The sequence below is a fragment of the Polaromonas jejuensis NBRC 106434 genome, assembly GCF_001598235.1.
Lineage (GTDB): Bacteria > Pseudomonadota > Gammaproteobacteria > Burkholderiales > Burkholderiaceae_C > Polaromonas > Polaromonas jejuensis.
In genome coordinates this window covers 1-112,389 of the sequence record NZ_BCYO01000010.1, presented here as the reverse complement: position 1 = coordinate 112,389, position 112,389 = coordinate 1, and the positions used below count along the sequence as shown (strand labels likewise).

Annotated in this window: 109 protein-coding genes, 1 tRNA gene, 4 pseudogenes and 1 riboswitch (1 of these 115 only partly in view); of the genes and pseudogenes, 43 read left to right on the top strand and 71 right to left on the bottom strand. The window is 62.9% G+C overall.

Annotation, left to right across the window (positions count from 1 at the left end; translation table 11 throughout):
* On the top strand, nt 1–1,858 hold the 3' portion of the coding sequence (locus PJE01S_RS13570; RefSeq protein WP_068834158.1) for an efflux RND transporter permease subunit. It extends 1,313 nt beyond the left edge of the window; the window shows 1,858 of its 3,171 coding nt (coding positions 1,314–3,171); its start codon lies beyond the left edge, outside the window; its stop codon occupies nt 1,856–1,858.
* Nucleotides 1,859–1,906: 48 nt separating this feature from the next.
* Nucleotides 1,907–2,257, top strand: coding sequence for a copper-binding protein (locus PJE01S_RS13565; RefSeq protein ID WP_068834157.1), 351 nt, complete (start codon nt 1,907–1,909; stop codon nt 2,255–2,257).
* Nucleotides 2,258–2,957: 700 nt separating this feature from the next.
* On the opposite strand, the pseudogene tnpC reads toward PJE01S_RS13565, so the two are convergent.
* Nucleotides 2,958–3,517, bottom strand: a pseudogene (gene tnpC / locus PJE01S_RS13560) (IS66 family transposase); the annotation flags it as partial.
* Nucleotides 3,518–3,652: 135 nt separating this feature from the next.
* On the opposite strand from tnpC, the gene PJE01S_RS13555 reads away from it, so the two are divergent.
* Together PJE01S_RS13555 and PJE01S_RS24520 are read left to right on the top strand one after the other, a co-directional pair.
* Nucleotides 3,653–4,444, top strand: coding sequence for an alpha/beta fold hydrolase (locus PJE01S_RS13555; protein WP_084389538.1), 792 nt, complete (start codon nt 3,653–3,655; stop codon nt 4,442–4,444).
* A 264-nt stretch (nt 4,445–4,708) separates the two neighbouring features.
* A pseudogene (locus tag PJE01S_RS24520) lies at nt 4,709–4,855 on the top strand (helix-turn-helix domain-containing protein); the annotation flags it as partial.
* A gap of 233 nt (nt 4,856–5,088) precedes the next feature.
* On the opposite strand, the gene PJE01S_RS13550 reads toward PJE01S_RS24520, so the two are convergent.
* Nucleotides 5,089–6,300, bottom strand: coding sequence for a polyhydroxyalkanoate depolymerase (locus PJE01S_RS13550; protein ID WP_068834196.1), 1,212 nt, complete (start codon nt 6,298–6,300; stop codon nt 5,089–5,091).
* Nucleotides 6,301–6,422: 122 nt separating this feature from the next.
* Between PJE01S_RS13550 and PJE01S_RS13545 the strand changes: the two genes are divergently transcribed.
* Nucleotides 6,423–7,079 carry a glutathione S-transferase family protein gene (locus tag PJE01S_RS13545; protein WP_068834156.1) on the top strand — a complete coding sequence of 219 codons (657 nt, stop codon included), beginning with the start codon at nt 6,423–6,425 and terminating at the stop codon, nt 7,077–7,079.
* Between the two features lie 34 nt (nt 7,080–7,113).
* Here the strand turns inward: PJE01S_RS13545 and PJE01S_RS25955 are convergent.
* Nucleotides 7,114–7,291: pseudogene (locus PJE01S_RS25955) on the bottom strand (cupin domain-containing protein); the annotation flags it as partial.
* 633 nt (nt 7,292–7,924) lie between these two features.
* Between PJE01S_RS25955 and PJE01S_RS13540 the strand changes: the two are divergent.
* Nucleotides 7,925–8,641, top strand: a complete 717-nt coding sequence (locus PJE01S_RS13540; RefSeq protein ID WP_068834155.1) for a DUF2726 domain-containing protein — start codon at nt 7,925–7,927, stop codon at nt 8,639–8,641.
* Nucleotides 8,642–8,923: 282 nt separating this feature from the next.
* Here PJE01S_RS13540 and PJE01S_RS13535 read toward each other — a convergent pair.
* The 18 genes from PJE01S_RS13535 to PJE01S_RS13450 form a co-directional block, all read right to left on the bottom strand.
* Nucleotides 8,924–8,999: transfer RNA gene (locus PJE01S_RS13535), tRNA-Arg, on the bottom strand.
* 125 nt (nt 9,000–9,124) lie between these two features.
* Nucleotides 9,125–9,295, bottom strand: a riboswitch (yybP-ykoY riboswitch).
* Nucleotides 9,296–9,361: 66 nt separating this feature from the next.
* Nucleotides 9,362–9,733, bottom strand: a complete 372-nt coding sequence (locus PJE01S_RS13530; RefSeq protein WP_068834154.1) for a hypothetical protein — start codon at nt 9,731–9,733, stop codon at nt 9,362–9,364.
* A gap of 76 nt (nt 9,734–9,809) precedes the next feature.
* The gene (locus PJE01S_RS13525) at nt 9,810–11,141 is read right to left on the bottom strand and encodes an ATP-binding protein (protein WP_068834153.1); all 1,332 of its coding nucleotides are present in this window, start codon (nt 11,139–11,141) and stop codon (nt 9,810–9,812) included.
* A complete protein-coding gene (locus PJE01S_RS13520; RefSeq protein WP_068834152.1) occupies nt 11,138–11,809 on the bottom strand; it encodes a response regulator transcription factor in 672 nt (223 codons plus the stop codon). Before PJE01S_RS13520 ends, PJE01S_RS13525 begins: the two co-directional genes overlap by 4 nt.
* A 23-nt stretch (nt 11,810–11,832) precedes the next feature.
* Entirely contained in the window at nt 11,833–12,069 is a 237-nt protein-coding gene (locus PJE01S_RS13515; RefSeq protein ID WP_068834151.1) for a PepSY domain-containing protein, read from the bottom strand.
* A gap of 40 nt (nt 12,070–12,109) precedes the next feature.
* On the bottom strand, nt 12,110–12,616 hold the full coding sequence (locus PJE01S_RS13510; protein ID WP_068834150.1) for a glycine zipper 2TM domain-containing protein: 507 nt from the start codon (nt 12,614–12,616) through the stop codon (nt 12,110–12,112).
* 367 nt (nt 12,617–12,983) lie between these two features.
* Complete coding sequence (locus PJE01S_RS13505) at nt 12,984–13,814, bottom strand: SDR family NAD(P)-dependent oxidoreductase (RefSeq protein ID WP_068834149.1); 831 nt, start codon at nt 13,812–13,814, stop codon at nt 12,984–12,986.
* Between the two features lie 31 nt (nt 13,815–13,845).
* Nucleotides 13,846–14,910: a Gfo/Idh/MocA family protein gene (locus PJE01S_RS13500; RefSeq protein WP_068834148.1), complete on the bottom strand. Its 1,065-nt coding sequence runs from the start codon at nt 14,908–14,910 to the stop codon at nt 13,846–13,848.
* Nucleotides 14,911–14,928: 18 nt separating this feature from the next.
* Nucleotides 14,929–15,840, bottom strand: a complete 912-nt coding sequence (locus tag PJE01S_RS13495; protein ID WP_068834147.1) for an NAD-dependent epimerase/dehydratase family protein — start codon at nt 15,838–15,840, stop codon at nt 14,929–14,931.
* A complete protein-coding gene (locus tag PJE01S_RS13490) occupies nt 15,837–16,262 on the bottom strand; it encodes a 5-carboxymethyl-2-hydroxymuconate Delta-isomerase (protein ID WP_068834146.1) in 426 nt (141 codons plus the stop codon). The genes PJE01S_RS13495 and PJE01S_RS13490 overlap by 4 nt, the downstream gene beginning before the upstream one ends.
* 9 nt (nt 16,263–16,271) lie before the next feature.
* On the bottom strand, nt 16,272–17,462 hold the full coding sequence (locus PJE01S_RS13485; protein ID WP_068834145.1) for an ABC transporter substrate-binding protein: 1,191 nt from the start codon (nt 17,460–17,462) through the stop codon (nt 16,272–16,274).
* A gap of 61 nt (nt 17,463–17,523) precedes the next feature.
* Nucleotides 17,524–18,228 (bottom strand): ABC transporter ATP-binding protein, encoded by a 705-nt coding sequence (locus PJE01S_RS13480; protein ID WP_068834144.1) that lies wholly within the window; start codon nt 18,226–18,228, stop codon nt 17,524–17,526.
* A 70-nt stretch (nt 18,229–18,298) separates the two neighbouring features.
* A complete protein-coding gene (locus tag PJE01S_RS13475) occupies nt 18,299–19,018 on the bottom strand; it encodes an ABC transporter ATP-binding protein (RefSeq protein WP_068834143.1) in 720 nt (239 codons plus the stop codon).
* Between the two features lie 12 nt (nt 19,019–19,030).
* The gene (locus PJE01S_RS13470; RefSeq protein WP_068834142.1) at nt 19,031–20,011 is read right to left on the bottom strand and encodes a branched-chain amino acid ABC transporter permease; all 981 of its coding nucleotides are present in this window, start codon (nt 20,009–20,011) and stop codon (nt 19,031–19,033) included.
* Nucleotides 20,012–20,025: 14 nt separating this feature from the next.
* Nucleotides 20,026–20,877, bottom strand: a complete 852-nt coding sequence (locus tag PJE01S_RS13465; RefSeq protein ID WP_068834141.1) for a branched-chain amino acid ABC transporter permease — start codon at nt 20,875–20,877, stop codon at nt 20,026–20,028.
* Between the two features lie 31 nt (nt 20,878–20,908).
* Nucleotides 20,909–21,742, bottom strand: a complete 834-nt coding sequence (locus PJE01S_RS13460; RefSeq protein ID WP_068834140.1) for an SDR family oxidoreductase — start codon at nt 21,740–21,742, stop codon at nt 20,909–20,911.
* 266 nt (nt 21,743–22,008) lie between these two features.
* A complete protein-coding gene (locus tag PJE01S_RS13455) occupies nt 22,009–23,751 on the bottom strand; it encodes an FAD-dependent oxidoreductase (protein WP_068834139.1) in 1,743 nt (580 codons plus the stop codon).
* A gap of 162 nt (nt 23,752–23,913) precedes the next feature.
* Nucleotides 23,914–24,723, bottom strand: a complete 810-nt coding sequence (locus PJE01S_RS13450) for a shikimate dehydrogenase family protein (RefSeq protein WP_068834138.1) — start codon at nt 24,721–24,723, stop codon at nt 23,914–23,916.
* 245 nt (nt 24,724–24,968) lie between these two features.
* On the opposite strand from PJE01S_RS13450, the gene PJE01S_RS13445 reads away from it, so the two are divergent.
* The 6 genes from PJE01S_RS13445 to PJE01S_RS13420 all read left to right on the top strand — a co-directional run bounded on the left by PJE01S_RS13445 (nt 24,969) and on the right by PJE01S_RS13420 (nt 32,057).
* On the top strand, nt 24,969–25,790 hold the full coding sequence (locus PJE01S_RS13445; RefSeq protein ID WP_068834137.1) for an IclR family transcriptional regulator: 822 nt from the start codon (nt 24,969–24,971) through the stop codon (nt 25,788–25,790).
* 18 nt (nt 25,791–25,808) lie between these two features.
* On the top strand, nt 25,809–27,563 hold the full coding sequence (locus PJE01S_RS13440; protein WP_068834136.1) for an FAD-dependent oxidoreductase: 1,755 nt from the start codon (nt 25,809–25,811) through the stop codon (nt 27,561–27,563).
* Between the two features lie 55 nt (nt 27,564–27,618).
* Nucleotides 27,619–28,245, top strand: coding sequence for an NIPSNAP family protein (locus PJE01S_RS13435; protein ID WP_068834135.1), 627 nt, complete (start codon nt 27,619–27,621; stop codon nt 28,243–28,245).
* A gap of 20 nt (nt 28,246–28,265) precedes the next feature.
* The gene (locus PJE01S_RS13430; protein WP_068834134.1) at nt 28,266–29,093 is read left to right on the top strand and encodes a sugar phosphate isomerase/epimerase family protein; all 828 of its coding nucleotides are present in this window, start codon (nt 28,266–28,268) and stop codon (nt 29,091–29,093) included.
* Between the two features lie 194 nt (nt 29,094–29,287).
* The gene (locus PJE01S_RS13425) at nt 29,288–30,460 is read left to right on the top strand and encodes an acyl-CoA dehydrogenase family protein (RefSeq protein WP_068834195.1); all 1,173 of its coding nucleotides are present in this window, start codon (nt 29,288–29,290) and stop codon (nt 30,458–30,460) included.
* Between the two features lie 10 nt (nt 30,461–30,470).
* Nucleotides 30,471–32,057, top strand: a complete 1,587-nt coding sequence (locus PJE01S_RS13420) for an acyl CoA:acetate/3-ketoacid CoA transferase (RefSeq protein WP_068834133.1) — start codon at nt 30,471–30,473, stop codon at nt 32,055–32,057.
* Nucleotides 32,058–32,084: 27 nt separating this feature from the next.
* Here PJE01S_RS13420 and PJE01S_RS13415 read toward each other — a convergent pair whose 3' ends face one another.
* Nucleotides 32,085–33,014: a helix-turn-helix domain-containing protein gene (locus tag PJE01S_RS13415; RefSeq protein ID WP_068834132.1), complete on the bottom strand. Its 930-nt coding sequence runs from the start codon at nt 33,012–33,014 to the stop codon at nt 32,085–32,087.
* A gap of 173 nt (nt 33,015–33,187) precedes the next feature.
* Between PJE01S_RS13415 and PJE01S_RS13410 the strand changes: the two are divergent.
* The 4 genes and pseudogenes from PJE01S_RS13410 to PJE01S_RS13395 all read left to right on the top strand — a co-directional run.
* Nucleotides 33,188–33,994 (top strand): annotated as a pseudogene (locus PJE01S_RS13410) (SDR family NAD(P)-dependent oxidoreductase); the annotation flags it as partial.
* A gap of 223 nt (nt 33,995–34,217) precedes the next feature.
* Entirely contained in the window at nt 34,218–35,924 is a 1,707-nt protein-coding gene (locus tag PJE01S_RS13405; RefSeq protein ID WP_068834131.1) for an FAD-dependent oxidoreductase, read from the top strand.
* The gene (locus PJE01S_RS13400) at nt 35,921–36,283 is read left to right on the top strand and encodes an NIPSNAP family protein (protein ID WP_068834130.1); all 363 of its coding nucleotides are present in this window, start codon (nt 35,921–35,923) and stop codon (nt 36,281–36,283) included. The genes PJE01S_RS13405 and PJE01S_RS13400 overlap by 4 nt, the downstream gene beginning before the upstream one ends.
* A 259-nt stretch (nt 36,284–36,542) precedes the next feature.
* Nucleotides 36,543–37,403, top strand: coding sequence for a c-type cytochrome (locus tag PJE01S_RS13395; RefSeq protein WP_068834129.1), 861 nt, complete (start codon nt 36,543–36,545; stop codon nt 37,401–37,403).
* Nucleotides 37,404–37,681: 278 nt separating this feature from the next.
* Here PJE01S_RS13395 and PJE01S_RS13390 read toward each other — a convergent pair whose 3' ends face one another.
* From PJE01S_RS13390 to PJE01S_RS13370, 5 genes are all read right to left on the bottom strand, one after another.
* Nucleotides 37,682–38,962 (bottom strand): type II toxin-antitoxin system HipA family toxin, encoded by a 1,281-nt coding sequence (locus PJE01S_RS13390; RefSeq protein ID WP_068834128.1) that lies wholly within the window; start codon nt 38,960–38,962, stop codon nt 37,682–37,684.
* Nucleotides 38,963–38,978: 16 nt separating this feature from the next.
* Complete coding sequence (locus PJE01S_RS26190; RefSeq protein WP_068834127.1) at nt 38,979–39,293, bottom strand: helix-turn-helix transcriptional regulator; 315 nt, start codon at nt 39,291–39,293, stop codon at nt 38,979–38,981.
* A 225-nt stretch (nt 39,294–39,518) separates the two neighbouring features.
* Nucleotides 39,519–40,076, bottom strand: coding sequence for a DUF2946 family protein (locus tag PJE01S_RS13380; RefSeq protein ID WP_068834126.1), 558 nt, complete (start codon nt 40,074–40,076; stop codon nt 39,519–39,521).
* A 49-nt stretch (nt 40,077–40,125) separates the two neighbouring features.
* A complete protein-coding gene (locus PJE01S_RS13375; RefSeq protein WP_068834125.1) occupies nt 40,126–41,133 on the bottom strand; it encodes a YheT family hydrolase in 1,008 nt (335 codons plus the stop codon).
* A 15-nt stretch (nt 41,134–41,148) separates the two neighbouring features.
* A complete protein-coding gene (locus PJE01S_RS13370; RefSeq protein WP_068834124.1) occupies nt 41,149–41,595 on the bottom strand; it encodes a YybH family protein in 447 nt (148 codons plus the stop codon).
* 130 nt (nt 41,596–41,725) lie between these two features.
* On the opposite strand from PJE01S_RS13370, the gene PJE01S_RS13365 reads away from it, so the two are divergent.
* Genes PJE01S_RS13365 through PJE01S_RS13355 form a run of 3 tightly spaced genes read left to right on the top strand, consistent with a single transcriptional unit; the run spans nt 41,726 to nt 43,800 of the window.
* Nucleotides 41,726–42,325 carry a LemA family protein gene (locus PJE01S_RS13365; protein ID WP_068834123.1) on the top strand — a complete coding sequence of 200 codons (600 nt, stop codon included), beginning with the start codon at nt 41,726–41,728 and terminating at the stop codon, nt 42,323–42,325.
* A 9-nt stretch (nt 42,326–42,334) separates the two neighbouring features.
* Nucleotides 42,335–43,267, top strand: coding sequence for a TPM domain-containing protein (locus PJE01S_RS13360; RefSeq protein WP_084389537.1), 933 nt, complete (start codon nt 42,335–42,337; stop codon nt 43,265–43,267).
* 2 nt (nt 43,268–43,269) lie between these two features.
* Entirely contained in the window at nt 43,270–43,800 is a 531-nt protein-coding gene (locus tag PJE01S_RS13355; RefSeq protein WP_068834122.1) for a TPM domain-containing protein, read from the top strand.
* A gap of 115 nt (nt 43,801–43,915) precedes the next feature.
* Here the strand turns inward: PJE01S_RS13355 and PJE01S_RS13350 are convergent, their stop codons facing one another.
* From PJE01S_RS13350 to PJE01S_RS13305, 10 genes are all read right to left on the bottom strand, one after another.
* Nucleotides 43,916–44,521: a hypothetical protein gene (locus PJE01S_RS13350; RefSeq protein WP_084389536.1), complete on the bottom strand. Its 606-nt coding sequence runs from the start codon at nt 44,519–44,521 to the stop codon at nt 43,916–43,918.
* Nucleotides 44,522–45,128: 607 nt separating this feature from the next.
* The gene (locus tag PJE01S_RS13345) at nt 45,129–45,545 is read right to left on the bottom strand and encodes a F0F1 ATP synthase subunit epsilon (RefSeq protein ID WP_068834120.1); all 417 of its coding nucleotides are present in this window, start codon (nt 45,543–45,545) and stop codon (nt 45,129–45,131) included.
* A gap of 12 nt (nt 45,546–45,557) precedes the next feature.
* Complete coding sequence (atpD, locus tag PJE01S_RS13340) at nt 45,558–46,961, bottom strand: F0F1 ATP synthase subunit beta (RefSeq protein ID WP_068834119.1); 1,404 nt, start codon at nt 46,959–46,961, stop codon at nt 45,558–45,560.
* 48 nt (nt 46,962–47,009) lie between these two features.
* Nucleotides 47,010–47,876, bottom strand: a complete 867-nt coding sequence (gene atpG, locus PJE01S_RS13335) for a F0F1 ATP synthase subunit gamma (protein ID WP_068834118.1) — start codon at nt 47,874–47,876, stop codon at nt 47,010–47,012.
* Between the two features lie 42 nt (nt 47,877–47,918).
* On the bottom strand, nt 47,919–49,472 hold the full coding sequence (gene atpA, locus PJE01S_RS13330; protein ID WP_068834117.1) for a F0F1 ATP synthase subunit alpha: 1,554 nt from the start codon (nt 49,470–49,472) through the stop codon (nt 47,919–47,921).
* A 64-nt stretch (nt 49,473–49,536) separates the two neighbouring features.
* Complete coding sequence (locus PJE01S_RS13325) at nt 49,537–50,067, bottom strand: F0F1 ATP synthase subunit delta (protein WP_068834116.1); 531 nt, start codon at nt 50,065–50,067, stop codon at nt 49,537–49,539.
* 22 nt (nt 50,068–50,089) lie between these two features.
* On the bottom strand, nt 50,090–50,560 hold the full coding sequence (locus PJE01S_RS13320; RefSeq protein ID WP_068834115.1) for a F0F1 ATP synthase subunit B: 471 nt from the start codon (nt 50,558–50,560) through the stop codon (nt 50,090–50,092).
* A 39-nt stretch (nt 50,561–50,599) separates the two neighbouring features.
* The gene (gene atpE, locus PJE01S_RS13315; protein ID WP_068834114.1) at nt 50,600–50,845 is read right to left on the bottom strand and encodes a F0F1 ATP synthase subunit C; all 246 of its coding nucleotides are present in this window, start codon (nt 50,843–50,845) and stop codon (nt 50,600–50,602) included.
* 43 nt (nt 50,846–50,888) lie between these two features.
* Nucleotides 50,889–51,782: a F0F1 ATP synthase subunit A gene (gene atpB / locus PJE01S_RS13310; protein WP_068834113.1), complete on the bottom strand. Its 894-nt coding sequence runs from the start codon at nt 51,780–51,782 to the stop codon at nt 50,889–50,891.
* Nucleotides 51,783–51,804: 22 nt separating this feature from the next.
* Complete coding sequence (locus PJE01S_RS13305) at nt 51,805–52,293, bottom strand: ATP synthase subunit I (RefSeq protein WP_157090329.1); 489 nt, start codon at nt 52,291–52,293, stop codon at nt 51,805–51,807.
* Between the two features lie 262 nt (nt 52,294–52,555).
* Between PJE01S_RS13305 and PJE01S_RS13300 the strand changes: the two genes are divergently transcribed.
* From PJE01S_RS13300 to PJE01S_RS13275, 6 genes are all read left to right on the top strand, one after another.
* The gene (locus PJE01S_RS13300) at nt 52,556–52,999 is read left to right on the top strand and encodes a CopD family protein (protein ID WP_068834192.1); all 444 of its coding nucleotides are present in this window, start codon (nt 52,556–52,558) and stop codon (nt 52,997–52,999) included.
* Between the two features lie 133 nt (nt 53,000–53,132).
* Nucleotides 53,133–54,038: a D-amino acid aminotransferase gene (locus PJE01S_RS13295; protein WP_068834112.1), complete on the top strand. Its 906-nt coding sequence runs from the start codon at nt 53,133–53,135 to the stop codon at nt 54,036–54,038.
* Nucleotides 54,035–54,349: a YbeD family protein gene (locus tag PJE01S_RS13290; protein ID WP_068834111.1), complete on the top strand. Its 315-nt coding sequence runs from the start codon at nt 54,035–54,037 to the stop codon at nt 54,347–54,349. Before PJE01S_RS13295 ends, PJE01S_RS13290 begins: the two co-directional genes overlap by 4 nt.
* A gap of 22 nt (nt 54,350–54,371) precedes the next feature.
* On the top strand, nt 54,372–55,046 hold the full coding sequence (lipB, locus tag PJE01S_RS13285; RefSeq protein WP_068834110.1) for a lipoyl(octanoyl) transferase LipB: 675 nt from the start codon (nt 54,372–54,374) through the stop codon (nt 55,044–55,046).
* 24 nt (nt 55,047–55,070) lie between these two features.
* Entirely contained in the window at nt 55,071–56,087 is a 1,017-nt protein-coding gene (gene lipA / locus PJE01S_RS13280; protein WP_068834109.1) for a lipoyl synthase, read from the top strand.
* 123 nt (nt 56,088–56,210) lie between these two features.
* Nucleotides 56,211–56,471, top strand: a complete 261-nt coding sequence (locus PJE01S_RS13275) for a hypothetical protein (RefSeq protein WP_068834108.1) — start codon at nt 56,211–56,213, stop codon at nt 56,469–56,471.
* 56 nt (nt 56,472–56,527) lie between these two features.
* On the opposite strand, the gene PJE01S_RS13270 is transcribed toward PJE01S_RS13275, so the two are convergent.
* The 12 genes from PJE01S_RS13270 to PJE01S_RS13215 all read right to left on the bottom strand — a co-directional run bounded on the left by PJE01S_RS13270 (nt 56,528) and on the right by PJE01S_RS13215 (nt 70,459).
* Nucleotides 56,528–57,286, bottom strand: a complete 759-nt coding sequence (locus PJE01S_RS13270) for an inositol monophosphatase family protein (RefSeq protein ID WP_068834107.1) — start codon at nt 57,284–57,286, stop codon at nt 56,528–56,530.
* A gap of 33 nt (nt 57,287–57,319) precedes the next feature.
* On the bottom strand, nt 57,320–58,327 hold the full coding sequence (locus PJE01S_RS13265) for a LacI family DNA-binding transcriptional regulator (protein WP_068834106.1): 1,008 nt from the start codon (nt 58,325–58,327) through the stop codon (nt 57,320–57,322).
* Nucleotides 58,320–59,918 carry a glycerophosphodiester phosphodiesterase gene (locus PJE01S_RS13260; RefSeq protein WP_084389533.1) on the bottom strand — a complete coding sequence of 533 codons (1,599 nt, stop codon included), beginning with the start codon at nt 59,916–59,918 and terminating at the stop codon, nt 58,320–58,322. The genes PJE01S_RS13265 and PJE01S_RS13260 overlap by 8 nt, the downstream gene beginning before the upstream one ends.
* A complete protein-coding gene (locus PJE01S_RS13255) occupies nt 59,857–60,918 on the bottom strand; it encodes an ABC transporter ATP-binding protein (RefSeq protein ID WP_068834104.1) in 1,062 nt (353 codons plus the stop codon). The genes PJE01S_RS13260 and PJE01S_RS13255 overlap by 62 nt, the downstream gene beginning before the upstream one ends.
* Entirely contained in the window at nt 60,918–61,718 is an 801-nt protein-coding gene (locus PJE01S_RS13250) for a carbohydrate ABC transporter permease (RefSeq protein WP_218017520.1), read from the bottom strand. Before PJE01S_RS13250 ends, PJE01S_RS13255 begins: the two co-directional genes overlap by 1 nt.
* A 33-nt stretch (nt 61,719–61,751) precedes the next feature.
* On the bottom strand, nt 61,752–63,044 hold the full coding sequence (locus PJE01S_RS13245) for a carbohydrate ABC transporter permease (RefSeq protein WP_218017519.1): 1,293 nt from the start codon (nt 63,042–63,044) through the stop codon (nt 61,752–61,754).
* A 97-nt stretch (nt 63,045–63,141) separates the two neighbouring features.
* Nucleotides 63,142–64,506 carry an extracellular solute-binding protein gene (locus tag PJE01S_RS13240; RefSeq protein ID WP_068834102.1) on the bottom strand — a complete coding sequence of 455 codons (1,365 nt, stop codon included), beginning with the start codon at nt 64,504–64,506 and terminating at the stop codon, nt 63,142–63,144.
* A 313-nt stretch (nt 64,507–64,819) separates the two neighbouring features.
* Entirely contained in the window at nt 64,820–65,872 is a 1,053-nt protein-coding gene (locus tag PJE01S_RS13235; protein WP_068834101.1) for an ABC transporter ATP-binding protein, read from the bottom strand.
* A gap of 5 nt (nt 65,873–65,877) precedes the next feature.
* A complete protein-coding gene (locus tag PJE01S_RS13230) occupies nt 65,878–66,720 on the bottom strand; it encodes a carbohydrate ABC transporter permease (RefSeq protein ID WP_068834100.1) in 843 nt (280 codons plus the stop codon).
* Between the two features lie 8 nt (nt 66,721–66,728).
* On the bottom strand, nt 66,729–67,664 hold the full coding sequence (locus PJE01S_RS13225; RefSeq protein ID WP_084389531.1) for a carbohydrate ABC transporter permease: 936 nt from the start codon (nt 67,662–67,664) through the stop codon (nt 66,729–66,731).
* Nucleotides 67,665–67,696: 32 nt separating this feature from the next.
* Nucleotides 67,697–69,007: an ABC transporter substrate-binding protein gene (locus PJE01S_RS13220; protein WP_068834099.1), complete on the bottom strand. Its 1,311-nt coding sequence runs from the start codon at nt 69,005–69,007 to the stop codon at nt 67,697–67,699.
* 48 nt (nt 69,008–69,055) lie between these two features.
* Entirely contained in the window at nt 69,056–70,459 is a 1,404-nt protein-coding gene (locus PJE01S_RS13215; RefSeq protein ID WP_068834098.1) for an FAD-binding oxidoreductase, read from the bottom strand.
* A gap of 176 nt (nt 70,460–70,635) precedes the next feature.
* Between PJE01S_RS13215 and PJE01S_RS13210 the strand changes: the two genes are divergently transcribed.
* From PJE01S_RS13210 to uppP, 3 genes are all read left to right on the top strand, one after another.
* Nucleotides 70,636–71,322 carry a GntR family transcriptional regulator gene (locus tag PJE01S_RS13210; RefSeq protein ID WP_068834097.1) on the top strand — a complete coding sequence of 229 codons (687 nt, stop codon included), beginning with the start codon at nt 70,636–70,638 and terminating at the stop codon, nt 71,320–71,322.
* A gap of 246 nt (nt 71,323–71,568) precedes the next feature.
* The gene (locus tag PJE01S_RS13205) at nt 71,569–75,057 is read left to right on the top strand and encodes a DEAD/DEAH box helicase (protein WP_084389530.1); all 3,489 of its coding nucleotides are present in this window, start codon (nt 71,569–71,571) and stop codon (nt 75,055–75,057) included.
* 59 nt (nt 75,058–75,116) lie between these two features.
* Nucleotides 75,117–75,989: an undecaprenyl-diphosphatase UppP gene (gene uppP / locus PJE01S_RS13200; RefSeq protein ID WP_068834096.1), complete on the top strand. Its 873-nt coding sequence runs from the start codon at nt 75,117–75,119 to the stop codon at nt 75,987–75,989.
* Nucleotides 75,990–76,074: 85 nt separating this feature from the next.
* On the opposite strand, the gene PJE01S_RS13195 is transcribed toward uppP, so the two are convergent.
* From PJE01S_RS13195 to PJE01S_RS13185, 3 genes are all read right to left on the bottom strand, one after another.
* A complete protein-coding gene (locus PJE01S_RS13195; RefSeq protein WP_068834095.1) occupies nt 76,075–76,953 on the bottom strand; it encodes an ABC transporter permease in 879 nt (292 codons plus the stop codon).
* 15 nt (nt 76,954–76,968) lie between these two features.
* Nucleotides 76,969–77,793: an ABC transporter ATP-binding protein gene (locus tag PJE01S_RS13190; RefSeq protein ID WP_068834094.1), complete on the bottom strand. Its 825-nt coding sequence runs from the start codon at nt 77,791–77,793 to the stop codon at nt 76,969–76,971.
* Between the two features lie 105 nt (nt 77,794–77,898).
* Nucleotides 77,899–78,900 (bottom strand): ABC transporter substrate-binding protein, encoded by a 1,002-nt coding sequence (locus PJE01S_RS13185; protein ID WP_068834093.1) that lies wholly within the window; start codon nt 78,898–78,900, stop codon nt 77,899–77,901.
* 239 nt (nt 78,901–79,139) lie between these two features.
* Here PJE01S_RS13185 and PJE01S_RS13180 point away from each other — a divergent pair, with 239 nt between their 5' ends.
* Both PJE01S_RS13180 and PJE01S_RS13175 read left to right on the top strand, forming a co-directional pair.
* On the top strand, nt 79,140–79,805 hold the full coding sequence (locus PJE01S_RS13180; RefSeq protein ID WP_068834092.1) for a response regulator: 666 nt from the start codon (nt 79,140–79,142) through the stop codon (nt 79,803–79,805).
* Complete coding sequence (locus PJE01S_RS13175; RefSeq protein WP_169804380.1) at nt 79,792–81,186, top strand: sensor histidine kinase; 1,395 nt, start codon at nt 79,792–79,794, stop codon at nt 81,184–81,186. The genes PJE01S_RS13180 and PJE01S_RS13175 overlap by 14 nt, the downstream gene beginning before the upstream one ends.
* On the opposite strand, the gene PJE01S_RS13170 is transcribed toward PJE01S_RS13175, so the two are convergent.
* Nucleotides 81,179–82,222 carry an ABC transporter substrate-binding protein gene (locus PJE01S_RS13170; protein WP_157090328.1) on the bottom strand — a complete coding sequence of 348 codons (1,044 nt, stop codon included), beginning with the start codon at nt 82,220–82,222 and terminating at the stop codon, nt 81,179–81,181. The genes PJE01S_RS13175 and PJE01S_RS13170 overlap by 8 nt on opposite strands.
* Before the next feature lie 233 nt (nt 82,223–82,455).
* Between PJE01S_RS13170 and PJE01S_RS13165 the strand changes: the two genes are divergently transcribed.
* Entirely contained in the window at nt 82,456–83,172 is a 717-nt protein-coding gene (locus tag PJE01S_RS13165; RefSeq protein ID WP_068834090.1) for a helix-turn-helix domain-containing protein, read from the top strand.
* 35 nt (nt 83,173–83,207) lie between these two features.
* On the opposite strand, the gene PJE01S_RS13160 is transcribed toward PJE01S_RS13165, so the two are convergent.
* Nucleotides 83,208–83,399, bottom strand: a complete 192-nt coding sequence (locus tag PJE01S_RS13160) for a hypothetical protein (RefSeq protein ID WP_068834089.1) — start codon at nt 83,397–83,399, stop codon at nt 83,208–83,210.
* 216 nt (nt 83,400–83,615) lie between these two features.
* On the opposite strand from PJE01S_RS13160, the gene PJE01S_RS13155 reads away from it, so the two are divergent.
* Nucleotides 83,616–84,503, top strand: a complete 888-nt coding sequence (locus PJE01S_RS13155; protein WP_068834187.1) for a DMT family transporter — start codon at nt 83,616–83,618, stop codon at nt 84,501–84,503.
* A 497-nt stretch (nt 84,504–85,000) separates the two neighbouring features.
* On the top strand, nt 85,001–87,997 hold the full coding sequence (locus PJE01S_RS13145) for a transglycosylase domain-containing protein (protein ID WP_084389526.1): 2,997 nt from the start codon (nt 85,001–85,003) through the stop codon (nt 87,995–87,997).
* A gap of 120 nt (nt 87,998–88,117) precedes the next feature.
* Here the strand turns inward: PJE01S_RS13145 and ptsP are convergent, their stop codons facing one another.
* From ptsP to PJE01S_RS13120, 5 genes are read right to left on the bottom strand one after another with little or no spacing between them, the layout of a single operon-like run.
* Entirely contained in the window at nt 88,118–89,890 is a 1,773-nt protein-coding gene (gene ptsP, locus PJE01S_RS13140) for a phosphoenolpyruvate--protein phosphotransferase (RefSeq protein WP_068834086.1), read from the bottom strand.
* The gene (locus tag PJE01S_RS13135; protein WP_068834085.1) at nt 89,887–90,156 is read right to left on the bottom strand and encodes an HPr family phosphocarrier protein; all 270 of its coding nucleotides are present in this window, start codon (nt 90,154–90,156) and stop codon (nt 89,887–89,889) included. The genes ptsP and PJE01S_RS13135 overlap by 4 nt, the downstream gene beginning before the upstream one ends.
* A complete protein-coding gene (locus PJE01S_RS13130) occupies nt 90,125–90,568 on the bottom strand; it encodes a PTS sugar transporter subunit IIA (protein ID WP_068834084.1) in 444 nt (147 codons plus the stop codon). The genes PJE01S_RS13135 and PJE01S_RS13130 overlap by 32 nt, the downstream gene beginning before the upstream one ends.
* On the bottom strand, nt 90,565–91,878 hold the full coding sequence (locus PJE01S_RS13125) for an MFS transporter (RefSeq protein ID WP_068834186.1): 1,314 nt from the start codon (nt 91,876–91,878) through the stop codon (nt 90,565–90,567). The genes PJE01S_RS13130 and PJE01S_RS13125 overlap by 4 nt, the downstream gene beginning before the upstream one ends.
* A gap of 19 nt (nt 91,879–91,897) precedes the next feature.
* Complete coding sequence (locus PJE01S_RS13120; RefSeq protein ID WP_068834083.1) at nt 91,898–92,470, bottom strand: hypothetical protein; 573 nt, start codon at nt 92,468–92,470, stop codon at nt 91,898–91,900.
* Between the two features lie 336 nt (nt 92,471–92,806).
* Between PJE01S_RS13120 and cynS the strand changes: the two genes are divergently transcribed.
* Nucleotides 92,807–93,250 (top strand): cyanase, encoded by a 444-nt coding sequence (gene cynS, locus PJE01S_RS13115; RefSeq protein WP_068834082.1) that lies wholly within the window; start codon nt 92,807–92,809, stop codon nt 93,248–93,250.
* A 155-nt stretch (nt 93,251–93,405) separates the two neighbouring features.
* Here the strand turns inward: cynS and PJE01S_RS13110 are convergent, their stop codons facing one another.
* Nucleotides 93,406–94,083, bottom strand: coding sequence for a TetR/AcrR family transcriptional regulator (locus PJE01S_RS13110; protein WP_068834081.1), 678 nt, complete (start codon nt 94,081–94,083; stop codon nt 93,406–93,408).
* A gap of 88 nt (nt 94,084–94,171) precedes the next feature.
* Between PJE01S_RS13110 and PJE01S_RS13105 the strand changes: the two genes are divergently transcribed.
* The 5 genes from PJE01S_RS13105 (at nt 94,172) to PJE01S_RS13085 (ending at nt 98,602) form a co-directional block, all read left to right on the top strand.
* On the top strand, nt 94,172–94,606 hold the full coding sequence (locus tag PJE01S_RS13105) for an ester cyclase (RefSeq protein ID WP_068834080.1): 435 nt from the start codon (nt 94,172–94,174) through the stop codon (nt 94,604–94,606).
* A 157-nt stretch (nt 94,607–94,763) separates the two neighbouring features.
* Complete coding sequence (locus PJE01S_RS13100) at nt 94,764–95,303, top strand: c-type cytochrome (RefSeq protein WP_157090323.1); 540 nt, start codon at nt 94,764–94,766, stop codon at nt 95,301–95,303.
* A 160-nt stretch (nt 95,304–95,463) separates the two neighbouring features.
* A complete protein-coding gene (locus PJE01S_RS13095) occupies nt 95,464–96,699 on the top strand; it encodes a CaiB/BaiF CoA transferase family protein (protein ID WP_068834078.1) in 1,236 nt (411 codons plus the stop codon).
* 63 nt (nt 96,700–96,762) lie between these two features.
* The gene (locus tag PJE01S_RS13090; RefSeq protein ID WP_068834077.1) at nt 96,763–97,815 is read left to right on the top strand and encodes an amidohydrolase family protein; all 1,053 of its coding nucleotides are present in this window, start codon (nt 96,763–96,765) and stop codon (nt 97,813–97,815) included.
* A 49-nt stretch (nt 97,816–97,864) separates the two neighbouring features.
* Nucleotides 97,865–98,602: an alpha/beta fold hydrolase gene (locus PJE01S_RS13085; RefSeq protein ID WP_068834076.1), complete on the top strand. Its 738-nt coding sequence runs from the start codon at nt 97,865–97,867 to the stop codon at nt 98,600–98,602.
* Nucleotides 98,603–98,797: 195 nt separating this feature from the next.
* On the opposite strand, the gene PJE01S_RS13080 is transcribed toward PJE01S_RS13085, so the two are convergent.
* From PJE01S_RS13080 to PJE01S_RS13060, 5 genes are all read right to left on the bottom strand, one after another.
* Nucleotides 98,798–99,385, bottom strand: coding sequence for a TIGR00725 family protein (locus tag PJE01S_RS13080; protein WP_068834075.1), 588 nt, complete (start codon nt 99,383–99,385; stop codon nt 98,798–98,800).
* Complete coding sequence (locus tag PJE01S_RS13075; RefSeq protein WP_068834185.1) at nt 99,342–100,157, bottom strand: ABC transporter permease; 816 nt, start codon at nt 100,155–100,157, stop codon at nt 99,342–99,344. Before PJE01S_RS13075 ends, PJE01S_RS13080 begins: the two co-directional genes overlap by 44 nt.
* 50 nt (nt 100,158–100,207) lie before the next feature.
* Nucleotides 100,208–101,287 (bottom strand): extracellular solute-binding protein, encoded by a 1,080-nt coding sequence (locus PJE01S_RS13070; RefSeq protein WP_068834074.1) that lies wholly within the window; start codon nt 101,285–101,287, stop codon nt 100,208–100,210.
* An 82-nt stretch (nt 101,288–101,369) separates the two neighbouring features.
* Nucleotides 101,370–102,398 carry an ABC transporter ATP-binding protein gene (locus tag PJE01S_RS13065; protein ID WP_068834073.1) on the bottom strand — a complete coding sequence of 343 codons (1,029 nt, stop codon included), beginning with the start codon at nt 102,396–102,398 and terminating at the stop codon, nt 101,370–101,372.
* On the bottom strand, nt 102,395–103,141 hold the full coding sequence (locus PJE01S_RS13060) for an ABC transporter permease (RefSeq protein ID WP_068834184.1): 747 nt from the start codon (nt 103,139–103,141) through the stop codon (nt 102,395–102,397). Before PJE01S_RS13060 ends, PJE01S_RS13065 begins: the two co-directional genes overlap by 4 nt.
* Nucleotides 103,142–103,336: 195 nt before the next feature.
* Between PJE01S_RS13060 and PJE01S_RS13055 the strand changes: the two genes are divergently transcribed.
* Complete coding sequence (locus PJE01S_RS13055) at nt 103,337–104,224, top strand: LysR substrate-binding domain-containing protein (RefSeq protein WP_068834072.1); 888 nt, start codon at nt 103,337–103,339, stop codon at nt 104,222–104,224.
* A gap of 217 nt (nt 104,225–104,441) precedes the next feature.
* Here PJE01S_RS13055 and PJE01S_RS13050 read toward each other — a convergent pair whose 3' ends face one another.
* The 4 genes from PJE01S_RS13050 to PJE01S_RS13035 all read right to left on the bottom strand — a co-directional run bounded on the left by PJE01S_RS13050 (nt 104,442) and on the right by PJE01S_RS13035 (nt 108,925).
* Nucleotides 104,442–105,680: a dihydrolipoamide acetyltransferase family protein gene (locus PJE01S_RS13050; protein ID WP_068834071.1), complete on the bottom strand. Its 1,239-nt coding sequence runs from the start codon at nt 105,678–105,680 to the stop codon at nt 104,442–104,444.
* Nucleotides 105,681–106,691 (bottom strand): alpha-ketoacid dehydrogenase subunit beta, encoded by a 1,011-nt coding sequence (locus tag PJE01S_RS13045; protein ID WP_068834070.1) that lies wholly within the window; start codon nt 106,689–106,691, stop codon nt 105,681–105,683.
* 83 nt (nt 106,692–106,774) lie between these two features.
* Entirely contained in the window at nt 106,775–108,019 is a 1,245-nt protein-coding gene (locus PJE01S_RS13040) for a 3-methyl-2-oxobutanoate dehydrogenase (2-methylpropanoyl-transferring) subunit alpha (protein ID WP_068834069.1), read from the bottom strand.
* A 201-nt stretch (nt 108,020–108,220) separates the two neighbouring features.
* Nucleotides 108,221–108,925 (bottom strand): DUF4197 domain-containing protein, encoded by a 705-nt coding sequence (locus PJE01S_RS13035; RefSeq protein ID WP_068834068.1) that lies wholly within the window; start codon nt 108,923–108,925, stop codon nt 108,221–108,223.
* 16 nt (nt 108,926–108,941) lie between these two features.
* On the opposite strand from PJE01S_RS13035, the gene PJE01S_RS13030 reads away from it, so the two are divergent.
* Nucleotides 108,942–109,457 (top strand): TlpA disulfide reductase family protein, encoded by a 516-nt coding sequence (locus PJE01S_RS13030; RefSeq protein WP_068834067.1) that lies wholly within the window; start codon nt 108,942–108,944, stop codon nt 109,455–109,457.
* A 136-nt stretch (nt 109,458–109,593) separates the two neighbouring features.
* Here PJE01S_RS13030 and PJE01S_RS13025 read toward each other — a convergent pair whose 3' ends face one another.
* On the bottom strand, nt 109,594–110,049 hold the full coding sequence (locus PJE01S_RS13025; protein WP_068834066.1) for a c-type cytochrome: 456 nt from the start codon (nt 110,047–110,049) through the stop codon (nt 109,594–109,596).
* 202 nt (nt 110,050–110,251) lie between these two features.
* On the opposite strand from PJE01S_RS13025, the gene PJE01S_RS13020 reads away from it, so the two are divergent.
* On the top strand, nt 110,252–110,938 hold the full coding sequence (locus PJE01S_RS13020; RefSeq protein WP_068834065.1) for a cytochrome b/b6 domain-containing protein: 687 nt from the start codon (nt 110,252–110,254) through the stop codon (nt 110,936–110,938).
* A gap of 115 nt (nt 110,939–111,053) precedes the next feature.
* Entirely contained in the window at nt 111,054–111,542 is a 489-nt protein-coding gene (locus PJE01S_RS13015) for a GNAT family N-acetyltransferase (RefSeq protein WP_068834064.1), read from the top strand.
* A 170-nt stretch (nt 111,543–111,712) separates the two neighbouring features.
* Here the strand turns inward: PJE01S_RS13015 and PJE01S_RS13010 are convergent, their stop codons facing one another.
* Nucleotides 111,713–112,219, bottom strand: coding sequence for a peroxiredoxin (locus PJE01S_RS13010; RefSeq protein ID WP_068834063.1), 507 nt, complete (start codon nt 112,217–112,219; stop codon nt 111,713–111,715).
* Nucleotides 112,220–112,389 lie beyond the last annotated feature (170 nt).

Genomic DNA, 112,389 nt, shown 5'->3' with positions numbered 1-112,389 from the left:
GGTGACGGAAGCGGCCGTCGAGGTCGGTCCCGCCCTGTTCTTCTCGCTGCTCATCATCACGCTGTCGTTCATTCCGGTGTTCACGCTGGAAGCCCAGGAGGGGCGGCTGTTCGCGCCACTGGCATTTACCAAGACCTATGCGATGGCGGCCTCGGCGGGCCTGGCCGTCACGCTGGTGCCGGTGCTGATGGGCTATCTCATTCGGGGCCGCATTCCCCGTGAACAGTCGAACCCGATCAATCGGATACTGATTGCGCTGTATCGGCCTTTACTGGCCCTGGTGCTGCGCTTCCCAAAGGCCACGATTGCCGTCTCGCTGGTCGCCCTGGCGAGCACCATCATCCCCTTGTCGCAGCTCGGAGGCGAGTTCCTGCCACCTATGGACGAGGGGGACCTGCTGTACATGCCGACGGCCTTGCCAGGCTTGTCTGCGGCGAAGGCTTCGGAACTGCTGCAGCAGACGGACCGGATGATTCGGACGGTCCCCGAGGTGGCCCGGGTATTCGGCAAGGCCGGACGCGCAGAGACCGCCACAGACCCTGCGCCCCTGGAAATGTTCGAAACCACCGTCCAGTTCAAGCCCAGAGCCGAGTGGCGCGCCGGCATGACACCGGACAAGCTGGTCGAGGAACTGGACAAGGCGGTGAAGGTGCCGGGCCTGTCCAACATCTGGGTGCCACCGATTCGCAACCGCATCGACATGCTGGCCACCGGCATCAAGAGTCCGGTCGGCATCAAGGTGAGCGGTCCCGACTTGGCGGTCATTGACAGACTGGCTGGCGAAGTCGAAGCGGCGGTGAAGAACGTCCCGGGAGTGACCTCGGCGCTCGCCGAACGTCTCGTCGGCGGCCGCTACATCGACGTGTCGATTGACCGAGTGGCCGCGGCCCGCTACGGCCTCAACGTCGCCGATGTGCAAATGCTGGTGTCCTCGGCCGTCGGCGGTGACAACGTCGGCGAGGTGGTCGAGGGGCGCCTAAGATTTCCCATCAATGTGCGTTACCCCCGGGAGGTTCGGGATTCCCTGGAAAAGCTCCGCGACCTGCCGTTCGTCACCGAAAAGGGCGCTCAACTGCGACTGTCGGACGTGGCAGCGATAAAGATCGAGGAAGGTCCGCCTATGCTGCGCAGCGAAAACGCGCGGCTCTCGGGCTGGGTCTACGTGGACTTGCATGGGCGCGACCTACGCTCCGCGGTGACTGAAATGCAGCTGCGCGTTATCCAGGAAGTCAAACTCCCGGCGGGCTACTCTATCTCGTGGTCGGGACAGTTCGAATACCTGGAACGTGCATCCGAGCGACTCAAAGTGGTGGTTCCCTTCACGCTCGCTATCATCTTTGTGCTGTTGTACCTGACGTTTCGCCGCGCCGAGGAGGCTCTGCTCATCCTGCTGGCTGTTCCGTTTGCGCTGACCGGTGGTTTTTGGCTTATCTGGGTCCTGGGGCATGCCATCTCCGTCGCAACGGCCGTGGGTTTCATTGCGCTGGCGGGCGTGGCGGCCGAGTTCGGCGTGGTGATGCTGGTCTACCTCAAAGGCTCATGGGAGCGCCGCCTGACAGCTGGACGCGAAACCTCGGAAGCGCTGCTCCTGGAGGCCATCACCGAAGGCGCTGTCCTGCGCGTGCGCCCGAAAGCCATGACCGTCGCGGTTATTCTGGCGGGCCTGCTGCCGATTCTCTGGGATGGTGGCACCGGCTCCGAAGTCATGCAGCGCATCGCAGCCCCCATGGTTGGCGGCATGGTAACCGCACCGCTGCTATCGATGCTGGTGATTCCAGCGGTATGGTTGCTCCTGATGCGCAGACGGCTGAGGCGCTCTGAAAGCCTGGGTTTCCAAGAGCCGGCCGCTGCAAGCTGAACTTTCACCACAGCATCACGTCAAAATTCTCAACCGGAAAGGCCCCCTATGAAACTCGTTCGAATCATTGCCTCCCTCACGCTGGCTGCCACTGCAATCGCCACCGGCTATGCTCAGGCGCAACCCTCAGGTCAGGCTGGGGTGAAACCTGTCACCGCTGCTCCAGCAATGGCAGCATCACTGACCAATGCGGAGGTCCTGAAGGTGTACCCGAAAGAAAAAAGAGTTTTGCTGAAGCATGGCCCGATTCCGAATATCGGTATGGGCGCCATGACCATGGAGTTCGCTCTCCTGGACCCCAAGATGCTCAGTTCAGTCAAGCCGGGTGACAAGGTGCGCTTTGCTGCGGACCAGGTCAAAGGCGAGTACGTTGTCACGCATATTGAATTGGCGAAATGAGTTGCTTCGCGGCGACAGCAATGCAATCGAGTCGACGATGCGGCCACTGCGACCTAACGTGACATTATTTGCACTCAAGCAGGCCCCAGTTCTCGAATCAATTCCGACCTGTCCGCAATGCGGGAACCCATGCCAACCGATGCTTTTGGCACGCTGTTGACCGCCGCGAATGGCGGCTGGCTGGCAAGCCAAACTTCGCAATTGAACCTCCAGAAAGCTGTCGTTGGTGACCGGCAGCAAACGCTTGCATAGCGGCTGTTGGTGGACTCAGAGGTTATCACCAGCAGTATGGTCAGCCCATTCCGAGACAGTGGTCAGTCTTTTCCAGCACACGCACCTCACAGCCGTATCGCAACGCAACCGTTTCTGCTCTCATGTGAGCCATTTCGGATCGATTCAGCCCCACCAATCCAATCGGCGCCAGATTTCTGCCTTCGTTAGGCTGCCCCCTCTTCCCGCAGATTGGAGACCACTCGCCGCACGTCCTCTTCCGTCACCCAACGATTCTGCTTCGCCAGCGAGGTGTTGATAACGGCATCTACCCACGGAGGGTGCAGATGAGTTGCCCCGCAAAAAAAGCGAGCGGGAAATGCCGCTTTCGGTTGCTACTGCTAGAAAGTTTGCTGGCCATTCAGAGAGCAGATATGTGGCAGCTTGGATTTAGTGCGTATCGGTTCGAGACGCAAAAATATTCGATCGCAATCTCGTAGATCCTGGCGATCTGCTGCAGCGCGCTCTCGGCGACCTGGCTCTGTTGGCCGCGTGCAGGTCGAAGAACTTACGCCTCGAATGCGCCAGGCATCCAGCCTCAGTCACGCCGTTGGCCAGGCTCTGTTTGTGTCCGGCGTAGTCGTCACAAATCAAACTGCCCTTCCACTCGCCCAAGAACGCTTGGGCATGTTCACTCGCGCGGGTTTCGCAGAAGTCATAAACCACGGCCCGCGTAGCTTCAAACACCCCGGGCGCATAGGCCCAGAGGTAGGCCCGGTGCGTCTTGCCGTTGCCCGGCTTGAGCATCTGCACCGGCGTTTCATCCGCGTGCAGTACAGCGTGTTTAAGGATTTCATTCTTGAGCGCATCGACCAACGGCTGTAATTGCACGCCACAGGAGCCCACCCACTGCGCCAGCGTCGAGCGCGGGATGGCGAACCCGGCTCGCCCGAAGATCGCTTCCTGGCGGTACAGGGGTAAATGATCTGCAAACTTGGCCACCAGCACCTGGGCCAGCAGCCCGGTGGTGGGGCAAAACCATTTCCCACGAAATTAAGCTTTACATCTAAACTATTTATGTCTAAACTAATTTCCATTCGAAGGTTTCTTGGGTGCAGCTTTCGATGCTTTTGAACCACAGCACCTCTTTACATCGCGCCACGTGCGCTAACTGGAGATTTCAAAATGCATGTATCCAAGTTTTCTAAAGTCCTGGCCACCAGCCTGACCGGTTCCGTGCTGGCCGTGAGCGCGCTGTCCAGCGCCTTTGCTGCCAACCCGAACGCTCCCAGCGTTGTGCTCGTGCACGGCGGCTTTGTAGATGGTTCCGGCTGGGAAGATGTCTACAAGATTCTGAAGAAGGACGGCTATTCCGCCAGCATCGTTCAGAATCCGACCACTTCTCTGGCTGACGATGTCGCCGTGACCAGGCGCACCGTTGCCGCACAAAAGGGCGGCGTGGTCCTGGTCGGCCACTCCTACGGCGGTGTCGTGATCACCGAAGCCGGCACGGACCCCAAGGTCGAAGGTCTGGTCTACATTGCCGCCTTTGCACCCGACAAGGGCGAATCAGTGGACTCGCTGATCAAGGATCCGGTTCCCGGCGCTCCCGTGCCGCCGATCCTGCCGCCACAAGACGGCTTCCTGTTCCTGGACCAAGCCAAGTTCGCCGCCGCTTTCGCTGCAGACGTGAACCCGCAAAAGGCCAATTTCATGGGCGCGTCGCAAGTGCCGTGGGGTGTTGCTGCCTTGACCGGCGCAGTGACCGAGCCTGCCTGGAAGGGCAAGCCCAGCTGGTACCTGGTTGCCAAGGACGACAAAATGATTCCGCCGCCCGCACAACGCGCCATGTCGAAACGTGCCGGCGCCACTGTGGTCGAGGTTCCGGGGAGCCACGCCGTCTACGTGTCCCAGCCCAAGGCAGTGGCCGCGCTGATCGAAAAAGCGGTCGACGCCATCGCAGCCAAGAAGCAGTAAACCGGCTGACAAACACTCCCGCACCCGCGTCCTGAGTCGCGCTTGCGGGAGTGGATCACCAATGCAGATAAACCCCTCAGGGGTGCCGTTGGAGGAAAAAGAATCTGGGAGTTAAGACTGCCTACAGCGCTTGAAAGCACTTTCGTAGCGCAGGGGGCCCTTTGCCCATGCCAACGGAGATGTCGGGATTGATTCCTATATTTTGGAAGGGCGGGCTCAAAACTGAAGTGCAACACCCGACGACAAAGCAAGTAAGGTGTGAGCATGAAATCAGAGCCAAAGTACCAGCAGCTGGGATACGAAGATCGTAGAACTATAGCCATCGGACGTGAGCAGGGACTGAGTCTTCGAGCCATTGCCCGAATACTCAAGCGCTCACCCTCCACGGTAAGCCGGGAGATCGCACGCAATGCACCTGGCCCGCGACGCTGCATACGTCAGGCACAGTGCCGTTCGTACGCCTGAACTGCTGCCGTACAGCTTTGTTGCCCCTATCCGGGTGGCCCTTTACCCAGTTCGCCTTTCGTTACCAAAACTCAGACCAGCTCACGGTGTGGCAGCCACTTGGCGGCGGCGCGTCAAATGGGAAAAGCTGTGAACCTTCAAGAAAAGTGCGATTAGCGGTTCTTGAGCCGGCTTGAGATTCACCCCATGCTGGCGTGAATCACCTCCCGCACCCGCGGGTAAATTTGCTGGGTCCACTTGCGGCCACTGAACACGCCGTAGTGGCCCACGCCGGTTTGCACATGGTGGGTTTTCAGGTAGGGGCGGATGCTGCTGCACAAATCCTGCGCGGCCTCGGTCTGGCCGACGGAGCAGATGTCGTCGCGCTCGCCTTCCACGGTCATCAGCGCCGTGCGGCGGATGGCCGCCGGGTTCACCCGCCGGCCGCGCCAGGTGAGTTGGCCGCGCGCCAGGTCGTAGGTCTGGAACACTTTTTCCACCGTTTCCAGGTAGAACTCGGCGGGTAGGTCGTTCACGGCCAGGTACTCGTCGTAAAAGCGGCGGATGGTATCGGCCTTGTCCAGCTCGCCTGCCACCAGGTACTCGTACAGGTCGTCAAACGCCTTCTGGTGCCGCTCCAGGTTCATGCTCATGAAGGCGGCGAGCTGCAAAAATCCGGGATAGACGCGGCGCATGACGCCGGCATGCGGCGGCGGCACAGGGTAGATGAGGTTTTTCTCGAACCAGTCGATCGGGTGGCTGGTGGCCAGCCGGTTGACCTCAGTCGGGTTGACGCGGCAGTCCACCGGTCCGGCCATCAGCGTGAGACTCGCGGGCTGGGCCGGGTGGTCGTCTTCGGCCATCAGGGCGGCGGCGGCCAGCGCGGGCACGCAGGGCTGGCAGACGGCGATCACATGGGTGTGGGGTCCGATGGTTTCCACGAAGCGGATCATGTAATCGATGTAATCGTCCAGGCCGAAAGCGCCGTGCTTCAAGGGCACGTCGCGGGCGTTGTGCCAGTCGGTGATATACACCTCATGGTCGGCCAGCAGGGTGCGCACGGTTTCGCGCAGCAGGGTGGCAAAGTGCCCGGACAGGGGGGCGACCAGCAACACTTTGGGCTGCCCGGCGCTGCCGTCCTTGCGAAAGTGCAGCAGCGTGCCAAACGGCGTCGCGAGCGCAACTTCTTCTGTGACCGCCAAGTCTTGGCCGGCCACCATGACCCTCTTGATGCCATAGTCCGGTCGGGTGTGCGTCAGCCGCAGGCGCGAGAATACTTCGTTGGCGGCGGCCAGCTTGCGGACCATCGTCCCTTCTGTCCGCCCCAACCCCAGCGCCGCGCTGGTGCGCTGGGCCAGCAGGCGCAGCGGAAACAGTATGTCGGATTGCAGTTGGTATGCTTGGTAAAGCATGACATTGACAAGCAAGTTACAGGCCACTATATATACGCGTTGATACATTTCTTGCGGCGTTGGTTCAATGGGACCGTGGATGCCCGTTGCAGCCCTTGCCAAGGTTTCAGGAGGTCAGCATCGTGGCAAATGCCGTTCTCACCATCAGCAGCAAAAACTACGGTTCCTGGTCACTGCGCGGTTGGCTGCTGGCCAAGCTGGCCCGACTTGAATTCACCGAGGAATTCGTGTCGCCCGACGACCCCGCCATGCGGGCCGAGATCCTGCTGCTGTCGCCATCGATTCTGGTGCCCGCGCTGAGGCACAACGACATCAAGGTCTGGGACACGCTGGCCATCGGCGAGTATCTGAACGAGATCAAACCCAAAGCCGGCCTGTTGCCGGCTGATCCCAAGGCGCGCGCCCATTGCCGCGCGATTTGCGGCGAGATGCACTCGGGTTTTGCGTCCCTGCGTTCGGCCCTGCCGATGAACATCAAGGCGCATTTTCCCGGCTTCAAAGTCTGGTCGCGGGCGCAAGGCGACATCGACCGCATTGTGGCCATCTGGAGCGAGTGCCTGGCGACCTATGGCGGTCCCTACCTGTTTGGCAAGCAGCCGTGCATGGCCGACGCGATGTACGCACCGGTGGTGACACGTTTCCTGACCTATGACGTGGCGCTGGACCCGGTGTGTGCCGCCTATTGCCAGTGCATCATGGCCCTGCCCGCCATGCAGGAATGGGTGGCCCAAGCCCAGCAGGAGCCGGACGAGATTGATGAGCTGGATGCCGAGTTCTGAGCGCGTGGGCAGCTTGCTGCCCATCCTACGGCGGTCACCTCCAGGACGTCGGGTCGGGGACCTCGCACACCGGCGCCACATCGACCATCTTGAAATCCCCCGGGCGAAACGATTTCCGGGTATTCCATGTCGGGCGAATAGTCGAACAGGACGTGGCGTGTGCCGGGACGCTGGTGCATGCAGGCGCCAGCCTCCACCAGCGTTTCCTGGTCTCGATCACACCCCTCTGCACGTGCACGTTTTTTGCGAAGACGAGGATGGTCTCCAGCGAATGTCCGATGTTGGCCTATTCTGTTGAAAAGCTCAACATGCTTGCGGCAAGTCGAGCGAGGCGAAAAGCCGACCTCTCAAACCCGCTCAGAATCGACGATCGCGACGCGGCCAAGGGGTCGAGCGCCCCTCAAAATTTAGCAACAGGCTTGCTGGCCGAGTTTTTCAACTCCACTGAGACCGGCCTTTCGCCAAAATTGGCAGGCACCCAAGGCAAGACCCAAAGCAGCCCTTCGCTTGGGCAAGAAGCTGACAATCGCGGCCAATGCTTGGAACTCGGGAGCTGTCATACAACGTATCCCCCATTTGGGGGATGGGCTTGCTGGCAAGTGGCACCTAGAATCGATCGATCAAGGCTGCCGGGTTTCACGGAATTTTTATACCTGTATAAAAATCTGGTAAATCGACACCGCCGTCGTCGCAATCACAGCAATGATCTTTTTGTGAGCTAAATCACGCAATCTTCAAAACAGAACAATTTGTTAACACTTTTTAAAAAAGTGTACTTATTTCCATTCCAGAGTAACTAGATTCGGCGTATCTGGTAATTGTTGGTAACAAATCAGGGTTGCAACATGAACACAGACTTGGGATGGTTGCTGGCAGCACTGCCTCTGATGGCGATGTTCTGCGTGTTGTACTGGTTGCGGCAGCGGTGGGTAGCCCGGCAAAAACGACGCATCCCAAGGCGCTGGCCCTTGCATGCGAGGGAACTGGTGAACAGCGAAGAATTGCGGGTTTGGCGCTGGCTGTCGGAAACTTTTGACGACCACCATGTGATGATCAAGATATCGGTGACCCGCTTCATCAGACCCCACGCCAGCGAAACCGGCCTGTACTGGTATGGCTTGCTCAAGAACGTCACCTGTACATTTTCAGTGTGTGACGAGGATGGCCATGTTGTCGGCTGTGTCGATGTGCCCAAGTCTTTTGGACTCTCCCAAAAGGCCAGAACCCTGAAAGAAGATTTGCTGGCGGAATGCGGCATTGCCTACATCGTGCTCAACCCGTCCAGGCTGCCAAACCCGGTAGAAATTCGGAATGAATTCTTGGGCGAAGTGGCTGAAAGAAGCCGGCATTCAAAGCGCGAGGAAGCCGCTGCCGTGGCAGCCGCCCGCGTCAGCCTGAAACAAACGCTGGTCCAGCAACGCCGCATGCGTAAACCCAGCGACTTCCCCGAATACGGGGAGAGCGCCACCAGCAGCATGCCCAGTCACTGGCACGACTCATTCTTCATACAGTCCAACAGCCGACCGGCTGAGTTGCGATGCCTTTCGGAAAGAAGCGCTTAGAAGAGAAATCGGTTTACTTGTTGCAGAGATGACACGTCGGGCTAAAAAGCTAACTCGCAGGGCAGTCCACAAGGCGTTAAGACTATCCGGCTTATCTGTCCGTAGGAACGAAGCGCGTTTGGTCAGCAAACTGGCGAAAGATACGGCTCGCCTGTTAGCAAATGAAGTAGAAATCAGCGCTTCCGGCAGTTAGTGCGCAACTAAGATTTCCGGCACTTCTTGCGCAAACGCTCACTAATTGCCGGACTCCACAAGCGTCTCTTTTAGGACGAAATCGTTATCTGGTGCGGCTGGCGGGGATCGAACCCACGACCCTTGGCTTCGGAGGCCAATACTCTATCCACTGAGCTACAGCCGCAACGCTGAATTTCCCAACAATTGGTATTTTCGCACACACCAAACCTCCTGCCGGTTCTTCAGGTGGATAGTCGAAGGTTTGATCACCAACAACCCCGCAAAACGCGGGATCCCAACCTAGTTAGCAGTTACTCCTTTGTCGCCATAAACATTCATGGCAGAACAAACTGAACGGTAGCTGGCGGCGTAGTCAGCGGTCTTGCCAAGCTTGGAACCGCTTGCACCATGGCTGTGAAGCCAAGTATGTTGATGCTCCTCCTCCGGATCGAAGGACACCTACTCCCCAGTGACCTCGCTATTTAGCGGATCAGGCGAGCCGACGCGGCGCGCGCTGCCTGGTCAATCCCCATTGCGGCCGCGAGATTAGTCCCGGTCCCAATCATGGTGATGGTGCCTCCAGAACCGACGACGCCATTCGGCACGCCGCCAGGCCCGCTCATCTTCGTAGGCGCCGTCATATGCGGGCGGGCCACGGCGCACATACACCTCGGCGGGGGCGGCGTACACCGGCGGCTGCACGTACACCGGACGCGGCTGGACATACACAGGCTGGGGCTGGACATAGACGGGTGCCGGCTGCACATAGACGGGCGCCGGCTCCACGTAGACGGGCGCACCCTGCACGCCGATAGAAAAATACACATCGCTTCGCGCGTACGCAGCCGAGGTTGCGCCGAAAGCCGCAGCTGCCAGTGCCGCTGCCGCGACGAATTTGGTAGAGATGGAAGGTTTCATGATGGCTCCTTGGGTTGGCATGAATCGCATCTTGCGCCCCCATGGATGAACGCCAGCTGAACAGAATCGAAGTCGCTCAAGCCGCCGGCAAAACAATGTCAAGTCGTGCGCCGCCCAAGTCCGAGCGGGACAGGTTCAACTCCCCTTCGTGGCTGGCCACCAGATCATTGACGACCGCCAAGCCGACGCCATGGCCGGGCACTTGTTCGTCCGCGCGCACATGAAGCTGCAATATCGATTGCATATCGCTGAATCCCGGGCCGTCGTCCTCCACCCGGATGTTCAATCGATCCGCTTCATGCCATACGCTGACGGCAATTCGGTGTCTTGCCCACTTGGCCGCGTTATCCATGACGTTGCCCAGCATTTCAAAAGCGTCGCCTTCGTCGATCCGCCAATTCAGCTCAGGCGGGCACTCGACGGTGAAGGCCAAGCCCTTGTCGGCATAGACCTTGCCCAGCGATTCGCGAATCCGATTCAGTATCGGCGCCAGGGGCAGATAAGGTGCAAAGCGAGCAGCGCCGCTGGCAGCCGCCCGGCCAAGTTGGTGCTGAACGATGGCATCCATGCGCGCCACCTGCTGGGTCACCGTGGCGGGCAGCTGGGCTGGCACATTGAGCGCGGTGCGCAGCACGGCCAGCGGCGTCTTGAGGCTGTGGGCGAGGAAACTCAATGCTTCCTTGTACCGCGTTTGCCGCACGCGCTCCTGCTTGATCAGGGTGTTGAGGTTGTCCGTCAGTGCCGCGATTTCCGTGGGGTAGCGTCCCTCGACTTCGGCTTGCTCTCCGCTCTCGATGCGCTGGATCTCATGTGCCACCCGCCTCAACGGCGCCAGCCCCCACCCCAGCAGAACGGTTTGAGACAGCAGCAGCAACAGCGCGGCTCCGCCGAGCCAAGTCCACAAGGTGCGCGCGAAGACGCTGATCTCGCGATCGAACTCCGCCTTGTCCTCCAGGACGGAAAGAACCAGCGGTGCGGCCTGTGTGCGACCCGCCCAATTCACGCCATAGCTTACGGCCAGGTAAGCGCGACCTGCCCCACTGACCGTGTCGTAGCGCCACTGGCCGACGGCCACGCTGCGCTGAAATGGCGGGCTGAGGCCCAGGGTGGACGCTGATTGCCATTCTTCACGCCGGGCAACATTGACGATGTTCGCGTACAGGCCGGACCCCGGCAGCGACAGACGCGGCTCCGGGAAAGCCGCGGGCATGACCAGCACCCCACCTGCGTCGAGTTCGGCCCCTGCCAACAGCAGATAGACCGTGCTCTGCAGTTGGGCAAAGCGGGCCGTACGCACGCTGTCCGCATGGGCGCGTTGCACAGCCAGGCCAGCCCCAGCCACGAATGCCACCAGCACCAGCGCGGCGCCAATGACCAAGCGGGCACGAATGGAGTCGTGGAACCTCATCCGAGCGTGAAGCGGTACCCACGCCCGCGCAGCGTTTCAATCGGAGCCAAGGTACCGTCCGGGTCGAGCTTGCGGCGCAGCCGCCCTATCAGCACCTCCAGCACATTGCTGTCCCGGTCTTCATCGTGCGGGTACAGGTAATCGGAGAGCTCTTGCTTGCTCACGACCCGCGCCCGTTCGCGCACCAGATATTCGAGAACGCGGTACTCAAAAGCGGTCAAGTCCATCACCTCGCCATTGAGCCGGGCGACCTGCGCAGAGAAATCGATGGCGATCGGCCCCAGCGTCAGCACATCCGACGTGGCTTTGAGCGAGCGCCGCAACAACGCCTTGACGCGGGCGGCGAGCTCCGGGTATTCAAATGGCTTGACCAGATAGTCGTCCGCGCCAGACTCCAGGCCCACCACCTTGTCCTGCCAGCTGCCGCGCGCCGTGAGGATCAGGATCGGTATCGCCCGGCCATCGGCGCGCAAACGCTGTACGACCGTCAGGCCACTCAACTTGGGCAGTCCCAAGTCGACGATGGCAAGATCCACCGGGTACTCGCGCGCCTGGAACAGGCCGTCTTCGCCGTCCGCGGCCTGGTCGACCCGGTACCCGTCAGCCTCGAGTTGGCGCGCCAACCCGAGCCGCAGGGCCGCATCATCTTCGATTAACAACAAGCGCATGCTGACCGACCCTGCCAGTCAGCCTAAAGTGCTTGCCCGCTGGCGGCGTCGATCAGGATCACCCTGACCTCACCTTGCGCGGTGACGACTTTCACTCGCCACACCGGACGGCGTGCGGACTCGGATTTCTCCACCGACAACACCCGGCCGCTGCTCAGGCGTTGTGCAGCGGCGGCGGCATCGTCCCGGCTGAGGTCGGCCCAAGCGGGGGTGGCCAACACGATCAGGAGGGCACAGACCGGCTTAACAAGAGCGTTCATGGTGCGACGGGCAGGAGTCAAAATCCATCCGGGCATCGTACTACCGTTCTACAGGGTCCACCGACACCCGCACTTGCAGGTTCGGCCCAGGATTCTCGCGCATCAGCGTGGTGAACTGTTGGCCCCGGTACTCGTAGTTGACCCGGTAGCCGGCCACGCGAGTCTGCACGTCGCTCACCGTGCGGCAGCTGGTCACCTCTCGTGGAACCTCTTCGTACTGTCCCCATCGGTCACCGTTCGCGACGCGGTCCCCGGCAAAGGCGCCCACCACCGCGCCCAGGGCCGTGGCGGCTTCCCGGCCATGACCTCTGCCGACCTGGTTGCCCAGCAGGGCACCCGCCAGGCCGCCGACCACGGCGCCGCCATACTCGCGTTCGCCGGTACGGCGGGTCTCGTTGACCCAGTGGCTGCTGCACTCCTCACGGGGAACACTCACGCTTTCATACTGCGGATCGACGCTGCGAACGCGGGCATTGTCGACATAGGTTTCGGCGTGAAGCCCGACGACTGCGGATGCAAGCATGCAGACAAGTGCAAGGCGTTTCATGGAGGCTCCTTCGGTTGGTATGGAGCACATCTTGCCCGCGCCTAGGTGAACGCTAGCTGAACGGAATCAGAACTCGTACTCGGCCTGGAGTCCGAGGGTGTTGCGAGGCGCACCGTTGGTCGATCCAAACAGCGGCATACGCAGTACCTGATGAATCGCTTCGGCCCAACGCGAAAGCGGGCGCCCGGCAACACCTGAGAGGTGCAGTCTATGCAAACGCGGGATTTGATATCTGCAATGAGTTTGCATGGTTTGAGGCTTTGATGACCTCAAACCATGCAATATCCACATCCTGAAACGCCTGCCAACCCGCGTGGAATCTGGGTCTATCGAGTTTTTTGAACGACTAACTAGGGCCTGTTCACCCTCATTGGTCGATAGGCGCCTTGCCCGGCCGGCCTGGGATCAAGGTGAGCATGTGGTCTGAAATACCACCATCCACCACCAGGTTCTGACCCGTCACATACGACGCCGCGGCACTGCTCAAATAGGCCACCGCCGCGCCAACGTCTTCTGCCCGCCCGATACGCCCCAAGGGCACCAGCGCTTCGCGCCTGGCCAATGTGGCGGCATCCTGGTAGACCGGCTCGGTCAGCGGCGTGCGGGTCATGCCGGGACAAACCGTGTTGACCCGAATCCCGTCGCCCGCCCACTCCTGGGCCAATTGGCGGCACAGCATGATGAGCGCGGCCTTGGCCGCCGAATAGGCACCATAGCCCGGGTGAGGCGTCAAACCCGACATGGAGGCCACGGCGGTGATGCTGCCACCTGTGCGCGCCAGTTGCTCACGCGCCGCCTGGGCCAGCAACCAGGCCGAGCGGGTGTTGAGGTTGAAGGTCTGGTCCCATTGCGCCACCGGCAGATTCGCCAATTGGCCGGGGCCGGACGCGCCGGCGTTGCAGATCAGGGCCGTCAGGTCGCCCCCATGGCGCTGGGCCTGCGCCACCATGGCCGTGCATTGAGCGGGATCGGTGATGTCCCCCGCCACGCCGCTGGCCTGTGCACCGGCGGCGCGCAACGCTTCCAGCAGCTGGTCCAGCCGTTCGCCAGGCTGTGAAGCGGCGGCGCTGATGTGTATGCGGGCGCCCTCTTTACGCGCCTGCGCTATCAGCGCAAAACAAATGCCCCGGCCAATGCCGCCAGTGGCACCGGTGACGAGGGCGTGGACGGGCACGCCCATGGGAGAGAGCGAAGTCATCAGAAATCCTTCAGAAAAATATCCATGCGGGTCACGCCGGTGTTGCGTACGACCGTGTTTCGTCATCCAGACGAACCATGTCACCGGTTGCCGCGGCCCGGCGTATGGCGAGAATGGCCTGGAGGCTGCGCAACGCATCGCGGCCGCTGCACACCGGCTCTTCAAGGCCCTGGATGACCGCATGAAAATGCCGCAGCTGCTCCGCATACGGATTGGACGCATGCAGGGCGATGCGCTCCTGCGCCAGGGGCTCATGCCAGCCCCTTTCATTGCGGTACTCCCACACCTCAAGCCGCGGCAGCGTGAGCGAGCCGTGCGTGCCGGAAATGAAGTGCGAGTTGACGTCCTGGCGCGGGTAATGCGCGGACTCGCCGGCCGCCAGGTCCCAGTTCCAGGGGGTGGTGCTGCAGTCTGACACTGTCATGGTGGCCAGTGCACCGTTTTTGAAGCGCAGGATGACGGCGGCGGTGTCTTCCACCTCGAAGCCGCGCACCGCGTTGGCGCTGCTGGCCTGCACGCTTTCAATGTCCCCCATCAGAAAGCGCAGCAAATCAATGTCGTGGATCAGGTTGATGAGGATGGGGCCGCCGCCCTGATGCCTGCGCCAGGTCATGTCAAAGTAGGGATCGGGCTTGAGCCAGGTGGCCATGCCGGTGGCCGAGACGAGTTTGCCCAGGCGCCCCGATTGCACGATGCTGCGCGCTGCACGCAGGATGGCGTTGTAGCGGCGCTGGTGGCCCACCAGCAGGGGACGACCCGCCTGTTCGGCGGCCTCGCACAGCCTGCGTGCGTCTTCGAGCGTGTCGGTAATCGGCTTTTCCACCAGCACGGCCGCCCCATTTTGCAGGCACTGTATGCCGATGTCGGCATGGGTGGCATTTGGCGTGGCGACGATGACGGCATCGGGCCGGACCGCGGTGAGCATGGCCTGTGCGTCGGTGTAGGCCGCAACGCCCAGCTGCGCAGCCAGGGCCTGCGCGGGCTCGGAGCCATCCACAATGGCCGCCAGCTCGAAGAGTTCGTGATCCTGGGCCAGCGCAATGTGCGTGCGCCCTATCGCGCCCGCACCAATGACGGCCAGACGTAGTTTGCTCATGTCAAGGTCTCCTGAATGTTAGGCATGCGCCAATGGATGTGGTCGCTGGTAATGCTGCAGCGTGGCCGCAATGCCTTGCGCCAGACTCGTGAACTGGCGCTGGGGCAGCAGCGCCTCCAGCCCCTCTTCGCGAATACCGGGCGCAATGGTCAAGGGAGGACCTTCGGCCCGCAGCCTGGCGCCGGGCACCTGCCGGCGTATCTCGGCCATGACCTCCTCCACCGTGGCCAGCTGCCCGACCAGGTTGTAAACCGAAGCGCCCCGTGCCGGCGTCAACAAGGCCTGCTCAAAGGCCTGAGCGACATCGTCCACATAAATCAGGCCCGATGCGCCGGTATAGCCCAGGGTGTAGGACTCGCCACGAGCGGCCGCGCGACACGCCAGGCTGGGCCCGGCACTGACGCCTGTTTCACGGCCGGGACCATAGACCACGAAGGGACGAAACCCGATGCTGGCGAGACCCCGGTCATGCCAGTAGGCACGTGCCGAACCCTCCACCGCCAGCTTGAACGCGCCATAGTGGGTGGCCGGTTGCGGGTGCTGCGCATCATGCGGACCGTAGACGCCGGCCGAGCTGGCATACACCACCTGGCCAATGCCTTGCGCCTGCGCCGCATCGAACACATTCAGTGCGCCCATGAGGTTGATCTCGGCGCCCCGCAGCGGGTTCGCGCTGCAATCGGGCGTAAGCACGCCGGCCAGGTGGATCACGCCGTCGCAGCCACGCAGGGCCTGCCGCACATCGTCCGCCCGGCGAATATCGCCCACATGCCAGTCCAGGCCGTGCGCCACATCGCCCGCGATGGCTGCGACCGTTTGCCGGTTGGCATGAATATCCAGCACGCACACCTCAATGCCACGCGCGCTCAAGCGGCGAACAATCCACGCGCCCAGAAAGCCACTGCCTCCGGTAACCAGTACCCGTTTCATGCCACCACCTCCTGCACCGGCCGGCACACGAGCGGCTCGGCTGCGTCACGGGAAGCGGCCAGGTTGTTTTGATAGAGGCACACATCGGCGTCAAACTCGGTGACCTCCAGCTGACAACCCAGTCGGTGCGTCTTGAACAGTCCCGCCATGACCTGCCGAAATGCGCTGAACAGTTCCTGCGCAATGCGCTGGCGCAGCGCCAGGTTGCGGCCCGGGGCGATCCGCACGCCGACCTGGACAAAACCGTTGCCGGTATCGCCGTTGCCGACCCGGTAGTGCGACACGGCCCGCGCCACCGTGCGAATGCCCCAGACCGGAAAAATGCCCGAGTCCACGGCAGCCTGATGGATTGCCTCCACCAGCCCGCCCCCGACGACCGCCCCCTCCAGGTTGGCGGTGTATTCAATCTGGATGTGCGGCATGCCCGGCTCTTACATCTTGCACAGCGGCGAAGCTGCTGGCGTCAGGGAAGGCGGGAAGATATGCTCGATCACCGGGCGCAGCGCGCCATCCACCATTTTGGCCCGTGCCACGTAGTTGGGCAGCAGCAGCTGGTTGTCGGCAGCCCGCATGGTGACATTGCCGTAAATGGTGTCGAGCGGGGCGCCGCGCAGGGCCTTGCTCACGTCCGCCGGCTTGACGCTCTTGGCCAGCTTCACGCCGTCGAACATGATCTGGGTGCCGTTGTAGGCCTGGCCTTCGTTGTCGGTGGGCAGGCGATTGAACCTGGCCTTCCAGGCCGCGACGAAGGCCTTGTTGCGCGGGTTGTCAAGGTCGGCCGTGTAAGCCGTGTTGCCCGGCGTTCCTTCCAGCGCCTTGCCGGTGGCATTGATCATGAAGTTCTGGATCAGCGCATGACCGATCAGCTGGGTCTTGGGGATCAGGCCAAATTCTTCGGCTTGCTTGATGAAGGCAATGGCATCGCGGCCAGTCTCGGCCACCCAGATGGCGTCCGGGTTGGCGGCCTTGAGCTGGGCGATGTAGGGCGAGAAGTCCTTGGTACCCAGCGGGGCATACAGGGACAGCGGCACGCTTCGGCCAGACGCTTCGATGGCCTTTTTGAAGGATTCGCCCGAGTCACGGCCCCACACGTAGTCCGCACCCAGCACGGCGAAGTTCTTGCCCTTCACGCTCTTGGCCCACTCGTTGATCATGGCGATGTCCATGGCGTCCGAATGGTTGGTGCGGAAGCTGCGCGGCTTGCAGGTGTCGCCGGTGAGCTTGTCGGACTTGCTGGCCACCACGAAGTAGGCGGCGTCCCAGCGATCCAGGTTCTGGGCGATGGCCAGCGAGATGGAGGAAGGAATGGCGCCTATCAGCAGGTTGTGGCCGTCGCGGGCCAGCTTTTCGGCAACACGGCGTCCGGCATCCGGCGTTCCCTCGTCATCGGCGATCTGCACTTCGACCTTGCGGCCGTCCACGCCGCCCTTGGCGTTGGCTTCATCGATGGCGAACTGGACCGCACGCATCACTTCCTCGCCCTGCTGGGCAAAGACGCCGGACTTGGACGAAACCAGACCGACCTTGACCGGCTCCTTGCCCTGCGCCAGAACCGACAGAGGCAAGGCCGCCGTCATTGCCAGAGCGGCGAGCGAACGCTGCAGGGGTGTCATTTTGAACATGCTGTTGTCTCCTGAATCAAAAAGCCGGAAACGGTCCGGCGTCCGATACTTGCCGAAAAAATCAAACCATCACGTGGGCTTCAAGGTCGTGCAGGCTGGCGCGCGAGTTCTCCACCGGGCCTTCGGCCACCACCGCGCCCTTGGCCATGGCGCAGTAGCGCTCGGCCACACGCACCACCAGGCTCATGTTCTGCTCGATGAGCAGCAGCGCCGTCCCCTGGGCCGCCACCCGGTTGAAGATGTCTGCGAGCTGGTCCACGATCACCGGCGCCAGACCCTCGGTGGGCTCGTCCAGCAGGATCAGCGAGGGGTTGGCCATCAGCGCCCGGCCGACCGCCAGCATCTGCTGCTGGCCGCCCGACAGGGCCGTTCCCGGCGTATGGGCGCGCTCCTGCAGGATGGGAAACAGCTTGTAGATCTCGGGCACCGTCCAGGGGCCCTTGCGGCCCACGGCGGCACCCAGGTGCAGGTTTTCCTCCACGCTCAGGTTGGCCACGATGCGCCGTCCCTGCGGCACCACCACAATGCCATGCTGGGCCGCCACGTAGGGACGCGGCCTCGCCAGGTGATGCGCGCCCAGATGGATTTGCCCGCCGCGCAATGCCGCCAGCCCCAGGATGGTGTTGACCACCGTGGTCTTGCCGACACCGTTGCGACCGACCAGCGCCACGCGCTCGCCGGGCTTCACTGTCAGGCTCAGGTTGTGCAGGATATGGGCCGAGCCGTAGAAGGCATTGACCCGGTCGAGTTTCAGCAAGGCGTTCATTGGGCTGCCCTCACGCTCGTCACCTTCGTGTGCTCGCTGTTCGTTGGCTTGAAGCGGTTCTGCGCTGCGCTCATGCGGCACTCCCGAGGTAGGCTTCACGCACGCGCGGATCGGCGCGCACGCCGGCTGGCTCGCCACTGGCGATGACGCGGCCCAATTCAAAAACGGTCACGACATCGGAAATGCCGAACACCACATCCATGTCATGCTCGACCAGCAGCACCGACACATCCCAGCGCGAGGTCAGCGCCTTGAGGTGCTTGGCCAGGTCGTGCGACTCCTTGACCGACAGCCCCGCCATCGGCTCGTCCAGCAGCAGCACACTGGGGCGCCCCACCAGGGCCAGCGCCAGATCCAGGCGGCGCTGCTGGCCATAGCCCAGGTCTTCGGCAATGACCTCGGCCATCGGCATCAGGTCAAGTTCACGGAGTACCGCATCGGCATCCGCGCCGGAGTCGGCCACGCCCATCTTGTAGGCGGCCAGCTCCACCTGCTTGCGCACGGGCATCTGGCCGAAGATGCTGGTGCGCTGGAAGCTGCGCGACAGGCCGCGCATGCGGCGTTCCGTGGCACCGAGTGCGCTCACGTCCTGCCCCCCCAGAAATACCTTGCCGCGTGTCAGGCGGGTGCGGCCGGTGATGGCATCGATCACCGTGGATTTGCCGGCGCCGTTGGGTCCGATCAGGCCACGGATCTGACCGCGCCCCAGCGTGAGGGAAACGCCATCCACCGCCTTGACGCCGCCATAGTGAATGGCCACGTCCTCGGCCTGCAATACAAATTCGCTCATCACAGTTTCCTCTCAGTGCGCGCCTGCGGGCTGGGCCGCAGGCAGGGCCTTCTTGCCCTTGATCAGCCGCTCCAGCGCCCCGGCGATGCCGGTTGGTGAAAACACGATCACGCTGATCAAGGCGATGCCGAAAATGGCCATCCAGTGGGTGGCGTGCTCACCCAGCACGTCTTTGGCCAGGAAGTAAACCACCGCCCCCAGGGCCGGGCCCCACAGCGCCTTGCTGCCGCCGACCACGACCATCATCAAGGCCACGCCGGAGACGCTCCAGTGCAGGTTTTCCGGAGAGACAAAGCCGGTGTTCAGCGCCGACAACAGCCCCGCCACCCCGGCCACCCCGGCGGACAGGGCATAGACCGCCGCGCGCGGCAACAGCGTGCGTATGCCAATGAAGCGGGCACGTTCCTCGTTGTCACGCACGGCCTCGGTGATGCTGCCGAAGCGGCTGCGCAGCAGCAGCGCCAACAGCAGCAAGACGACTATCAGCGTGCTCCAGCAGATCAGAAACATGCTGCTGGGCTTGAGCAGTTGCGCGGTGGAAACGCCAAACAGGGTGCTGGGCCAGTCCACGTTCATGCCGTCGGCGCCGCCGGTCAGGCCGCGCGAACGCGAGGCGGTCAAAAAGAACATCTGGCCGACCGCCAGAGTGAGCATGCCAAAGGCCACGCCCGGCACCCGCACAATGACCAGCCCCATGAGAAAGGCCGCCAGCACCATGCCCACCAGCGTGAGCGCAATGGCGGCTTCCGCGGGCATCAGCCGGAGTTGCAGCAGGATGCCGACGGCATAGCCCGAGAAGCCAAAGAACAGGGCATGACCGAAACTGACCATGCCGTTTTGCCGCAGCAGCAGGCCCACACCGGTGGCAAACACCGCGTAAATGATGGCCTGTGTCAGCAGCGACAGGATGGTGCCGGAGCTGACGAAGACCGCCACCACCGCCCCCAGCGCCAGCGCACCGACGGTGCTCAGGCCAATACGTTGAATCGACATGGGATTTCCTCTCTTCAGGTGCGGCTGCCGGCGAAACCGGAGGGTTTCCAGATCAGGATGGCGACCATGATCACGAAGGGCAGCACGGCCGACAGGTCGGGCAGATAGACCGCACCGAGCGACTGGACCATGCCCAGCACCATGGCGGCGATGAAGGCGCCAGCCAGCGAGCCGAGCCCGCCCACGACCACCACCACGAAGGAATCGATGATCACGTCGCTGCTCATGGACGGGGACAGCGACAGAAACGGCGCGGCGACCACACCGGCCAGGCCGGCCAGCGCCGTGCCCAGGCCCACCACGCCGGCGCTCAGCGCATCGGTGTTGACGCCCTGCATGGCGGTGGTGGTGGGGTCGGTACTGGCGGCGCGCACGAACAGGCCGACCTTGGAAAGCCGCAGCCACAAGGTCAGGCCCAGCGCCACGCACACGCCCACGCCGATCACGCCGATGCGGTAGGCCGGCAGCGCCGTGCCAAACAGATGGACGGAGACATTGAGCGCCTCGGGGACGGGCACCGAGAGGTTGCTCTTGCCCCAGACGGTTTGCACAAAGTCCTCGATCACCAGCAAAAGGCCGAAGGTCACCAGCACCACGGTCAGCGGGTCGCGGTCCTGCAGCAGCCGAAAGCCATAGCGGTCCAGCAGCACGCCGAACAAGGCCATCACCGCGGGCGCGGCCACCAGGGCGACCCAGAAATTGCTGTGGGCCGCAATCGAGTAGCCCAGGTAAGCGCCCAGCATGTAGAGCGAACCGTGGGCGAAATTCACCACGCGGCGCAGGCCGTAAATCAGCGCCAGGCCGGAACACATCACGATCAGCAATGCACCGTAGACCAGGCCGTTGAACAGGTTGATGGTCAACATCAGTGTGTCTCCTCGGATTGAAACAAAGGGCTCATGACCCGGCCGCTTCGGCGAGCTCCGGCAGCGCGGACTCGGGCGCGCCAAAGGTGGTCCAGCCACCGTCCACGGGAAGCACAGCTCCGGTGATGTAGCTGGCACGCGCTGAGGCGAGGAAGGCAATCGCTTCGGCGATTTCGGCGGGCTCGGCCATGCGGCCCATGGGCGTGCGGTGGGCAATCCCCTTGCCGTCCACTGCGCCCTTGCGCTCCAGCTCGGCCACCAGCGCCGTGCGCACATAGCCCGGGGCCACGGCGTTGACGCGGATACCGGCACGGGCCCATTCGCTGGCCATGGCCCGCGTCATGCCCAGCACGCCGGCCTTGGCGGCGCTGTAGGCATTGCGCGAGGGCAGGCCGGTGACGCTGGCGATCGAGCCGAGGTTGACGATGGCGCCGCGGCCACGGCCAGCCACGGCGTCCGTCTGCAGCATGACCCTGGCCACGGCCTGGCTCATCAGGAAGGTGCCACGCAAATGAACGGCCAGCACGCGGTCAAAGGCTTCAACGTTCTGCTGAACCGTCGCGCCGGTCTGGTCGCCAATGCCGGCGTTATTGACCAGCACGTCGATGCGGCCCCATTGCGCCACCACGGCGGCAAGCGCGGCTTCCACGCCGGCGGGCTCCGTGACATTGCAGGCCAGACCGAGGTGCCCAGCCCCCAGTTCGGCGGCCCTCGCCTGAGCCGCTTCGGCGCGCAAATCGAGCAATGCCACGCGGTAGCCGTCGGCGGCCAGCCGCTGCGCGCAGGCCCAGCCAATGCCGTCGGCCGCGCCGGTCACGATGGCCACCGCCGCCGTCAGGCCAGGTTTTGCATTAGAAGCCGCCATGGTTCAGGCCGCCTGCCCGGGCCGCACCCCAGGCTTACAGGAAAATCCGGCCCTTGCCCTTGCTGCACCTGCGCAGTCAGCTATGAAATAAAGAGCATTCCATTGAGTCATTGTTGTCTCCTCTGTCGATGTATAGGCGCCAGGGCTGTTCAGCCGTTCAGCCCCGTGGCCTTGAGTGCTGGATTCTGTTTCTCACCCCCGCAAAGGGCAACCGACGATTCAGGCGGGAAACAGGACATTTCATGCATGGCTGGAGAAGGTTTTCCCTAGGTCGCCAGGCCGGTCCGCGCCGCGGCGTGGCGCGCGGCCAGGTAGGCAAAGACCAGCCCCGGCCCGATCGTGATGCCCGGGCCTGCGTAGACCCCGCCCATGATCGAATGCATGTCGTTGCCCACGGCGTACAGGCCGGGAATGGCTTGCGCGTTCTGGTCGAGCACGCGCGCCTTGGCGTCGGTTACGAGGCCTGTGGACGCACCTATATCACCGGGATAGAGGCGTACGGCGTAATAAGGCGCCTGGGTCAAGGGGCCGATGTTGGGGTTCTTGCCGGTCCAGCTCGCGTCGCCCATGTTGCGCTGGTAGGCCGTCACGCCGCGCTGGAAGTCAGGGTCCACGCCGGTGTCGGCATAGGCATTGATACTGGCAACGCTCGCCTTCAGGCCCGTGGCGCTGATGCCCAGTTTTTGCGCCAGCGCTTCCAGGCTATCGGCTTGGGTCAGGTAGCCGTCGGCCAGAAAGGGCTGCAGCCCCTTGCCACCGGGACGGACCATGCCCAGGCCGTATTTGCGCAAGGCCTCGGCATCGCAGATCAGGTAGGCGGGAATCGACGGCGTGCTCTGGTGCGCCTGCTGCATCGCCAGGCCAAAGAGGTGGTAGGAGGTGCTCTCGTTGACAAAGCGTTCCCCCGCCTGGTTGACGGTGAGCATGCCGGGCTTGGCCCGGTCCATCATGAAATGGGGAAACACGGCGGTACTGCCATCTGCCCGTTTGCGCCGGGACACCGGCGCCCAGAAGGCGTGGCTCATGCCGTCGGCACCGAACGAAGCCCCCAGCGCGCGCGCCAGCTCCAGCGCCTGGCCGGTGTGGCCCGGGGCACCCGGGCACCAGTCAGTATCAATGCCCGGCAGCATGCCCTTGCGCAAGCCGGGGTGGCGGTTGAAACCGCCACTGGCGAGAATCACGCCCCCCGTAACGCGCACGCTGCGGCGCTGGCCGTTTTGCAGCAGCGTGATGGCTTCGATGCCACCCGTGCCCCCCGCGCCGCGCGCGATGTGCTCCACCGTGGTACGGGTGAGCAGCGACACGTTCTTGCGCTGCGACAGGGAGTAAAGCAGGCGGCCGACCAGCGCATTGCCCATCACCAGGCGCGTGCCGCGTGGGTGGCGCAGGCGATCGAGGACGTGCCGCGACAAGATCCGGACCGAGTGCCAAAACGAAGCCATGGACTGCTTCATGCCCAGCAGGTGGTTGATGTCGGTGCGGTCCACCATCATGCCGCCGAGCACGGTGAACTCGGGAATCGGCGGACGAATCAGGCCGAACAGTCCACCCAGCAGGCGGCCATCAAAGGGCAGCGGCTCCAGCGCGCGGCCATTGAGGGTGGAGCCGTCCAGCTCGGAAATGTAATCGGGGTGTTTGGGGTAAGCCCGGTATTTGAGCTCGGAGTTCGCCTCGATGTGCGCCACGGCTTGCGCCCCGTGGTCCAGAAAGGCCTGGCGCAGCGCCGCCGGGCTGCGCGGCCCCACGGCATTGTCCAGGTAGCGGGCGGCATCGGCCAGGGTATCGGTCTTGTTCACGCTGGCCGAATGGCAGGTCCCCGGAATCCAGGTGGTGCCGCCGGACCAGGCGGTGGTGCCGCCCACATACTCGGTGCTTTCCACCAGCAATACCTTCTTGCCGGCAATGGCCGCGACCAGCGCGGCCGACATGCCGGCACCGCCCGCGCCTATCACCGCCACGTCGTAGCTGGCGGACTCGGGAAGCTCAACAAGGCTGTTCAGGACCTGCATCTCAGGCCTCCCGCCGGGCCGCCCCAAGGGAGGCCAACGCCCCCTCGGGGCTGAGTCCCGCGGCTCCCAGTCTGCCTGCGCAGACTGGGACGGGGCGAAGAGCCGCTGCCTCAGGCAGCGGCACGTCCAGCGAAAACACGAAGTGATGAGCGTGGGGGCGTTTCATGGTTTCCCCAGCAGGAAGTCGACCATCAGGTCGCGCACCCGGGCAAACATGTGGGCGCCCGTCATGGTGCCGCAACCCTTGGCGCGGGCCGCGGCAATCAGCGGCGTGATGGCGGGTGCGGTGATCACGCAGCCCACAAACATGCCGGCCGTGATCTTGTCCACGTCCAGCGGATAAGGGTCCGAAGCCTTCATGCCGACCGGCGTGGCGTTGAGCACCATGTCAAAGCCGCCCGGATCGGCCGAACCATGGGCCACGGGGCAGCGCCCCAGCCCCGCGAGCCGATCGACCAGCGCGGTCCGGCGGACGGTGTCCTCGTCATGAATCGCCAGTTCGGCGACTCCCGCCATCACCAGGGAATGGGCAATGGCCGACCCGGCCCCGCCCGCGCCCAGCAGCAACACCTTCTTGCCCTCGGGCTCGCCGCCGTTGTCGCGCATGGCCGCCACAAAGCCCAGGCCATCAAACATGTCGCCATGCCAGCGGCCATCGGCCGCGCGGCGCATGGTGTTGACGGTGTGCAGAAAGGCGGCGCGGTCAGAGGTGGTGGCACAGAGCTCAAAGCAGGCGAACTTGTGCGGCACCGTCACGATGATGCCGTCCACGTTGTGCGCCAGCGAAACCCCCTCAACCCAGGCCGCCAGTTTGGCCGGCGGCACATGGGCGGGCGCCACCATGGCGTCATGGCCGCGCGCCTGAAAGGCCTGCGTCACACCGGCGGGTGACTTGACCTGGGCAATCGGGTCGCCCACGATGAAATGAACGCGGGTCGCGCCGCTGAGGGTGAGATTCAGGGTGTCTGACATGGTGGCCTGGCGTGCTTGAGCTGAAAAGATGGCTGCATCTTACATAAAACTGGAATACAATTCAACTATTGAATTTAATTCCAGTTTTTTAGAAATTCCAAGTTGACCCATCAGCCCGCAGGCGGCTCCCGCCGCCATGAACTTTTTCAGTGCATCAACACCGTGACCATCGACATGCCGTCAGCCGCTGCTCAGTCCCATGTCCTGTACGCTTGCGCTCATTCTTTGAAGGGAGTGACTGTCTTATGAATGGTGTTCTGGAACGAACCTTGGGCATTCTTGAATTGCTGGCCCAACACGGCAATGGCCTGGAACTGGCGTCCATTGCCGACCAGCTCGGCATTCCGCGCAGCGCGGTGCACCGCCTGCTGGCCGACCTGGTGCGCTGCGGCTATGTGCGCCAGACGCGCGACCACGGCGACTACATGCTGACCACCAAGCTGGTGTCCATGGGCCTGTCCTTTCTGAGCAACACCGGCATCGTGGACATTGCCCAGCCGCTGCTGGACCGGCTCGCCGAAATTTCGGGTGAACTGGTGCGCCTGGCGGTGGTCGATGGCAACCGGCTGACCTGGGTGGCCCGCGCCCAAGGGGCGCGCCAGGGTCTGCGCTACGACCCGGACATGGGCAGCGATGCGCTCCTGGCCTGCTCGTCTTCGGGTCTGGCCTGGCTGTCTGCCCTGTCCGACGAAAGCGCGCTGGCGCTGGTGGCCCAGCAGGGCCTGGGCAGTCCGCAAGAGTTCGGCCCCAACGCCCCCACCAGCCTGCAAGCCGTGATGGAAGCCGTGCACGCCGCCCGCGAGCGCGGCTTCAGCATGACCGAAGAAACCTACACCGCCGGACTCAATGCCATGGCGGCACCCGTGCGTCTGGCGGGTCAGCCGCCGCTGGGCACCATCAGCATTGCCGGGCCCACCGTGCGCTTCACGCCGGAGCGCATGCTGGCCCTGGGCCCCGATCTGCTGGCCATGGCGGCCCAGCTGGCGGCCGCCAGCGGTTCCTCGCCTTTTTTCAACAAGCCATCGGCCCCGGGCCCGCAGGCGCTCAAGCGCATTTACGCGGCCTGAACGCCACGCCCCCGCCTCATGCGCGCCCATCAGGCCCACTCCAAGCCGTCCAGCTGCGACCTGCTGGTGATTGGCTCCGGCGCGGGAGGCCTGTCGGCCGCGGTGACCGCCGCCCAGCTCGGCCTGAAGGTGCTGGTCATTGAAAAGGAAGCGCACTATGGCGGCACCACCGCCTGGTCGGGCGGCTGGATGTGGATTCCGCGCAATCCGCTGGCCGTGGCCGCAGGCATCCGCGAAGACATGGACCGGCCGCTGTCCTACCTGAGGCATGAGCTGGGCGCCCAATTCGACGAGGCGCGCGCCCGCGCCTTTCTGGAAAACGGCCCGCGCATGGTGGACTTCTTCCGCTCGCGCACGGCGCTGCAGTTCATAGACGGCAACGGCATTCCCGATTTTCACGGCCGCAGCCACGATGCCGCGACCGGCGGGCGCTCGGTCTGCGCCGCCCCCTTTGATGGCCGGCGCCTGGGGAGCAAGATCGCGCAGCTCAAGCCGCCCCTTCCCGAAACCACGCTCTGGGGCATGGGCATTGCCTCGGGCGCCGAACTGCGGCACTTTCTCAATGCCATGCGCTCGCCGGCCTCGTTCTGGCATGTGACCCGACTGGTGCTGCGGCATTTTCGCGACCTGCTGCTGTTCCGGCGCGGCATGCGGCCGGTCAATGGCAATGCCCTCGTGGCCGGGCTGGCCGCCTCGGCCTATGAGGCCGGTGTCGAGATTCGCGTCAACAGCCCGGCGCGCCGCCTGCTGACCCGCCATGGCCAGGTCACGGGCGCCGTCGTCGGCACCGCGCAGGGCGATGTGGAAATCCATGCCACGCGCGGCGTCGTGCTGGCCTGCGGCGGCTTTCCGCATGACACCGCGCGCAAGAAGGAACTGCTCCCGCATGCGCCCACCGGGCACGAGCACTGGTCGGCCGCATCGCGCGGCAACACCGGCGACGGTCTGCGCCTGGGCGAAGGCGCGGGCGGCGTGGTGACTCGCGACCTGGTGCAGGCGGCAGCTCTGGCGCCGGTGTCGCTGGTGCCACGCGCCGATGGCAGCACCGCGCATTTTCCGCACCTGATCGAACGCGCCAAGCCGGGCCTGATCGCCGTCACGCAGGCGGGCCGGCGCTTCACCAACGAAGCCGACTCCTATTACGACTTCATCAGCAGCCTGCTCCAGGCCACGCCGGCCGGCGAGCCCGTGCAAGCCTGGCTGGTCTGCGACCACCGTTTTATCCGCCGCTATGGCCTGGGCGCCGCCAAACCCGCCCCCATGCCGCTGTCAAATCTGCTGAAAAATGGCTACCTGAAGCGCGGCCAGACGCTGGCCGCGCTCGCGCAGGCCTGCGGCATCGATGCACAGGGCCTGCAGCGCACGGTCCAGCGCTACAACCAGCAGGCGCGGCAAGGCCAGGACGCCGACTTTGGCAAGGGCGAGACGCCTTACAACCGCGTCCAGGGCGATGCCAGCGGCGCTGGCCCCAACCCCTGCATGGCGCCCCTCGAGCACGGCCCGTTCTACGCGGTCCGGGTGCTGCCGGGCAGCCTGGGCACCTTTGCCGGTCTGCGCGTCAATGCGCAGGCCCGGGTGCTCGACGCGAACGACCAGCCGATTGCCGGCCTGTACGCCGGCGGCAATGACATGGCCAGTGTGATGGGCGGCCACTACCCCAGCGGCGGCATCACGCTCGGCCCGGCCATGACCTTTGGTTTTCTCGCCGCCCACCATGCCGCCGGCCTTGAGCCAGGCGATGAATTTTCAATAAAAACAGCTCCCAGCCCTTGACTGGCGGGCGCTACAAGCTCCTTTTTAAATAGCACTTACACCAAGGACCCTGCCCATGTACTACGAACTCGCCACCATGACCTTGCCCTTCGGCACCGCCGGCCAGGCCGCCACCAGCGTGCAAACCTTCGCCAGCAAGCCCGAGGCCCAAGGCGAGCTGCTGGGCTGCTGGTTCACCGACATCGGCGTGCTCAACCAGATGATGGTGCTGCGCGGCTTTGCCGACCTTGCCAGCCTCCAGGCCGAACGCGAACGCACCCAGAAAAGCGCGGACCCCTTGGGTTGCGGCGACATCCTCCAGAGCCTGGAGCAGCACAGCTATTGGGGCTTTCCGTGGATGAAGCCGGTGCGCCCCAGCAGCGAGTCGGGCGTCAGTGGCCCGGTCTATGAAATCCGCACCTATGGCATCAAGCCGGGCGGCGTACAGCCCACGATTGACCTGTGGGAACAGTACGTGCCCGCACGCGAAAAACTCTCACCTTGTGTCGTGGCCATGGTCGCGCTCGACGGGCCGCTGCGTTTCACCAACATCTGGGCCTACCCCACGCTGGACGCGCGCAGCAAGGCCCGCGCCGACGCCGTGGCGCAAGGCATCTGGCCGCCCAAAGGCGGACCGGCGCACCTGACCACGGCCATGACGTCGACGATTGCGATGCCCACGGCCGTCTCGCCACTCAAATAAGTTAGCTCAGGGGAATGAACATGTCGCGCATCTATTCGCTGGCTTACCTGACCTCAAACACCCTGACTCCGCCGCAGGCTGTGCGCCTGGCAGGCGAACTGGGCTATGCCTATGTCGGCCTGCGCCTGCTGCCCAACGCAGCGGGCGCACCGCAGCAGTTCCTGATTGGCCAGCCCGAGGTGCTGCGCGAAACCGTGGCGGCGCAGCGGGACACCGGCGTCGGCGTATTCGACCTGGAGATCATCCGCATCGCCGAAGGTTTCGATGCGCGCAGCTATCAGCCGCTCTTCGAGGCCGGCGCGGCCCTCAAGGCCAAGGCCGTGCTGGTGGCCGGCGACGACACCAACGAAGCCCGGCTGGCCGAAGGCTATGCGCGGCTGTGCGAGGCCATGCGCCCCTATGGCATGACCGCCGACCTGGAATTCATGCCCTGGACGGCCGTGCCTGATGCGAAAGCCGCGCTGCGCATCATCCACGCGGCCGGACGCCCCGACAACGCCGGCATTCTGGTGGATGCGCTGCATGTGGCGCGCTCCAACACCACCCTGGACGACCTGCGCACCATTCCACGCGAACTGCTGCACTACGCGCAGATCTGCGACGCACCGACCCAGGCGCAAAGGGGCCGCCCGTTCAGCGTGGAAGAAATGATACACACCGCCCGCTGCGAACGCCTGATGCCCGGCGAAGGCGGCATTGCACTGCAAGCCCTGTTCGATGCGCTGCCGCCGGACCTGCCCATCAGCGTCGAAGTGGTGCACCTGGACCGCATGGCGCAGATCGGCCAGACCGAATGGGCGCGCCAGGCCCTGGCCGCCAGCCGTGCCTTGCTCGAGCCACAGGCCTGAGTCCTCACACCGCCAAGCGCCTGCTGCCCGCCATGTCCCCACGCCCTGACCCGTTGTCCCGCCTGCCTTTCTTCTTTGGCGCGCGCTGGTTCAGCAGCGCCTGATTCAAGGGCGAACACACCCTAGCGGCCCGATGGCGCCCATTGACGGAGCCCATTCACGCCATCGCCTTTGAATCAGATCTGGAGAACACCATGGATTTTTCCCTCAACGAAGAACAGAAAATGATGATCGACACCGTGCGTCGCTTCATCGCCGAAGAACTCAAGCCGCTCGAAGACGAGATCGAGGAAAAAGGCTTTCTGGACCAGGCCAAGGCCTGGGCCGTCCACGAGAAATCGAAATCGCTGGGCCTGTACGCCATGAACATCCCGGCCGAACTGGGCGGCGGCGGCCTGTCGGCCGTGGACCGCATTCTGTGCGAAGAACAATTCGGCCACACCACCGACATCCTGATCCGCCGTGCCTTCGGCAACATCTATGAACCGCTGCTGGTGTGCAAGGGCGAGCAGGTGGAGCGCTGGCTCAAGCCCACGGTGCAAGGCCTGCGCACCTGCGCCATCGCCATCACCGAATCCGGCGCCGGCTCGGACGCGGCCGGTATCAAGACCCACGCCAGGAAGACGCAGACCAACGGCAAAGAGGGCTGGGTGCTCAACGGCAGCAAGCATTTCATCAGCGACGGCGAGTGGAGCGACTTCTTCCTGGTTTCCGCCAAAACCGGCGAGAAGGAAATCTCCATGTTCATGGTGGACAAGGGCCTGCCCGGCTTCACCATCGGCAAGGACCAGAAGATGATGGGCATTCGCGGCACGCCGCATCTCGAGCTGTTCTTCGACAACGTGCCGCTGGAGCCGGTGGCACTGCTCGGCGAGCAGGGCCAGGGCTTCAAGCTGGCCATGGGCGCGCTGAACGTGGTGCGCCTGGCCCAGGTCGGCTCGCGCGCCGTGGGCAAGGCCAGCCACGTGCTGGACCTGATGGTGGACTATGCCAACCAGCGCCAGCAGTTCGGCCAGAAGATCGGCAACTTCCAGATGGTGCAGCAGATGCTGGCCGACAGCGTGATCGAGATCAACGCCGCGCGCTGGATGGTGCTGCATGCCGCCTGGCTGCTCGACCAGGGCCATGACGCGCGCGAGCAGATCGCCATGGTCAAGGTGCACGCCGCCGAGACGCTGGGCCGCGTGGTCGACCGCGCGGTGCAGGTGTTCGGCGGCATGGGCTTTTGCAAGGAACTGCCGATCGAACGCTACTACCGCGATGCGCGCGTCTACCGCATCTTCGACGGCACCAGCGAAATCCACCGCACCGTCATTGCCAAAAGCGTGATGAAAAAAGGGGCCGCCCTGTTTGACGTGAACCGCTGAGGAGAGCCGTATGAGCAGCAGCAAATTCATGAGCGCGGCGCAAGCCGCCGGGCTGATCCGTGACGGCGACACCGTGGGACTGATGGGCGGCGGTGGCGGCCTGATGGAGGCCAGCTGTTTGTTTGAAGCGGTGCAGGCGCGCTTTCTGGCCACGCAGCAGCCGCGCAACCTGACCATGGTCCACGCGCTGGGCATTGGCGACAAGAAAACCAAGGGCATGAACTGCTTTGCGCACGAGGGCCTGGTCAAGCGGGTGATAGGCGGGCACTGGGTCTGGTCGCCCGCGATGCAGCAGCTGGCCGAAGCCGAGAAAATCGAGGCCTACATCCTGCCCGGCGGGGTCTCCAGCCAGCTCATGCGCGAGATTGGCGCCGGCCGGCCCGGACTCTTCACCCATGTGGGCCTGGGCACCGTCTGCGATCCGCGCCGGGGCGGCGGCAGGATGAATGCCTCGGCCAGGGAAGACCTGGCCGAAGTGGTGCAGATGGACGGACGCGAGTACCTGCGCTACAAACCCTTCCCCATCCACGTGGCGCTGGTGCGTGCCAGCGCGGCCGACGAGGACGGCAACATCAGCTTCGAGCACGAGGCCGCCAACCTCGACGCCCCATCGCTGGCCCTGGCCGCGCGCAACAGCGGCGGCACCGTGATCGTGCAGGTCAAGGAACGCCTGCCCCGCGGTGCCTTGAAGGCACGCGAGGTGCGCATTCCTTCGGCCTGGGTCGATGCCATCGTGGTCGACCCGGACCAGAGAGCGAGTTACGACATCCCCTTCGATCCGGCCCTTAGTGGAGAGTTGACGGGCGTTGAACGCTATGAAAGTGAGAGCAAAGACCACGAAGCCGAGAAGGCTGCCGCAGCCGGGGCCTTCAGCGAACGCCAGGCCGTGGCCCGCCGCGCCGCCGAGGAACTGTTCAACACCGGCAAGGCCAGGCCGGTCGTCAACTACGGCGTGGGCGTGCCCGATGCAGTCGCCAAGCTGATCGCCGCCCGCGGGGAGCAGCACCGCCTCTACCAGACCATAGAACACGGCACCTATGGCGGCACGCTGATGGATGGCGTGCTGTTCGGCTACGCGCGCAACGCCACGGCCATGCTGGACGCCGCCACGCAATTCGACTTCTATGCCGGCGGGGGCCTGGACATCGCCTTCCTCGGCTTCGGAGAATTCGATGCGCAGGGCAATGTGAACGTGTCACGCCTGGGCGGCCTCACGGTCGGGCCCGGCGGTTTCATCGACATTGCACAGAACGCCCGCAAGGTGGTGTTCTGCGGCACGCTGGCCGCCAAGGGCGTGAAGCTGCAGACCGGCGATGGCCGGATGCGCGTGCTGCAGCAGGGCGGGGTCAAGAAACTGGTGAAGCAGGTTGAACAGATCACCTTCAGCGGCCCGCAAGGTCTGGTGCGCCGGCAGGAGGTGCTGTACCTCACCGAACGCGCCAGCTTTCGCCTCACGGCCGAAGGCATCGAGCTGTTTGAAATCGCACCCGGCATTGATTTGCAGCGCGACGTGCTGGACCAGATGGCGTTTGTGCCCCGCATTGCCGCGTCGCTGGCCGTGATGCCCGACGCTTACTTCCGCAACGCTACCGCCTGATGAACGGGGTCAAGGCGCCCGGGGGCGTCAGGAGGAAGGCAGCACCACCGGGGCGGCCGCCGTGCCGCTCATCTGTGCCAGCACGCTGGCCCGGAACTCGCGCGGTGTCTGGCCGGTTTGCTTGCGGAAAAACCGGCTGAAATAGGCCTCATCGTCAAAGCCCAGCGCTGCCGCCAGCTGTTTCACGGTGGTCGAGGTGTAAACCAGGTCGCGCTGGGCCTCATGCACGATGCGGGCATTGATGACGTCCAGGCTGGAGATGCCCAGCACCTCGCGGCACAGCCGGGTCAGTTGGCCGGCGGTCACCCCCAGCTCGCTGGCACAGGCATCCACCGTCAGACGGGTCCGGAAGCGGGCGTCCACCAGGGCCCTGAAGCGCTCGATTTGTGCCGACTTGCGCGAGGTGATGGAGGGCGTCGCCGTTTGCAGGCTGTCCTGGATGCGCGCCACCTGCACCAGCAAGGCCGTCAGCAGGGACATGCCCGCCGCCACCTGGCCACTGGCCGGGTGGCGGTACTCGCGCTCCACCGCCAGAAACAGGGGCATCAGGGCATCGGCGTGACGGGACGACTCTTCAATGGGCAGCACGGTGGGCGTACGGATGACAGGCAGCAGCTCGGACATGAGCACGCTGGCCAGGGACTCCAGCGGCTTCTGCGTGGCAGTGACCACCGCCCCCTGCACATCCGGCGAAAAGTGAAGGCCGTGCACGGTGCGCGCCGGCACCACCAGCAAACAAGGCGCCCTGACAAAATGCCGCGCGCTGTCCAGCTGAACCTGCACCGTGCCTTGCGTCAGGTAGAGCAGCTGAACAAAGGCGTCATGCACATGGGGCTGGATTTCCCAGTTGTTGGGCCCCGAGCGCTCGGGGATCCATTCGAAGTTGAACGAGTTCGACCAGCCCGGCACCGCCTGGTCGCCATACAGGTCGTAGTGGGGAATGCTGCGTCGCACCATAAATCAGGCACTGAAAATGCATGAATTGTCCTGTTGTTGGCGGGAATCGTCAATGGCACAAAAGTGCCCTCAAAACCACAATGCATAAGCCATGACAAGAGACAAACCCCACGCTTGTCTCCATTTCTAACCTGCGGGCCAGTCGGGATGACTGGTTCAACCTGGAGATATCAATGACGGTGACGTCCAAGCCGCACTGGCTCGAACTGGAAGACAAAATCTGCGTCGTCACCGGGGCGGCCAGCGGCATTGGCGCCGCCATCGCCACTAGCCTAGCGCAGGTGGGGGCCCATGTGGCTTTGCTGGACCGCGATCTCGCGGGTGTGCAGTCCCTGCAAAAGACATTGGCGCAGCAGGGCCTGACGGCCCTGGCCATCGGGTGCGACACGTCCAGTGAAGCCGATACCCTGGCCGCCGCCAGCCGGGTCCGGCAAGCCTTGGGCCCCTGTGAGGTACTGATCAACAACGCCGGCATGCTCCGCGCCGCCGGCCTCGATCAGGTCACGCTGAACGACTGGAACCATGTGCTGTCCGTCAACCTGACGGGCTACCTGCTGTGTGCCCGCGCCTTTTCGCCAGCGATGCGGGCCATCGGTCGGGGCAGCATCGTGAACGTGGCCTCGATTGCCAGCCTGTTTCCGCAAAGCAGCAGCGGCGCCTACAGCGCCAGCAAGGCCGGTGTGCTGCTGCTGTCACGCCAGATGGCGGTGGAATGGGGCCCGCACGGGATACGCAGCAACGCGATCTGCCCCGGCATGATACGCACCGCGCTGTCCGCCAGGTTTTACGAGGAAGCCGGCTTCGAGCAAAAACGCGCCGCCGTCACGGCCAGCGGCCGCGTCGGCGAGCCCCAGGACATCGCCGACGTCGCCCTCTTTCTGGCCAGCCCGCGCGCGGCCTACGTCAATGGCGCCGAGCTGTCCGTGGACGGCGGCATGTCCTCCATGCTGATGGACATGGTGCCACGCCCCGGCTACAACGTGGCCCCCACGCTTGTGGCTACGCCGCTCTTCGAGAACGCTTCGCGTACTACGCGAGGCCTTGCAGGCCGCGGCTCGCGAGACGCTTCGCCTCTGTCGCCTGTCCCAGCCTGCTCAAGCAGGCTGGGAGCCGCAGACTCCAGCCCCTCGGGGGCCGTGCCTTGCTTGGGGCAGCCCGGCGCGGCGGCGGCCTCTCACTTTTCGGATCCCGCTGGAGAAGCAAATGCCCCAAAACCTTGAATGTGACCTGATCGTCGTCGGCTCCGGTGCCGCCGGCCTGACCACCGCCATCACGGCCCGCAAGCGCGGCCTCAATGTGGTGGTGCTGGAAAAGGAACCCGTGTTTGGCGGCACCACCGCCCTGTCCGGCGGCGTGCTGTGGATTCCCATGGGCCCGCACGGCCGCCAGCAAAACCCGGCCGACACCGCGGCCGCCGTGCGCACCTACCTGATGCAGGAGGCCGGCGCCTTTTACGATGAAGCCACGGTGCAGGCCTTCATCGCCAACGGCCCGAAGATGGTCGAGTTCATGGAGCGCGAGACGGCCATGAAGTTCGTGCCCACGCTCTACCCCGACTACCATCCGGACCGGCCGGGCGGGGTGGCTGTCGGCCGCTCCATTCTGGCCGCGCCTTACGACATCCGGGGTCTCGGCAAGGACATGCCGCGACTGAAGCCGCCGCTGAAAACCATCACCTTCATCGGCATGATGTTCAACTCATCGAATGCCGATCTCAAGCATTTTTTCCAGGCCACCCAGTCGCTGACCTCCTTCCTCTACGTGGCCAAACGCCTGGTCACCCACATGAAAGAGCTGCTGCTGTACCGCCGCGGCATCAACGTGACCAGCGGCAACGCGCTGGCGGCGCGCCTGGCGCAGTCCGCGCTGGACCTGGGCATTCCTATCCTGACCAGCAGTCCGGTCAACAAGATACTGATCGAAGACGGCCAGGCGGTCGGTGTGCTGGCCAGCGGGGAAGGCGGCGAGCGCCGCATCACCGCGCGCCACGGCGTGGTACTGGCCTGCGGCGGCTTCCCGCAGGATGTGAGGCGCATCGCGCAGGCCTACCCGCATGTCCGGCGCAGCGGCGAGCATTTGTCGCCTACCCCGGCGGGCAATACCGGCGACGGCGTGACCATGGCCGAGGCACTGGGTGCGGTGGCCGACATCCGCTTCAAGGACAGCGCGGCCTGGATGCCCGTGTCGCGCGTTCCCTACGGCAATGGCGAATTCGGCGTGTTCCCGCACCTGCTGGACCGCTACAAGCCCGGCATCATCGGCGTGCTTCGGTCCGGCCAGCGCTTCACCAACGAATCCAACTCCTACCATGATGTCGGCGCCGCCATGATCCGCGCCTGCGAAGGCCAGAAGGAAACGGCCATGTGGCTGGTCTGCGACAAGACAACGCTGGGCAAATACGGCATAGGCTATGTCAAACCGGCGCCCATGCCGATAGGGCATCTGGTGCGCAATGGCTACCTGATCAAGGGCGACACGCTGGCCGAACTCGCCCGGCACGCCGGCATCGACCCGGCGGGACTGGAGCAAACCGTGCGCGACTACAACAAGGATGCCGTGCAAGGCCGGGACCCGGCCTTTGGCCGTGGCCGCACCGCCTTCAACCGCTACCTGGCCGACCCCGAGAACCAGCCCAATCCCTGTGTGGCGCCGGTGCAAAAAGGCCCCTTCTTCGCGGTCAAGGTCATCATGGGCGATCTGGGCACCTTCGACGGCATCCAGACCAGCGTGGTGGGTGAAGTGCTCAAGCGCGACGGCTCCGCCATCCAGGGGCTGTATGCCGTCGGCAACGACCGCGCCAGCATGATGGGCGGCAGCTATCCGGGCGCCGGCATCACGCACGGCCCGAACATGACCTTCGGCTTCGTCACCGCCAACCACATCGCCGACCGCGCAGGAGCGCGCGCATGAACGACCTGGACAAGCCCCTGATCGACCACCGCATCTACACCATCGCCCTGCGCAGGATGCCGGAGTTTCTGGAGGTGTTCAACCGCCTGGCCATGCCCATACTGATGCAGACGCTGGGCCACCCGGTCGGTTTCTACACCAGCCTGGTCGGCCCCCAAAACCAGTTCGTGCACCTCTGGGCCTATGACAGCCTGGCCGATTACGAGCAGCGTTGCCGGGCGCGCGACACGCATCCGGATTTCCCGGCCTACCTCTCGGCCTCGGCGCACTTGATCACGGCGCAGGAAACACGCCTCCTGCGTGCCGTGGACATGCCCGGCCTGCGCCACAACCCGCGGCCCTCGTCCCGCCAGCCTTGAAAAGCGCCCGACCCGCCAAGCCGGTCGGGGCCGCGGGTCTGATGATGGGCCGGCACTTTTTTCAAACCGGGCGGTACAGGCGGGCGATCCCGGTCATGACCTCGCCGGCGTAACCTCCACACCACAGCCGTTCAGTGACGGCTCGCCGCACCCTCGCCAGCGCATGATTTACAGACCCCCCGGCTATAATGCACGGTTGCTGAGCAGACGCTGTAGCAGCCCGCGATAGCCCCCCGATTGTTAGTTTTTTGAGGACGCCATGAGCGCAAACGACCACACCACGGCCCACGAAGAAGCCCACACTGGCCCGATCAAGACCCCGCAGCAGCTGCTGGCAGCGGTTTTTTTCTCTTTCGTTGTTCCCGTTTTCGCCATCATCGGGCTGGTTTATTACGTCAGTTCCGCCAACAAGCCCTCCGCCGGTGCGGCGGAGGCTGAAAAGGCAGTGGCGCTGCGCATCCAGAAAATCGGCATGGTGGAAATCCGTGATGCCAACCGCCCCCTCAAGTCGGGTGAAGAAGTCTACAAGGCCCAGTGCATTGCCTGCCACGGATCGGGCGCGGCCGGCGCACCCAAGTTTGGCGATGCCGGCGCTTGGGGCCCCCGCATCGGCACCGGTTTTGACGCACTCTGGCATTCCGCCCTGAAGGGCAAGGGGGCGATGGGCGCACAAGGTGGTGGCGACTTCGAAGACATAGAAGTCGGCCGCGCCGTGGTCTACATGACCGCTGCCGCCGGCGGCAAGTTTGCCGAGCCTGCGGCACCCGCTGCGGCCGCCTCGGCACCGGCGGCGCAAGCCGCGGCAACCCCGCCCGCCTCTGTGGTCGCCGCCCTGGCAGCCGCCAACAAGCCAGCCGCCGCCGGTAACGCCGCCGCCAGCGCAGGTGCAGGTGAAGCCCTCTACAAACAGACTTGCGTCGCTTGCCACGCAGCCGGTGTAGCCGGCGCCCCCAAATTTGGCGACAAGGCCGCCTGGGCACCCCGCGTCAAAGCCGGCATTGATGCATTGACCGCCAGCGCCCTCAAGGGCAAGGGCGCCATGCCGCCCAAAGGGGGCTCTGCGGCCTCCGAGGCAGACATCAAGGCAGCGGTCGAATACATGGTCAGCGCCGCCAAATAAGCCGCGCCAGCACCTTGGAAAAAAGCCGGTCAATGACCGGCTTTTTTCATGGGAATGGGTGCTATTGCCCTGATGGCCAAGTTGCAAGCAGCTGACCCATTACCGCTCCGGCAATGGTACCTAACGAAAGCCCTTGTAGGTTCATGAGAAAGCCTTCTTGTGAAGACCCCCCGAATAACCGCCTGAAGGCGCTGTAGTCGGGGAATGCGCGGCGATTTGGTTCAAAACGGGCGAGCTGCAAACAACGCTTGCCGGTGAGGCGCCGATACTGAAGAAAGTCAGACAGCGAAGACGGTTTCCATCAACTGCACTTCGACGCTCGGAAGCTGCAGGGCCTTCGCCTTGTCGCGCCAGGAAACCACCACTTTCTTGACGTCGTCGATGATGCCCTGTGCGTCCTGCGGCTGCGTGATGCGATAGAACGGCGCCGTCTCTTTGAGCGCCTCCAAATCCGGCTCCGCGGTCTTGCCGTCCCAGGTTAGTGCATGTTGGCGCTTGTCCCGGTTCGGATTCATGTCGAAAGCCTGACTCAAGCGCCAGCCGCTTGGCAGTCGAATGAACCCGTGGTTGCGCAGGTGGTCATCTCGGTTGCCGACGAGCAGGTTGAAGACAGCACGTCGGAACAGCTGTTGCAGGTCCACCGTGAGGCCCGCTCCGCCGTGAGTTTCCAGAAACTCCACGAGGTCCAGGTAGCTGGCACCCGCTTCGCCGTCCGCTCGCTCGAGCAACGTCATTGCCGACGCATACATGCGCCGGGCCCGTGGGTCCCCGTTCACGCCGCGGTCAAACCGCTTCACGCAGAACGTATGGTATCGGCCGCCGAGCGCCAGTCGGTCTGACTCAGGCACCCAGATGCCCGCTTCGCGGCCTAGCTGATGTGTAAGGTACTCCCAGCTGCCCCAGTCGTAGCGGTCGTCGTGGGCCGGAAATTTCGAAAGCCACATAGTGCCGTCGGTCTGGGTGAACGTCGCCTTCGGCCGCGCGCCGCCCAGCGAAGTGCCTGGTGCCATGAGCATCGCGAGCCACGTCTCGTATTCCGGCAGTTCCTCAACGCCCGGCTCATCGAGCTTCTGCACAATGGCGGCCAGCTCGCGCAGCTCCGTCACGGGCGGCGCAGGCAGCTCGTGGTCATCGATGAATGGCTCTTGGGGCCCGCGCCGAAATCGAAGCGCGCCGGTGCGGGTGAAATCGTGCACCCCGAGCATGAAGTCCAGGTCGGTGAGGCGTCGCATCGGACGCCGCTGCTTTTTTGCTTGGCTCGCCTCGCGCCGCTCCATGAGCACCCGACCCCAGCGGTCGGGCGCTGAATCCAGAAAGATGCCGAAGCCGCGCGCGTGCGCAGAGTGCTGCTCGCCGGCATAGAGGTCCAGGCGAGGGTCCAACAAGAAGCGCCGGCCATTGCCCAGCCACTCCCGGGTGTACTCGAACGAAGGTGCGAGGTCGACTCGGACGTCTGCGGGGTAGAGGCACCCGACCTGTATGCAGGGGCCCAACTCCGGTGCATCCAGGTGCACTTCGAGGGAGGACCGCACGACTTGCGTGGTCTGCTTGGCAGCCATGGTGAACTCTTTCAGTTTACGGCGCCGTCGAGGTCGACCGGTGGCCCAGCGACTTCAGGTCTTGCAGCTTGCGGCCCAACACGTCGTCGCACGCGACGACGTCAATGTCGGTTTCAAGCCCCAGCACGCGCAACGCACGCAGGTACGTGCCGAGAGACACGTTCGGGTCTCCCTCCTCCAAGCGCTTGAGCGTGTTGCGGGAGATGCCCACCCTTTCGGCAAAGACGGTCGTCGAAAGGTTGCGCCGACAACGGGCGAGTTGCAGCCGCTGCCCCAAGGAGCGAGCCAGCTTGGCGAGAGATGGCAAGAGCGGAAGGTGAGTGCGAGACATGGCGATAGTTTGAGCAAAATTCCCAATTACTGCTCATCATATGGAAATTCGTTGATAGAGCCAAGGGATTTGACCATATCATGAGCAGAAAACGCACAAACTGCTCAAGATATGGATAGGCCATAGCCAAGATGTGCAAAGCCAATCTTGGGCCATCAGAGCAATAACGCCCATGGGAATTTGAATAAAATACGGTACCGGCCCAATCAGAACGGGCGAAGGATGCTATTTTTTCTGCAGCGCCATGGGGCTGCACACATAGCCAAACCGGGCCGGCAAATCGCCTGCCGCCATTTCCTGGGGGACCCACAAGCCCCGCTCCACGGCATCAGCCGCATGCGTCATGTCCTGTGTGTGCACCAGGCCAAAGCCCAGATCGGTCTCCAGGTAGACCCGGCCCTCTTCATCCGTGACGCAGCGCTGGACACGGGCCGGCCGGCCGGTATGTGCCGAGACCGCAAAGGCCGGCCCCGCATCGACGCGCCAGACCAGCGGCGTGGCTTCCAGCTCGACATAGACACGCTGCGGCCCGTTCTGAAAAAACCACTGGCCGGCGGCATCGCTCTCGTAATTGCGCCGGATGAAGTCAATCAGCTTCTCATGCTTGAGCAGCGAACCCCTGCTGGCCACGCTGGCCCCCGGCGTTGCAGAAGAAAACGGCCCGGCCGCCTGGGCCCGGTCGTCGCGCATATACCAGTTGCCGCGCGCGTCCAGCCCGAGCCAGCCGTAGCAATTGGGAACGTTGGGCCATTTCGCGATGGCCTGCCTGACAATGTCATCCATGCGCCTATTTTGCGCCTTTCGGCCCACTCCAGGTGCAGGCCGCAGCCTGCTAAAGCTGCGCCGCCAGGAAAGCGATTACCGCTTCGGGCATGGCGCGCACATGCCCCGGAAAGGGCGCCGACGGGAAACCCACATGCCCGCCCTGCGCGGGCTGCCAGAGCGTGACATGGCGGCTGACATCGGCGGCCTGCGGCAGGCTGTCGGCCGGCACGAAAGGATCGTTCAGCGCGTTCAGCGCCAGCGCCGGCACCACCACCTTGTGCAAGTGCGGCTTGGCCGATGCACTCGCCCAGTAGTCATCCGCGTCTTTGAAGCCATGGACCGGCGCGGTGAACGCATTGTCAAATTCATACAGGTCGCGCGCGGCCAGCAGCCGCTGGCGGTCAAACAGGCCGGGGTGCTGCTCCAGTTTCTGGAGCGCCTTGGGCACCATGGTCTTGAGGAACATGCGGGTGTAAACCTGCCGGTTGAAGCCCCGGCCTATGGCCCAGCCGCTGGCCGTCAGATCCAGCGGCGAGCAGACCGAGGCAATGCCTGCCACCACCTGCCCAGCCTCTGTGCCCAACTCGGCAGCCCAGCGCATCAGGGCATTGCCGCCCAGCGAAATGCCCACGGCCACCACCGGACCGGCATGCTGGCGGGCAAAGCGCCGGAGTATCCAGTCGATCTCGGCGAAATCACCCGAGTGATAGGCGCGCGGCGCCAGGTTGACCTCGCCGGAGCAGCCGCGGAAATGCGGCACGGCGCAGGCCCAGCCGCGAAGGCTGGCGACGTCGGCAAAGGCCTCGGCATAGTGGCTGGCCGACGAGCCCTCCAGGCCGTGGAAGATCACCAGTAATGGAACCCCCACGCTTGTGGCTACGCCGCTCTTCGAGAACGCTTCGCGTGATGTGCCGCCCGGCACCAGCCAGTCGACATCCACAAAATCGTCGTCGGGCGTGGTCCAGCGTTCGCGCCGAAACTGGGGCGCCGGCCCGAGGCTGCGGCGGGAGCGCAGGGCCGCCCAGATGGTTTGCAAATTGCCGCCTGGAAGCCACCAGGGCGCTGCATAATTCATAGCAGAACGCACCTATCAGTGAAGGACAGTTGGCGTTTCTGACACTTCCTGCATGTCGCGCGGCGTACCCGGACTGGCGTGGTGCGCCACCATGCGCCAGCCTTGTGCCGTCTTGTGGTACACATTGGTGGCAATCACATAGGCGTGATGCGGGCCTTCCTCGGTCAGCACATCAATGCGCTCCAGCACGCTGTGCACGCAGGCGCTCATGGTTTCCACCTTGCGCACCTTGATGGCATGGGCCCGAATGGTGCCATTGGAAAACATGGCGTCGAATGCGGCGCGTATGGCAGCGGGGCCCACCAGCCGCGTGCCGCCCGGGTGCACGCAAACCATGTCATCCTCGTCGCCCCAGCAGCCCATGAGCTTGTCGATGTCACCGCTTTGCAGCGCTTCGTAAAAAGCGGCCTCAATGTCGTCGGCGTTGCCGCTGCTGGCGAGAGGGACTTTGAGTTTGGGCATGGGGCAATCAGGAAATGGACGGAAAGTGTGCGGCCTTGAATTCTGCTTGGGATTGTGCCCGGCTTCAAGCCAGGGCCTTGTCGGCAGACGACTATGTTAGTGTGGCGGCTTGCATTTTGGAGCCGCCGCCATGAAATCCCGTTTTTTGAGCTTGACCTTTGCCGCCCTCTTCAGTTTGCTGCTGACAGGCTGCGGCTACAACAACTTCCAGAGCCTGGACGAACAAACCAAATCCGCCTGGTCCGAGGTGCTGAACCAGTACCAGCGCCGCGCCGACCTGGTGCCCAATATTGTGGCCACCGTCAAGGGCGAGGCGGCTTTCGAGCAGGACACCCTGACCAAGGTGATTGAAGCGCGCGCCAAGGCCACCTCCATTCAGGTGACGCCCGCAACGCTGAACGACCCCGCCGCCTTCAGCAAATTCCAGGCGGCCCAGGGGGAACTGGGCAGCGCCCTGAGCCGGCTGATGGTGGTCAGCGAACGTTATCCCGAGCTCAAGGCCAACCAGGGTTTTCGCGATTTGCGGGTGCAGCTTGAGGGCACCGAAAACCGCATCACGGTGGCGCGCAACCGCTACATTCAGGCCGTGCAGGCCTACAACGTGCTGGTGCGCAGCTTCCCCAGCAACCTGACGGCCATGGTATTTAGCTACCCGCTCAAGCCCAACTTCGCCGTGCAGAACGAGGCGCAGATTGCCCTGCCGCCGCAGGTCAGTTTCGAGAAGAAATAGGAACAAAAAGTGCCACAAGCCCTTTTCCAACGGGCGCAGACAGCTCTATTTTTTATAGCATTTTGTCTGGGGCTGGTCATTGCCGTGCCCCAGGCATGGGCCCAGGCGCCGCAGGCGGTACCGGTCCTGACCGCCCATGTCATGGACAACACCGGCACCCTTGAAGCCGCGCAGCGCGACGCACTGGAGGCCAAGCTCACGGCTTTTGAACAATCCCGCGGCGCACAGGTGGTGGTGCTGATGGTGCCGACCACCCAGCCCGAGGACATTGCCGCCTACGCCCAGCGCGTGGGCGACAGCTGGAAGATAGGCCGCAAGAATATCGGCGACGGCCTGCTGCTGGTCGTCGCCAAAAACGACCGCAAGGTCCGCATTGAAACCACCAAGGCGCTGGAAGGCGCGATTCCCGACCTGGCAGCCAGCCAGATCATAGACACCGCCATCACCCCGCGCTTCAGGCAGGGCGATTTTGCCGGCGGGCTGGATGCGGCCACCGACCAGATCACGGCGCTGATCCGCGGTGAAAACCTGCCTGCACCAGCGGGCGGCCAGGCGGGCCGCCAAAGCAGCAGGGGCTTTGACTGGATGGACCTGGCGGTCTTCCTGTTCTTTGCGGTGCCGATTGGCGCGCGCGTGCTGTCGGCGGTGCTGGGGCGCAAGCTGGGCTCGGTGGCCACTGGCGGTGCCGTCGGCCTGCTGGCCTGGGTATTCACCGGCAGCCTGCTGATTGCCGGCATCGCCGCGCTGGCAGGCGTGGGGTTGGCGCTGTTTGCGAGCCTGGGTGGCTTGCTCGGTGGCGGGCGCTCTTCCGGAGGGGGCGGCTGGGGCGGCCCGGGAGGCTTTGGTGCCGGCGGTGGCGGTGGATGGAGCGGTGGCGGCGGCGGATTCAGCAGTGGTGGTGGCGGCAATTTCGGTGGCGGCGGCGCCTCGGGTAACTGGTAAGCATGATGAACAAGCTCAAGGTCGTGATCAAGCACCTGTGGCTGGACGCCTCCGACACCCGGCGCGCCATTCCGCCCGACATGCTGCAGCGCCTGGCCCAGCGGGTGGCCGCCAGTGAGCAGCGCCACAGCGGGCAAGTCCGCATTTGCGTGGAAGCTTCGCTGCCCACCAGCTACCTGTGGCGGCTGAACCGTCAGCATCCCATCAGTGCCCTGACGCGGCAGCGTGCGGTCACGATGTTTGGCAAGCTGCGCGTGTGGGACACCGAGCACAACAACGGCGTGCTGATCTACTTGCTGCTGGCCGAGCACGCCATTGAAATTGTGGCCGACCGCGGCGTCGCTCGGCACGTAGGCCCGCCGCAGTGGCAGGCCATGCTGGCGCGCATGGGCCAGGCATTCAGGGAGAAGCGCTACGAGGACGGACTGACACAGGCACTGGAAGAGGTGTCGGCCCTGCTGGTCCAGCATTTCCCGCTGACCGCCGAGGCCGGACACCGCAACGAGTTGCCCGACCAGCCGCTGCTGCAATAGGCGGGTGCTGCATGGCGCGACGGCAGGGAAAATGGCGCAGCATGCACTCAAAAAAAAAAGCGCCCTCTCCCTTTCATCAAGGGCGAGGACGCTTTTTGAGCCTGATCAGCGGCGCTTAGTGGGCGCCACTCAGCATCGTGCCGCCATAGCCCTGGCCATCGGCCCTGGACTTGGCCCAGGCCGTGAGTGCCAGCATGGCGCCGAAACCACCGGCAATCAGCACAGGGTAGGCTGCCAGCAGCTCCACCAGGGAGTACTTCCAGGCCAGTGGTCGGCCCACGCCGATAAAGGCGGCATAGAACCAGGTCACGCCCGACACGGAGCCGGCGAACAGGGCCAGCAGGCGCTGGTTGAACGTCAGCTTGAGCAGCGAACCGGCTTTTTGCATCAGCGGCAGCACGGTTTTGTGCAGCAGCACGCCGTTGATGGTCAGCAACACCACGAGGCCTATCTTGGCCTGGATCTTCGGGTTGGCCATATAGCCCCAGCCCTTGGCCGAGACATCCCAGACGATGAAGGTCACGCCGGTCACCCACAGCACGGCGAGCGCGCGGGATACGGTTTTCTGAAGGCTGTCCAGATGCTTGTGGTCGACCGGCTCGTTGCTGTCGCCCTGCAGCAATTGCTTGACCATGGCGATGTCACTGGTCAAAACCAGACCAATGGCCACGCAACAGGCAATGAGGTGGATATAGACGATGGCTAAACGGGTTAGTTCCAATTTGATTCCTAAAATGGTTAATGCCGGTCAGACCGACGTTTAAAGGGCCAAGCCGCTCCCCCAGAGGGCGAAAAAAATGCGGGGACTGGCTTGAGCGCTTCACCGGATTGCCGTCTCTCCATGGACCCCGGCCCTTGGGGCGGCGGTACGGGAGCGGCGATGGAGTTGTCTGTTCTCAGGCAACAACACCACCCAGAAAAGGCGGTCCAAGTTCAAATTGAACGAACCTATCTGTGATGGAATGAAGATTACCGGGGTTTACCCTTGGCTGCTGTGTTCGAGGGTGAGTGAATGTGAGCAGCTGTCAAGCTCTTTTTGCTACTACTTTAGTAGCAAAATTGGCGTATCTGCAGCCGGCAAATGGCATAAAAGGCCTCTAAATGCCGCCTGCTGCGTCGTTTCGCCGCGGCTGCCCTTGGGGGAGGGGCGCCAGCGGGCCAAGGCGCTCTGGACGCCTGTGCTTCCCTGGCCCGCGGAAACATCCGATCCGGGTTTGTTACAACTCCGGAGCCCGTGACCGCGCCCTCCAGAAGAAAAAAAAAGCCCCTGCTGTTTCGGGCAGGGGCTTTTCGGTCACCAGGCGATGCGGTTTTCTCAACCGCCCGGCTTATTTTTTCTGACGGTATTTGCGCAGCGCGGCAATCTGGGCGGCCATCACGGCGAGCTCGGACTGGGCCATGGCGATATCAATATCGGTCTTGGCATTTTTCAGCGCCTGTTCAGCGGCAGCCCGGGCCGCCGTGGCCTTGGCTTCGTCGAGGTCCTTGCCGCGAATGGCGGTATCGCTCAAGACCGTCACGCAGTTAGGCTGAACTTCGAGCAGGCCACCGGCCACAAACACAAATTCTTCCGAGCCATCCGCCTTTTCAATGCGCACGGCGCCGGGCTTGATGCGGGTGATCAGCGGCGTGTGGCGGGGATAAATCCCCAGCTCGCCCGCCTCTCCCGGCAAAGCCACAAACCTGGCTTCGCCGGAGAAGATGGACTCTTCTGCGCTGACAACGTCGACGTGGATGGTAGTCATATCAACCGCCCGTTAAACTTTTTTCGCTTTTTCAAACGCTTCGTCAATGGTGCCGACCATGTAGAAGGCCTGCTCTGGCAGGTGATCGCATTCGCCGGCCACAATCATCTTGAAGCCGCGAATGGTTTCGGCCAGGCTGACGTACTTGCCGGGCGAGCCGGTGAACACTTCGGCCACGTGGAAAGGCTGCGACAGGAAACGCTGGATCTTGCGCGCGCGGGCCACGGCCAGCTTGTCTTCCGGTGCCAGTTCGTCCATGCCCAGAATCGCGATGATGTCGCGCAATTCCTTGTAGCGCTGCAGCGTGCCCTGCACGGCGCGAGCGGTGGCGTAGTGCTCTTCACCCACGACTTGCGGGTCGAGCTGACGGCTGGTGGAATCCAGTGGGTCCACGGCGGGATAGATACCGAGCGAAGCGATGTCACGCGACAGCACCACGGTGGAGTCCAGGTGGGCAAAGGTCGTTGCTGGCGAGGGGTCGGTCAAGTCATCGGCTGGCACGTAAACGGCCTGGATGGAAGTGATCGAACCAACCTTGGTGGAGGTAATACGCTCTTGCAGGCGGCCCATTTCTTCGGCCAGCGTCGGCTGATAGCCCACGGCGGAAGGCATGCGACCCAGCAAGGCGGACACTTCGGTACCGGCCAGCGTGTAGCGGTAGATGTTGTCCACGAAGAACAGCACGTCACGGCCTTCGTCGCGGAAGGACTCGGCAATCGTCAGGCCGGTCAGCGCCACGCGCAGACGGTTGCCTGGGGGCTCATTCATCTGACCGTAAACCATGGCCACCTTGGACTCGCCGAGGTTCTCGAGGTTCACCACGCCGGAATCGGCCATCTCGTGGTAGAAGTCATTGCCTTCACGGGTACGCTCACCCACACCGGCAAACACGGACAGACCCGAGTGCGCCTTGGCGATGTTGTTGATGAGCTCCATCATGTTCACGGTCTTGCCGACACCGGCACCACCGAACAGACCGACCTTGCCGCCCTTGGCGAATGGGCACACCAGGTCAATCACCTTGATGCCGGTTTCCAGCAGCTCTTGCGAAGGCGAGAGTTCGTCGTAGGCAGGGGCCTTGCGGTGGATGGGGGCGGTGAGGGTCTGGTCAACCGGGCCGCGCTCGTCAATCGGCGCACCCAGCACGTCCATGATGCGGCCCAGCGTGGCCTTGCCCACTGGCACCGTGATATTGGCACCGGTGTTGTACACCATGTTGCCGCGGCGCAGGCCGTCCGACGTGCCCAGCGCAATGGTACGCACAATGCCGTCGCCCAGCTGTTGCTGAACTTCCAGCGTCAAGGCGGAGCCTTCCATCTTGAGCGCGTCGTAAATCTTTGGCATCTGGTCACGTGCGAATTCGACGTCAACCACCGCACCAATACACTGAACAATCTTGCCTTGAACCTGAGCCATGATTGAATCCTTTTCCGTTCTTTAAATCTTTAAATCGGGCGTGGCGGTTTAAACCGCTGCAGCACCGGCAACGATTTCCGAAAGTTCTTTCGTGATCGCCGCTTGACGCGTTTTGTTGTAAACCAGCTTGAGTTCGCCAATCACGCTGCCGGCGTTGTCAGTGGCGGCCTTCATGGCCACCATGCGGGCCGATTGCTCGGACGCCATGTTTTCGGCCACAGCCTGGTACACCAGCGCTTCCACGTAACGCACCATCAGGTCGTCAATCACGGTGTGCGCATCCGGCTCGTAAATGTAGTCCCAGTCGTGCTGGTCCTTGTCGGCCCGCAGGTGCGCCGCCGTCAAGGGCAGCAACTGCTCGACCACCGGCTCCTGTTTCATCGTATTGATGAACTTGGTGTAGCACAGGTAGACCGCGTTGACCTTGCCTTCGCTGTACGCATCCAGCAACACCTTGACCGGGCCGATCAGGGTATCCAGTTGCGGCTTGTCACCCAGCTGGGTCGCATGGGACACCACCTTGACGCCCACACGATTCATGAAACCCAAACCCTTGTTGCCGATGGCTACCGCCAGCGCATCATGCCCTGCCGTCTGCAGATCCTTGAACCTGCCGGTCACGGCACGCAGTACGTTGGTGTTCAAACCACCGCACAGGCCCTTGTCCGTGGTCACCACGACAAAACCGGTGGTCGTGGCGTCGTTGGGCTCCATGAACACATGGCTGTACTCGGGATTGGCCTGACTCAGGTTGGCCGTGATGTTGCGGATCTTGTCGCTGTAAGGACGGGCCGCGCGCATCCGTTCCTGCGCCTTGCGCATTTTGGAGGCCGCCACCATTTCCATGGCTTTGGTGATCTTCTTGGTGTTTTCCACCGATTTGATCTTGCCGCGTATTTCCTTGCCTGCTGCCATATGGGCTCCTAAGGGGTTCTGGACACTTGCCTAACGTTGAGGTCAGGCAAACGACTTCTTGAACGCAGCCACAGCCGTGTTCAGTTCCGCCTCGGCGTCCTTGTCCATGGCCTTGTTGGCTTCGAGCTTGGCCATCAGCGCGGCATTCTTGTCCTTGAGCCAGGCGTGCAGGCCGTGCTCGAACGCCAGTACCTTCTTGACTTCCACGTCGTCCATGAAACCCTTGTTCACGGCGAACAGCGAGGCGGCCATGTTGGAGATGGACAAAGGCGAGTACTGGGCCTGCTTGAGCAGTTCGGTCACGCGGGCACCGCGGTCCAGCTGCTTGCGGGTGGCTTCGTCCAGATCGGAAGCGAACTGCGCAAACGCAGCCAGTTCACGGTACTGGGCCAAGTCGGTACGGATACCGCCGGACAGGTTCTTGACCAGCTTGGTCTGGGCCGCACCACCGACGCGGGACACCGAGATACCGGCGTTGATCGCGGGACGGATACCGGCGTTGAACAGGCTGGTTTCCAGGAAGATCTGGCCGTCGGTGATCGAAATCACGTTGGTCGGCACGAAGGCGGACACGTCGCCGGCCTGCGTTTCAATGATAGGCAGAGCGGTCAGGGAACCGGTCTTGCCCTTCACGGCGCCCTTGGTGAAGTCTTCGACATACTTCTCGTTCACGCGGGCTGCACGCTCGAGCAGGCGACTGTGCAGATAGAACACGTCGCCGGGGTAGGCTTCGCGGCCGGGCGGACGACGCAGCAGCAGCGACACCTGGCGGTAGGCCACGGCCTGCTTGGACAGGTCGTCATACACAATCAGGGCGTCTTCGCCGCGATCGCGGAAGTATTCACCCATGGTGCAGCCAGAGTAGGCGCTCACGTACTGCATGGCAGCCGATTCGGAAGCGGCAGCCGCCACCACAATGGTGTACGCCATGGCACCGGCTTGTTCCAGCGCGCGCACCACGTTCTTGATGGAAGAAGCCTTTTGGCCGATGGCCACATAAATGCACTTAACGCCTTGACCTTTTTGGGCAATGATGGCGTCAATCGCCACGGCGGTCTTGCCGGTCTGGCGGTCACCAATGATCAGTTCGCGCTGGCCGCGGCCCACAGGAACCATCGAGTCAATCGACTTGATACCGGTTTGCAGAGGCTGGTCCACCGATTTACGCGCAATCACGCCCGGCGCGACCTTTTCGATCACGTCGGTCATCTTGGCGTTGACGGGACCCTTGCCGTCGATAGGCTGACCCAGCGCATTGACCACGCGGCCAAGCAGTTCGGGACCCACCGGCACTTCCAGAATGCGGCCCGTGCACTTGACGGTGTCGCCTTCGGCGATGTGTTCGTATTCGCCCAGAACCACCGAGCCGACGGAGTCGCGCTCAAGGTTCAGCGCCAGGCCATAGGTGGGCGTGCCGTCGGCAGTGGCGGGGAATTCCAGCATCTCGCCCTGCATCACATCGGACAAGCCATGGATGCGGACGATACCGTCGGACACCGACACAACGGTACCCTGGTTACGGATGTCGGCACTGACGGCCAAGCCTTCGATGCGGCTCTTGATCAGTTCAGAAATTTCTGCGGGATTGAGTTGCATGACTCTTTCCTTCTTTCTATGTTGTTGGCTAAAAACTTGGGGGTTGATGCGCAGGGGCGCCAGCTCAAGAAATCAGCGCCACTTTCATTTGCTCTAAACGGGCTTTCACCGAAGTGTCCAGCACCTCGTCACCCACGACCGCGCGAATCCCACCGATCAACGAAGGATCGAGTTCAACCTTGACACCGAGTTTTCGCCCAAAACGCTTTTCCAGCGTGGCAGCAACTTCGGCCAGTGCCTGCGCATCCAGCGGAAACGCACTGTAGACGACGGCATCGGTCGAACCGCCGGCCGCGTTCTTGAGCGAACGAAACTGGCTGGCGATCTCGGGCAGTGCGTACAGGCGACCGTTCTCGATCACGAGCTTGAGGAAGTTCCGGGCAGCAGCCGGCAAGGCGGTTTTCACCACACCGGTGATCACATCAAACACCTGAGCCGTATCCACTTTCGGATTGTCGGCCAGCTGGCGCAGTTGCGGATTCTCTGCCACGGCAGCCAGCTCATCGAGCCAGACTGCCGTTGCGGCCAGATCGGAGCCCTGCGCCTTGAACAGCGCTTCCGCGTAGGGGCGGGCAATGGTTGCAAGTTCAGCCATAGTGTTCTCTGCCTTGCTCTGCTTACAGCTCGGTTTTCAGGCGGCTAAGCAGGTCGGCATGCACGCCGGCGTTGACTTCCTTGCGGAGAATCTGCTCGGCGCCCTTGACCGCCAGCACGGCGACCTGCTCACGCAGTGCCTCGCGGGCCTTGACCATTTGTTGACCGGCTTCAGCCTGGGCTGCAGCAATGATCTTGTTGGCTTCTTCGGTCGCACGGGACTTGGCTTCTTCAACGATGCCTTGAGCCCGACGATCCGCATCCGCCAGACGGGCGGCCGTTTCGTTGCGCGATGTCAGCAGTTCGGCCTCAACACGCTTGTTGGCAGTGGCAAGTTCCGATTTGGCTTGGTCGGCCGCGGCGAGGCCGTCAGCGATTTTCTGGGCCCGCTCGTCCAGCGCTTTTGTGATCGGGGGCCACACGAACTTCATCGTGAACCACACCAGGATCCCAAAAACGATAGCCTGCAGGAACAGGGTTGCGTTAATGTTCACGGCTTATTCCTTATCCAACGTGACAGGGGTGCCGGGGAATTACAGAACGAATGGGTTGGCGAAAGCGAACAGCAGGGCGATAGCAACACCAATCAGGAAAGCAGCGTCAATCAGACCGGCCAAAATGAACATCTTGGTTTGCAGTTCGTTCATCAGTTCAGGCTGACGGGCCGAGGCTTCGAGGAACTTGCCGCCCATCAGGGCGATACCGATAGAGGCGCCGATGGCACCGAGACCAACGATCAGACCACAAGCCAGTGCGACGAAGCCGAGAATGTTTTCCATGATTTATCCTTAAAAGAAGAGAGGAGAAGAAAAAAACGAAAAGTTAGTGTGAGTCGTGGGCCTGACCCACGTAGATCAACGTCAACATCATGAAGATGAAGGCTTGCAGCGTGATCACCAGAATGTGGAAGATGCTCCACACGGTTCCAGCGACCACATGCCCGATTCCCAGCCAGAAACCGCCCGTGAGGGGGTTGAACTGCCAGGCCCATACGCCGCCCATCAGGGCGATCAGCATGAAAACCAGTTCACCGGCAAACATGTTGCCGAACAACCGCATGCCATGGGACATGGTCTTGGCGGCGAATTCAATCATCTGCATCAGGAAGTTGACCGGATACAGGAACCATTTGTCGCCGAAGGGCGCGGCCACGAGCTCGTGCGCCCAGCCGCCAATGCCCTTGATCCTGATGTTGTACACCAGGCAGACCAGCAGCACGCTGCAGGAAAGGCCCAGGGTCGTCGACACGTCAGCCGTCGGCACGACGCGCATGAAATTATTGAAGCCCAGCGCAGGAGCAGTACCATGCCACAGGCTAGGAATCACATCCACGGGAAGCATGTCCATGGCGTTCATCATGAAGATCCAGATGAACACGGTGAGCGCCAGAGGAGCCACCAGCTTGCGGCTCCGGGCGTTGTGAACCACGCCCTTGGCCTGGTTGTTCGCCATTTCGGAAAGGATTTCGACCGCGGCCTGGAAACGGCCCGGCACGCCGGACGTGGCCTGGCGGGCAGCGCGCCACAGCAGGAAGCAGCCGATCGCGCCCAGCAGGACCGAATAAACCAGCGAGTCCAGGTTGAACAGGCTGAAATCGACGATGCCGTGCTGCTCGACACCCTTGAAGGAGAAATCCATCTGCAGATGATGCAAATGGTGACGGATGTACTCTCCCGCCGTCGGGGCCTGTGTTCCAGCGTGTTCAGCAGCAGACATATATCACCAGTTTGTCAATTCTTCAGATGTTCTTGACCGACGTTTTGGATGCCGGGCGAAGCCACATGGCCACCCAGTACACCTTCATCGTCACCACAAAGCCAGCCAGCAGGGCCAGCCAACTCAATTGCGCAACCAGCCTTGGCGCAGCGACCAGCATCGCCACCGTCAAGGCAATCTTGACCATTTCCCACACAAAAAACCCGACCAGCGCGGCACCCCCATGAGTCACCGCCTTCTGGCGCGACAACCCGCGGGCAAACAGCGCGGCGGGAATAATCACCGCCAAAGCGCCGTAAGCAGCCGACCAGGCCATCCGGGGCTGGCCGGTCAATGCCCAGGCCGCCGCGGCAACCAGACCACCCACCACGCCCTGCCACATCAAGATCTTCCACGGGGAGACCACAGGAGTCGCCTCGCGCAGCTTTTGAGCCTCTTCACGCGTCAGGGGCTTGAAAGCCGCTTCTTCCGCCTCAACTCCCTCTTGAGACCCCGGACTTGCGGGATCCATTTCCGAATTTGCCATTTTGGACATTACAAATTACGGGAAAGTTACAGAAGAATTGCCAGCAAAGCCCACGATTATACGTAGAAACCCCTGCAAGCCCGCAAAACCTACGTCCGCGCTCTGAATTTCGTGGCATTGACAGGGCCGCTGGTGAAGGCTAGGTGCATGGTCCACAATAGCCCCAGATCGCGCCGGACAGCCGGAACGCCTGCCGTCAGGCCGCTTCAAAATGGTGCGGCCAGCCCCCTCTTCACGAAAGATGCCCATGCACGCCCTGATGAAATTTCTGCATATCGCTGCGGCGATCACCTGGCTGGGCGGCGCGAGCTTCATGCTGTTTGCCCTGCGTCCTGCAGCCGGCCAACTGGCGCCGCCACAGCGGCTGCCGCTGATTGCGGAAGTGTTGCGCCGGTTTTTTGTACTGGTATGGGTGACGATTGGGGTTTTGCTGCTGTCGGGCTTGGCCATGCTGCTGCCTGCAGGAATGAAAAATGCGCCCACGGGCTGGCACCTGATGCTGGGCCTTGGCCTGCTGATGTTTGCCCTGTTCGGCCACCTTTACTTCGGTCCTTTCCGCCGCCTGAAACAGGCCGTGAGCGCGTCCAACTGGCCGGAAGGCGGGCGCCGCGTCGGGCAAATCGCCACCCTGGCCCTCGCCAACCTGGCGCTGGGTGCGGCGGCCATTGCCGCCGTGATTTTCGTGACTTAGGGCTCCAACCCTTGTCAAATCAGCGCATGAAGCTATATATTTAATAGCAAATCAAAGCCAGGCAGCCGCAAAAGATAATCTCTCTGTTTCGCACAATTCCCCGCCCCCTTTCAACCTCTCCCCCGATTGATCCATGACAAGCTCCTCCGCAGCCAACTCCCTGCCCGACACGCCCTGCTACCTCAACGGTGAATACACCGCCCTCAAGGACGCCAAGATCAGCGTGCTGGACCGCGGTTTCATCTTTGGCGACGGGATTTATGAAGTGGTGCCGGCGTACGCCGGCAAGCTGTTCCGCTTTGAGCAGCACATGGCACGGCTGGAGCGCAGCCTCGCCGAATTGCGCATCACCAACCCCTTGACGCGGGTCGAATGGCGCCAGGTCGCACTTAAACTGATAGCAGACTACGCCCACAAGACGGGGGCTCCGGCCGAAAATGGCAATCAACTCATTTACATCCAGATCAGCCGCGGCGTGGCCATGCGCGACCACCCTATGCTGCCCGGCCTGACGCCGACCGTTTTCGTCATGGCCAACCCCCTGAAGCTGCCCAGCGCACAGCAGCGCGAGCAGGGCGTGGCCTGCGTCACGGCCGACGACTTCCGCTGGGAAAAGGCCCACATCAAGAGCACCAGCCTGCTGGGCGCGGTGTTTTCACGCCAGATCAGCGTGGATGCCGGGGCGCTGGAAACCGTCATGTTCCGCGGCGATCACCTCAGCGAAGCCTCGTCCAGCAACGTCTGGGTCATCAAGGACGGCAGGGTCTCGGGCCCGCCCAAGGACCATCTGGTGCTCGAAGGCATACGCTATGGCCTGATAGAGGAAATGTGTCGCGCCGCCGGCATCGAATTCGAGCTGCGCCGCATCAGCCGCGCCGAAGTGCTGGCGGCCGATGAACTGCTGCTGTCCTCGGCCACCAAGGAGGTGCTGCCCGTCACCCTGCTGGACGGCCGGCCGGTTGGGAACGGCCAACCCGGCCCCATCTATGCCAGGCTGTACGCAGCGTATCAACAGGCCAAACTTGAGCAATCGACATGAACACTTCCGACACCCCACCCGGCACGCCGGCTTCCGCAGAGGCGACGGCCCGCAAGGACTCGCTGATCGAATACCCGTCGCTGTTCCCCATCAAGGTCATGGGCAACAAGGTAGACGGCCTGGTCGCGGCCATCACGGCGGTGGCCCATCAGTTTGACCCCGGCTTTGACGCCTCCACCATAGAGCTGCGCGAAAGCAAGGGCGGCAATTACCTGGGCGTGACCATCACCGTGACGGCCACCAGCCGCGAGCAGCTCGACGATCTCTACCGCGCGCTGTCCACCCACCCCATGGTCAAAGTGGTGCTGTGAGGCGCCCGGGCGAGCGCGGCTGATGCCAGGCGATGTGCGCACACTGGGCCGGGTGGACTACCTGCCGGTTTACCAGGCCATGCAGGACTTCACCGCCGGGCGCACCGCGGAAACCCCCGATGCGCTATGGATTTGCGAGCACCTACCGGTTTATACACAAGGCCTAGCGGGCAAAAGCGACCATATCCTGAACCGCGGTGAGATTCCCGTCGTGCAGACCAACCGCGGCGGCCAGGTGACCTTTCATGGGCCCGGGCAGGTGGTGGCCTATCCCCTGATAGACCTCAGGCGCGCCGGCTATTTCGTCAAGGAATATGTGTACCGCATCGAGGAATCGGTCATCAAGACCCTGGCGCACTTCGGCGTGACCGGCCACCGCGTCGCCGGCTCGCCCGGCATTTACGTGCGCCTGGACGACCCGTTTTCGCACGCCGCCCTGACCGGCCCGGCGCACCCCGCCGACCCGTTTCGCGGCCTGGGCAAAATCGCCGCCCTGGGCATCAAGGTCAGTCGCCACTGCACCTACCACGGCGTGGCGCTCAATGTGGCGATGGACCTGGAACCCTTCTCGCGCATCAACCCTTGCGGCTACGCCGGGCTGACAACCACCGACCTTTCTACAATCGGCGTATCGGCCAGCTGGCAGGAGGCTGCGGACGTGCTGGGCCAAAAGCTCGTCACCTACCTGAGCCCGTAGCCCGGCAGAAACACGAAACACACCATGAGCACCTTAGAAACCCTCAACTCCACCCCTCCCGTTGTCCGCGACGTCCAGAGCCAGGAAACCTACAACCCGCTGGCCAAGCAGAAGGCGGCCGCCAAGCTGTCGCGCATCCCGGTCAAGGTGGTTCAGGGCGAAATGCTCAAAAAACCCGACTGGATCCGCGTCAAGGCCGGCAGCCCGACCACCCGGTTTTACGAGATCAAGCAGATCCTGCGCGAGAACAAGCTCAACACCGTCTGCGAAGAAGCCAGCTGCCCCAACATAGGCGAGTGCTTCGGCAAGGGCACGGCGACCTTCATGATCATGGGCGACAAGTGCACGCGCCGCTGCCCCTTCTGCGACGTCGGCCATGGCCGGCCCGATCCGCTGGACGTCAACGAGCCGCTGAACCTGGCGCGCACGATTGCCGCCCTCAAGCTCAAATACGTGGTGATCACCAGCGTGGACCGCGACGACCTGCGCGACGGCGGCAGCGGCCATTTTGTTGAATGCATCCAGAAGATTCGCGAGCTGTCGCCCGGCACCACCATCGAAATCCTGGTGCCCGACTTCCGTGGCCGCGACGACCGCGCGCTGGAAATCCTGAAGGCCGCGCCGCCCGACGTGATGAACCACAACCTCGAAACCGCGCCACGCCTGTACAAGGAGGCGCGCCCCGGCAGCGACTACCAGTTCTCCTTGAGCCTGCTGAAAAAGTTCAAGGCGCTGCACCCCGACGTGCCGACCAAGAGCGGCATCATGGTCGGCCTGGGCGAAACCGACGAGGAAATCCTGCAGGTGATGCGCGACATGCGCGCGCACGACATCGACATGCTGACCATAGGCCAGTACCTGGCGCCTTCGACCAGCCACCTGCCGGTGCGCCGCTACGTGCACCCAGACACCTTCAAGATGTTCGAGGAAGAAGCCTACAAAATGGGCTTTACCCATGCGGCCGTGGGCGCCATGGTGCGCTCCAGCTACCATGCCGACCAGCAGGCCCATGCCGCAGGGGTGCGCGTCAATGATCAATAGTTAATGAGAAATTTCACTAAGAGAATGAGCTCTTTGGTCATCTCAGAATTCATAAATTTCCTTTTAACTCAATGAGTTAACCTTAAATTCTGGCCAAAACTCAAGTAAAAAAGAATTCAAATTTTGATTTTCCGAGTTTTGCCCGTTCTTCGCGTCAACACCGGCCTGTCGCGCCAACTGCTTGAACACGATCGGCATGGCGAGCCGATCTATCCCGAAAACTCGGCCCCCCTCAACGTCTGCGTTACTAACGAACTAGTCTTGCCGTCCGGGAAGCTTTCGTTCAATGTGATCGCCAAGATTGCAAAAGCACAGGCGCCCAAATACGCGTTTTATTGCTCCACTTTGTCGAAAACCCAGATTGAAGTCGTGCTCGACCAGTAGCGGGCGGCCTTTGCGCCGCCAGATGCCCGGACGTGTCGCCGGGCATTGGCGTGCGCTCATACCAGAATCGGCGCAAGCGCGGGAACACCCGCTCGAATCGCATATCCACCGGGCCGTGTTTGCAGTTCCACCCAAAGTCCGGCTTCCCGAACGATGATGACGCCGGCCATGATGTCCCACGCATTGATAAAGGCTTCCATGTAGCCGTCAAAGCGGCCGGCCGCAACATGCGCCAGACCCAGCGCTGCGGAACCGTGGCGGCGATGATCGATGCCCTGCTCGAACAGGCGTTCGATGGTGCGCAGGTAATGCTGCAATTCGGTTTTGGCGGAATACCCCAGGTTCACGATTCGGACACGATCCGCATTTCCGTGGTCGGCGTGCAGGCGGCAATCATTGAGATAAGCGCCTTGTCCGATGAGCGCGCTAAACAATTCGTCGTTGCTCGGGTCATAGATGACTCCCAGCAACGGTTCCCCGTCCACTACGTACGCGATCGAAACACACCAGTGTCTGTGCTGGCGCAAATAGTTGTTTGTACCATCGATCGGATCGACGACCCAGACGCCCTGACCATGCAGGCAACTTCCGGTCTCCTCGCCAAGAAAACCATCCTCAGGGTGTTGTCGAGCCAGTTCATCCCGGATCAGGCGTTCGGTTGTCTGGTCAGCCTCGCTGACAAAATCCTGCACGCCTTTCTCGATGATAACGAGGTCGTTGCGCCGCAGGCGCTCCTGATACGAAAGTGCCAGCGCGCCCGCGTCGCGAGCGAGTTTTTTTGCCGTCGCCAAACGGTCATGCAATGCAATGTTCATGGGAATTCACGCGTCCTTGTAGTCTTTGTATTTTTATCGGGCGACCAACTGCACATCGATGATTTCGGTCTGCCCTTCGAGATCGGGATCGTCGATCCTTCTCTTCAACAGGTCGACCGCGGCGGCGGCGAGGTCCCGGGTCGACTGCCTGATGGTGGTGAGCTGGTAGTTGAGCCAGCTTGCCTGCGGTATATCGTCAAAGCCGGTAATGCGGATTTTCCTGAATCTCGATGGCGATAACTTGTCTTTGAGTTGGTCGATCAAACCCAATGCCAGATAGTCGTTGGTGCAGAAAGCGCCATCTGGCAAAGAAGGCATTGACAGCAGTTCCAGGGCGGCCATGGCCCCGCCCTGATAGTCGTGTTTGGGCGCGCGGATCACCGAGGTCCGGATGCCCAGATCCGCCATCTGTTGCACGAACAGACGCTCACGGCATTGAATGCTGTACGAGCCTTCTTTGGTGGCGATGACCGCGACCTGCCGGCATTGCGCTTGACGGAAAAAATCTGCCAACAGCGCTATGCCCTTGGCGTTGTCACAAAGAACACGGTCAACCTTCGGGTGTTGGTCGGCCTTGTTGATCAGCACAACCGGGACCTGGTGACGGATACAGTTTCGATAAATTTCGGCAGGTGGCGTGTCCGAGGTGATGATCACGCCGGATACGCTATAGCGCATCAACATGTCGATCACCTGTGAACTGTCCCGCCCCTGCGTGGTGGGAATCAGGAGCGGGCGGTACTGGTTTTCCAGCAAGGCTTCACTCAGGTCTTTGAGTTGCTGGCTACGGAAGGGGTTGTCGATATCGGCCACCACCAGACCGACCAGGTCGGAGCGCAGCTTGTTCAGGCCGCGGGCCAGGTGGTTGACCCGGTATCCGAGGGCGCTGGCTGCCTGCAGCACCTTGTTTCGGGCCTGCGCGGAAACGTATCCGGAGTTGGAGAGGGTTCGCGAAACGGCAGCACGGGAAACCCCGGCTGCGTCAGCGACCTCCTGCGCAGTGACCTGTGCTGTCACCTGCGCCGTGACCTTTTTAGGCATCCTGCGTTCTACCTGCTATTTGAATGGATTGGGATTCTTCACACGGCGTCGCGATACCCGGATACCCGGATTTCAGCCAGATCCCATAGGCCCGGCTGAAGGTGAACGGATCATCAATGTTCACCATATCGGGCTTCAGGCCGATCAGGGCAACGGCCGCGTCGAGCTGGTCCGCAAAGAAGCGGACCATCACCTTTGCACCCGAGGCGCGGCACTGCGCGAACTCGGACAAGTCATCGATCAGGTGGTCGTATTCCACGACATAGGGCGTACCTGTCGCCAGCAGAACCGCAAGGTTGGGATAGTCCTGACGCCGCCGCATCACTCTGGCCTGCGGATAGTTGGACTGAATCAGGTCGACGCTGGCGAAGTCGAAGCTCCAGAAAAAGCAGCGCGACCACGCATTGCGCGCCGCCACTTCCTCCATCACGCGGCCCGCGTTCGCGGCCTTGAGTTCGACGAACAACGACTTCTGGTAACGATCGGCCAGCGCCAGGTAAGTAACGAAGGCACTGACCTCCTCGGTACGGTAATTCGGGTGAAACCATGAGCCCGCGTCACACAGCGACAATTCCGCCAAGGTGCGTTGACAGACCGGCCCGTTCAGATTGGTGGTTCTGTCAAGGGTGTCATCATGAATCACCACCAGTTGCCCGTCGGCCGTGGTGTTCAGATCCAGTTCGATGGTCTCGGCACCCATGCGGTATCCGAGTTCTGCGCTGGCCAAGGTGTTCTCGGGTGCGATGGTGTTCGCACCGCGGTGGCAGACGATCTGGATAGGGTTGTCCGGATGCGGGTGATAAGCGCTGACCATTTCCGGCAGGTCACTGCAGATCCCCCATACCGGCATCCGCATGAGCCGGGCGATTTCGTTCGCACGTTCCTCGTGCCAGATGACAATCGGCAACTGACGCGCCTGGGCCTTGGCGATCAATTCGTCGCTCAGCAGTTCATGCGGCGTATCAGATGCCTTTTCCCAGCAAAGGTGGATCATGTCGGCGCAGCCGGTCTCGGCCAGGGAAAACGGGTCTGCGCCGGCTGGCACCAGCACCGACAAGGGGTAGGGGCAGTGCAGCGCGGCCAGTTCGGCCAGGCGTGATGTCTTGAAAGAGCCGATCACCACGTTGCTGAAGTTCATCTCCTTCAGCAGATCCACCACTTTCGGCCCCGAGCCTTCGGCCTTCAACTCGATATACAGGCCACAACCTGTTTGCCTGGCCAGTTGGATGACTTCGCGAACGCTGGGGACCGGCTCCCCGTTGTGCAGCCGATACGCCCTCAGCCGCTCGTACGACACGTCCTGAATCCGGACATCCACGCCGGCGTTCTTGTTCAGGTTGTCGTCGTGACTGACCACGCAGACACCATCGGCTGTCAACTGAACATCGATCTCCCACATGTCGGCGTTCAGACGGGCCGCCAGCTCGAAGGCTTCCAGGGTATTTTCGAGCCGGTGGCCGCTGGCTCCCCGATGGGCAATGCACAGCGGCTTGGGCCGTGTGAGTCCTGCGAGCAAGCTCCGCCGTTGTTCACGCGACATGCAGACGATCTCCCTTTTCATCGAAGACCAGAACATGTTCAGGTGCGACATGCCAGCGGACTGCCTCACCGAGCTTGAGATCCCCCTTGGCAGATTGAATGGTGCGGACGACGTCGCCGCTCGAGAGCTTCAGGTCGTACAGGATTTCACGACCCTGATGTTCAATGAAGCTGACGATCGCGTGGTTCGCGCCTGCTGATTTCAGCTCCACGTGTTCGGGGCGCAATCCCACCCGGACCTTTCGGCGCCCGCCATCGGGCATCGCATCAAGCGCGAGGGCGACCTGCGCGCTCTCATGGACAAAACGCTGTGTGTCCAGAGCACCATCCAGAAAAGAGATCGGTGGATTGCCCAGAAACCCGGCGACAAAGGCATGGGTCGGGTTGTTGTACATCTGTACCGCCGTATCGACCTGCACGACCCTGCCGTGTTGCATGAGCGCGATGCGATCACACATGCTCATCGCCTCGACCTGATCGTGCGTGACCAGGATGGCGGTGATGCCGGATTCCTGCTGAATCCGGCGGATTTCGGTGCGCATCTCGATGCGCAGGTTGGCGTCGAGGTTGGCCAGGGGTTCATCCATCAGCAACACATCAGGCCGGCGGACAATGGCCCGTGCCAGCGACACGCGTTGCTGCTGACCACCGGACAGCGCGGCCGGTTTGCGCTGAAGGAGGTCGTCGATGCGCACGAGTTCGGCGATTTCCGCGACCTTGCGCCTGACCTCGGCAGCGGTTTCCCCTCGGACCTTCAGCGGAAATCCGATGTTCTGCTCCACCGTCATGTGCGGGTACAGTGCATAGGACTGAAAGGTCACGCCGACATTGCGTTGTTGCGGCGGGGCATGCGTCACATCCCGACTGGAAATCAGAATCTGGCCGTCATCCACTCGATGGATGCCGCTGACCGCGAACAAGGTGGTGGACTTGCCGCAGCCGGACGGACCGAGCAGCGCTACCATCTCACCCGGCGCGATGTCCAGGTTCATGTTTTCGATGACGGCGGTGTCGCCGAACCTTTTCGTCAAATTACGGATCTGGATACCCATTAGCCTTTATTCCCTCCACCATACATATTCATCAACTGCTTCTGGAAGATCACGAACAGAATCATGACCGGTGCGGCATAGAACAGTCCAACGGATTTGAATGTCGCCATGTCGAAGTTGTTATCGTCGGCGATCAGCCCGGCGAGATAAACGGACAACACCTGCGCGTTGTTTCCGGGGGCCAGCACCTGCGGAAGCAGGTATTCGCTCCACCCCGCCAGGAAGGAGAAGATTCCGAGCGACACCAGAGCCGGCCTGACCAGCGGCAAGACGATTTCGCGCCAGACCCGGAAACGGCTGGCACCATCCTGGATGGCAGCCATTTCAATCTCCCAGGGAACGGTGTCGTAAAAGCCCTTCAGAATCCAGATACCGAACGGGAGTTCGAGCGAGGTCTTCACGATAATCACGCCGAGGATGGTGTCGTAAAGGCCGACATACTGCAGGATCAGGAATGTCGCGATCAGCAGCGTGACGGTCGGAAAGGCATGCAAAACCATCACGCCCCCCAGAAAGAACCGTCTCAGAGGCATGTTCAGGCGTGACAACGCATAGGCGGCGGCGGAGGAAACCACCAGAACCAGCAAAGTGGTGACCGTGGCGAAAACCAGCGTATTCAATGTCACGCTCCAGATACCCGGTTTCCCTGGAAGGTCCTGCCACAGGAAGCGCCAATGCTCCAGCGTGAACTGGTGGGGAAGAAGCTCACCCGCCCGGGTGTTGGAAAACGTATCGATGAACAGATACGCGTACATCAGGAACAGCGGCGCGCTCAGCAGGCTGAAAACGGCGAGCAGCAAGGTGTTTGATCGGTGGTGAGACATCGGCTCCTCCTAGATCTCGATTCGCGGCTTGGCAACCAATTCCTTGAAACGGAACAGCTTCAGGTAAAGGGCGGACAGGAACAGGCCGATGCAGACGAGAATCATCGCGAGTGCGGCGCCATAGCCGTACTGCAGGTTGCCGGCGTAGTTGCGCAGCGCGGTGTGAAAGGCGTGCAGGGCCCAGACCTCGGTCGTGCCCCCGGGACCGCCATCGGTGGCCAGCAGGATGTATTCGAACGACGTCAGCAACGAAAGGGTCTGGTAGCACGTCACGAACAGAATTGGCCAACGCAGTTGCGGCAGAACGATGTAGCGGATCTGCTGGAGGCGGTTGGCTCCGTCGACATCGCTGGCCCAGAACTGGCTTTTCGGAATCGCATTGATGGCCGATGAGAACACCAGCATGCCCATCGAAGCCCCGACAAAACCATTGATCAGGATCACGAATGTCCAGGTGTTGGCGGTGGAGTCGAGCATCCAGTTTCGGGCCGGTACGCCGAACGCCGACATCACAGCCGAAATGAAACCTGTGTCCCACGCAAACCACTTCCAGAGCAGCACATACAGCACCGGCGGTGTGATACGCGGCAGCAACCAGATGCCGCGAATCCAGCCGGCTGGCTTTTGAGGCAGATAGTGGGTTGAAATGGCCAGCACCAGGGCAAAGCCAATGTTGAAAAGACTCAGAGTGCCGAAAACATACAGCAGGGTATTGGTCAGTATCTTTCGGGTGTCCGGGGTCGACGTCATGCGCTTGTAGTTGTCGGTCGTCCATGCCCATCCGGTGTAGCTCGCCGTGGCGACGGCTCGTTGCTCTGCGGGCCTGAGCGACACGCCGGCGCGGGAGATCGCTTCAAGCAAGGACTCGGCACTTTCGAACTTCGTTGTGCCCACCGAACGCTGGAATACGTCCGCAACTTTTTTGACCTCCCGAATATTCGCCGGGCTGTTGCGCAGGTCGCGCAATGCGCCCTCGATATCCCGACGCTGTTCATAACTGCGTCCCAGGAGATTTGTGTCGATTTCATTCACAAAGCCCTGATCGCCCCCGCTGGCTTTGAGCGCATCCAGTCCCTTGCGATCAACGGTGTAGCGGGTTTCACTCAGTTTGTTGGCCAGATCCGGCAGGTCGAATTCACTGGACAAGCTCTTCAATGCCGAAGGTGAGATCTGGTAGGTGCCATTACTGATGCCAGTGGCCGTACTCATGTTGGTCAATGAGAAAACGGCGGTCATGACGACCGGCAACAGAAAGAACAGCAGCACAAAGATCAGTGCCGGCGCAAGCATCGCCAGCCCCAATGTATGTGATCTCTTCATCATGCTTTATTTCGGTGGGGCCAGGCGGATCATCGCCTGGCGTTCTGGGGGCTCTGACAATCTGTTCAGAGGCGCCTTGTTATCGGATCACAACCCTGTTGGCCAGGTTGCCGCCGCGAATTTCCTTCTCGGCATCCGTCACAGCCTCTTGTGCCGTTTTCTTGCCGCTCCAGGCCGCTTCCAGGCCCTTCCAGTAGCTGTTCCACAAGTTGCCCAGGTCGGTATCGTTCGGCATCGCGTAGGCGTACGGCAGGAGCCTCGCGGTTGCTGCCGTGGCCCAGCGGTCGCTGCGGTACAGACCGATGTTCGCCTCCTGCGGGCTGATTCCCAGATGGGCCGACTTGATCGCATGCAAGGCGTTGATCCGCGGCTCGGAGGCGATGGCGACAAGCTTGGCCGCGATCTCCTTCTGCGCGTCATCACCCTGCTTGGTGATCAGGTAGACGACGGGGTGGCTCAGCGTATTGGCTTTGCCTGTCTTGTCGCCGGCGGGAATCAGGCTGAACTGGATGTTGGCGAAAAAGTCCTTCAGGCCTTCCTTGCTCGTGTAGCGCGCATAGTGCCAGGTGCCGCCATTCCAGAAGGCCACCTTGCCGGTGGCGACCTCGTGGTACCACTGATCCCAGGGGGTGCCCAAGTGGTTCTTGCGCGTCACACCCATCTTCACTGCGTCGATGAAGAACTGATAGGTCTTGAGTGCGGCTTGCTTGTCAAAGACCAGCCGGCCGGTTTTGGGGTCCTGCACCTGGCCGCCGAAGCTCACATAAAACTGCCAGTAGTCCGGACCGCTGGTGGGACGGGGATAGAAGCCGTAGCCCGGCGCCACGAGGCCCTTGTCCTGCGCCTTCTTGGCATCGTTCAGCATGCTGTATAGCGTGTAGTCGCCGGATTTGACCTTGTTCGGCAGCGCTTCGATCATCTTGTCGGTGTAACCGATTTGCTTGAGATGGTTTTTCCACGCGAAGAAAGGGCGGGCCTCCGTGTCCTGCGGCAGGCCGTAGACCTTGCCATTGAACGACGCGACCTTGAGCAGGTTCGGGTAGAGGCTGTTGATCGGCCAGGAAGCCATATCGAGATAGTCTTCGATCGGTACGATCAGGCCGGACTGCGCCCAGGACGCGATATCTTCATGGCCGGTCACCACGATGTTGGGCGCTTTCCCGGATTCGGCCGCGAGCGTGACTGCCTGCTTGAAGTTGTCCCAGTCGGGATAGCTGCGTTTTTCGACGGTGATGTGGAGGGGCTCGCCCTTGGCAGCTGCCTCTTTCATCAGCAGGTCAGCGGCCATCTCGATCGCGTCCACGCGGTAACTGTCATTGGGGCCGGAGCCGCCCGCAACCACCGAGATCTTGTAGTCAGCGGCGTACGCCAGGCCTGCACAGGTCATCGAGGCGACCAGAAGGCCATGCTTCAGAATCCGTTTGACCGATTTGGTCGTCACCATGCGTTTTCTCCGATATTCAAGGTCAATCCAGGAGTCGACAAAGCTACCCCATCCAATGTGAACACGTGTTCATAGATGGTATTTTGATGCGGCAAAGTGTCAAAATTGTGACGATCACAGACACAGGGGTGTCCGTATATGAACCCCATGGGCCGATCTCCAAATGACCAGAGCAATTCTTCTGTTGAGCACACAGGAAAACCTGCTCCGAGTAAATACCATGCTCAGTGCAAAGTCGGCACATGCCACTCAAACTGCTCAAATTGGCATCGGCGCAAACAGTTTTTTTACATGAATCCCTGCCGCCCCTCGTCTAGAGCCGCGGCCCCTCGGGCCGGAACAGCGCGGCCTTCGTGGGGTTGAAGGCCAGGCGGATCGACGCGCCGAGTTCCGGGCAGGCATCGCCGGGCAGGCGCGCCACCAGTTGGTGGTCGCCAACGCTAACGTTGATCAGCGTGTCGGCGCCGAGCGGCTCGATCAGCGCGACGCGCCCGCTGATGGCCGGGCCGTCGGTGCTGACCGCCAGGTGTTCGGGGCGGATCCCGAAGTCGGCCTTGCCGGTGTAGTGGCGGTCTGCGCTGGCCCCGCTGAACTGCCCACCGCCCGGTAGCGCGAATGCGCCGTCGGCCACGTCGACCGGCAGGAAGTTCATCGCCGGCGAGCCGATGAAGCTGGCGACGAAGCGCGACTGCGGCGCCGCGTACAGCTCGGCCGGCGTGCCGACCTGCTCGATGTGGCCATCCTTCAGAACGACGATCCGGTCGGCCAGCGTCATCGCCTCGACCTGGTCGTGCGTCACGTAGACCATGGTCGCGCGCAGCCGCTGATGGAGTTGCTTGATCTCGGCGCGCATGTCCACGCGCAGCTTGGCGTCGAGGTTCGACAGCGGCTCATCGAACAGGAAGATCTTCGGGTCGCGCACCATCGCGCGCCCCATCGCGACGCGCTGCCGCTGCCCGCCGGAGAGCTCGCGCGGCTTGCGGTCCAGCAGGTGGCCGATCTGCAGCACGCCCGAAACATAGTCCAGCTTCTTCTGCACCTGCGCCGGGTCGGTGCGCGCCATCTTCAGGCTGAAGGTGATGTTGTTGCGCACCGACATGTGCGGGTACAGCGCGTAGTCCTGGAAGACCATCGCGATGTCACGCTGCCAGGGGCGCAGGCCGTTGACGACACGCTCGCCTATCGCGATCTCGCCGTCCTGGAACTCCTCGAGGCCGGCGATCATGCGCAGCAGCGTCGACTTGCCGCAGCCCGAGGGCCCGACGAAAACGACGAATTCGCCGGCGTTGATGTCGAAGCTCAGGCGGTGGATGACTTCGACGGCGCCGTAGCGCTTGACGACGTTGCGAATCGAAAGAACCGACATGCTATTTATCCCTTCACGGCGCCGACCGCGAGGCCGGACACCAGACGCCGCTGCACCAGCAGCGCGAGCACCAGAGGCGGCAGCGCGATCATAGAGGCAGCGGCCATCAGCGCGCCCCAGTTGGTGACGCCCTCGCCGACGAAATTGAACGATGCGACGATGGCGGTCTTTGTGTCGAAGCCCGACAGCGCCAGCGCGAACAGGAAGTAGTTCCAGGTGAAAACGAAGCACAGGATCGCCGCCACCACGACGCCCGGAACCACCAGCGGCAGCACGATGCGCAGCAGGATGCTGTACGGCCGGCAACCGTCGATCTGACCCGATTCGATGAGCGCGCGCGGCACGCCGTCGAAGTACGGCAGCAGCGTCCACAGCGCCACCGGCACCGTGATCGCGCCGTGCGTGAGGATCAGCACCGTGTAGCTGCCCACGAGGTCGAGCTTGGAGAACAGCACGAACCAGGGCAGCAGGAACAGCGTGCCGGGCGCCATCCGGGCGAACAGCGTCAGCGTCGCTGGCCAGGTCATGCGGTGCCAGGAGATCGCGAACGCCGCAGGAATGGCCAAGACCAGACCCAGGACCGTGGCGCCGGTGGCCACGACCAGGCTGTTCCAGGTGTTGTGCAGGAAATCGGTGCGGACAAGGAGCTCGCGGTAGTTGTCCAGCGTGGGCACGTTGAACAGTTTGGGCGGCAAGCTCATCACGTCGACGCTGTGCTTGAACGAGGCCAGCAGCATCCAGGCGATCGGCAGCAGCACCACCATCAGCATCAGGATGACCTGCAGCCGCCCGACCAGCAGCGAGAGCGCGCTGCGAGGGCGCAAGGGGGACGCGGAAGAATGGCTCATCGAAGACCTCACCATGAGACGGCGCGCCGCAGCCGAGCGAAGACCACGACCGTGCACAGCACGACCAGCGACAACGTGATCATCGACGCCGAGGCCCAGCCGAAGCGCGAGAACTCGAAGCCTTGCTGGTAGGCGTACATGTTCATCGTGGTCGACGCATTGCCCGGGCCGCCGCGGGTGGCGATGAAGACCAGGTCGAAGAAGCGCAGCAGGTCCACCGAGCGCAGCACCGCCGCAGTCAGCAGCGTCGGGCCGAGCAGCGGCAACGTCACGAAGACGAAGCGACGCCAGCCGATCACGCCGTCGACTTCGGCCGCTTCGAACACACTGACTGGCAAAGACTGCAAGCCGCCCAGCACGAGCAGCGCCACGAACGGTGCCCACTGCCAGGTGTCGACCATCGCCACGCTGGCCAGCACCCAGGTGGGATGGGCCAGCCACAGCTGCGGCGGAATTCCGATCAGGCCGATGAACCAGTTGACGATGCCCACCGAGGGGTCGAGTAGCACCATGGCCATCATGCCTACGACCACCGGCGGCAGCATGAAGGGCGTGATCGCGATCGTGCACACCAGGTTGCGCGCCCACTTCACGCCGTTGAGCACCACGCCGAGCCAGGTGCCGAGCACGAGTTGCATGGACAACGCCGCTCCGTAGAGCAGCCAGGTCACCTTGAAGGCGTTGCGGAACTCCGGGTCCTGCATCAGGCCGAGGTAGTTGCCCAGGCCGACGAAGCGCGGCTCGGCACCGAGCGAGGCGTCGTACAACGAGATCCACACCGCGTACACGAGCGGGAAAATGATCATCGCGCCGACGAACAGGACGGCCGGCCACATCATCCAGGCTAGCGACAGGCTTTGCTGCCCGAACGCAGGGCGCGGCTCAATGCCGGCCGCACTGCCTGCGGGGGCATGGGCCGCGGACGCGACGACGATGCTTTTCATGGGGTTCGCTCCAGCCGGCGCAGCCGATGTGGCTACTGCAGCTTGGCCAGGTCGGCGTCGGCGGCGCAGGCCGCATACTTCGCGGTCTTCTGACCGAGCACGACCTCCTGCACCGCGCGGCCGATGATCTCGCGCGTCTCGGGCACGCGATCGGTCGGCGACGCGTAGTCGCCGGTGCCGGTGCGGCTGATCTCGCGCAGCGCATCGACCCATTGCTGGCGCACCGGCTTCTCGCTCGCCCAGGCCTTCATCGCCGGGCCCGAGAACACCGATGCCCGCGGCGGCGCCACGCCCTTGGCCACCAGCTTGGTCTCGACCTCGGCCGAGGTCGCCCATTGCACAAAGTACCAGGCGGCGTCCTTCTTCTTCGAGAATTCGGAGATCGACAGACCGAAGCCGAAGGCTATCGGTTTGGAGATGCCAGAATCGCGCCCCTTGGGCAGCACCTTGATCTGCAGGTCGCCCTCGCGCCCCGGGTACTTCATGACATTCGAGAATTCGTTCGACGACTCGTGCGTCATTGCGATCTTGCCCTGCCCCAGCAACTCGACGACCTGCGGAAAGCTATGGTTGGTGGCGCCGACCGGGCCGTAGGTCTTCAGCAGATCCGCGTACATCGAGATGCCGGCAATCGTCTTGGGCTGGCACAGGCCGGGCTGTTTCTTGTCGGTCGACTTGAAATCGCCGCCGCTGTTGAAGACGAAGCTCGCCATCGCGTAAGGGATCGCGTTGCGCACGCCGCGCGATGCCCACACGCCCTGATTGGGGTCGCAGGCCTTGAGCTTGGCGGCAGCGACCGGGATGTCTTCGAGGAAGGCCGGGACCTCGACCTTGCACTTCGCAAAGATGTCGGTGCGCCAGTAGAACAGCGGGCCTTCGACGTTGATCGGCAGCGCCACCAGCTTGCCGCCGAAGGTCGCGGTCTTGCGCAGGCCTTCGCCGAAGTCTTCGAGGTTGAAGTCAGGCGCGGTGAGCGTGCGGTTGTTGACGTACGGGGTGAGATCGGCATACCAGCCGGCCTTGGCATAGACCGCGCCTTCGCGGATCTGCAGCGAGTTGAAGACGTCGATGTCCGACGACTTCGCCTGCAGCAGCGTGCCCAGGCGCGCACGCTGCGGGTCTTCGTTGAGAAGTTCGATGCGCAACTTGACGCCGGTCTTGGCGGTGAACTCCGGCGCGAGATCGCGAATCGCGTTCGACCAGGGGTGGTTGTTCAGCAGCACGTTGAGCGTCTCGCCGTTGAAGTGCTTCCAGTCGAAGCTTTGCGCCGTGGCGGGCGAGGCCAGCAGCCATGTGCCGGCGGCCAAGCCGCTCAACACCAAGGTTCGGAACGCGAGTTTCATGTCAGTCTCCTTCAGGTTTTTATGTTCCAGATAGCGTGCAACACTGCACTAGACAACCTTGCCCGGGTTGAGGATGCCCTTGGGGTCGAGGGCTTTCTTGAGCGTGCGCATCAGCGCGATCTCTTCCGGCGTTCTGGCGTGGCCGAGCCAGGGCTTCTTCAAGGTGCCGATGCCGTGCTCGGCCGACACGCTGCCGTGGAACTCGCGCACCAGGCCGTAGACCACTTCCTCGATGGCCTGCTTGGGCGGCTCGGCCGCGCCGGGCAGCCAGGCGATCAGGTGCAGGTTGCCATCGCCGATGTGGCCGTAGTACATGCTCCGGGCGCCCGGGATGCGAGCAGCCAGGTCGTCGCGGCAGCGACGCGCGTAGTCGTCCATGTCGGCGGTGGGCAGGCCGACGTCGAAGGGCAGGTGCGGGCCTATCGCCTGAATGAATTCGGAGCAGGCATCGCGCACGCCCCACAGCGCCGCGGCGTCGGACATCGACTGCGCGACCACCGCGTTCGGCACATGGCCGAGCTCTAGCTGGGTTTCGAGCCAGGTCCCGAAGCGGGGAACATCGATGGCAGGATCGGTGCCGAGCGCCTCGATCAGCACATACGCGCCGTGGGTGGTCGCGTCACCCTCGAACGGATTGCGCACGCCCGAGACTTGCTGCGTGGCCACATCCCAATAGTCGGGCCACATGACTTCGAAGGCCGACAGCAGCGGACCGAGGTCGCGGCGCGCCGCGGCCAGCAGCGCCAGCACGCCAGCGTAGTCTTTCAGCGCGCACATCGCGACCATCGTGCAGGCCGGTTTCGGATGCATGCGCAAGACCGCGCGGGTGATAACCCCAAGCGTGCCTTCGCTGCCGATGAACAGGTGCTTGAGGTCGTAACCGGCATTGTTCTTCAGCATCTTGTTCAGGCTCGTCACCACGGTGCCGTCGGGCAGCACCACTTCGAGCCCGAGCGTCATCTCGCGCGCCATACCGTAGCGAATCACGCGGTTGCCGCCGGCGTTGGTCGACAGGTTGCCGCCGATCGCGCACGAGCCGCGCGCACCCAGGTCGAGCGGAAAGAAGAACCCCGCATCGTCGGCCGCGCGCTGCACCACCGCCAGCGGCGTTCCCGCGAGAACCGTGATGGTGCCGGCGTCGGCGTCGATCTCTTCGATGCCGACCATGCGCTCCAGCGACAGGGCGATCGCATCGGCGATCGGCCGCGAGCCACCGCACAAGCCGGTCAGCCCACCTTGCGGCACCACCGCCAGGCCGGCTTCGTGGCAGATGCGCAGCGCGGCCGAGACGTCATCGGTACCGGCCGGACGGACCACGGCGAGTGGCTGCTCTGGCGGCTGCGGGCTCCAGTCGTTCGTGTTGCGCACCGGCACATCGGAGCCGGTCAGAACGGTCACGGCTCCAAGGCGGGCCCGTAGGGCGGCAATTGCGGCGTGGCTGCTGGGGTTCATGGAATGACGGAGTTGCTAACTTCATGTATTCTTGTATGTAAGACACTAATGTTCATTAGTACATTCCCTGAGTTTGGCGATCGCCGCGGGCCCCGCGCGGCAACCGCAATCGTTCATGGTCCACAATGAATGCGATGACGACAACCCCGAGAACAACAACCCCGCCGGACGCGCGCATGACGGCGTTCAAACTCGAGCCCGCCAAGTCGCTGGCGGTGCAGATCGCAGCGCGCTTGCGACAGGCCATCATCGAGGGGGAGTTGGCGCTGGGGTCGCAAATCCCCGAAGAGACGCTGGCGCAGTCGTTCGGCGTCAGCCGCACGCCCGTGCGAGAAGCCCTGAACCAGTTGCAGCTGCAAGGCCTCGTGCATGTCAGGCCGCAGGTGGGCAGCTTCGTGTTCTACCCGACTGTCGACGACGTGACGGAGCTGTGCCAGTTCCGCTGCGTGATCGAGCCGCGAGCGGCCGAGCTGGCTTATCGCAACGACAAAATCTCTACCGTGGGAGCCATCGAAGCAGCGATCGCCGAGATGGAATCGGCAGTGAAGCGCCGCGACACGGTGGCGTACGGCCGCGCCGACACATCGCTGCACGAGGCGATGTTCACCCATTGTGGGAACACGTACCTGCAGGAGTCCTACAAGCTCGCCGCCGGCAAGATCGCGGCCTTACGAACCAACCTCAGTGCGCCGCTCGACGTGCGCAGTCCGGACTCGTTTTCGGAGCACCGCAAGTTCCTGAAGCTCTTCATCAAGGGCGATTTCGAGGCCTTCGAGAAACTCATGATCGTGCACGTCAAGGGATCGGGCGACACCTACGTCCGTGCGTTGCAAACGAAGGCCGCGCGAGATCCGGCGGCGTAGCGTCAATAAAGAAGAACGACAATGTAGAAACCTTTCGTGTCAAGAAGACATATCCCAAAGTCGTCTCATTAACTTCTTCAGTTTGTCTCACTAACTTTTAAACGAAAATCCGTAAAATATGCCACTTGTCTCAAGTTGAACTGCATGTTCACAATGGCATCCAAAACCTGAAACCCGGCAGCCGTCTTTTTGCTATTTTTTCAATAGCAAACTACGCCCTGTAAATAAGGGCTATTCCCCTATTTCATGCAGACCAATCCCCTGAAGAATGGCTTGTGGTTCAACCCACAATCGCTGGAGCGGCTGAGCAGTTCGGGTGCCTGGAGCCGCGGCCTGCTGCTCTACCGCAGCCAGAATGTGCTGCACCTGGACATCGAGCCGCTGAAGGATCACTGGCTGCTGGAGGGTCAGGTGCAGGGCAGCCAGCGCGCGCCTTATGAGGTCTCTGTCGAAATGACCCTGCTGCCTGATGGCCAGCTGGCTGACTGGCTCAGCGACTGCAGCTGCCCGGTGGGTGCCGATTGCAAGCACGGCGTGGCGCTGACCCTCAAGGCGGCCTACCAGGGCCTGCACCTGCTGGGCCCGGAGCTGGCAAACAGTGCAGCGCTGCACGCAGTGCCCAGCCGCGAACAGGCCGAAGCCTTGCGCCAGGCGGCCCTGGCCCGCGCCGAAGACAAGGCCAGGCAGGAAGCCGAGGCGCAGCTGCTGCAATGGATGCAGGCGCTGGACCGCGCCAGCGGCCGGCCCGCCGAAGCAGCCAGGACGGATGAACAGGTCCGGTCCGAACAGTATCTGTACCTGCTGACGGTCGTCGGCGACCCCGGCCCCACACCACGGCTGCAACTGGAAGCCATGGTGTCTTACCCCAAAGTCAGCGGCGGCTGGGCCAAGCCCAAATCAATAAGAACCCCGCCCCACGAGGGACAGGCGGCGTACGACCTGGCCAGCGAGGCGGACCGGCAGGTGCTGCAACTCATGCGCGCCATGCCGAACAGCGACAACTTCTACTCGGCCTACAGTGTCAGCCCGCGTGTCATCCTGGCCGGCCAGGCCGGCCTGCTGGCGCTGCAGCAGGCGGCCAGCACCGGGCGGCTGTTCATGAACGAGGGCCGCGGCAGCCCGGGCGCCGCCATTCGGTGGGGACCGCCCCGGACCCTGGAATGGCATTGGCAGGAGTTGCCCGGCGCGCAAGCCACCGGGCCCGGCTGGGCCTTGCGCGCCAGGCTGAGCCCTGCCGGCACCAAGGACACACTCGGCGCCACGCTGTGCCTGAACAGCCCGCCGCTCTACCTGGACGCCGGGCAAGGCCTGTGCGGGCCGGTCGATACGCCGGGCATTGCGCCCGCCCAACTGGCGCTGCTGCTCAAGGCCCCGCCACTCAGGACTTCGGCCCTGCAAAAACACCAGGTCAATCTGATGGGACACCTGGGCAGCCTGCCAGCACTGCCCCTGCCGCCCGTGCTGCAAGACTTCACCAGATTGAGCGGCGCCACGCCCACCGCCAGCCTGCACCTGAGCCTCAACCCTACTGAAGACGTCCGGTTCATGGGCCTGATCCAGGCTCGGCTGCGCTTTGACTACCAGGGCCATCGCGGCTGGTGGGCCGGCCAGGGCACGGCCGTGCTGGTCGATGGCCCCCAAGGGCGCGTGCTGCTGCAGCGCGACGCCGAAGCCGAGCTGGACGCCATCACCCGTCTGTTTGACCTGGGGCTGAAGGCCACCGATGGCGGCATCTTCGGCATCCCCGGCGACGGTCCCCAGCAGGACTGGCTGCACTGGGCCGACAACGGCTTCACGGTGCTGCGCGATGCCGGCTTTGAGGTGACGCTGGACGACGCCCTGGCACGCTGGATCACCCACGCCGACAGCCTCAGCGTGCAGCTGCAGCCCCAGGGCGATGACGAGGCCTCTTCACCGTGGTTTGAGCTGTCGCTGGGCATGGAGATCAACGGCCAGCGCCACAACATCCTGCCCTGGCTGCCCGAGCTGATTGCCGCCGCGGCCGCCAGCCCGCCCGACCCCGCCACCGGCCAGCCCGGTATGCCGCCCTTTGTCTACCTGCCGGCTCCCGGCGGCCAGGGCTTTATTCGGCTGCCGACCGACGCGCTCAAACCATGGATGGCCGCGCTGCTGGAACTGGTGGGCGACCGCGCGCACAATTTTTCGGCAGACAGCCTCAGGCTCTCGCGCCTGGACGCGCTGCGCACCAGCGCCGCCCTGGGCGAGGGTGCGGTGTGGGAAGGCGCCCAGGCCCTGCGCACCACCGTGCGTCAGCTCAGCGGCCATGTTCAGCTGCCCGTGGTGGCCGCGCCCGCCGGCTTGCAGGCCAGCCTGCGACCCTATCAGCAGCAAGGCCTGAACTGGCTGCAGTTCTTGCGCCAGCACGGCCTAAGCGGCATCCTGGCCGACGACATGGGCCTGGGCAAAACACTGCAAACGCTGGCCCATGTGCTGGCGGAAAAGGAAGCCGGCCGGCTCACCCGCCCGGCCCTGATCGTCGCGCCGGTGAGCCTGATGGGCAACTGGCGGCGCGAGGCCGAACGCTTTACCCCGGGGCTGCGCGCCCTGGTGCTGCACGGCAAGGAAAGGCACGATGCGGCCGCCGAGATGAGCACCCACGATCTGGTGATTGCGCCCTACTCCCTGCTGCAGCGCGACCGCGAACGCTGGCTGGAACAGCCCTGGCATCTGGTGGTGCTGGACGAAGCGCAGAACATCAAGAACGCCAGCACCCATGCCGCGCAGGTGGTCAGCGCGCTGCAGACCCGCCACCGACTATGCCTGTCGGGCACGCCCATGGAAAACCATCTGGGCGAGCTGTGGAGCCTGTTCCACTTCCTGATGCCCGGCTTTCTCGGCAGCCAGGCGCGCTTCAAGGAACTGTTTCGCACGCCCATCGAAAAGGAGGGGGACGGCGAGCGACTCGCGCAGTTGCGCCGCCGCATCACGCCCTTCACGCTGCGGCGCACCAAGCGCGAGGTGGCCACCGAACTGCCCGACAAGATCGAGAGCGTCTCCAGCATCGAGCTCTCGGGCAAGCAGGCCGACCTCTACGAAACCATACGCCTGAGCACCGAAAAAACCGTGCGGGATGCGCTGACCAGCAAGGGGCTGGCAAAGTCCCAGATCCAGATCCTGGACGCCCTGCTCAAGCTGCGGCAGGTGTGCTGCGACCCACGCCTGCTGCCGCTGGCTTCGGCCAAAAAAATCAGGCAGTCGGCCAAGCTGGAACACCTGATGGAGCTGCTGCCCGAAATGGTGGCCGAGGGCAGGCGCGTGCTGCTGTTCTCGACCTTCACCAGCATGCTGACGCTGATCGAGGAAGCGCTCAAGGCGCGCGGCATGCCATGGGTCAAGCTCACCGGCCAGTCGCAAAAGCGCGATGAGATCATTGAGCGCTTTACCTCTGGCGAGGTGCCGCTGTTTCTCATCAGCCTCAAGGCCGGTGGCGTGGGCTTGAACCTGCCGCAGGCCGACACCGTGATTCATTACGACCCGTGGTGGAACCCGGCCGCGGAAAACCAGGCCACCGACCGCGCCCACCGCATCGGGCAAAAGAGCCAGGTCTTTGTTTACAAGCTGGTGGCCCAGGGCACGATTGAAGAACGCATACTGGCGCTGCAAGAGCGCAAGGCGGCGCTGGCCGAGAGCATGTACAGCGGCTCGCAAGCGCGTAAACAGCCGCTGTTTACCGAAAGCGATGTGGCAGAGTTGCTGCGGCCACTGGGAACATGACAGGGCACGAACCACTGCGGTGGCCACAATATCAAGAGCTTATTTAAGGGAGAAAAATTTTGGCGAATGTTTGCAGTGCAGGCCTGGATATCGGTTTTGCCTCGCTGGGGTATGCGCAGATTGGCATCCTCGGCATCATCCAGGGCATCACCGAGCTGTTGCCCATCTCATCGACCGCGCACATGCGCGTGGTCCCGGCGTTGCTGGGCTGGCGTGATCCGGGTTCCGCCTTCTCGGCGGCGATGCAGCTGGCGGCGCTGGCCGCCGTGGTCAGCTACTTCTGGCGCGACATACGCGCCGTGGTGTCAGGCAGTGTCGCCGCGACGAAGCGCCGGGATTTCAACGACCCCTGGTTTCGTCTGGCGGCTGGCATCCTGCTGGCAACGATTCCGATCGGCCTTGCCGGCCTGGCACTCTCCTCGGTATTGAATGCCTGCGAGTCGCCGCTGCGCGGCCTGATGGTGATCGGCGTTTCATCGGTCGTGATGGCGGTCTTGCTGGCCGCGGCCGAGGTCCTTTGCCGGCATCGCCGCACCGTCGAGCAGATGCGGCTCAGGGATGCGCTGATCGTCGGACTGGCGCAGGTGGGCGCCCTGATTCCGGGCGTGTCGCGCTCGGGCTCGACCCTGACGGCGGCCTTGTTCCTCAACTTCAAGCGCGAGGAAGCCGCGCGGTTTTCGTTTCTTCTGGGCTTGCCCGCCATTGCGCTGGCGGGATTGAAGGAGCTGTGGGTTCTGCATCATGCGCACATCCCGCCTGAGGCCTGGTCGCTGCTGGCGTTTGGCCTGGTCGTCGCGAGTGGCTCGGCCTTCATCGCAATCTGGGGCCTGATGCGGGTGCTGGAACGGTTTTCGGCATGGCCCTTTGTCATTTACCGGGCCTTGCTCGGCCTGTTCCTGATCGCCGCCGTGCGCAACGGGTTCCTCCACTAAAAAAAATGCCGCGGACCTCAACCTGAGCGTCCGCGGCATTCAATATCCGCCAGGGGCTGCAGCCCGCCCTGGCCCGGGCCATCCGTCAAGCCGTCTCGCTCAGTGCGGCTGGGCGCCATTTCGCCAGTCGCTTCTCGACCAGCGACATCGAGTACTCCGCCGCCAGTGCCACCACCATGATGATCACGATGGCGGCATACATGCCGGCGGCATCGAACGAGCCCTTGGCGATGTTGATGAGCAGGCCGATACCGAAGCGCGAACCGACGAACTCGCCGACGATGGCGCCGACAATGGCAAAACCGAAGCTCACCTGCAGCGAGGCAAAAATCCAGCTCATGGCCGAGGGCACGATCACCGACCAGGTCAGTTGCCAGGGCGTTGCGCCGAGGATCTGCGCATTGGCGATCAATGAACGGTCGGCCTCGCGCACGCCCTGGAAGGCATTGGAAAACACCACAAAAAACACCATCACAAAGGACAGCGCCACCTTGGAACCCAGGCCCAGGCCCAGGATCATGATGAAGATGGGCGCCAGCACCACGCGCGGGATGGAGTTGAAGACCTTGATGTAGATGGAGAACACATCGGCGGCCATGCGGTTGCGGCCCAGGACCACGCCCACGATCACGCCCAACACGGCGCCGCTGCCAAAGCCAAGCAGCGCCTCCTCCATGGTCACCCAGAGGTGATACCAGAGGGAAACACCATCGGTGCCATCCACCATCCATTGCCACAGGCGCTCCAGGATCGCGGTCGGGCTGGAGTAGAAAAATTCGTCGATCACCTTGGTCCGCACGGCGACTTCCCAGCCGACCAGGAAGACGGCCAGAATCAGGAAGCGCCAGAAGAGAACCATGCGCCGTCTTTTGACCGCCGCATCCGCGGCGGCGCGCTCAATCTCTGCGTCGGAGGTGCCGGCGCGAAACACCGGCCCATTGGCCGTCAGGGTGGAGTTTGTCATGTGTAGTCCTTTTGCTCAGGCGGCAACGGTTTCGGCACGGGCGGCGCCCAGCTTCACTTCGTCGCGCAGGTCATTCCAGATGGTCTGGGAGATATCAATGAATTGTTTGTCGTAACGGATGTCCGACACCACGCGGGGCCGTGGAATGTCGATGGGATAAACCGATTTCACCGTGGCCGGGCCGGCCGTCAGGACATAAACCTTGTCGGCCAGGCCAATCGCCTCTTCAAGGTCGTGGGTCACAAACAGCACCGAAGCCTTGGCTTCCGACCACAGCTGCAGCAAGGCGTCATGCATGAGTACCCGCGTTTGCACGTCGAGTGCGGAAAAGGGCTCATCCATGAGGAGGATTTCCGGCTCGTTGATGAAGGTTTGCGCCAGGGAAACGCGCTTGCGCATGCCGCCCGAGAGCTGGTGCGGGTATTTGCTCTCATGGCCGCTCAGGTTCACCCGCGCCAGCCATTTTTCGGCGCATGCATAGGCTTCGTCCTTGGCCATGCCACGAAACAGCGGGCCGGCCACCACGTTGTCAATCACGCTGCGCCACGGAAACAGGGCATCGGTCTGAAACACAAAGCCGATGCGCGGGTCGATGCCGTCCACGGGCTGGCCGAACAGGCGCACCTCGCCGGCCGAGGGTTTGGCCAGGCCAGTCACCAGGTTGAGCGTGGTCGACTTGCCGCAGCCCGTGGGGCCGACGATGGCGACAAACTCGCCGCGCTCTATGGTCATGTTGAAGTCACGAATCGCCGTCATGGACTTGCCATCGGGTGTGACAAAACGGCGGCTCACATTGATCAGTTCTACGGCTGGTGTGGCCGGGCTGGAGGTATCAGTCATAAATGGTTCTCTTTGTGCAGGGGAGCGAGGCGTGCGAGGCCCGGAAGGGCCATCGGCAGACAAGCTTCAGCCGAAGGCCTGCGAACCAGGCCCTCGGCGTCCAACTTACTTGGCGCGTTTGACGAACTCGGAGGTATAGGTCTTGGACAGGTCCACTGTCTTGCCTTTCATGTTTTTCGAGAAACCGGAAAGCACGGCCAGCACGGTTTCGGGACCGCCCGCGGGCATCACACCGTCGGGCGTGAACATCGCCTTGCCGTCATCGAGCGCCTTGATGTAGCCCTCCTTGTCGCCCACATAGAACTCGGGCGGCATCTTGTCGGCGATTTCGGCACCGGTATGGGTATTGATGTATTTCATCGTTTTGACAAAGGCATTGGCCAGCTTTTGCGCGGTTTCCTTGTGGCTGTTGATCCACGCGGCGTCCATGTAAAGCGAGGCCGCCGGGTAGGTGCCGCCCAAGGCCGCCTTGGTTTTTTCCACGGTTCGCATGTCCACCAGCACCTTGGCTTCACCCGTCTTGACCATGCGGGAAATGGTGGGCTCGGTGGTCATGCCGGCCTGAATCTTGTCCTGCTGCATGGCGGCGATGAAAGTGGTGCCGGCGCCGACTGGCAAGGTGGTGAAATCGCCGACAGGCACATTGGCGCGAGCGGCCAGCGCCAGCGTCAGAAAATTGGTGGAAGAACCCAGGCCTGTCACACCCACGGTCTTGCCCTTCATGTCGGCCATGGACTTGAGTTGGGGATGCTTGGTGGACACCAGAATCACTTCGCCCGGCGCCTGGCTGAACTGAACGATGGACTGGACAAACTTGCCCTTGGTCTGCAAGTCCACGCAGTGGTCATAAAAACCCACCACACCATCCACGGCACCGGCAAGCATCTGGAGCTCGGCATCGACGCCGGCCGGCTGATTGAGCAGCTCAACATCCAGTCCCTCGTCCTTGAAGTAGCCCAGGCGCTCCGTCAGCTTCGCAGGCAGGTAGATTTGTTTTTCGTAGCCTCCCACCATGATGGTGACTTTCTCGGCGGCAACGGCCGCCGCCGAAGCAGTCAACGAAGCGGCGATGGCAAGGGCGGATAACAGGAAGCGTCGGCTCAGCATGGTTTATCTCCTAAAAGGTTTTATGGTCAAATTCAGCGATGGGGCCAAGCGCGTCATGCGCACATGGAGGCAAGCACCTCGGACCCCACCGATGAAGGCAGTGTGCGCAGACGACCTTTCCTGCCGCTTTACTTTTGGGAATCCTAGGGAAAACACCTAATCCAAGGCAAGCCCCAATCAGGGGCTTGAAGTGAAACTGCAGCCATCATCCAGGTCGGATAAAGCAAAGAGAATTTGACATGCGTCTGCTATTGATAGAGGACAGTGCCGAGCTGGCCAAATGGCTCGCCAAGGCCTTGCAAGGCAGTGGTTACGCCGTCGACATGGCCCATGATGGCCAGGATGCCGACCACCTGTTGTTCACCCAGACTTACGATGCCGTCATCCTCGATCTGGAACTGCCTTCGATGGATGGGCTGACGGTCCTGCGGCGCCTGCGGGCACGCGGCAGCACCGTGCCGGTCATGGTGCTCACGGCGCGCGGCGAACTCAGCGACAGGGTCGCCGGCCTCAACCTGGGCGCCGACGACTACCTGGCCAAGCCTTTTGAGCTCTCTGAACTGGAAGCCCGCCTGCATGCCCTGATCCGGCGGGCGCATGGCGTCAGCGCGCCGCTGATCACGCTGGGGCCTTTGAGCTATGAAAGCGTTGGCCGGACTTTCACGCTGGGCGGCGCCACGCTGGCGCTTCGGCCCAAGGAGCACGCGGTACTGGAAGTGCTGCTGCTGCGCGGCGGCAAGGCCATCAGCAAGGAAAAGCTTTTCGAAAAGGTGTTCTCGGTCGATGCCACCACGGGCCAGGATGTGGTTGAAATCTACATCCACCGGCTGCGCAAGCAACTGCACAACTCTGGCGTTTCGATCATTACCCTGCGCGGACTGGGCTACCTCCTTGAAGCAACTTGACAGTCTTCGGCTTCAGCTGCTTCGCTGGTTGCTCATCCCGCTGGGGCTGCTGCTTGTGGTCAACGCATTTTTCAGCAACCGCACGGCCAATCTGACCGCCAACCATGCTTTTGACAGCTTGTTGGTCGCCTCGGCCGACACCATCGCAGACCAGGTCACCGTCAGGGATGGTGCGCTGGCCGTGGACTTGCCGTATGTGGCGCTGCAACTGCTCGAATCGAACCTGCAGGAACGAATTTTCTACCGCGTGGTGGCACCGGATGGCAGAACCCTGACGGGCTACGATGACTTGCCAATGCCGCCGCGGCGAACATCCACCGCCGACACGCAGGTGACTTACACAGCCCAGTACAAAGGCGAAGACATCTACCTGGTGGCCTATTACAAGCAGGTGTACGGACTGAGCACGACCGATCCGGTGGTGATCCTGGTCGCCGAAACCGGCGAATCCAGAAGCGCCCTGTCGCGGCAGATATTGATCGATGACCTGCAGCGCCAGGCCGTCCTGATCATCGCGGCCGGCCTGCTAGTGTGGCTCGGCCTGGGCCGGGGCCTGAGGCCCCTGATGGAGCTGCGCGACAGCCTTGTGAAGCGCTCCTCTTTTGACCTCAGCCCCATCGACCAGACCCGTGTCCAGAATGAGATCCGGCCCTTGATTGAGGCACTCAATCAGCACACCTCGCGCATCGAGAAACTGATTGAGAGCCGGCAGCGCTTCATTGCCGATGCCTCCCACCAACTGCGCACGCCGCTGTCGGAAATGCGCACCCAGGTCGAATACACCCTCAGGCAGGGACGGCCAGAGTTGTCGCACGAAACCCTGGCCACGGTCAGGCGCTGGCTTGACAGCCAGACGCGCCTGATTGGGCAACTGCTGCTGATGGCGCGCTCAGACCCCGAAGCCATGCAAAACCATCACAGCGGCGTGGCGAACCTGATGGCGCTTGCGCGGGATACCGCGCTTGAGCATGTGCCCGCGGCCCGGCGAAAGGCCATTGACCTGAGCTTTGAAGGCCCGGAGCACGAAGTGCCGGTCATGGGCAATGAGCTTTTGCTGCACGAGCTGATGGCAAACCTGATCGACAATGCGATCCGCTACACGCCGGCCCATGGCGCCATCACCGTGCGAGTCATGCAGGGTGAGTGGGCCGTGCTGGAGGTGGAAGACAACGGCCCGGGTATTGCACTGTCCGAACGAGAAAAAGTATTTGAGCGTTTTTACCGCGGGCCCAACAAGGACGCTCAGGGTTCAGGACTGGGTCTGTCCATCGTGCGGGACATCTGCGTGTCGCATGATGCACAGATCGCGCTGGACAGCCCAGCCGGAGGCGGGCCAGGCCTGCTTGTGCGGGTTCAGTTCAAGCCCGCGCACCTTATTTGACCGGTGCGGTCTCACGCCGCCAGCGTTGCAAGAACTCCTGCCGTTTGGCGTGGTCAAGAAAGACCAGCAGGGAAGGCCCGACACCGATGGCCTTGATGCTGGAACCCAGCGACTGCCGCAAGGTGGCGGCCGAGAATTCCCCCGGTACATCGCCGCGCACCGAAAACAGCTCGGCCCGGTTGGCCAGCAGGCTTTGCCCGCGGTACGACAGCAGGTAGTCCAGCCACAGCCTCGCGGCATTCGGATGCGCCGCGCTTGTTGACACCAATGCGATGCGCGACATGACCAGGGTGTAATCGCTGGGCAGCACCACGCCAATCGACGGATCGCGCCGCGCACGCGTCAAGGCATATGATCCGATCAGGTTGTAGCCCAGATACACCTTTCCTGACGCAATGCGCTCGACCATCGCCGACGTGTTTGACCCCTTCTCCACGTCACTGCTGCCCAGTGCTCTTGCCAGGTCCCAAAAACCGGGCTGAACGCGGCTGTCCTGCGTGGCAAACAAAAAACCCACGGCAGATCTTTCAATGTCATAGGTGGTGACATGGCCTGCGTATTTCTGGCGATGCGTTGCCAGCAGATGGGCAAACTCCGCATGGGTTTGCGGAATCTCCGGCCCGGTGACCATGCGCTTGTTGTAGACAAAAACGGCCGGCTCAAAGGTCGTGCCATAGGCCGCATCACGCCAGATGGCCCAATCGGGCAGCGCGGCGGCTTCCGGTGACCTGTAGGTGGCCGCGTGGTGGTCGTTGGCCAGCTTGATCTGCAAATCCATGGCCGAACTCCACAACACATCGGCGGTGGGTCGATGCGCCGCCGTCTCAGCAAGGTATCTCTGGTAGAGATCGGTACTGATCAGCTTATGGTACTGAACCCTAACGCCGGGGTAGAGAGATTCGAAATCGCGCACCAGCGACGCCACGGCCGACAAGTCTGTGGTGGAGTAAACCACCACCACGCCTTCTTTTCGCGCCGCCTCCACCACCGCGCCATAGTCGGCGGGGTAATGCCCGGGTAGCTGTGCACGCGCCATTCCGCACAAGGCCAGCAAGCACCAGCAGACCACTTGCGCGATCAGGCGAAACGGGCCCTCCCCCACCGCGTACAAACGCCAAGCTCTCACAAACGGTCTCCTTATGATCCTTATGGATTTGTCGCTAGCATATAGCGAAGTCTTTCCGGATTTCGCCCCATCCGTTCCCCCGTCACCCGCCCATTGTTGAAGGCACACCATGAGCCATCACGCCGCAAACGGCATCGCCTGAGATGAATGCACCGCAAAATTCACTGTCGCTGCGCCGGTACGGCGCCTCGCACGGCAGCCATGCCCATTCGCATTTTCAGGTGCTGCTGGGTCTCGACGGGGTGCTGGAACTGGAAGTGCAGGGCCGCGGCCAGCGCATCGCGGCCGGCCAGGGCTGCGTGATTGCCCCTGGTGAACGGCACGACTTTGAAGCGCGCTACGGCAGCCGTTGCCTGGTACTGGACACTGCGCAGGCCGGCTGGGCGCGCTGTCCGTCCCATCCGGCGCAGGCGGCTCAAACCCTGGCACTGGCGCGCTATCTGGCGCTGTCGCTGGAACAGGACCGGCCGCAAGCCGGCAGCCTGGCACAGCACTACGGCCCGCGGTTGCTGCTGGAGGCATGGCGCCCTGCGCAAAGTCTGCCGAACTCGCCGCCGTACCAGCGCTACCAGCGCCCGATTGACTGGGAGCAGCTCGCCGCCTGGACGCGGGAGCGCCTGCATGAGCCGCTGAGTGTTGCCCAACTGGCGCAGCAGGTGTTTTTGAGCCCGACTCAATTCGCCGCACGCTGCCGGCGCGAAACCGGCCTGAGCGTGATGCAATGGCTGCGCAACCAGCGCCTGTGCCGGGCCCAGGCCTTGCGCGCCGACGGCATGACCGTGGCCGACACCGCCCTGCATTGCGGCTACCAGTCGCCCTCGGCCCTGACGGCAGCGATGCGCCGCCAGCGCCCAAATTGAGCCTGGTTGAACCGGCCATCGGTTCTGCCACCGGCTTAGTAACGGTACGGATTGTTGGGACGGCGGTCATGTCGGTCGCGCATCCCGTCGCCGTCGCGATCTCCATAGCCCGCGCCCGGACCGCCGTGGTAGAAATGCCGGCCCTGGTCATAGGGCACATAGGCCACACAGCCGGACAGGGCGCTCAGACCGGCCAGTGCCAGCAACACCATCGTGAGTTTTTTCATCGCGTCTCTCCTTGAATCTGGAATTCATCCCTGTGGCGACCCGCACCGGCAGATGAGCCTATGGATAAGCCCATTTCACTTCCGCTCGGGTGCCGGCCGGGTGTCTGGCGTGCAGCGGGCGTGTGAAGCCGGTTACCGGATGTAGCCGCCCCCTGACCAGAGAAAGACCGTCGTTGCGCGACGATGCCGCCGCCAGCACCCCGTATGCTGGCGGCCATGCAAGCCAATTTATACGCACTGGGGGCCATCGCACTATGGGCCACCCTCGCCTCGCTGGGGGTTTCGCTCAAACATGTTCCCCCCTTCCTGCTAACGGGTCTGGCGCTCATCATTGGCAGCGTTCTGGCCTTGCCGTTCGTCATCAAGGACCGGCGGCAATGGGCGGTGTCGCCGCGCACGCTCGGCCTGGGGGTGTTCACCCTGTTCGGGTTTCACTTCCTGCTGTTCATTGGCTTGCGCATCGCACCGGCCGTGGAAGTGAATCTGGTCAATTACCTGTGGCCCTTGCTGATCGTGGTGCTGGCCCCGCTGTATTTGCCAGGTGTCCAGCTGCACAGGGTGCACGTCATTGCCGCCCTGGTGGGCTTTGCCGGCGCGGCGCTGGCCATTCTGGGCGGCCGCGACCCGGCGGGCGCCGCCACCAGCAATGCGGCCTGGAGCGCGGGCCTGGGTTACCTGCTGGCGCTGGGCTCGGCCTGCATCTGGGCCAACTACTCCCTGCAAACCAAGCGCATCGAGTTGAAGGGCCAAAGCTTTTCCACCGCCGCGATTGGCCTGTTCGGCCTCGTGTCGGGCCTGCTGTCGCTGCTCTGCCATGTCGCGCTGGAGCCGCAGGTGACGCTCTCGGGCCAGGACTGGCTGCTGCTGGCCGTGATGGGCCTGGGGCCGCTGGGTGCCGCATTTTTCCTGTGGGACAAGGCGCTCAAGCGCGGCGACGCCCGTCAGATCGGCATACTGAGCTACCTGACCCCGCTGAGCTCCACCGCCCTGCTGATGCTGGTGAGCGGCCGCACCCTGACCTGGAGCATTGGCCTGGCGGCCGTGATGATCATTGGAGCGGCGCTGCTGGGGACACGTGCGCGCGTGCGGAAGATACGCAGATAGCCCGCTCCCCGATGAACAGCCAGGCTCCCGGCCCTGCGGAACCAGCAGCAGGCGCATGTTCAGGATCGGCTCGATATTGAACGGTTCGAGCCGGGAGCCATGCGCCCCGGGTCAGCAAGCTCGGCAGCTACCTGGCCCGTACGAGGTGCGGCGGCCGGGCAAGAAATGCCGGTAAAAAAAGACACCCGGCAAGACCGAAAACCGGGATCATCCTGGCCTGGCACTTCGCATGGGTCCGATGCACGATTTCAAGGATTTCCAACCTGAGCCCCATCACGATGGCGGGGATTGAGTTGCTGAGTCGCATTTCAGTCAAAAATGCGTTTTTCGACCCGATGATTTGTCAATAGGGAGAACTTTTTTTGCCAAAATTCTGCAATCTGCACCAGAATCAACACAGGCGAAATGGGTGATTAATTTGACAATCAGAGACTCTCGCCAAGTCGCATTGCCAATCCAAAAAAGTGACACGACGCAACTGGAGCAAGTTACTGCTAATGATCGGCCTGATCGGCCTGTTCGGGCTGCTGGTTTTTGTCGCCCGGCTGATCTACAACGAGCTACGCACGTCCGAATGGCAAGCACGCAACCTGTCCGAACTCGGCCGCGAACTGACGTTCAAGACGGAGCCGGGGCCAAGTCCGTCAATCCGTTTTCCCAAGCCCGGTCCTTACGATGAGCGCCTTGGGTATAGCAGTCTTCCTGCCTATACCGAGTTCCTGACGAGGCACGATTACCTGATTTCGCAGCAAGCGCGCATCTCGCCGCGGCTGGCCCAGCTCACGGACAGAGGGCTCTTTCCGGCTTATCGGGAGAAGAGTCAAGCCGGCATTGACTTGCTCGACTGCAACAGACAATCCCTGTACTCTCAACGCTTCCCCGGACGCAGCTATGCGAATTTCGAGTCGGTGCCGCGCTTGCTTGCAGACACACTGTTGTTCATCGAAGACCGTGAGCTGCTGACGACCGATTATCCGCACCACAATCCTTCGTTCGACTGGAGCCGCTTCGCCAGGGCTCTCTCCGACCAGTTGCTGCATGTGTTTGATAAATCGCACCCCACGCCGGGAGCCAGTACGCTGGTCACACAGATCGAAAAATACCGTCATTCACCTGAAGGCCGGACCCCATCGCCGCAGGAGAAGCTGCGGCAGATGGCTTCGGCCTCCGTCAGGGTGTATCTGGACGGCGAGAACACGCTCCCGGCGCGCCAGCAAATCGTCGTGGACTATCTGAATACCGTGCCGCTTGCGGCCAAGCCGGGCTATGGCGAGATCAGTGGCCTGGGCGACGGTCTGTGGGCCTGGTACGGTCGTGATTTTGAAGAAGTCAATCAGCTCCTGGACGGTGACGACATGCCACTGGAAGATGAGCCGCCGCAGCGCAGGGCAGAAGCCTTCAAGCAGGCGCTTTCGCTCATGATCGCGCAACGCCGGCCTTCCTATTACCTGCGGGAAGGCATGGCGGACCTTCAGCAGTTGACCGACAGTCATTTAAGGCTGCTGGCCGCGTCGGGAACCATTCCGGTTGCACTGCGCGATGCGGCGTTGCCGATCAAGCTGAATCTGCAGCAAAAGCCCGTCGACGAGCCGCCAATTTCCTTTGTCACCCGAAAAGCAGTGACCGCATTGCGCGCCCATCTTTCCGGTTTGCTGCACGTCAAGCACCTTTACGATCTGGACCGTCTCGATCTCACCGCGGTCACGACCATGAATGGCGAAATGCAGGGTGCGGTGACGACGGTGCTACGGCAGCTCAAGAATCCAGCCAATGCCAAAGCGGCGGAACTGTATGGCCACAACATGCTCGGCAGCGGCGATGACCCGGGCAAGCTGATTTTCAGTTTCACGTTGTTCGAGCAACGCGGTGGCGCCAATCTGCTGCGCGTGCAGACCGACAATTTCGACCAGCCTTTCGACATCAATGAGGGCGCCAGACTCAATCTGGGATCGACCGCCAAGCTGCGCACGTTGATTACCTATCTCGAAATAGTCGCCAGCCTGCATCAACGCTACGCCGGCATGAAGCCGAAGGAGCTGGCCCAACTGAAAGTGGAGAGCCAGAACGTCTTGAGCCGCTGGGCGCTCGATTACCTGGCAAAGGCGCAGGATCGGGGTCTGCCCGCGATGCTGGAGGCCGCGATGTCGCGGCGCTACTCGGGCAATCCAGGGGAAGCGTTTGTGACAGGGGGAGGCGTGCAGACATTCACGAATTTCGAGTCCGAGGAAAACTACAGGGTCATGACGGTACGCGAAGGCTTCCAGCAGTCGGTCAACCTGGTTTTTGTCCGGCTCATGCGCGACATCGTGCGGCATTACCAATTCGAGATGGCCGGCGCCAGCTCTGAGTCGCTGGAGGCTCAGAGCGAGCCAAGGCGACAAGAAATCCTGTCCCGCTTTGCCGACAGGGAAGGACGCCAGTTCCTGGTTCGCTTCTACAGAAAATACCACGGCAAGACGCCACAGGAGGCCCGGGAATTGTTGCTGGAAAACATGCGTCCGGCACCTGCTCGCCTTGCCGTGGTGTTCCGCAGCCTCGAGCCGGACGCCGGCCTGGAGAAATTCTCCACCTTCATGCATGAACAATTCCCCAAGGATGGCCTCTCGGACGCCAAGTTGAAAGCGCTGTATGAGCAGTACGGGCCAGACAAATTCTCCTTGGCCGACCGCGGCTACATCGCTGGCATCCATCCATTGGAGTTATGGCTGCTCGGCTTCATGCGCCAGCATCCAGAGGCGACGCTGACGCAATCGCTGGACGCAAGCCGCGAGGAGCGCCAGGCGGTCTACGCCTGGCTGTTCAAGACACACCACAAGACCAAGCAGGACAAACGTATCCGGCAAATGCTGGAACTGGAGGCCTTTCTGGAAATTGGCCGCGACTGGCGGCGACTCGGTTATCCATTCGAATCGCTCACGCCCTCTTATGCCAGCGCGGTTGGCGCCTCGGGCGATCGACCCGCCGCGCTGGCCGAGTTGATGGGAATCATCGTCAATAAAGGCATGCGTCTGCCGCTCAGAAAACTGGAAAACCTGGACTTTGCCCAAGCAACGCCCTATGAAACGCACTTTGAGAACAAGGCAGCTGTGGCCGAACGGGTTTTGCCCGAGGAGATAACGGACGTGGTGCGCCGCGCATTGCTTGACGTGGTGGAGGGTGGAACGGCCAAACGGCTCAAGGGCGGCTTGCGGCAGGCAAAGGGCAAGGCAGTGGAAGTTGGCGGAAAAACCGGCACCGGCGACCATCGCTTCGAGGTCCGCGCTCCGGGCGGCAGGCTGATTTCCTCGCGCGCCGTGAACCGTTCCGCCACCTTTGTATTCCTGATCGGCGATCGCTTCTTCGGCACCATCACCGCCTACGTCCGCGAGCCCTATGCGGCCAACTACAAGTTCACCAGTGCGCTCACGGTTCAATTGCTCAAATCGCTGACGCCGACACTTCTGCCCATGATGGAAACAGGCGCCAGCGCCCCTTCGTTGGCCTGCCAGAATTGATTTGATGCGTCATCACGCTGCCGCGAGCCTGTTGATCCGCCCCCATGAAAATCGAACCGCTCGTCCCGAGCTTGTCGAAGGGCCCAGCCGGAACGGGGCTTAAAACCTCTCCAGGCCGAATCAATAACTCTGAAGCATCGCAGCCGGATCCTCACTGGCCATCACCTGCTCGGCCCAAGAAGCGAGTTTTCCGGTATCGGCACGCAGAATCTGCTGCTTGATCGCCAGAATCTGCGATGGGTGCATGGAAAAGCTGCGCAGCCCCAGGCCCAGCAGCAAACGCGTCATGCTGGGGTCGCCCGCCATCTCGCCGCACACACTGACACCCTTGCCCTGGGCATCGCATTCGGCAATCGTGTCGGCCACCAGCCGCAGCACCGCCGGATGGCAGGGGTCGTACAAATGCGCCACCGACTCGTCGGCCCGGTCAATCGCCAGCGTGTACTGGATCAGGTCGTTGGTGCCTATGGAGAGGAAATCGAAGTACTTCAAAAACACCTTCAGCGTGAGCGCCGCCGCCGGTATCTCTATCATGGCGCCCAGCCGCACCGGGCCGTAAGGAACGCCCCGGCTGTCGAGAATGGCGCGGGCATGGTCGATCAGCCGCATGGTCTGGCGAATTTCGCTGGCGTGGGCCAGCATGGGCACCAGCAGATTCACCTGGCCGTGCGCCGCCGACCGCAGGATGGCGCGCAGCTGCGTCAGGAACATCGGCGGGTCCGCCAGACTCCAGCGAATGGCGCGCAGCCCCATGGCCGGGTTCAGGTGGCTGTCCTGTGCCTTTTCCGCCAGCTTGTCGAGCGGCTTGTCTGACCCCACATCGACAGTGCGAATCGTGACCGGCAGGCCGTGCATGCCTTCGATCGCCTTGCGGTAGGCAAGGTACTGCTCCTCCTCATCGGGCAGCTTGCCGTTGCGGCCCATGAACAAAAACTCGCTGCGGAACAGGCCGACCCCGACCGCCCCGGCCTTGACCGCGCCCAGCGTGTCCTCGGGCATTTCAATATTGGCCAGCAGTTCGATATGCTGGCCGTCCATGGTCACGGCGGGCGTGTGCTTGAGCCGATTCAGGCGCTCGCGCTCCAGCTCGCCCTGGCGCTGCTTGAAGCCGTACTCGGCCAGGATGATGGGCGACGGGTCGACGATCAGCACACCGGCATCGCCGTCAATAATGACCCAGTCGTCCTGCTTGATCAGCTGGCTGCCACTGCGCGCGCCGACCACCGCCGGAATGTCCATGCTGCGCGCCACGATCGCCGTGTGCGAGGTCTTGCCGCCCACGTCAGTGGCAAAGCCGGCAAACAGGCTCTGCTTGAACTGCAGCATGTCGGCCGGCGAAATGTCATGCGCCACCAGCACCAGCGGCACGTCCATGGTGTCGTCCAGCAGCAGGTCCTGCTGGGACTGTTTGCGGCTTGCACCCGCCTGGCCTACGGGCTGAATCGGTGAGCCCACGCCTTTCATGCGGCGCAAAATACGCTCCACCACCTGCTCCAGATCCGCCTTGCGCTCGCGCAGGTACTCGTCCTCCATGTCGTCGAACTGGCGCGCAATGGTTTCGTACTGCGTGGTCAGCGCCCATTCGGCGTTGTAGTGCCGCTCGGTGATCCAGCGCTTCACGCCGCTGATCAGCTGCTCATCCTGCAGCAGCATCAGGTGCACGTCCAGCAGCGCAGCGAGCTCGTGCGGCGCATCCTTGGGCAAATCCTTCTGCAAGCGCAGGATTTCTTCCGTGACGGCATTGCGGGCGTCCCTGACGCGCATGATTTCTTCATCGGTTTTGGCAGCGTCGATAAAGTAGTGCGCCACATCGGCACGGCTTGACGCCACCAGCACGGCGCGGCCGATGGCGATGCCGCGTGAAACGGCCAGACCGTGGACGGAAAAAGTCATTCACCTTCACCAAATTTATCGCTGATCAAAGCCCGCAACGCATCCATGGCTTTTTGCTCATCAGGCCCGTCGGTTTCGATTTCGACGGTGCTGCCCAGGCCGGCGGCCAGCATCATGACACCCATGATACTTTTGGCGTTGACGCGGCGCTCGCCCTTGACCATCCAGACCTCGCTGGAAAAGCTGCCGGCAAGTTTGGTAAGTTTGGCAGATGCGCGGGCATGCAGGCCCAGTTTATTGTTGATGGTCGTGCTGGTCTTGATCATGTGTTCTACGTACTTGGTTTTGCGGTGCGGTGATGGCCACCTGCATCACACCTTGCGCACCGCCCACCAGCGCTCGCGCAACCAGCGCATCGAGCGACTCGTTTCGATAGGAGATGGTGCGCAGCAGCATCGGCAAATTGATGCCGGTCACCAGCTTCGCATTCACCCCATCCACCAGCTTTTGCGCCACATTGCAGGGCGTGGCGCCAAACAGGTCCACCAGCACCAGCACCTGCGCGGTGCCCAACTGCTCTAGCATGATGCGTGCCTGGGCGAGCGTTTCTTCGGGCGGCATGTTGGGCTGCACATCCAGTGCGGCCACGCCTGTCGCGCTTTCCGGAAACACATGCAATGCACACTGGCGCAGGGCGGCGGCCAGGGGGGCATGGGCAATGATGAAAATACCGTTCATTGCTGTGAATTATCGGCCTTCATACTCAGGAAGTATGCATATGAGGCGATACAACAACATAAAAACACCCCCATGGCAGCCTGGAAACCGGCCACCGGCGTGAGGCCCATGGCCAAGAAAGCATCGATCAGCAGGCCGATGCCCCACTGCGTCACGAACACCCCGGCAAAGATCACCAGGTTGTACGCCGACAGCGCGCGGCCGGCCAGCGAAGCCGGAAAAGCCATGCCCACGGCGGGCTGGGCCAAGCCCATGGCGCTCGAACTCACGCAAAACAGGGCCCAGCCCAGCCAGCCCGTGGCAGATCCGGCCTGGATATTGAACGCCAGCACCGCCAGGCTGAGGGGCACGCCCCAGCCGATCAGGCGGGTGGCATGCCAGCCGCGCTGGGCCAGCCCGGGATTGACCATGCCCCAACTCCAGAAGGTCGCCAGCATGGCGGCATTGATGTAAAAAAGACCGGTGGCCGCCTCCAGCAGGCTGTTCCCCGTCACCTTGACCATCCACGGCCCGGCCCACAGTGTCTGCATGGCCACCATGCCGCCATAGTTGAAAAAAGCCAGCGGCGCCATTTTTCGGAAGTAGCGGCTGCGCCAGACCAGGGCATAACTCGCCTCTTGCGGCAAAGTCGCGGCCATCTCCGAAGCGCCAAGCGCGGGAGGCCGCGGGGGCATGCCCATGCCTGGTGCGGAAGCCACATTTTTCCAGGAGGGCGCCACCTTCGCAATGGCCAGCATCGCCAGCAAAATCATCGCCGCCAGAATCCAGAACAACAGGCGCCAGCCGGTGAGCGGCATCAGCCACTGCACGGGCAAGGTGGAGGCCAGCATGCCCAGTGAGCCGGTCATCAGCATCCAGGAATTGGCGCGCAGCACGGTAGACGCTTCAAACCAGCGGCGGTAACCCGTCAGCGGGGCCATGAGACAGGCGCTCACCCCCATGCCCACGAGCACCCGCGCCGCCAGCAGCCAGGCAAAGCTGCTGGCCAGAGAAAAGGCCAGGCAACCCAGCACGGCCAGACTCAGAAACCACAGGATCACGCGCTTAGGCCCATGGCGGTCCAGCCAGCTGCCCAGTGGCAACTGGGTCGCGGCGAAACCCAGAAAATAGCCGCCCGCCAGCAAGCCGAGGTCGCGCGCATGCAAAGAGAAATCCTGCGTGAGCACCGGCGACAAGGTGGCCGTGATGGCACGCATCAGGGCCGAAATGAAATAAGCCGCGGCGAAAGCCAAAAATACGATCACCCCGGTGTTGGCATCCAGCCGGCCGGAATCAGCCGCGGCGCCAGCCAGCGCCACGGAATCAGGCATGGGATCGCGTTTCACGGCTTCATTCCAGTTTGAGGCTGGAGAAAAAAGTCTCGGCCACCTCGGGCTTGATCTGCGCGGCGTACAGCACAACCTGAAACACCTGTGAGCCTTGCGCAAAATAGGCGGCCTGCCCACGCACGGGCGTGCCGTCGACGCGCTGGCCCTGCGCCGTCACCAGCGAGGCGGGCGGTTCAGCCGCAGCGCCGGGCAGCTTGAGCGCAAGCCGCTGCGTGGCGCCGTCGCCCGCACCGGCGCCAAGGGGTGCGGCCTTCATATTGGCCAGCGTCAGGCTTTGCCATTGCGCAAGGACCGTCGCCGCCTTCGCGGCATCGCCCAAATCCGCCACCGCCACGGCAAAGGTCGCGCCCCCCGCATCGCAGCCCAGCATGGACAGCACGGTGGGCTGACCGCCCAGCGGCACGACTTTTTGCGCCTTGTCGGGCTTGCAGGGCAGGAGCAGGCTGAGCCGGGTGTTGTCGGGGCGCACCTCGCGCCAGTTGAAGACGGGGCTGCAGGCAGCCAGCGCCAGCAGCGCGGTCAAAGCGGCGGCAAAAAGCATCAAGCGCAATCGGGGCAAGGTCGGTCGAGGCATCGGGCACTCAAAGCTTGGAAATAGTACGCACGCATTGCACTTTACAGGCATTCGTGCGTCAGCTTGAGGCTGGGGCACTTGCCCGGCGGGGTATTCGCACCGGGTTAGCGCTGCCATCAGGCCTCGCTTCGCACCAATCTGGGCATGATGTTTGCTATTGGCTTGTCTGAAGACGTCGTCATGCCCGACCGGCCACCCGTGAATGCGGTACCGACGCACCTGCCGGGCGATTAAGAGCTGCGCAACCATGCCGTCGATTCCATCGTCACGCGCGCCAAACCACATTGGATCTGAAACCCTTTACTCACAATCATTTCAAACACAGGAGCACACACCATGAACCGCAACGACATCACCGAAAAAATCATCACCGTCAAGGTCTCCAAAGGCATCACCTGGGAATCGGTGGCCAGGAAAGTCGGCCTCAGCAAGGAGTGGACCACCGCCGCCTGCCTGGGCCAGATGACCCTGGACGAGAAGCAAGCCAAGGTCGTCGGCAAGATTTTTGGCCTCACGGCTGAGGAGCAGAAATGGCTGCAGGTCGTGCCCTACAAGGGCTCGCTGCCCACCCCCGTGCCGACCGACCCGCTGATCTACCGCTGGTACGAGATCGTCAGCGTCTACGGCACCACCATCAAGGAGCTGATCCACGAGGAGTTCGGCGACGGCATCATGAGCGCCATCGATTTCTCCATGGACATCCAGCGCCAGCCCGACCCGAAAGGCGACCGTGTCAACGTGGTGCTGTCCGGCAAATTCCTGCCCTATAAGACCTACTGACAAAAACCGACAAAAGCTGCCGTCTTGCGCGGCCGCTGCCGGATAGGCCTGGACTTCGCCGGCGCCCCCTGTTGGCCCATCGTCGCCAATCGATCCGAATCTGTAGCTCACCCTCGCGCAAAGCAGCTATCCGAAGGGGCGGACACTGCTGACAGTCAGCGCGCCGGCGAAGCAGCCCGCCGTGACGCGCCCCGCTTCATCCGTGCCTCATCGGCCTCCGCCAGCGCCTGTTTCACCAGAGCCTGCGCCGCCCACGCGCCAGCAGCGATGGCCTCGTCAACGCTTGCGCCGGCGATGTCGCGCACGGCGAGCACGGCCTCCGAGCCCATCACCATCGACAACGCCTGGCTCAACCGCTGCCGCGCCGCGGGCGGCAGTTCGTCCTTCAATGCGTCAACGATGGGCCGGATGTACTTCATGCGCCGGCCCGGCCGGGCGGGGCGGGAGTCGCGTTCGTTCTCGAGCCACACGGCCATGAAAGAGCGCTCCATCACGTGGAGGCCGACCTCGTCGTCGAGCAGTATCTTGTTCAACTCGCGGGCCGCGACCCCAATGGCCTGTGCCGGGTCGTCACCCGGCCGGTAGACGTGTTCCAGCAGTGGCATTGCGCGCTCGGCCGCCGTCTCGCTGACCAGCGCCTCCACCGAAGAGAAATAGCGGTACGCCGTCGCGCGAGACACCAGGGCCCGCTCCGCCACCTCGGCGAAGGTCGGGTCGCGGCCTTCTTCGCGCAGCGCGAGCGCGGCATCGATCAGCGCCTGCCGGGTGCGGCGCTTTTGGTTGGAACGGCCCTCGGCGTCCGTCTCGTGCGCGCTTGACTTTCTGTCTGGCATGGCAAATAATGAGACAAGTGTCTTATGAAGTGACTATAGTCTCATTATAGACGCTCATCCAGAAACCCTCACCCAAGGAAGTATTCATATGAACACCATTGCGCAGCAGCAATTCGATCAGATGATCGACAGGCATTTCCGCTTCGAAGCCGAAGACGATGTCGACGGCGTCCTGAGCACGATGGCCGATGACGTCGAGCACGACGTGGTCGGCTCCGCCACCGGTCCCCTGCATGGCCGGCAGGCGGCACGCGGCTTCTACGACGCGCTGTTCGCCGATCTGTCTGGCGAGAAGGTGACCCCTGTGCGGCGCTACTACGGGCCGGACTTCGTGGTCGACGAAAGCCTGTGGGAAGGCACCGCGACCGGCACGCCGTTCGGTATTCCCGGGGCCGGCAAGCGGCTCAGCTTTCGCCTCCTGCACATCTTCGACATGGCGCCCGACGGCAAGATCAAGCGCGAGAATGTGTGGCTCGATTTCGCGTCGATCACCCAGCAACTCACCGCGCCGAGTGCCGCGTAAGACGGGCACACGAAACACGTCATGTGCGACTTCGATGCGTTGCACCGCACAGCCCCCAGCGCGCGAACCATGCGGCGCCACACCCAGGCCCGTTCAGCGGCGACGCCCGTTGCCGCCTGACTCGTGCCGGGCTTCATTCTGACGAAAGACCGAAATCATGAAAATGACCTTCCTCCTCCAATGCCCGGCAACCAGAAAAACGGGCGCGGCACTGGCCGCAGCCACCATGCTCTTCACTGTATCGGTCGTCCCATGGGCCGCCGCGCAGTCGCCGCAGCAGCAGACCCAGAGAATCCCGGCGGACCGGGCGCTGCTCGAGCATGGCCGCTATCTCGTCAAGACCGCAGGATGCAACGACTGCCATACCCCCGGATACGCCGCGGCAGGCGGCAAGGTGGCCGAGAAGCTCTGGCTCACGGGCGACACGCTTGGCTGGAGCGGACCTTGGGGAACAACCTACCCGACCAATCTGCGCCTTTTTATGCACTCTCACACCGAAGCATCGTGGCTCAAGACGGCCAGAACATTCCAGCCCCGCCCGCCCATGCCCTGGTTCAACGTCCACGCCATGACGGATCGCGATCTTCGAGCGATCTATCACTACACCAGGTCGCTCGGGCCGGCCGGCAAGGCCGCACCGGACTACCTGCCGCCTGGCCAGAAACCGGCAGGTCCGGTTGTCACGTTTCCGGGCTGATGGCGTTGTTCGGTCGGCAATGCCCTGCGCAGCGCCTTCTGGGAGAGCGCTGCGTTCGCAATGCAGAGGTCGTAAGTTCGCCCCTCATCCTCTCCACCACCAATTTGTTCTGCTTTTATTGGCATTCAGGAGCCCGGCCGTCTGAAGGCAAAATGAGGGCATGAACTCACTCGACGGCATTCGCGTTCTTGACCTCTCCCGCGTCCTCGCCGGTCCCTGGTGCACCCAGACCCTGGCCGACCTGGGCGCCGATGTCATCAAGATCGAGCGCCCCGGCACCGGCGACGACACCCGCACCTGGGGCCCGCCCTTCCTGAAAGACGACCAGGGCGCAGAAACGCACGAAGCCGCCTACTACCTGGGCGCCAACCGCAACAAACGCTCCGTCACCTGCGACATTGCCCAGCCGGCCGGCCAGGCGCTGATCCGCGAACTGGTCACCCATTGCGACGTGTTTGTCGAAAACTTCAAGGTCGGCGACATGGCGCGCTACGGCCTGGACTACGCGTCGCTCAAGGCCATCAACCCGCGCCTGGTGTACTGCTCGGTCACCGGTTTTGGCCAGAACGGGCCCTACGCCGACCGGGCCGGCTACGACTACGCCATCCAGGGCATGGGCGGCTTGATGAGCATCACCGGCGAACGCGACGACCTGGGCGGCGGCCCGCAAAAAGTCGGCGTGGCCGTGGCCGACCTGATGACCGGCATGTACGCCACCGTGGGCATTCTGGCCGCCCTGCGCCACGCCGAGAAAACCGGCGAAGGCCAGCAGGTGGACATGGCCCTGCTGGACACCCAGGTCGCCATGCTGGCCAATCTGGGCGCCAATTACCTGGTGAGCGGCAAGGTGCCGGAGCGTGCCGGCAATGCACACCAGAACATCGTGCCCTACCAGGTGTTTGAAGTGGCGCCCGCCGCCGATGGCAGCAAGGACCACCTCATCCTGGCCGTGGGCAACGACTCGCAGTATGTGAAGTTCTGCCAGGTCGCCAACATTCCCGAGCTGGGCCAGAACCCGCTGTATGCCAAAAACCGCGACCGCGTGCTCAACCGCGGCCAGTTGGTGCCGATTCTGGAAGCCGTGATGAAAACGCGCAGCAAGGCCGACTGGCTGGCGGCGCTGGAAGCGGCCAAGGTGCCTTGCGGCGCCATCAACAACCTGGCCGAGGTGTTTGCCGACCCGCAGGTCGAGGCGCGCCACATGGTCACGCAGTGGCAGCACCCGCTCAAAAGCGATCTGCACCTGGTGTCCAGTCCCATCAAGCTCGGCGCCACCCCGGTGCGCACGGACCTGCCGCCGCCACTCCTGGGCCAGCATACCGACGAGGTCTTGCGCGGCCTGCTGGATTGCTCCGAGGCCAGGCTGGCCGAACTCAAGGGCCGCCAGGTGATTTGAGCCGGTCGATTTGACGGCCGGGGCCGTTGCCTGTACACCATTGACAGCACCGCAAAAAAAACCATGATCACCCGACGCCATCTCATCAAGACTCTGTCAGCCGCGCCCCTGGGCGCCTTTCTGCCAGCCATTGCGGGCGCCGCGGCCTTCGATGTCCCGGCCCTGAAGACCGGCTACGCCCAGCGCCTGAAGAAAATGCTGGCGGCCGGTGAGCTGCCCTATATCGACCTGGAAAGCTCCTGCAACTCCACCAAGCTGGACATGGATTTCGTCGCCCAAAACATGGACCGGCTGAACATCGGGCTGATGGCGCTGTCGGCGGACATAGGCAGCGGCCAGTTCAAGAAAGGCGTGCGCTTCGACAACCTGTCGGAAAGGCTGATCGCCAGCTACCCCGACCGCTTCATCCCCGTGGGCAATGGCGGCCAGCCCCCGTCCCTGACCGAGGCCCCCGCCGAGTTTCTGGATGCGCAGGAAGCGGCCATCCGAAGCGGGCAGATGCTGTGCCTGGGCGAGTATGAGTTTCGCCACTACCCCTCGCCCCGGCAGGCCAAGCGCGGCGAGACCGAGGAGCGCGATGTCCAGGTGCCGATCGATGGTCCGACCGGGCACCGCCTTTTCAGCCTCAGCGAAAAAACCGGCATGGCCTTCCAGCTGCATTACGAAATCGAAGACGAGTTGCTGGCGCCGCTGGAGCAAATGATGGCGCAGTACCCCAAGGCCAAGGTGATCTGGTGCCACCTGGCCCAGATCCGCTACATCGAACGGGCCTCCCGCTACACGCCCGCCTATGTCGATGGCTTGCTCAAGCGTTTTCCCAACCTGTATTTCGACACCGCTTTCGGCGACCCGATGTCCACCTACCCCTTGAGCCACCAGCGGCACGCGCGCGTCTGGGCCAGCGACGGCAACCTGGACGCCGGATGGCGCGACCTGCTGGTGGCGCATCCGACGCGCTTCCTGTCCGCCCTCGACCTCGGCGGCGATCGCATGAACCAGATCCCCTCCTACGACCAGAAGCACCGCTATTTCCTGCAGCGCTTGCCCGCGGAAATCCGGCACCAGGTGGCCTACCGGAACGCCTGGGCGCTGCTGTTTGGGGAAGAATTTGCCTGAAGGGCCCCGGACAGCCGGGCGCCCGACCTGAACCCCATGAGGTGATGTGATGAAACACAATTTCGTTCTGGTGCACGGCGCCTGGCATGGCGGCTGGTGCTGGCGGCGCGTGGCGCAGGCGCTGCAGCTTGATCACCACAAGGTTTACGCCGTCACGCTGACCGGCCTGGGCGAACGCGCCCACCTGCTGTCGCCGTCCATCAATCTCGATACACACATCAACGACGTGATCAATCTCATCGAGATGGAAGAACTGCACGAGGTGACTCTGGCCGTGCACTCCTACGCGGGAATGATAGGCACGGCTGTGGCCGACAGATTCGGTCAGCGCCTGAAGCACCTGGTGTATGTGGACGCGGTGGTGCCCAAGCCGGGCGAGAGCTGGAGCAGCACACATTCAGCCGCCACGCAGCAGCAGCGCATGGCGGCGTCGCAAGCCTCGCCCAGCTTCAGCTTTCCACCGCCCGATCCCGGGGTGTTTGGCCTGCATGGCGCAGACCACGGCTGGGTCATGCGCCGCCAGACGCCGCACCCCGGCAACACCTACCAGGCCCCGCTGGACTTTGATGTGCAGCGCGTGGCCGCCATGCCGCGCACCTATGTCAGCTGCACCCAGCCGGCACTGGCCACGATAGACCCCAGCCGCCTGCGCGCGAAAGACCCCACATTCTGGAACGGTGCCTGGTTGCCCAACTCGAAGTTCATCGAGATCAAGACCGGCCACGACGCCATGATCAGCGAGCCGCATGTGCTGACGCAGATCCTGCTGGATTGCGCCGGGGCATGACGCCGCTGCGCAGACGGTTTGCTATGTTTTTAATAGCATCTTGTGCCCGTCTTTATTGGGCAAATGGCTTGTTTGACCTCTTGGACTGATTCAAAACGGCATTCCGGAGAGCAGTTTCAGCCTGGTTTGATGATCAAACAGACCTCCAGCCCTTTATTCACAAGCGCTAAATGCTATAAAAACAATAGCAACCACTCAGTATCGACTCCTGGACTGAACAAGCCACGACAACACCCGATGCACGGCGTCATCCACACCGGCGACTGGCGTGGCGCCGGGCAGCTCAAGCTCTGGATGCAGGCAAAAAACGGGCTTGCCCAGCTTGAGTCCGAAGGCCATTTCGGAGAGGGTTCCCATGCCGCCGCCGACGGCCACCAGGCACAGGCTGCTTCGGGCAATCAGGGCGTTGCGCATTTCGCCCATGCCCGTGGGAATGGCGACACTGAGGTAGGCGTTGGCCGCCGCGTCGTCGTTTTCGGGGAGCAGGCCGACGACGATGCCGCCCGCCTCTGCCGCACCGCGGGACGCGGCCTCCATGATCCCGCCGCGCCCACCGCAGACGAGCGACAGCCCGGTGCGTGCGAGGCGGCTGGCAATTTGGTAGGCGGCGGCACAGAGTTCGGCGTTGCCGTCGCCCGGGCCGATCAGGCCAATGGGCTGCTTGAAGCGCCTGGCGCTGCGCTGCAGCTCGATGACTTTCTGCTCAAGCCGTGCGAGGCCTTCGGCTTGAACGCCGGGTTCAACGACTGATTTGGCGGCCGGTCCGGCGGCTCGTGAAGACATCACCCACTCCTAAGATAACAATGCAGATAAACATGAGAACCAAGGACATGACCGCCGCCCCGGCAAAGTCAGCACCGCCGTCGCCCACCCTGGACAGCAGCATCAGGGGGAGGATGTTGAGCTGGGTACCCACCAGCGCCAGCGCCGTGCCGTAGGTACCCATCGCGACGGCTGACACAAAGAAGGCGGAAGACACCACCGAAGGCGCGACTTCGGGTACCACGGTATCCATAAAAGCCCGCCAGCGGGTGGCGCCCAGGGTGCGTGCAGCTTGCAGCGGCGTGTGGTCAAGGTTGGCAAATACCGGGTACAGCGACAACGCCACCCTTGGGATGAGGTAATACGCGTAGGCAAAAGCCAGGCCGCCGACGCTGTAAATCCAGCTGCCCAGCGCGGATGAGTCAGCGCCCGCCATGCCCAGCAGCTGCGTGACAAAGCCTGCGCGGCCGAAGGCGAGGATAAAGCCGTACGCAATCACAAGCCCCGAAAAGGCCAGCGGCAATCCGAGCAGCGACATCATCCACTGGCGATGGCGTGGCGACTGCCGCGCCAGCTCCATCGCAATGACGGTGCCCACTGCGGCGGACAGCAGACCGGCCACCCCGCCCAGCGCCAGCGTGTTGCGCAAGGCAACGAGAAACTGCCGATCACCCAGGATCTGCGCAAACGCGGCACCACCGCCCCCACCGGCCTCGGAAACGAGCGCCAGCAGGGGCACTGCCAAAAACAGCCCCATGAACAGCCAGGCAGGCCAGGCACCAAAACGCCGGATCATGAAGTGCCCAACCAACAGGGGGTAGAAAAAAACGCTGCCATGGCGTCTTACTTGGCGAGAACGGCTTGTGCCCAGAGGCGGTCCACCTCAGGCTTCTGCGCGGAGGCCTTGACCACATCCAGCGGCTTGAGCTGCGGCGCCGCCGGCATCCTGGCGGCTACGTCAGGAGACAGGCGCACACCCGGCACCGATGGACGCACGAAGCCCTGAGCAAACAGTGATTGGCCGGCTTCACTCATGATGAAGTTCAGCCACAGCTTGGCCGAGTTGGGGTTGGGCGCGTTTTTCACCAGGCTGATGGCGTACGGCGCGGCAACACTCGCTTCCTTGGGGATGACGACCTCCATCGCATCGCCCATGCCGTCCGCATGCTTGGCCTTGAGGCCGTCGTTTTCGTAACCGATCCAGATCGGAATCTCGCCCTTGAGAAACTTGGCATAGGGGGTGGTGCCCTCTATACGCTGCACATTGCCCGCGCCATGCAGCTGACCCAGGTAATCGGTGCCGGGCTTGATGTTGTCCACGCTGCCGCCGTTGGCATACGCCGCCGCAAACACCAGCACCTGACCGACGCCGGTGGAGCGGGGGTCCAGGTAGACGACCGTGTTTTTGTATTCGGGCTTGAGCAGATCGGCCCAGCTTGCCGGTACGTTTTTAACCAGCTTCTTGTTCACTAGAAAGGCCACATTGAGCGTGTGAATGGTGAACCAGCGGCCTTCGTTTTCACGGAAAACCTGTGGCAGCTTGTCAAAGTTGATGGGCTTGAAGGGTGCGACCACGTCTTTTTTGACAGCGTCCACGGCTGACGCGGCAAAGTAGTAGGCCGTGTCGGCCTGGGGGCGCCTGCGCGTCTTCTCCAGCGCCACCACCGTCGCCGCCGAGCCGAGGTCGTTATACGTCAGCTCCACTTCGGGATACCGTTTCTTGAAGTCCCGAAAGAGGGACTTCCAGTTGGCCCACTCGGGGCCGGTGTCAAAAGACACAACGAGCCCTTCTTTTTCGGCTTCGGCATAGAGCGCCTTTTCACCCGCATAGAGTTCGGGGCCGTCAAAGGCGAAGGCGCTGTGAGCGAGCAGGCCGGCCAAGGGAAGCACACCGGCGGCCTGGAGAAGATTTCTGCGGTTCATGAATTGTTCCTTTAATCGGGTTGGGATTGAAGTTGAAGTTAGCGGGGGTCAATGGGGTGAGCTGGCCGGATGAGCGGGGAGGTCAGCTGTCCAGCAGTCGGATGTGCTCGGGCGCCACCGAGACGGCATGCCGGGGCAACTCGCGCGATTCCGCCAGGAGGGGCTTGTCTGCGCCGGGCACATGAAAGTCAAACCGGGAAACAGCCCCGAGATAGCGCTGGGCGCCAACCCGACCCGTCATCAGGTTGGCCGGGTTTCCGGGCGGGTCAATCTGCACATGCTCGGGCCGCATCAGCGCGTGGATGGACTGGCCGGGCACCCGTTTGTGCGTGGGCGCCACCAGCCTGGCAAACCCGAGGTCGATCAGGTCCGTGGACAACACCCGTCCCGGGAAAATCGTGGACAGCCCCACGAACTGGGCGACCGCCGTACTGGCGGGCTGCTCGTAAATGTCTTTGGGCGTTGAGAGCTGAAGCAGGCAACCGTCTTTCAAGACCGCCACGCGGTCGGCCATGGCCAGGGCTTCTTCCTGGTCATGCGTGACCAGCAGCGTGGTGGCATTGAAGCGTTTCTGGATTTCCCGAATCTGATCTCTCAAATGCCCCCTGATGCTGGCGTCCAGTGCGGCCAGCGGCTCGTCAAGCAGCAAGGCCTGGGGGTCAATCGCCAGGGCCCGGGCCAATGCCACACGCTGCTGCTGCCCACCGGAGAGCTGGGTCACCGCACGGTCGGCGAATGCCGACAGGCCCACCGCCTCCAGCAGGGCTGCGGCCTTGGCATGGCTCGGCGCCTTGGCCATCTTCCTGAGCCGCAACCCGTAGGCAACGTTGTCCAGCACATTGAGGTGCGGGAACAGCGCGTAGTTCTGGAACACCATGCCAATGTTGCGTTCATGCACCGGCTTGTTGGCCAGATCCTGGCCGTGCAGGGTGATGTGGCCGCTGTGGCCGCTTGTCAAACCGGAAACCAGCTTGAGCAAGGTGGACTTACCCGATCCACTGGGGCCGATCACGGCAATCAACTCACCGGAGTTGACGGTGAACGACAGGTCCTTGAGCCCCTGCCGGGTGCCCGGGTAGTTGTAGCTGAGCTGATGAAAGGCAAGACTCATTTTTTTCGACCCAAGCTTGATGAGATAAACGCAGACACACCGGCCAGCAGCAACAGGATGACGGTCGCCGCGCACGCAAAGCCGGTCGCGCCGTAGAACGCCTGAAGAAGAACCACGGGGTAAGTGCGAAACTTGAAACTGGTCAGCAGGTTGGACAGGCCGAACTCACCTACCGACAGTGCCGCCACCATGACCAGGCCGCTGAGCAGGCTGTGCCGCAGGTTGGGTAAAACAATGCCGGTGAACTGCGCCCATGGCGAAGCACCCAGGGTTGCAGCAGCGTCTTCCAGACCCTGAAGCTGAAGATGCCGCAGATCCGTCAGCAAAGCATTCGTCAGATAGGGCAGCGTATAGATGGTGTGTGCCGCGATCAGCAGCGGCAGCGAACCCAGCCAGGGCATCCAGTCGGTGTTGAAGACAATCAGGTAACCGAAGCCCAGCGTGATGGTGGGAACCGCGACCGGCATGGAGCTCACCAGCCTGGCCGCCCAGCTACCCGCGCGGCCCGCACGGTGGTACAGGGAATAGGCCAGGGGCAAGGCGAGAAAGCTGTTGATCAGGCAGGCGCTGCAAGCCACCGTGAGGCTGGTTGCAAAGGCTTTGCGAAATGAAGCATCCAGCCACAGATCCTGATACCAGCGCAGCGTCAGCCCGTTGGGCAGCAGCGTGTTGGTCCAGCTGTTGCCGAAGCTGCCCAGCAGCAAAAGTGCGATAGGCAACAACAGGTAGGAGCCATAGGCCATGCTGACGCCCCTGATCACAGAATTCCCCGGCGGTGAAGAACTGACATCATTTTCCAAATAGTTATCTTTAGGGATTTCTTTTTTCGATTTGCACCGTGATACTACCGATGAACAAGCACTTTTCGGTTGACGATTCAGCATCAATAGTTGAATTTACAGAAAGTGTTTTTAATCACCCTGTCACAAAAACATGCCATGAGAAGACTCTGCCCCACCATCCACGAGCTGCTGGCGTTTGATGCCGTCGCGCGGTACGAGAGCCTGACGCACGCTGCCGGCTCGCTGTGCATCACCGTGAGCGCGGTCAGCAAACAAATCTCAAGTCTTGAAGAATTTGTAGGGCGCCCGCTGCTGCAAAGAAACGGGCGCGGTGTAGCGCTGACGGGGCAAGGACGGCTTTATTGGCAAAAGATTTCCGGTAGCCTGCGCGCCCTTGAAACGGCCACCTTCGAGATGCAGTCGGGAGATGGGGGAGCGGGCATATTGACGTTGGCAAGCGTGCCGACTTTTCTGACCAAGTGGCTCATCCCGCGCCTGCCGGATTTCCGTAAAAAATCGCCCAGCGTCACCTTGAGTTTCACCCAACACCTGGGGCCCGACGAAGAGATGCCTTCCGGTGTCGACGCCGCCATACGCTACGGCCACGGCGAGTGGCCCGGGGTTGTCTCGGACTACATTGCCGGCAAGGCGTTTGTCTTGATTGCCGCGCCGGGCCTCATAGCGTCGGGGCGTCTTGGTGAGCCTTACAAGGTGCCAGAGCACACCCTGCTTCATCACGAAGGCGCGCCCAGCGCCTGGCGGCAATGGGCCGCACACCATGGCGTGGCCGAATCAGCCGTGCAGTCAGGCCCGCGCTTTGCCCAGTACTCGGCCGTCATCCAGGCCGTCGTCAGCGGCCTGGGTATTGGATTGGTGCCGCGCATTCTGGTACTGGAAGAACTGACCAACGGATCGCTCGCCGTACCCTGCGGCGACCTGGTCACGGTGGACCAGGGGCATTACCTCTGCTTCAGGGCCGACCGCATGGAACTGCCCGTGCTCGCGGCTTTCCGCAGCTGGATCCTTGCGCAAGCGCGGGGCTAGTAGCCTGCGACCGCGAGCGCTAAAAACTGTACTCACGCGCTCTGCGGAAGGTTGTTCATCTGAATTCACTGCCGACCCCAAGCACAGCAACTGTCGCTTTCACCCCGATTGAGCCAGCAAATTCACTCTCTTTTTGATAGCTAATTGTTCCCGTCTTACTTGGACAAGAGGCCGATTCGATCAATGCGCCGGCCATCAAGCGACTTGCCCATGGGCCCTACTCCGCGAACAGCATGGCCGGGGATTCGAGATACCCGCGCAAGGCCTGCACGAAGCGGGCCGCATCCGCGCCGTCGACCACACGGTGGTCGAACGAGGACGACAGGTTCATCATCTGCCGCGCCACCACCGCGCCGCCGCGCAGCACCGGCCGCTCCACGATGCGGTTGATGCCGACGATGGCCACTTCGGGATGGTTGATCACCGGCGTCGAGACAATGCCGCCCAGCGCCCCCAGGCTGGTGACAGTGAGGGTCGATCCCGTGAGTTCGTCGCGCGTGGCCTTGCCAGCGCGTGCGGCCTGGGCCAGGCGCGCCACTTCCGCCGCGCTGGACCACAGGTCGTGCGCCTCGGCATGGCGCAGCACCGGCACCATCAGGCCGGCGCCGGTCTGGGTGGCAATGCCGAGGTGCACCGCGCCATGGCGCGTGACCACGCCGGCCTCGTCGTCGAAGCGGGCATTGATCTGCGGAAACTCGCGCACGGCCAGCACCACGGCGCGCAGCAGCAGGGGCAGCAAGGTCAGGTGGCCGCGCTGCGCGCCCCACTTGGCGTTGAGCCGCGCGCGCAGTGCCTCCAGCTCGGTGACATCGACTTCCTCGACATAGGTGAAGTGCGGGATGCGGCGCTTGGACTCCTGCATCTTCTGCGCGATGCGGCGGCGCAGGCCGATCACCGGCACTCGTTCCTCGTCGTCGCGCTGCGCAAGACCGGAGGCGACGGGCGGCATGGCCACCCCATGCGCGGCGACATGGGCGTCAAGGTCGGCCTGCATGATGCGGCCGCCCGCACCGCTGGCTGCCACCTTCTGCAGATCGATGCCGAGTTCCCAGGCGCGCCGGCGCACGGCGGGCGAGGCGATGGGCTTGTCGCCGGCCGGCGTTGTGGGGGGTGCCGCGTGTGGTGCTGCCGGCGCCGGGGCCGTCGACATGGCCGGGGCTGTTTCTTGCGGCGCCTTCGAAACGGTGGCGGGCGGCTCGCTGGCGACCCCTTCCCTCTCCACTTCAATGCGGATCAGCTCCGCCCCCACCGCCAGCACCTGCCCGACCTCGCCGCCGAGCGCCAGCACCTGGCCGACCACGGGCGAGGGGATTTCAACGGTAGCCTTGTCGGTCATCACGTCGGCCAGCACCTGGTCCTCGGACACGCGGTCGCCGGGCTTGACATGCCAGGCCACCAGTTCGACCTCGGCAATGCCTTCGCCGAGGTCGGGCATCTTGATGACGTGGATGGCCATCTATTTCTCCATCGCGCGCTTGAACGCCGCCGCCACGCGCGCCGGTCCCGGGAAGTAAGCCCACTCCTGCGCATGCGGATAGGGCGTGTCCCAGCCGGTCACGCGTTCAATCGGTGCTTCGAGATGGTAAAAACAATGCTCCTGCACCAGCGCCGCCAGTTCGGCGCCAAAGCCGCTGGTGCGCGTGGCCTCGTGCACCACCACGCAGCGGCCGGTCTTTTTCACCGAGGCCACCAGGGTGGGCAGGTCCAGCGGCCAGAGGCTGCGCAGGTCGATGATCTCTGCATCTATGCCGCTCTCCTGCGCCGCCGCCTCCGACACAAAGACCATGGTGCCGTAGGTGAGCACCGTCAGGTCGGCGCCGGGGCGAAACACCGTGGCCGACTCCAGCGGCACGGTGTAATAACCCTCGGGCACCTCGCCCAGCGGGCGGCCGGTCCAGGGCACCGCCGGCCTGTCGTGGTGGCCGTCGAACGGGCCGTTGTACAGGCGCTTGGGTTCGAGAAAAATCACCGGGTCGTCATTCTCTATGCAGGCCATCAGCAGGCCCTTGGCGTCATAGGGGTTGGACGGCATCACCGTGCGAATCCCGCAGACATGCGTGAACAGCGCCTCCGGGCTCTGGCTGTGCGTCTGCCCGCCGAAGATGCCACCGCCGCAGGGCATGCGAATGGTCATGGGCGCGGTGAAGTCGCCGGCCGAGCGGTAACGCAGCCGCGCCGCTTCGGAAACGATCTGGTCGTAGGCCGGATAGAAGTAGTCGGCGAACTGGACCTCCACCACCGGGCGCAAACCATAGGCCGCCATGCCTATGGCCGCACCGACGATGCCGCCTTCGGAGATCGGCGCGTCGAACACGCGCGACTTGCCATACTTCGCCTGCAGGCCGTCGGTGCAGCGGAACACGCCGCCGAAATAGCCCACATCCTGGCCGAAGATCACCACGTTGTCGTCGCGCGCCAGCATCACGTCCATGGCCGAACGCAGCGCCTGGATCATGGTCATTTGCATGGCATCAGCCTCGCGCCGGGCCGCCCCAAGCGGGCTGCGGCCCCCTCGGGGGGCAGCGAACGAAGTTGAGCGTGGGGGTCCATTCAGGCCTCCCGCCCCAGCAGCTGCCGGCGTTGCTGCTGCAAATGCGCAGGCATGTCCTTGTAGACATCCTCGAACATGGCCGCCGCACCGGCCATGTGGCCGGCGGCCAGCGAGCCGTAGCGCTCGGCTTCCTTGAGCGCGGCGCCCACCTGGGCCTCCAGCGCCTGCTGCGTGGCTTCGTGCTCGTCTTCGGACCAGGCGCCCAGGCGTATCAGATGTGTTTTCAGCCGCTCTATCGGGTCGCCCAGCGGAAAATGTTCCCAGTCGTCGGCCGGGCGGTAGCGCGTGGGGTCGTCCGAGGTCGAGTGCGCGCCGGCGCGGTAGGTCACCCATTCGATCAAGGTCGGCCCCAGGTTGCCGCGTGCGCGCTCTGCCGCCCACAGCGAGGCGGCGTAGACCGCGAGAAAGTCGTTGCCGTCCACGCGCAGCGAGGCAATGCCGCAGCCGACGCCGCGCGCCGCAAAGGTGGTGGCCTCGCCGCCGGCAATCGCCTGGAAGGTCGAGATCGCCCACTGGTTGTTGACCACGTTGAGAATCACCGGCGCGCGGTACACATGGGCGAAGGTCAGCGCGGTGTGGAAGTCCGACTCGGCGGTGGCGCCATCGCCTATCCAGGCCGAGGCGATTTTTGAGTCGCCCTTGATCGCCGAGGCCATGGCCCAGCCCACGGCCTGTATGAACTGCGTGGCCAGGTTGCCCGAAATCGTGAAGAAGCCGGCGCGCTTGTAGGAGTACATCACCGGCAGCTGCCGCCCCTTCATCGGATCGCGTTCGTTGGACATCAGCTGGCAGATCATCTCCACCATGTCCACGTCGTCGCGCGCCAGCAGCAGGCCCTGCTGGCGGTAGGTGGGGAAGCACATGTCGCCGGGCTGCAGGGCCAGCGCCTGCGCAGTGGCAATCGCTTCCTCGCCCAGGCATTGCATGTAGAAGGAAATCTTCTTTTGCCGCTGGGCGATCAGCATGCGGGCGTCGTAGAGGCGCGTTTTCATCATGGCGCGCAAGCCCACTCGCAGCCGCTGCGGCTCCACTTGCGGCGCCCAGGCGCCCACAGCAAGGCCCTCGTCGTCCAGCACCCGCACCAGGCTGTAGGCCAGGTCGCTGGTGTCGGCGGGTGAGGCATCGACCGGCGGGCGCCGCACCGCGCCGGCGGGCGACAGATGCAGGTAGGAAAAGTCGGTCGCGTGGCCTGGGCGCCCCGAGGGCTCCGGCACATGCAGATGGAGTGCTTGATTCTTGTTCATCCCCGTCTCCTGGGGCTCATCGTAGCCCTGAGCCGCCCAAGGTGCAAACCACGCCATCAGCGCCTGAGTTCAGGGCCTCTACCGGGGCGGCCCAGGCCGTGCCGTTCTATGCGCTATGGCCGCTCCGTTTTTAATAGTAAACTGCGCCCGCACTGCCTGGGCCGTCAGCCTATTTGACCCTCAATTCCGGCCAACGCCGCGCTATTTCAGCGCGCCAAACACCTTCTGGAGAATCGCGCTGCCGGTGCCGACCGGGTCCTGGCGGATTTTCTTTTCCTCTTCGCCGATGATCAGGTACAGGCCGTCCAGCGTCTTGCCGGTGACGTACTGCTGGATGTTGGCGTCTTCCTTCTTGACCAGGCCAAAGCCGGCGGCCTTGCCGGCGACCTCGTTGTATTTGTTGGCCAGGCCGACTTTTTCGGTAGCCTTGGTGACCACCGGCAGAAACTTCACGCCCAGCGGGGCGCGGGTTTTTTCGGCGAAGAAATTGGTCACCGAGGTTTCGCCGCCCTGCAGAATGTTTTTGGCGTCATTGACGGTCATGGCCCTGACGGCGCCGACCAGCAGGTCCTTGCCCATGGGCACGGCGGCTTCGGCGGCGCGGTTGATGGAGGTCACCAATTCATCGATGCGCTTGCCCTGGCCGAAGTTTCTCAGCAATTTCGACGCATCTTCGAGATATCCGGGCAAGGGAATGCGAACTTTTGGGTTGCCAAGGAATCCATCTGTCTTGCCGAGCAGGGCAACGGCTGCCAGGGCGCCTTTTTCAAGGGCGGTTTTCAGGCCGCTGCTGGCTTCGGCATTGCTCAGGTCGCCCAGCGAGAGCGCATGGGCCTGCTGGCAGGTGGCCCATATCAGCATGCCCAGCGCGCTGACACCGGCCTGGTTAAAATTTCGACGTCGCATGATGAGGGTCCTTCCAATGAAACGAATTTCCGTCCTGGCAGTATGCCGCATGGCACTGGCTGGCGTAGCCATGGTGGCGGGACTCGTCAGCCTGTCCGGCTGCAGCGGCAACCAGGCGGCGCCGGAGTCGACCTTTGTGCTGCTGGACGGCAGCAAACAGACCACGGCAGACCTCAAGGGCAAGGTCACTCTGGTCAACTTCTGGGCCACCAGCTGCGTGACCTGCGTGGCGGAGATGCCCAAGGTCATTGCCACCTACAACAAATACAAGGGCCAGGGTTACGACACGCTGGCCGTGGCCATGAGCTACGACCCGCCCAGCTACGTCGTCAATTACACCGAAACGCGCCAGCTGCCCTTCAAGGTGGCCATCGACAACACCGGCAAGGTGGCCAAGGCCTGGGGCGATGTGCAGCTCACACCGACCACCTACCTGGTGAACAAGCGCGGTGAAATCGTCAAGCAGTATGTGGGCGAGCCGGATTTTGCGGCGCTGCACCAGCTGATTGAAAAGCTGCTGGCCGAGACCTGATCACGCCCTCTGCACCCGTCCCCCCAAAAAAAAGGCCAATTCCCAGTGGAATTGGCCTTTTGTCCTTGCCGGCTGGGCGCCAGAAGCTATCGATTCAATAGCATGCCCGGCGCTGCCAGGGTGAATTCAGGGTGGATTACTTGTTCCGAAACGCGTCGTGGCAAGACTTGCAGGTGTCGGCGGTGGCGGCAAAAGCCGTCTTCAGGGCGTCGAGGTTGCCGGTCTTGGCCGCAGCAGCCAGCTTGCCCGTTTCAACGACCAGCTTCTCATTGGTTTCCTTGAACTTGCCCTGCTCGGTCCAGATTTCGGGCTTGGCCTTGGTGTTGCCGCCCTTGTCGGTACCGGCAACGAAACCAGCCCACGGGAGTTTCGCCATGTTGGCAACGATTTCAGCGTTGTCTGCCGCCGCTTTGGCGTCAAACGGCACCTTGCCATTGGCCATGGCACCCAGGCGGCCAAAATGTGTGCCCATGACGGACAGCGCGCTCTGGCGGTACTTGATGGCGTCTTCCGGTTTGGCAAACTGCGCGGAGGCCGGCGCAGCCAGGGCAATCAGGGTGGCCGCCGCAGCGATACAGGCAAAAGCTTTCATGTTATTCCTCGTGAGGTTTTTAAGACGGGGTGACGGGCAACGCTTGGGGGAGCGCCTGCCAGACTGCTGGAGTTTAGCGGGCCCCGAGAAGTTCCACAGGAACTAATACGCTACGGGTAAGCACCAACGGCCCTGCACGGCGAGCCGGGCTTTCCGGCGCGCCCTGCGCTATAAACCCAACCATCATGAACGAGGAGTGAGCATGTACAACAAGGGCAGCATCAACAAGGTGCGGGTCTGGGATTTGCCGACGCGGCTTTTTCACTGGGCACTGGCGATTTGCGTCATCGGCCTGGCCATCAGCGGCACCCTGGGCGGCAATGCCATGGTCTGGCATTTCCGCCTGGGCTATGCGGTGCTGGCGCTGCTGCTGTTTCGCATTGTCTGGGGCCTGGTGGGCGGACGCTGGTCGCGCTTTGGGGCGTTCATGTATGCCCCGCAAAGCATCATCGACTACCTCAAGGGACGGGGCAAGCCCGAGCATGGCGTGGGCCACAGCCCGATTGGCGCCGGCTCCGTCTTCGCCATGCTGGGGTTTCTTGTGGCCCAGGTGGGAAGCGGCCTGATCAGCGATGACGAGATCGCCTTCGCCGGCCCGCTGACGCGCTTTGTGTCGAATGCCAGCGTCAGCCTGGCCACCGGATACCACAAGGATATCGGCAAATGGGTGCTGCTCGGCCTGGTCGTCCTGCACATTGCAGCGATTCTTTTCTACCTGCGCCGCAAGCACAATCTGGTGGGCGCCATGCTGCATGGCGACAAGGAACTGGTGCTGGCCGCCCCGGCATCGCGTGACGACACGGTTTCGCGCGTGACGGCCTTGCTGATTCTGGCGGTTTGCACCGCGCTGGCCTATTGGGTGTCAAGCCTCGAGGCGCTGCCGTTCTGATCCGGGGCCAGGGCCTAGCAGATGGCCGGCACATAATGCCGCACGAGGAGCCGCGCGAGGGCGGCGCAGGGAATTGCCGTTAAACTGGACATCGCTTTTTCAGCCGCCCGACTCCGTGCAACGCCCTTCCATCCGGTTCATCACCCCCGACTCGCCCGAGCAACTGGCGGGAACGCGCCAGATATTCACCGAGTATGCGGAGCAGTTGGGCATAGACCTGTGCTTCCAGAATTTCGACGCCGAGCTGGCCAACTTGCCGGGCGAATACGATGCCCCGGAAGGCGCGCTGTTGCTGGCGCTGGTGGATGGAGAAGTCGCCGGCTGCTGCGCGCTGCGTGCGCTCGAATCGGTGGACTATCCCAACGCCGCCGAGATGAAACGGCTCTATGTGCGCAAGGCCTTTCGGCGCTTTGGTCTGGGCCGGCAGCTGGCCGAGGCGGTGCTCGATGCCGCGCGCATGGCGGGCTACCACAGCGTGCTGCTGGACACCCTGGACGACATGGAATCGGCACGCGCCCTGTACACGGAACTGGGCTTTGCAGAGATTCCGCCCTACTATCACAACCCGATTCCCGGCGCCCATTACCTGAAGGTCGATCTGTAGCCGGAAATCCGAATGGAAATGGCCGCCAGCCCATGACTGACGGGCACAATGAGCTACTATTTTGATAGCAAAAATCAGCCGTGATGCCGTCGCCGCTGCGCTTTCATGGCCGACATGAAAAAAGCCACCGCTCTTGCGAGCGGTGGCTTTTCTGCTGAAGCCGCCAGGCCTCAGGCTTTGGCTTGCGCCAGCAGGGTCGCGGCATCGCTGACTTCGAACTTGCCGGGACCTTCCACATTGAGGCTCACCACCTTGCCGTCCTTGACCAGCATGGAGTAGCGGTTGCTGCGCAGGCCCAGACCCTTGCCGTTCAGGTCCAGGGTCAGGCCGGTGGCCTTGGCAAACGCGGCATCGCCATCGGCCAGCATGCGGACTTTGCCCGCAGTTTTCTGGTCACGTGCCCAGGCGCCCATGACGAAAGCGTCGTTCACGCTCAGGCACCAGATTTCGTCAACACCAGCCGCCTTGAACTCGGCAGCCTTCTCGACAAAACCCGGCACATGCTTGGCCGAACAGGTGGGCGTGAAGGCGCCAGGCACGGCAAACAGGGCAATGGTTTTACCGGTGCTGGCCTTGAGCACATCGACGGCATTGGGGCCAATGCTGCAGCCCTCGCCTTCAACTTCTGAATATTCCATCAGCGTGGCTGCGGGAAGGGTGTCGCCTACTTTGATCATGGGATGCTCCTGAATGGGGGGTAAATGAACAATGAATTTCTGCCGCGTGTATTTTCACCCAGCGAGAAAGTCTCTGATGCACTGCGGTCTTTATTTCGCTTCTGCCGCTTTTGTCGCGACCCGCAGCGGAAACAAAAAAGGCCCACAGAGTGAGCCTTTTTTGATGACTT

Bases quoted from the DNA above. Each gene is read 5' to 3' on its own strand.
- PJE01S_RS13565 (WP_068834157.1), top strand. From the start codon at position 1,907: ATGAAACTCGTTCGAATCATTGCCTCCCTCACGCTGGCTGCCACTGCA.
- PJE01S_RS13555 (WP_084389538.1), top strand. From the start codon at position 3,653: ATGCATGTATCCAAGTTTTCTAAAGTCCTGGCCACCAGCCTGACCGGT.
- PJE01S_RS13550 (WP_068834196.1), bottom strand. From the start codon at position 6,300: ATGCTTTACCAAGCATACCAACTGCAATCCGACATACTGTTTCCGCTG.
- PJE01S_RS13540 (WP_068834155.1), top strand. From the start codon at position 7,925: ATGAACACAGACTTGGGATGGTTGCTGGCAGCACTGCCTCTGATGGCG.
- PJE01S_RS13530 (WP_068834154.1), bottom strand. From the start codon at position 9,733: ATGAAACCTTCCATCTCTACCAAATTCGTCGCGGCAGCGGCACTGGCA.
- PJE01S_RS13525 (WP_068834153.1), bottom strand. From the start codon at position 11,141: ATGAGGTTCCACGACTCCATTCGTGCCCGCTTGGTCATTGGCGCCGCG.
- PJE01S_RS13520 (WP_068834152.1), bottom strand. From the start codon at position 11,809: ATGCGCTTGTTGTTAATCGAAGATGATGCGGCCCTGCGGCTCGGGTTG.
- PJE01S_RS13515 (WP_068834151.1), bottom strand. From the start codon at position 12,069: ATGAACGCTCTTGTTAAGCCGGTCTGTGCCCTCCTGATCGTGTTGGCC.
- PJE01S_RS13510 (WP_068834150.1), bottom strand. From the start codon at position 12,616: ATGAAACGCCTTGCACTTGTCTGCATGCTTGCATCCGCAGTCGTCGGG.
- PJE01S_RS13505 (WP_068834149.1), bottom strand. From the start codon at position 13,814: ATGACTTCGCTCTCTCCCATGGGCGTGCCCGTCCACGCCCTCGTCACC.
- PJE01S_RS13500 (WP_068834148.1), bottom strand. From the start codon at position 14,910: ATGAGCAAACTACGTCTGGCCGTCATTGGTGCGGGCGCGATAGGGCGC.
- PJE01S_RS13495 (WP_068834147.1), bottom strand. From the start codon at position 15,840: ATGAAACGGGTACTGGTTACCGGAGGCAGTGGCTTTCTGGGCGCGTGG.
- PJE01S_RS13490 (WP_068834146.1), bottom strand. From the start codon at position 16,262: ATGCCGCACATCCAGATTGAATACACCGCCAACCTGGAGGGGGCGGTC.
- PJE01S_RS13485 (WP_068834145.1), bottom strand. From the start codon at position 17,462: ATGTTCAAAATGACACCCCTGCAGCGTTCGCTCGCCGCTCTGGCAATG.
- PJE01S_RS13480 (WP_068834144.1), bottom strand. From the start codon at position 18,228: ATGAACGCCTTGCTGAAACTCGACCGGGTCAATGCCTTCTACGGCTCG.
- PJE01S_RS13475 (WP_068834143.1), bottom strand. From the start codon at position 19,018: ATGAGCGAATTTGTATTGCAGGCCGAGGACGTGGCCATTCACTATGGC.
- PJE01S_RS13470 (WP_068834142.1), bottom strand. From the start codon at position 20,011: ATGTCGATTCAACGTATTGGCCTGAGCACCGTCGGTGCGCTGGCGCTG.
- PJE01S_RS13465 (WP_068834141.1), bottom strand. From the start codon at position 20,877: ATGTTGACCATCAACCTGTTCAACGGCCTGGTCTACGGTGCATTGCTG.
- PJE01S_RS13460 (WP_068834140.1), bottom strand. From the start codon at position 21,742: ATGGCGGCTTCTAATGCAAAACCTGGCCTGACGGCGGCGGTGGCCATC.
- PJE01S_RS13455 (WP_068834139.1), bottom strand. From the start codon at position 23,751: ATGCAGGTCCTGAACAGCCTTGTTGAGCTTCCCGAGTCCGCCAGCTAC.
- PJE01S_RS13450 (WP_068834138.1), bottom strand. From the start codon at position 24,723: ATGTCAGACACCCTGAATCTCACCCTCAGCGGCGCGACCCGCGTTCAT.
- PJE01S_RS13445 (WP_068834137.1), top strand. From the start codon at position 24,969: ATGAATGGTGTTCTGGAACGAACCTTGGGCATTCTTGAATTGCTGGCC.
- PJE01S_RS13440 (WP_068834136.1), top strand. From the start codon at position 25,809: ATGCGCGCCCATCAGGCCCACTCCAAGCCGTCCAGCTGCGACCTGCTG.
- PJE01S_RS13435 (WP_068834135.1), top strand. From the start codon at position 27,619: ATGTACTACGAACTCGCCACCATGACCTTGCCCTTCGGCACCGCCGGC.
- PJE01S_RS13430 (WP_068834134.1), top strand. From the start codon at position 28,266: ATGTCGCGCATCTATTCGCTGGCTTACCTGACCTCAAACACCCTGACT.
- PJE01S_RS13425 (WP_068834195.1), top strand. From the start codon at position 29,288: ATGGATTTTTCCCTCAACGAAGAACAGAAAATGATGATCGACACCGTG.
- PJE01S_RS13420 (WP_068834133.1), top strand. From the start codon at position 30,471: ATGAGCAGCAGCAAATTCATGAGCGCGGCGCAAGCCGCCGGGCTGATC.
- PJE01S_RS13415 (WP_068834132.1), bottom strand. From the start codon at position 33,014: ATGGTGCGACGCAGCATTCCCCACTACGACCTGTATGGCGACCAGGCG.
- PJE01S_RS13405 (WP_068834131.1), top strand. From the start codon at position 34,218: ATGCCCCAAAACCTTGAATGTGACCTGATCGTCGTCGGCTCCGGTGCC.
- PJE01S_RS13400 (WP_068834130.1), top strand. From the start codon at position 35,921: ATGAACGACCTGGACAAGCCCCTGATCGACCACCGCATCTACACCATC.
- PJE01S_RS13395 (WP_068834129.1), top strand. From the start codon at position 36,543: ATGAGCGCAAACGACCACACCACGGCCCACGAAGAAGCCCACACTGGC.
- PJE01S_RS13390 (WP_068834128.1), bottom strand. From the start codon at position 38,962: ATGGCTGCCAAGCAGACCACGCAAGTCGTGCGGTCCTCCCTCGAAGTG.
- PJE01S_RS26190 (WP_068834127.1), bottom strand. From the start codon at position 39,293: ATGTCTCGCACTCACCTTCCGCTCTTGCCATCTCTCGCCAAGCTGGCT.
- PJE01S_RS13380 (WP_068834126.1), bottom strand. From the start codon at position 40,076: ATGGATGACATTGTCAGGCAGGCCATCGCGAAATGGCCCAACGTTCCC.
- PJE01S_RS13375 (WP_068834125.1), bottom strand. From the start codon at position 41,133: ATGAATTATGCAGCGCCCTGGTGGCTTCCAGGCGGCAATTTGCAAACC.
- PJE01S_RS13370 (WP_068834124.1), bottom strand. From the start codon at position 41,595: ATGCCCAAACTCAAAGTCCCTCTCGCCAGCAGCGGCAACGCCGACGAC.
- PJE01S_RS13365 (WP_068834123.1), top strand. From the start codon at position 41,726: ATGAAATCCCGTTTTTTGAGCTTGACCTTTGCCGCCCTCTTCAGTTTG.
- PJE01S_RS13355 (WP_068834122.1), top strand. From the start codon at position 43,270: ATGATGAACAAGCTCAAGGTCGTGATCAAGCACCTGTGGCTGGACGCC.
- PJE01S_RS13345 (WP_068834120.1), bottom strand. From the start codon at position 45,545: ATGACTACCATCCACGTCGACGTTGTCAGCGCAGAAGAGTCCATCTTC.
- atpD (WP_068834119.1), bottom strand. From the start codon at position 46,961: ATGGCTCAGGTTCAAGGCAAGATTGTTCAGTGTATTGGTGCGGTGGTT.
- atpG (WP_068834118.1), bottom strand. From the start codon at position 47,876: ATGGCAGCAGGCAAGGAAATACGCGGCAAGATCAAATCGGTGGAAAAC.
- atpA (WP_068834117.1), bottom strand. From the start codon at position 49,472: ATGCAACTCAATCCCGCAGAAATTTCTGAACTGATCAAGAGCCGCATC.
- PJE01S_RS13325 (WP_068834116.1), bottom strand. From the start codon at position 50,067: ATGGCTGAACTTGCAACCATTGCCCGCCCCTACGCGGAAGCGCTGTTC.
- atpE (WP_068834114.1), bottom strand. From the start codon at position 50,845: ATGGAAAACATTCTCGGCTTCGTCGCACTGGCTTGTGGTCTGATCGTT.
- atpB (WP_068834113.1), bottom strand. From the start codon at position 51,782: ATGTCTGCTGCTGAACACGCTGGAACACAGGCCCCGACGGCGGGAGAG.
- PJE01S_RS13305 (WP_157090329.1), bottom strand. From the start codon at position 52,293: ATGGATCCCGCAAGTCCGGGGTCTCAAGAGGGAGTTGAGGCGGAAGAA.
- PJE01S_RS13300 (WP_068834192.1), top strand. From the start codon at position 52,556: ATGCACGCCCTGATGAAATTTCTGCATATCGCTGCGGCGATCACCTGG.
- PJE01S_RS13295 (WP_068834112.1), top strand. From the start codon at position 53,133: ATGACAAGCTCCTCCGCAGCCAACTCCCTGCCCGACACGCCCTGCTAC.
- PJE01S_RS13290 (WP_068834111.1), top strand. From the start codon at position 54,035: ATGAACACTTCCGACACCCCACCCGGCACGCCGGCTTCCGCAGAGGCG.
- lipB (WP_068834110.1), top strand. From the start codon at position 54,372: ATGCCAGGCGATGTGCGCACACTGGGCCGGGTGGACTACCTGCCGGTT.
- lipA (WP_068834109.1), top strand. From the start codon at position 55,071: ATGAGCACCTTAGAAACCCTCAACTCCACCCCTCCCGTTGTCCGCGAC.
- PJE01S_RS13270 (WP_068834107.1), bottom strand. From the start codon at position 57,286: ATGAACATTGCATTGCATGACCGTTTGGCGACGGCAAAAAAACTCGCT.
- PJE01S_RS13265 (WP_068834106.1), bottom strand. From the start codon at position 58,327: ATGCCTAAAAAGGTCACGGCGCAGGTGACAGCACAGGTCACTGCGCAG.
- PJE01S_RS13260 (WP_084389533.1), bottom strand. From the start codon at position 59,918: ATGTCGCACCTGAACATGTTCTGGTCTTCGATGAAAAGGGAGATCGTC.
- PJE01S_RS13255 (WP_068834104.1), bottom strand. From the start codon at position 60,918: ATGGGTATCCAGATCCGTAATTTGACGAAAAGGTTCGGCGACACCGCC.
- PJE01S_RS13240 (WP_068834102.1), bottom strand. From the start codon at position 64,506: ATGGTGACGACCAAATCGGTCAAACGGATTCTGAAGCATGGCCTTCTG.
- PJE01S_RS13235 (WP_068834101.1), bottom strand. From the start codon at position 65,872: ATGTCGGTTCTTTCGATTCGCAACGTCGTCAAGCGCTACGGCGCCGTC.
- PJE01S_RS13230 (WP_068834100.1), bottom strand. From the start codon at position 66,720: ATGAGCCATTCTTCCGCGTCCCCCTTGCGCCCTCGCAGCGCGCTCTCG.
- PJE01S_RS13225 (WP_084389531.1), bottom strand. From the start codon at position 67,664: ATGAAAAGCATCGTCGTCGCGTCCGCGGCCCATGCCCCCGCAGGCAGT.
- PJE01S_RS13220 (WP_068834099.1), bottom strand. From the start codon at position 69,007: ATGAAACTCGCGTTCCGAACCTTGGTGTTGAGCGGCTTGGCCGCCGGC.
- PJE01S_RS13215 (WP_068834098.1), bottom strand. From the start codon at position 70,459: ATGAACCCCAGCAGCCACGCCGCAATTGCCGCCCTACGGGCCCGCCTT.
- PJE01S_RS13210 (WP_068834097.1), top strand. From the start codon at position 70,636: ATGACGGCGTTCAAACTCGAGCCCGCCAAGTCGCTGGCGGTGCAGATC.
- PJE01S_RS13205 (WP_084389530.1), top strand. From the start codon at position 71,569: ATGCAGACCAATCCCCTGAAGAATGGCTTGTGGTTCAACCCACAATCG.
- PJE01S_RS13195 (WP_068834095.1), bottom strand. From the start codon at position 76,953: ATGACAAACTCCACCCTGACGGCCAATGGGCCGGTGTTTCGCGCCGGC.
- PJE01S_RS13190 (WP_068834094.1), bottom strand. From the start codon at position 77,793: ATGACTGATACCTCCAGCCCGGCCACACCAGCCGTAGAACTGATCAAT.
- PJE01S_RS13185 (WP_068834093.1), bottom strand. From the start codon at position 78,900: ATGCTGAGCCGACGCTTCCTGTTATCCGCCCTTGCCATCGCCGCTTCG.
- PJE01S_RS13180 (WP_068834092.1), top strand. From the start codon at position 79,140: ATGCGTCTGCTATTGATAGAGGACAGTGCCGAGCTGGCCAAATGGCTC.
- PJE01S_RS13170 (WP_157090328.1), bottom strand. From the start codon at position 82,222: ATGGCGCGTGCACAGCTACCCGGGCATTACCCCGCCGACTATGGCGCG.
- PJE01S_RS13165 (WP_068834090.1), top strand. From the start codon at position 82,456: ATGAATGCACCGCAAAATTCACTGTCGCTGCGCCGGTACGGCGCCTCG.
- PJE01S_RS13160 (WP_068834089.1), bottom strand. From the start codon at position 83,399: ATGAAAAAACTCACGATGGTGTTGCTGGCACTGGCCGGTCTGAGCGCC.
- PJE01S_RS13155 (WP_068834187.1), top strand. From the start codon at position 83,616: ATGCAAGCCAATTTATACGCACTGGGGGCCATCGCACTATGGGCCACC.
- PJE01S_RS13145 (WP_084389526.1), top strand. From the start codon at position 85,001: ATGATCGGCCTGATCGGCCTGTTCGGGCTGCTGGTTTTTGTCGCCCGG.
- ptsP (WP_068834086.1), bottom strand. From the start codon at position 89,890: ATGACTTTTTCCGTCCACGGTCTGGCCGTTTCACGCGGCATCGCCATC.
- PJE01S_RS13135 (WP_068834085.1), bottom strand. From the start codon at position 90,156: ATGATCAAGACCAGCACGACCATCAACAATAAACTGGGCCTGCATGCC.
- PJE01S_RS13130 (WP_068834084.1), bottom strand. From the start codon at position 90,568: ATGAACGGTATTTTCATCATTGCCCATGCCCCCCTGGCCGCCGCCCTG.
- PJE01S_RS13125 (WP_068834186.1), bottom strand. From the start codon at position 91,878: ATGCCTGATTCCGTGGCGCTGGCTGGCGCCGCGGCTGATTCCGGCCGG.
- PJE01S_RS13120 (WP_068834083.1), bottom strand. From the start codon at position 92,470: ATGCCTCGACCGACCTTGCCCCGATTGCGCTTGATGCTTTTTGCCGCC.
- cynS (WP_068834082.1), top strand. From the start codon at position 92,807: ATGAACCGCAACGACATCACCGAAAAAATCATCACCGTCAAGGTCTCC.
- PJE01S_RS13110 (WP_068834081.1), bottom strand. From the start codon at position 94,083: ATGCCAGACAGAAAGTCAAGCGCGCACGAGACGGACGCCGAGGGCCGT.
- PJE01S_RS13105 (WP_068834080.1), top strand. From the start codon at position 94,172: ATGAACACCATTGCGCAGCAGCAATTCGATCAGATGATCGACAGGCAT.
- PJE01S_RS13100 (WP_157090323.1), top strand. From the start codon at position 94,764: ATGAAAATGACCTTCCTCCTCCAATGCCCGGCAACCAGAAAAACGGGC.
- PJE01S_RS13095 (WP_068834078.1), top strand. From the start codon at position 95,464: ATGAACTCACTCGACGGCATTCGCGTTCTTGACCTCTCCCGCGTCCTC.
- PJE01S_RS13090 (WP_068834077.1), top strand. From the start codon at position 96,763: ATGATCACCCGACGCCATCTCATCAAGACTCTGTCAGCCGCGCCCCTG.
- PJE01S_RS13085 (WP_068834076.1), top strand. From the start codon at position 97,865: ATGAAACACAATTTCGTTCTGGTGCACGGCGCCTGGCATGGCGGCTGG.
- PJE01S_RS13080 (WP_068834075.1), bottom strand. From the start codon at position 99,385: ATGTCTTCACGAGCCGCCGGACCGGCCGCCAAATCAGTCGTTGAACCC.
- PJE01S_RS13070 (WP_068834074.1), bottom strand. From the start codon at position 101,287: ATGAACCGCAGAAATCTTCTCCAGGCCGCCGGTGTGCTTCCCTTGGCC.
- PJE01S_RS13065 (WP_068834073.1), bottom strand. From the start codon at position 102,398: ATGAGTCTTGCCTTTCATCAGCTCAGCTACAACTACCCGGGCACCCGG.
- PJE01S_RS13060 (WP_068834184.1), bottom strand. From the start codon at position 103,141: ATGGCCTATGGCTCCTACCTGTTGTTGCCTATCGCACTTTTGCTGCTG.
- PJE01S_RS13055 (WP_068834072.1), top strand. From the start codon at position 103,337: ATGAGAAGACTCTGCCCCACCATCCACGAGCTGCTGGCGTTTGATGCC.
- PJE01S_RS13050 (WP_068834071.1), bottom strand. From the start codon at position 105,680: ATGGCCATCCACGTCATCAAGATGCCCGACCTCGGCGAAGGCATTGCC.
- PJE01S_RS13045 (WP_068834070.1), bottom strand. From the start codon at position 106,691: ATGCAAATGACCATGATCCAGGCGCTGCGTTCGGCCATGGACGTGATG.
- PJE01S_RS13040 (WP_068834069.1), bottom strand. From the start codon at position 108,019: ATGAACAAGAATCAAGCACTCCATCTGCATGTGCCGGAGCCCTCGGGG.
- PJE01S_RS13035 (WP_068834068.1), bottom strand. From the start codon at position 108,925: ATGCGACGTCGAAATTTTAACCAGGCCGGTGTCAGCGCGCTGGGCATG.
- PJE01S_RS13030 (WP_068834067.1), top strand. From the start codon at position 108,942: ATGAAACGAATTTCCGTCCTGGCAGTATGCCGCATGGCACTGGCTGGC.
- PJE01S_RS13025 (WP_068834066.1), bottom strand. From the start codon at position 110,049: ATGAAAGCTTTTGCCTGTATCGCTGCGGCGGCCACCCTGATTGCCCTG.
- PJE01S_RS13020 (WP_068834065.1), top strand. From the start codon at position 110,252: ATGTACAACAAGGGCAGCATCAACAAGGTGCGGGTCTGGGATTTGCCG.
- PJE01S_RS13010 (WP_068834063.1), bottom strand. From the start codon at position 112,219: ATGATCAAAGTAGGCGACACCCTTCCCGCAGCCACGCTGATGGAATAT.